Origin of the sequence: Amycolatopsis sp. lyj-90 (genome assembly GCF_046549035.1) — a bacterium.
Classification (GTDB): domain Bacteria; phylum Actinomycetota; class Actinomycetes; order Mycobacteriales; family Pseudonocardiaceae; genus Amycolatopsis.
Map to the genome: position 1 here is coordinate 56,746 of NZ_JAJPWP010000016.1, position 115,343 is coordinate 172,088.

Consider the following 115,343-nt stretch of genomic DNA (forward strand, 5'->3'; position numbering starts at 1 on the left):
CCAGGCTCGGGTCACTCGCCTGCCTCCTGTACCGCGCGGACCAGTTCGGCCAGGCCGGCGGCCCGGTCGGTGAGGTGCAGGCGCAGCACCGGGCGACCGTGCTCCGCGAGCACCTGGCCGTCGCCGAGCGCCTGCGCGTGCTGCAGGACGCCGAGCGTGTACGGCCGGTCCGGCACGTCGAGATCCTGCTCGACGGCGCCGGTGATCTGCAGGAAGACCCCGTTCTGGTGTCCGCCCTTGTGGTACTGCCCGGTGGAGTGCAGGAACCGCGGCCCCCACCCGAAGGTGGTCTGGCGACCGGTCCGCTTGGCGATCTCGCCGCGCAGGAGCGATGTCGACGCGTCGTCGAGACGGTCGAGGTACGCCTGCACCGCGATGTAGCCGGTTTCCGGTGCGGAATCGAAGAAAGCCCGCAGAATGTCCGCGAGCTTCCCTTCCGTGGCAACGCCTGCCGAGCCGAACACCTCGACCGCGCCGTCCACAGTGGACGGCTCTTCGCCGCCCTTGAGCTTGTCCGGGTTGTCGAGCAGCGACCGCGCGGCCTTCTTGGCGGCCTCGACGTCGGGCTGGTCGAACGGGTTGATCCCGAGCAGCCGTCCGGCGAGCGCGGTGGCGAACTCCCACAACAGGAACTGCGCGCCGAGTGAGCCGGTCACGGAGATCTTCGCGGTGCCTTCGGCCCGACCGACGGCCACCGGGGTGGCGTCGTCCTTGGCGTCGGCGAACCCGGGGGAGTCCGGACCTTCGACGGCGACCGGAAGGAGACCGGTGCCCTGCTTGCCGGTGGACTCGGCGATCAGCTGCTCCGCCCAGTCGGCGAAGCCCTTGAGTACGGAGCCACCCTCTTTTGAAGGCACTGTGGCGATGACGAGCTTCTCGGCACCCTTCTTTTCGTGCGCCGCGACCCAGGCCGCCGCCAGCTTGACCGCGGGATTGTCCGCGGAGTCGGCTGCCAGCGTGTCCGCCACCGAAGCGGCCTGGTCGAGCAGGCGGGCGACGTCCGCGCCGGCGAGCCCGGCCGGGACGAGCCCGAACGCGGTCAGCGCCGAGTAGCGGCCGCCGACGTTCGGGTCGGCGAGGAAGACCTTGCGGTACCCCTCCTTTTCGGACAGTTCCGCGAACGGCGAACCCGGGTCGGTGACGACCACGATCCGCCGGGCCGCGTCGATGCCCGCGTCGACGAAGGCCTTCGCGAAGATCCGCCGGTGGCTGTCGGTCTCGACGGTGCCGCCGGACTTCGACGACACGACGATGACCGTCCGCTCCAGGTCACCGGCGAGCGCGTCGGCGACCTGACCCGGGTCGGTGGTGTCGAGGACGGTCAGCGCGACGCCGTCCGTCGCGGTGATCACTTCAGGTGCCAGCGACGAACCGCCCATGCCGGCGAGGACGACGCGGTCGACGCCCTCCGAGCGCAGGTCGGTCCGCAGTGCCTCGATCTCGCCGATCAACGGCCGCGAGGACTTGTGCAGCGTCGTCCACGAGAGACGGATCGACGCTTCGGACTCGGCTTCGGGACCCCACAGTGTGGCGTCCTGGGACGCCAATTTCGATGCGACCTGGTCGGCGACGAGCCGCTCCGCGAACGGAGCGGCCTCGCCGGCCAGGGCGGCGTCGACGATTTCGACGCCGGTCGTTTCCCCTGCCATGGTCGGGATCAGTCCTTTGCCTTTTCCAGCTGCCCGGTGACGGTCTCGAGAAGTTCGGTCCAGGACTTCTCGAACTTCTCGACGCCCTCGTTCTCGAGGGTCAGGAACACGTCGGTGATGTCGATGCCGATCGCGCTCAGCTTGTCGAAGACGGCCTGCGCGTCGGCGCCCTTGCCGGTCACCGTGTCGCCGGTGACGTCGGCGTGGTCCGCCGCGGCGTCGAGGGTCTTCTCCGGCATCGTGTTGACCGTGTCCTTGACGACGAGCTGGTCCACGTAGCGGGTGTCGGAGTACTCGGGGTCCTTCACGCCGGTGGAGGCCCACAGCGGACGCTGCGCGTTCGCGCCCGCCTCGGCGAGCTTCTTCCAGCGGTCCGTGGCGGAGAGCTCTTCGAACGCCGCGTAGGCGAGTCGCGCGTTGGCGATGGCGGCTTCACCGCGCAGCGCCTTGGCCTCGTCGGTGCCGATGGCGTCGAGCCGCTTGTCGATCTCGGTGTCCACACGGGACACGAAGAACGACGCGACCGAGTGAATGCCCTTGAGGTCGTGGCCGTTGGCCTTCGCCTGCTCAAGACCGGCGAAGTAGGCCTCGATGACCGCCCGGTACCGCTCGACCGAGAAGATCAGCGTGACGTTGACGCTGATGCCCTCGGCCAGGGTCTTGGTGATGGCCGGAAGACCCTCTTCGGTGGCCGGGATCTTGATCAGCACGTTCGGCCGGTCCACGGTCTTCCACAGGTCCTGCGCCTCGGCCACCGTCTTGTCGGAGTCCTTGGCCAGCCGCGGGTCCACCTCGATGGACACCCGGCCGTCGACCCCGTTCGTGGCGGTGTAGACGTCGCGGAACAGGTCCGCGGCGTTGCGCACGTCGGTGGTGGTCAGCTCGCGGATGGTGGCTTCGACGTCGGCGCCGCGGGCTGCCAGCTCGCGGGTCTGCTCGTCGTACGCCTCGCCCTTGGACATCGCGTTGGCGAAGATCGTCGGGTTGGTCGTCACGCCCACGACGTGCTTGTCGCGGATCAGGCCGGCGAGGTTGCCGGTGTTCAGGCGCTCACGGGACAGGTCGTCGAGCCAGATCGACACCCCTGCCTCGGACAGCTGAGCGAGTTTGTCGTTGCTCATGCTTTCCCCTTCAGTTCTTGGTGTTGGCGATCGAGCGACGGGCGGCGTCGACGACGGCTTCCGCGGTGAAACCGAACTCGCGGAACAGAGTGCCGGCGTCGGCCGAGGCACCGAAGTGCTCGATCGAGACGTTTTCCCCGGCGTCACCGGTGAAGCGGTGCCACGAAAGGGCGATACCGGCTTCGACGGAGACGCGTGCCTTGACCGACGGCGGCAGCACCGAGTCCTTGTAGGACTGGTCCTGCGCGTCGAACCACTCGACACACGGCATCGAGACGACGCTCGCCGTGATGCCGTCGGCTTCGAGGGTCTTGCGAGCCTCGACGGCCAGCTGGACCTCGGAGCCGGTCGCGATCAGCACGACCTGGGGCTTGCCGTCGGACGCTTCGGCGAGGACGTAGCCGCCCCGCTTGACGCCTTCGGCGCTGGTGCCCTCCAGGACCGGCACGTTCTGCCGGGTGAGCGCGAGGCCCGACGGGTGGTGGACGTCCTCCAGGACGGCCTTCCACGCGTAGGCGGTCTCGTTGGCGTCCGCCGGGCGGACGACGTTGAGGCCGGGGATCGCGCGCAGCGAGGAGAGCTGCTCGATCGGCTGGTGGGTCGGTCCGTCCTCGCCGAGGCCGATCGAGTCGTGCGTCCACACGTAGGTGACCGGCGCCTTCATCAGCGCGGCCAGCCGCACGGGCGGGCGCATGTAGTCGGAGAAGATCAGGAACGTCGCGCCGTAGGGGCGGGTGCCGCCGTGCAGCGCGATGCCGTTGAGGATCGAGCCCATCGCGTGCTCACGGATGCCGAAGTGCAGCGTCCGGCCGTACGGGCTGGTCTTCCACATGTCGGTGGAAGCCTTCTCCGGGCCGAACGAGTCGGCCCCCTTCATGGTGGTGTTGTTGCTCTCCGCGAGGTCCGCGGAACCGCCCCACAGCTCGGGGAGCGGGTCGGCGAGCGCGTTGAGCACCTCACCGGAGGCCTTGCGGGTCGCGATGCCCTTGGCGTCCGGCTCCCACTTCGGCAGGTTGTCGGCGAAGCCGTCGGGCAGCGTGCGGGTGGCCATCCGGTCCGCGATCTTCTTGCGCTCCGGGTTGGCGGCGCCCCACGCCTCGAACTTCTCCTGCCACTCGGCGCGCGCGGTCTTGCCGCGGTCGACGGCCTGGCGGGTGTGCGCGATGACCTCGTCGTCGACCTGGAAGTTCCGCTCCGGGTCGAAGCCGAGGATCTTCTTCACCGCGGCGACCTCTTCGGCACCGAGCGCGGCGCCGTGGGCCTTGCCGGTGCCCATCTTCTTCGGCGCCGGGTACCCGATGACGGTCTTCAGCGCGATGAACGACGGGCGCTCGGTCTCCGCCTTCGCGGCCTTGATGGCCTCTTCGATCGCGACGACGTCCTCGCCACCCTCGACGACCTGGGTGTGCCACCCGTAGGCCTCGTAGCGCTTCACGACGTCCTCGGACAGCGCGATCTTGGTGTCGTCCTCGATCGAGATCTCGTTGTCGTCCCAGAAGACGATCAGGTTGCCGAGTTCCTGGCGGCCGGCGATCGACGAGGCCTCGGCGGTGACGCCCTCTTCGATGTCACCGTCGGAGGCGACCACGTAGACGTAGTGGTCGAAGATGCTCTCGCCGACGGCGGGCTCCGGGTCCAGCAGGCCGCGCTCGCGGCGGGCGGCCATCGCCATGCCGACGCCGTTGGCGAGACCCTGGCCGAGCGGGCCGGTGGTGGTCTCGATGCCCTTGGTGTGGCGGTACTCCGGGTGACCGGGGGTCTTCGAGTTCCACTTGCGGAGCTGCTTCAGGTCTTCCAGCTCCAGGCCGAACCCGGCGAGGTACAGCTGGATGTAGAGGGTGAGGCTCGAGTGCCCCGCGGAGAGGATGAAGCGGTCGCGGGCGGGCCACTCGGGGTCCGCCGGGTCATGACGCAGCGTCCGCTGGAACAGCGTGTAGGCGAGCGGCGCGAGGCTCATCGCGGTGCCGGGGTGACCGCTGCCGCAGTTCTCGACCGCGTCCGCGGCGAGCACCCGAACGGTGTCGACGGCCCGCGTGTCGAGGTCGGTCCAGTCGGCGGGCACGTTGCGCCGGAGGAGTGGGTTCTTCTCGCTGGTAGAGGCGGTTTCGGACACTGAACTCGAACTCCCCGTCATCAGGTTGTGGCTTCTCTTCCCTCGTGGGTAACCCACGTGTACCGCTACTAATCTCAATCGATCCGGAAGGGACGATATTCCTGCTCCGGGCCGTTCGCAGAGGCACGCCGCGACCTACCGCGGCCAGCCTAATGGTTCGGCCGGTCGAGGACCCGCGATCACCCTCTGGAAACAGCACGTCTAACATCGAGGAAGGGTTCAGAACGCAGGGATCCGGGGCCCGCCACATCACCCGGAAGCCTGGTGGGCCCCGGCCCGAAAACTGACGCAGGGAGTGAAATGTCGTTGGTGAACGCTGCGCACGGACGCAGTGACAGCACCAGCGCCGTACATCCGACCGGTGAACGACCGCACGGTGGCCGGCGAACAATCCGCCAGGTCGTCGGCGCGTACGCCGCCCTCGCGAAGCCCAGGGTGATCGAGCTCCTCCTCGTCACCACGATTCCCGCGATGTTCCTGGCAGGCCGGGAAATCCCGTCGCCTTGGCTGGTACTCGCGACGCTCGTGGGCGGCACCATGGCCGCCGGTAGCGCGAACGCCTTGAACTGCGTCATCGACGCGGACATCGACAAGGTGATGAACCGCACCAAGCGCCGTCCGCTGGTGAAGGAATCGGTACCCCGCCGCGGCGCGCTGATCTTCGGTCTCGTACTCGGCGTGCTGTCCGCCGTGGTGCTCTATTTCACGGTGAACCTGCTCTCGGCGATCCTCGCGATCGCGACGATCCTGTTCTACATCTTCGTCTACACGCTGGTGCTGAAGCGGCGTACGTCACAGAACGTGGTCTGGGGCGGTGCCGCGGGCTGCATGCCGGTCGTCATCGGCTGGGCCGCCGTCACCGGCACCGTCGAGTGGCCCGCGTTCGTGATGTTCGGCGTCATCTTCTTCTGGACCCCGCCGCACACCTGGGCGCTGGGCATGAAGTACCGCGACGACTACGAGCGCGCCGGCGTGCCGATGCTGCCGGTGGTCGCCACCCCGCAGCACGTGGCGCGGCAGATCGTCATCTACTCGTGGGTGATGGTCGCCTGGACGCTGCTGCTGGTCCCGGTGACGAGCTGGATCTACACGACGTTCGCGATCCTGGCGGGCGGCTGGTTCCTCTTCTACGCGCACAGCCTGAACGCGGCGGTGCGGCGCGGCGAGGAGACCAAGCCGATGTCGCTGTTCCACCGGTCGAACACGTACCTGATGATCGTGTTCGTCGCGCTGGCCGTCGACTCGGCCATCGGCCTCCCGACCATCGGCCTGCCCTTCTGACGTCTCTCTCGTCCCGCAAGTCGTCCTCTGGTTGCGGTAGTTGCACGCTCAACTACCGCAACCAGAGGACGACTTGCATTTGGGGGCGTGTCCCAAGGGGTGGCACGCCGCGACGCGCTGGGTTACCCGTCGGTACGTTCCGGTGAAGTGACAACCACAACCGAGGTCACGGTCCAGGGCGTGCGCCGGACCATGGCTGTCGCCTGCCTGGTCGTCTTCACGGCCCAGATGGCGACGACGATCTACCTGCCCTCCCTCCCGGCGATCGAGCACGACTTCGCGGTGTCGCGCAGCTTCGCGGCGCTCTCGGTGTCGCTGTTCGTCATCGGAGCCGCGGCGCCGGTGGTGCTGTGGGGCTGGGTGGCCGACCGCCTGGGACGGCGTCCGGCGATGCTCGCGGCGCTGGGCCTGTTCGTCGTCTCCAGCGCGGCGCTGATCGTCAACACCGCGCCCGCCTGGCTGCTGATTCTGCGGGCTCTGCAAGGGATCGGCGCCGGCGGCGCGGCCATCATCGCCCGCATCGCGGTCCGGGACCTCGGCGGCGGCGACGCGCTCGCCAAACGGCTTTCGGTGCTGTCCATCGCGTTCGTCACCGCGCTCGGCGGCGGGCAGTTCCTCGGCGGGCTGATCGGCGGGTGGCAGGCCGGGTTCGCCGTGCTGACGGCGGCCGGGGTGATCTGCGTCATCGGCACCCTGATGATTCCGCTCGCCCGGGGCGGTGAGGAAAAGTCCGGCGTGATCCGGATCTACCTCAGGATCCTCACCGTTCCGGCGTTCCTGCTGCCGACGATCGCGGCCGGACTCGGCTTCGCGACGATCGTGCTCCTCCAGGAGGTCGCCCCGTTCGTCTTCCAGCAGCACTTCGGCCTGAGTGCGGACCAGTACGGTGGCCTGGGCCTCCTGTTCGGGCTGGCCTACTTCGGCGGCGCGTTGCTGGTGAACCGGCTGGCGGGCGGCAAGGGCTCGTCCTGGCTGATGCGGGCGGGCGCGCTGGTCATGACCGGTGCGGGCGCGCTGACGATCGCCTTGTGGCTGATCCCCGGTATCCCGCTCACGGCCGCGCTCGTGACGTTCGTCGCGTTGTACTGCGGGACCACCTTCGGCCAGGCCGCGCTCTTCCCGAGCAGCATGGCCGTCGCGGTGAGCGAGGTGCCAGGACACGGCGCCTACGCCGTCGCGCTGTGCGGTTTCGTCGCGCAGTCCATCGCGGGTGTCGCGGCCACCTTCGCCGTCCTGCTGCACGAGAACCTCGTGTGGGCGAGCGTCGCCACCGGTCTTTCCCTGGCCGCCTTCCTCCTGGTCCGCGTGCGCACGCGGGAATGAGATGATGGCGGGCGCCGTTGTAACCCTTTCGGCCCCTGTCCCACCTCTCGAAAGCAGGCTGCTTTTGTCCGTGTCCCCGGACCGGGAACTCGACGCGCTCGAGCAGGACGTCGCGCTCGAGCAGGAGTACGTCACCACCCTTTACCGCAAGCTCGACGCCGAACGCGCCGACGCGCAGCGCAGGCTCGACCAGACGCTGCGCCAGACCGGCGGCACCCCGCAGGCGCGCACCGAACGCGACGTCGCCACGACGCTGTACACCGACAGGCTCTCCCAGCTGGGTTCCGTCGAGCAGGGACTGTGCTTCGGCCGTCTCGACTTCCTGCCCGGGCACGCGGAGGAGACCACCTACATCGGGCGGCTCGGGCTGTTCGACGAGGACGACGACTACCGCCCGCTGCTCGTCGACTGGCGCGCACCGGTCGCGCGGCCCTTCTACCTCGCCACCGCCGCCTCGCCCGAAGGCGTCCGCCGCCGTCGTCACATCCGGTCGCTGAGCCGGAAGGTCGTCGGCGTCGACGACGAGATCCTCGATCTCTCCGCCGCGGACCAGGGGCAGGACCTCGGGCTCGCGGGGGAGGCCGCGCTGCTGGCCGCGCTCGAACGGCGTCGCACCGGAGAGATGAGCGACATCGTCGCCACCATCCAGGCCGAGCAGGACCGCATCATCCGCGCGTCGCCGAACGGCGTCCTGGTCGTCCAGGGCGGTCCGGGCACCGGCAAGACCGCGGTCGCGCTGCACCGCGCGGCGTACCTGCTGTACACGCACCGGCAGCAGCTCACCACGCGCGGCGTGCTGGTGGTCGGGCCGAACAGCACGTTCCTCCGCTACATCGGGCAGGTGCTGCCGTCGCTGGGGGAGACCGGAGTGCTCCTGGCCACGATCGGGCAGCTGTACCCGGGCCTGGACGCCACCGGACCGGTCACCCGCGAGGCCGCCGAGATCAAGGGCCGCCCGGTGATGGCCGATGTGCTCGCCACTGCGGTCCGCGATCGCCAGCGCGTGCCCGAACCGGTGCTGGAGATCGAATTCGAGCGCGAGATCCTCATGCTCGACCGCAAGACCTGCACCGAGGCGCGGACGCGGGCCCGCCGGTCGCGCCGCCCGCACAACCTCGCCCGGCGGATCTTCGTTTCGGACCTCCTCGACGCGCTGACCCGCCAGGCCGCCCGCAAACTGGGGGAGGACCTGCTCGACGCGCGGGACGTCCAGGACATCCGCGCCGAGGTCTCCGCGGACAAGAACGTGGCCGCCGCGATCAACGGACTGTGGCCCAAGCTGACCCCCGAGATCGTGCTCGACGAGCTGTTCGCCGACCGCGAACGGTTGCGGAGCGCGGCCGGGAAAGCCTTGTCGGACACCGATCGTGAGCATCTCTACAGCCCGACGGACGCGAAGTGGAGCCCGGCCGACGTCCCGCTGCTCGACGAACTCGCCGAGTTGCTCGGCGAGGACGACACGGACCTCCGTGCCGAGCGGGCTCGCCGCGAGCGGGAAGACCGCGCCTACGCGGAAGGCGTGCTCGACATCCTCGAACAGGACGAGGAGATCATCGACGAGGAACTGCTGCGGGTGGGCGACGTCCTCGACGCCGAGCTGTTCGCCGAACGCCAGCATCGCCGCAGCGAGATGACCGCGGCGCAACGGGCGGCCCAGGACCGGACCTGGACCTTCGGGCACGTGATCGTCGACGAGGCGCAGGAACTGACCGCGATGGACTGGCGGCTGCTGATGCGCCGGTCGCCGAACCGGTCGATGACGCTCGTCGGCGACGTCGCCCAGACCGGGGCGGCCGGGGGAGCACGGACGTGGGGCGAGGTGCTGTCCCCGTACGTCGCCGATCGCTGGCGGCTCGAAGAGCTGACCGTGAACTACCGGACCCCGGCGGAAATCATGGCCGTCGCGTCGCGGGTGCTCGCCGACGTCAACCCGGAGCTGGAAGCGCCGGTTTCGGTGCGGGAGACGGGTTTCGAGCCTTGGCTGCGTTCGGTGAAGCCGGCGGATCTCGCCGCGGAGCTGCCGCGGATCGTCGACGCCGAACTGTCCGCTGTGGACGGTGGGACGGTCGCCGTACTGTGCCCGGCGTCACTGATCGCTTCGCTCTCCGAGGCGCTGGACGAGACGGGTGACCGGGTGTCGGTGATGCCGGTCGAGCGGGCGAAGGGCCTCGAGTTCGATTCGGTGGTGCTGGTCGCCCCGGACGAGGTCGTCGCCGGGTCCCCGCGCGGGCTCAACGATCTTTATGTGGCCCTGACCAGGGCGACCCGTCGGATGGGCGTAGTGCAGACCGGTGACCTTGTTCCGGCGCTGGAGGGTCTTGGCTAAGGTCGGCCGCATGCGCACATTCGGCAAGATCGTGGTCATCGGCGCGGGCGTGCTCGCCCTGGCGGCCTGTGGCGAGAAACAGAACACCGCAGGTTCGGCCCAGTCCTCCGGTGCGGCCCCCGCGTCGGCTTCGACGTCGGCCCCGGCCGCTCCGAAGGGCAAGGAATGCACGGCGGAGGACGTCAAGACCACCGGAAAGTTCGGGGAGGCGCCGACCATCACCATCCCGGACGACTGCGACCCGCCGAAGAAGCTCATCACCAAGGACCTCGAGCCCGGCACCGGTGAGGGCGCCAAGTCGGGTCAGCAGCTGAAGATGAACTATTCGCTGGTCACCTGGTCCAACAAGCAGAAGCTGGACAGCTCCTTCGACCGCGGCGAGCCGTTCGACCTGACGCTCGGCGCCGGCATGGTCATCAAGGGCTGGGACCAGGGTCTCGAGGGGATCAAGCAGGGCGCGCGGCGGCTGCTGATCATCCCGCCGGACCTCGGTTACGGCGAGGGCGGCCGCGGCATCGCGCCGAACGAGACCCTGGTGTTCGTCACCGACGCGGTGAGCGTCCCGGCCGACAAGGGCTGATGCCGGCAGGAGCTGAAGGGGCCCTTCACCGCATCTCACGTGGTGAAGGGCCCCTTCGCTGCATCCGATGCGGGGAAAGTCCCCTTCAGCCGCGGTACTCCCAGGTGAGCAGGGTGATCTCCAGCCCCTTCTCGACCTTGGTCTCGGGCGGGATGTCGGTCAGGGCGTAGCCGACGCGGCGCGCGACGGCCTCGCTCGCCGCGTTCTGGGCGTCGATCTGCAGTCGGAGCGGTCCGAGACCGTGCTCCAGCGCGTACGCGGTGAGGACCCGGAGAGACCGCGCCGCGAGATCCTGGCCGCGGTGCGCCGGACCGACCGCGTAGCCGAGCTCGACGTCGCCTTCTTCCCGCAGGAACAGCACGACCTCGCCGAGGGGCTCGCCGCCGTCGGCCGTGATGGCCAGCCGCAGTCCCCTGCCGTCCGCCCGGCGGACGACGCTCTTCTCGTAGTGGGCCTTCGCTGCCGCCTCGTCGAACGGGGACGGTAGCGGCGTGAACCGCGCGACGGCGGGGTTGTCGAACAGCCCCGGCATGAACGCGACGTCGTCTTCGATCCAGTCCCGCAGGACGAGACCGTCTCCGGTGAGCCGGACCTCCTCCGGCCAGTCCGCGGTCACGGGATCAGCAGGAGCTTGCCGGTGGTGCGCCGCCCCTGGAGGTCTTCGTGCGCCTGACGGGCGTCGGCCAGGGGGTAGCGGCCGCCGATCCGGATGTTCAGCGAGCCGTCTCCGACGGCGGCGAACAGTTCGTTCACCCGCCACTCCAGTTCCTCGCGGGTGAGCACGTAGTGCGCCGAGGTCGGCCGGGTGAGGTACACCGAGCCGCTGCGGTTGAGCAGCTGCGGGTCGATCGGCGGCACCGGGCCGCTGGCCGCGCCGTAGAGAGCGAGCAGGCCGCGGATCTTCAGGCTCGCCAGGCTGCCGTCCACAGTGGACTTCCCGACGCCGTCGTAGACCACCGCGACACCCTTGCCGCCGGTGAGCTCGCGGGCCGCGGCGGCGAAGTCGACCTGGTCGTAGCGGATGACGTCGTCCGCGCCTGCCTGCTTGGCGAGTTCGGCCTTCTCGTCGGTGGAGACGGTGCCGATCACCCGGGCGCCGCGCGCCTTGGCCAGCTGGACCAGCAGCAGGCCCATCCCGCCCGCGGCGGCGTGGATCAGCACGTCGTCGCCCGCCTTGACCTCGTAGGTCGAGGCGATCAGCGCGTGCGCGGTGACGCCCTGGAGCATCGTCGCGGCGGCGGTCTCCGTGGTCACGCCGTCCGGGATCTTCACCGCGACCGCGGCGGGGAGCAGCCGGCGCTGGGCGTAGCTGCCCAGCGAGCCCTGCCAGGCGACCCGGTCGCCGACGGCGAAACCGGAGACGTCCGCGCCGACCGCGGCCACCGTCCCGGCGCCCTCCATGCCCAGGATGAACGGCTTGTCGACCGGGTAGATGCCCTCGCGGTGATAGGTGTCGATGTAGTTGACGCCCGCCGCGGCGACGTCCACGAGCAGTTCCCCCGCACCGGGATCGCCGACCTCGACTTGCGCCAGCTCAAGGACTTCGGGACCGCCGGTTCGCCGGATCTGCACTGCCGTGGGCATACATCCTCCTCGTTCAAGGTCGTTCCGACCGGGACAACTATGGCCGACGCCACGGTTATTCCGCGTCCCGGGCCTTTCGCGGTTAAGCTCGGCCCGTGGCTGAGACCGAAGAGAAGACCGAGACCGCCGCCCCCACGTCACGCCAGGTCGCGGCCGCCCGCGACTTCGTGAAGCGGCACGGGAAGCCGTCGCGCGCGGTGGTGGAGAACATCGGGCGGATCGGTGCCCGTGTCGTGCTCGTGGGCGCCGACGGCGCGCTCGGTGACGTCGTCGTCTCCTCCACGGAGGCCGGCGACGCGCTGGTCGAGGCCGTCGAGGACCTCGAACCCGCCGAGTGGGACAGCGAGACCGTGAAGGCCACCAAGATCGGCGCCGAGCACCGTCGCCGGATGGCCGGGAAGTGACCGGCTCCGCGATCTTCGCCTCCTGCTCCGGGGTGCCGGAGGGCGACGGCGACGAACACGCCGTTCCGGAGGCGCTGGCCGACCTCGGTTTCAAGACCCGCTGGGCCGCCTGGGACGACACGACCGTCGACTTCGGCGCCGCGGACATCGTCGTCCTGCGCGCCACCTGGGACTACGCCGAGCGCCGCGACGAGTTCCTGTCCTGGGCCGAATCCGTGCCCGCGCTGTCCAATTCGGCCGAAGTCGCGCGGTGGAACACCGACAAGTCCTATCTGGCCGAACTCGGTGACGCCGGGGTCGCGGTCGTGCCGACGACCCTGATCGCGCCGGGCGACGAGACCCCGCGCTGGCCCAAGGGCGACTTCGTGCTGAAGCCCGCGATCGGTGCCGGATCCCGTGGTGTCGGGAAGTTCTCGCCCGAAGGCGCCGAGTACGCCGCGTCCCATCTGAAGAGCCTTCACGCCGCGGACCACACCGTGGTGATGCAGCCGTATCAGTCCAGTGTGGACACCGAGGGCGAGCTCGCGCTGGTGTTCTTCGGTGGCGTGTACTCGCACGCCTTCTCGAAGGCCGCCATGCTGGGCCGGGAACTCGACGAATCCGGTTTGTGGGTTTCGGAAAAGCTCGGTTCCGCGCAGCCGCCCGCCGCGTTCCGCGCACTCGCCGAGGACACCCTCGACGCGACGGCGGCGCTGCTGGGAATCCTGCGCGCGGAACTGCTGTACGCCCGCGTCGACCTCGTCGCCGGTCGGGACGGCAGGCCACTGCTGCTGGAACTGGAGCTCGTCGAGCCTTCGCTCGGTTTCCGTCAGACCGATGCCGCCGCCGCTTGGCGCTTCGCTTCCGCCGTGCGGCAGCAACTCTCCTGACGCAAGTCGTCCTCTAGTTGCGGTAGATGCAAGCGCAAGTACCGCAACTAGAGGACGAATCGCGGGGAGTCAGGCGGGTTTCACGAGCTTCGCGGCCAAACGTTCGGGCTTCGGCCACCGCACGTCCCGTGCCCAGCCGAACTTCTCGAACAGCCAGATCACCCGCGCCGACACGTCGACCTGTCCGCGCAGGACACCGTGCCGCGCGCAGGTCGGGTCGGCGTGGTGGGAGTTGTGCCACGACTCGCCCATGGACAGGATCGCCAGCGGCCAGAAGTTCGCGGCCTTGTCACGGCTCGCGAACGGGCGCTCGCCGACCATGTGGCAGATCGAGTTCACCGACCAGGTGACGTGGTGCAGGAACGCGATCCGGACCAGCCCGGCCCAGAAGAACCCGGTCACCACACCCCACCAGGACCAGCTGAGCAGTCCGCCGAGAACGGCGGGCAGCGCGAGGCTGAGCGTGATCCACAACCAGAAGTAACGGTTCACCACGCGAAGATCCTTGTCGGCCACCAGATCCGGCGCGAAACGCTCGTAGTTGGTCACCTCGCGGCTGAACATCCAGCCCATGTGCGCGTGCCAGAACCCGCGCAGCAGCGCCGTGGGCGAAGTCCCGAACAGCCAAGGGGAGTGCGGGTCGCCTTCGCGGTCGGCGAAGGCGTGGTGGCGACGGTGGCTGGCCACCCAGAAGATGACCGACCCCTGCACCGCGAAACTCCCGGCGATGGCGAGCGCGATCCGCAGCGGCCGTCCGGCCTTGAAGGCGCCGTGGGTGAAGTAGCGGTGGTAGCCGACGGTCACCCCGAGCGTCCCGACGGTGTAGAACACTGCCGCCAGCACGAGATCGACCCAGGTCATGCCCCAGCCCCAGACGATCGGCACGGCGGCGAGCAGCGCGACGAACGGGACCAGCAGGAAGGTCTTGAGTATCAGCATCTCCCCGGAACCTCGGCGATGGGAGATCAGGGGCTTGGACTGACTGACCGGTGCGTCCGGCTCCGTGCTGGCGGTCATGCGACACCTCGTGCCTCGACTCGGTGGTGACCCCCGTGTGGGGCACCGAACGCAGCGTAAGGGCATCGTCTGGCGAGCACCCCGCCCGGGGGTTACGTCCGGTTTGCCGGAGGGTCAGTTCGAGGTGGCCAGTTCGTGCTCAGGCGCCGTGGCCGAGGTGACCGGACCACGCTCACGTGATCCGCACCACAGCGCCGCCGTCGAGATGATCACCAGCGCCGAGCCGAGGACGTGGAACGAGACCAGCGCTTCCGGCACACCGAGGGCGTACTGCACCGAGCCCAGGACGCCCTGGGCGAGCGCGATCACCCACACGATGGTGTACCGCTGCCACAGCTGCTTCGGCGTCTCGCCTCGCATCAGCTGGAGCCCGAAGACGGCCAGCACGATCAGGTAGATCACCAGCAGTCCGCCGTGGACCTGGGTGAGCGTCTCGATCGGGGCCTGCAGCCGGTGGGTGCCGGGGTCGCCGCCGTGCGGGCCGGCGCCGGTCACGGTGGTACCCGCCACGAGGACGGCCCACATCGACACGGCCAGCGCGATCAGCGTCTTGCGGCCCGCGTCCGGGATCAGCCAGCGGGCGGGCTCGTCACCCTCCTTGAACGCGCGCAGCAGCAGGACCGCGAGCCAGACCAGGGGAGTGGAGGCGAGGAAGTGGAGCGCGACGGTCCACCATTCGAGTTTGGCGAGCACGGTGATCCCGCCGACGACGGCCTGCAGCATCACGCCCGCGGGCATCGTCCAGGCCAGCTTCACCAGACGGCGGCGGCTCGGGTGCTCGATCTGCACTCGCCACGCGGTGATCACGCACAGCGCGGCGACGGCGATGACGACGCCGGTCAGCATCCGGTTGCTGAACTCGATCCATTGGGTGAGCGCGTCGAATTCGGGGTGCGCCACCGGCACGATGCTGCCTTCGACGCACTGAGGCCAGGTCGGGCAGCCGAGGCCCGAACCCGTGACGCGGACGACCGAACCGGTGACGCCGATTCCGGCCTGGGCGATCACCGCCGCGATTGCGACCGCTCGCTGGACCGCGAACGAGGGATACGGCAGACGCGCTACAAGGCTCTGGAACGGCACCGCCCGATGCTAGAACGACGTTCCTGAGAGCGTTCCACCGGCCGTACCCGCTGTGTCGGCGGCCTCAGAAGAGCCTCAGGTGAGCTTGGTGGTCTTGCTCGCCAGCGCGCCCGCGACGACGCCCCAGCCGACGAGGACCGCGAACGGGCCCCAGCCGAACGAACCGTCGAGCAGTACCGAGCGCAGGCCTTCCGCGAGCGCGCCCGAGGGCAGCAGCTCGACGATCGTCGCGACGCCCGAAGGCATCGTCGACGGCGCCAGCAGGATGCCGCCGGCGAGCAGCAGCACGAACCAGACGATGTTCGCCAGCGCCAGCACGGCTTCCGCGCGCAGCGCCCCGCCGAGCAACAGGCCCAGCGCCCCGAACGCGAAGGTGCCGATGACCAGGAACGGGATCGCGCCGAGGATTCCGCCCAGCGACGGCGACCAGCCCAGCAGCGCGGCGACGGCGCCGAGGATCACCGCCTGCAGCGCGACGACGACCAGCGCGGCGGCCACCCGGCCCGCGACGAGCAGCCAGCGGGGCAGCGCGGTGGCGGAAAGTCGTTTGAGGACGCCGTATCGACGGTCGAAGCCCAGTGCGATGGCCTGTCCGGTGAACGCGGACGACATCACCGCCAGCGCCAGGATCCTCGGCGTGATCCAGTCCACTTTGGACGACGAGCCGAGTTGCGACGACGGCAGGATGTCCAGCAGTGACAAGCCGATCAGCAGCGCGAGCGGGATGAGCAAGGTCAGCAGGATCTGCTCGCCGTGGCGCAGGGTCAGGCTCGCTTCGACCTTCGCGTGCGTGCGCAGCATCTTGCCGAGCGAACCGCGGCCGGGGGCCGGGGTGAACGTGCCCGGGGCGAACCGCGGTGCCGGTGTCGTGGTCATGCGCGCAGTTCCCGTCCGGTCAGTTCCAGGAAGACCTCTTCCAGCGTGCGCTTGCCGACCTGCAGTTCCTCGGGCATGACACCCTGCTGCGCGCACCACGCCGTCACGGTCGACACCACCTGCGGGTCGATCGCGCCCTCGACGAGGTACGTCCCCGGCGCGGATTCGCGCACGAGGTGGCCTTCGGGCAGGGCCGCGGTCAGCAGGCCGGTGTCGAGCCGCGTCCGGGCCTTGAAACGCAACTGCGCGGCTTCGCCCGCGTCGACGGTCAGCGACTGCGGGGAGCCTTCGACGACGACCTTGCCGTGGTCCACGATGACGACGGTGTCGGCCAGTGTTTCGGCCTCCTCCATCAGATGCGTGGTGAGCAGCACGCTGACCCCGTCGGCGCGCAGCGCTCCGAGCAGGTCCCAGACCAGGCGGCGGGCCTGCGGGTCCATCCCCGCCGTCGGCTCGTCGAGGAAGAGCAGTTCCGGGCGTCCGACGAGCGCGCAGGCGAGGGAGAGCCGCTGCTGCTGCCCGCCGGAGAGCCGTTTGAACGGCGTCTTGCGTGCTCCCGAAAGACCGAGGACGTCCAGCAGCCAGGCCGGATCGAGCGGGTTCGCGGCACAGGCGGCGACCAGTCCGAGCATCTCGTCGGCACGGACACCGGGATACGCGCCGCCGCCCTGGGGCATGACGCCGATCCGGGGTCGCAACGCTGAGCCGTCCCTCGACGGATTCAGGCCCAGCACGCGGACTTCGCCGTCGTCAGCCCGCAGGAAGCCTTCGCAGATCTCGACGGTGGTGGTCTTGCCGGCCCCGTTCGGGCCGAGCAGAGCGAGCAGTGTGCCACGTTCCATCCGCAGGTCGAGTCCATCGACCGCGGTGGTGGATCCGTAGCGTTTCACCAGCCCGGTGATCTCGACGGCGGGGGTGTTCACGACAGGTCACGATACGGCGTCACGCCGGGACCGAATGCTCCGGGGACGGTCTGGACAGCAGCAGTGGCGAGATGCGGTGGACGATGAACAGCCCCAGCAGCGTGAGGACACCCGCGGCCGCCCACGCGAACGGCAGGACGTACCCGCGGCCGTCGAAGGTGCTGCCCGTCGTGGGCAGCAGGAACGGCAGGACGGCGGTGACGATCGTCGCGGCGATGCGGAACCGCGAGGTGCCCGCCGCCGCGGCGAGCGGGATGATCGCCCACAGCAGGTACCAGGGCTGCAGCGCCACGTGCAGCACCATCACCGCGCCCAGCGAGACACCGAGGCCGATGATCGGCCGGTAGCGCCAGTTGAAGCTGTCCCACAGGAACTTGACCGTCACGGCGCCCGCCACGAGATAGCCGAGCGTGCCGAGGATCGGCACCATCGCGTTGGTGTGGTTGCCGAGGCCGAGCGCGATGCCGAGGACACCGCCGAGCGCGGCGAGTTCCGACGTCGGCGAGATCCACGAGCGGACCAGTCCCGGTGTCCCGAGCGCGCCGACCCAGCCGAAGCCGAGGCCGGTGCCGTAACAGACCGCCACCAGCACCACGCCGAACAGCAACGCCATCGGCACCGCGGCGGTGAGCAGGTCTTTGAGCCTGCCGTGCCAGCGTCTCGCCACCATCACCGTGAAGAACGGCAGCGCCAGGATCGCGTTCAGTTTCACCGCGACGCCGAGGGTGATGATCGCCACCCCGAGCCCGATGAACAGCAGTTCGCCCTTGGCCAGTGGCGGGGGAGCGTCCCCCTTGAACCGCACCGGCATCCGGCTGAGGCCGATCTCCAGCCCGGCCACCATGAGGCCGATCGCCAGCGCGTCGTTGTGGGCGCCCGCGACGAAGTGGAAGATCAGCAGCGGGTTCGCCGCGCCGAGCCACAGCGCGGTGGCGGGCTGCACGCCGAACCGCCGGGCGAGCCGGGGCAGCGCCCAGATGATCAGGATGACGCCGATCAGCGCGAGCCCGCGCTGCAACAGCACCCCGGTGACGATGTTCCCGCTGCTCAGCGGCGCGAGCCAGCCGCCGAGGCGGAGCAGCAGCGGGCCGTAGGGCGCCGGGGTCTCGCGCCACATGTTGGAGACGCCCGAGGTCAGCGGATCGGACACGCCGAGCGCTTCGGCGGGCCCGAGGGAGTACGGATCCATCCCGCGGGCCACGATCTCGCTCTGCGCGAGGTAGCTGTAGACGTCGCGGGAGAACAGCGGCGGGATGAACAGCAGCGGCGCGCACCAGAGCGCGATCGTGCGGGCGAGCTGGCCCTGGGTGGCGAGGCGGCGGCGCGCGGGCTGGGCGAACCGGCCGAGCAGCAGCCAGCTCAGCACGATGATCGCCATCCCGGCCAGGCCCATCGCGAGCGAAACGGTGGGGATCCGGGTGAACAGCCGCAGGACCGGGATCTCCTGCACCGGGTTGATCACCGGCGCGGCGCCCGCGCCGAGCGAGCCGAGGGCGAGGAACAGGGAACCGACCGCGCCGAACCGGCGGACCACGTTCAGCCCGCGCAGTTCCTTGTCGTCGAGCGGCTCCGGTTCGCGCGGGTGCCCGGGGGTGAGCGTCGACACCGAACCCGCCGCCGAAGCGTCCTCCGGTGCTGCCCCGTCCGTGTCCCGCCGTACCGGGTGATCGCCCACTGCCACGCACGAAGGGTAGCGATCGCGGGAACAGACTGAACGGGTACGTGGTTACCCCTGTGCTTTCGATGGTCAACGTGACCCACGCCACTCCGTGAGGCACCCCTCTTTGCCGTCTCCCCGGAAATACGTCACACTTGTGTTGTGAAAAAGACGGGGACGCAGGACGAGGCCGGTGGCGACATGTCGCGCACCGAGGCCCAGCCTGTCCCCGCGCAGGTCGGCCCCGAGGGGCGGACCAGGCACGAAGTGGCCCGCTTGCTGCTGGAACAGGGTCCGATGACCGCCGTCGTGGTGGCCGAGCAGCTGGGGATCAGCGCCGCCGCCGTCCGCCGTCATCTCGATGCCCTGCTCGCCGACGGCGAGGCCGAAACCCGGGACGCGCCCCGTCGCGGCCCCCGCGGACGAGGCCGTCCCGCCAAGAACTTCCTCCTGACCGAGGCCGGTCGTGCCCGGTTCGGGCACGCCTACGACGACCTCGCGTCCTCGGCCATCCGGTTCCTCTCCGAACACGCCGGTGAGGACGCTGTGAAGGCCTTCGCCGAGGCTCGTGTCGCTTCGCTGGTCGGCCCGCATCAGGAAGCGATCACGCAGCACACGGACCCCGCCGCCCGCGCCGAGGCCCTCGCTGCGGCGCTGACCAGGGAGGGTTACGCTGCGTCGACCCGTCAGGTCGGTGTCGGCGAACAGCTCTGCCAGCACCATTGCCCGGTCGCCCATGTCGCCGCCGAGTTCCCTCAGTTGTGTGAAGCCGAAACCGAGGCTTTCGCGGAACTTCTGGGTACCCACGTGCAGCGACTGGCGACCATCGCACGCGGTGACAACGCGTGCACCACACACGTACCCGTCGTTTCGGCGGGTCACCCGGCCACACCCCGGCCGGGAAGCACGGCGCCCTCTCCTGGGCGCACAGCACGGATCCCGAATGGAGGGAAACCCGCATGACTGCCGCTGCCGAGCAGCGCACTCCCACCACCGCGCCCCTGAGCCAGGAAGAGACCATCGAGTCCCTTGGCAAGTACGCGTTCGGCTGGGCGGACTCCGACGAGGCGGGCGCAAGCGCCCGTCGAGGACTGAACGAGGACGTCGTCACCGACATCTCCTCGAAGAAGTCCGAGCCGGAGTGGATGCGCGAAGCACGACTGAAGGCTCTCAAGCTCTTCGACTTGAAGCCGATGCCCAACTGGGGTGCGGACCTCTCCGGGATCGACTTCGACAACATCAAGTACTTCGTGCGGTCCAGTGAGAAGCAGGCCACCTCCTGGGAAGACCTGCCCGAGGACATCAAGAACACGTACGACCGGCTCGGCATCCCCGAGGCGGAGAAGCAGCGCCTCGTCGCCGGTGTCGCCGCGCAGTACGAGTCCGAGGTCGTCTACCACTCGATCCGCGAGGATCTGGAGGCGCAGGGCGTCCTGTTCCTGGACACCGACACCGCGCTCAAGGAGCACCCGGAGATCTTCAAGGAGTACTTCGGCTCCGTGATCCCGGCCGGGGACAACAAGTTCTCCGCGCTGAACACCGCGGTGTGGTCCGGCGGCTCGTTCATCTACGTGCCCAAGGGCGTCAAGGTGGACATCCCGCTGCAGGCCTACTTCCGGATCAACACCGAGAACATGGGTCAGTTCGAGCGGACCCTGATCATCGTCGACGAAGACGCCTACGTGCACTACGTCGAGGGTTGCACCGCGCCGATCTACCAGTCCGACTCGCTGCACTCGGCGGTCGTGGAGATCATCGTGAAGAAGGGCGCCCGCTGCCGTTACACGACCATCCAGAACTGGTCGAACAACGTCTACAACCTGGTCACCAAGCGCGCCAAGTGCGAAGAGGGCGCGACCATGGAGTGGATCGACGGCAACATCGGTTCCAAGGTCACGATGAAGTACCCGTCCGTCTTCCTGATGGGCGAGCACGCCAAGGGCGAGGTCCTCTCGGTCGCGTTCGCGGGCGAAGGCCAGCACCAGGACGCCGGCGCGAAGATGGAGCACCTGGCGCCGCACACCTCCTCGACCATCGTGTCGAAGTCGGTGGCGCGCGGCGGTGGCCGCACCTCCTACCGCGGTCTGATCAAGATCGCGAAGCGGGCGCACCACTCGCGGTCCAGCGTGGTCTGTGACGCGCTGCTGGTCGACACGATCTCGCGTTCGGACACGTACCCGTACGTGGACATCCGCAACGACGAGGTCTCCATGGGCCACGAGGCGACCGTCTCGAAGGTCAGCGAAGACCAGATGTTCTACCTCATGTCGCGCGGTCTCGACGAGGCCGAGGCCATGGCGATGATCGTGCGCGGGTTCGTCGAGCCCATCGCGCGTGAGCTGCCGATGGAGTACGCGCTCGAGCTGAACCGCCTGATCGAGCTTCAGATGGAAGGGTCCGTCGGCTAGTCATGTCGGTTACCGAGAACAACGTTTCCGAAGCGATGCGCGAGGGAGTGGTCATTCCGGCCACCTCCCGCGCGGAGCGCTTCACCTCTCACGACGTCGAGGCCTTCGAGGTTCCCGGCGGCCGTGAGGAGAACTGGCGCTTCACTCCGATGAAGCGGCTGCGCGGCCTGCACGACGGGTCCGCCACCGCTTCGGGTTCGGCCACCCTGGACTTCGACGCCGCGCCCGAACTGAAGATCGAGCAGGCGGGCCGGGACGACGAGCGCCTCGGCGTCGCCGGCGTCCCGAGCGACCGGATCGCCGCGCAGGCGTACTCCTCGTTCACCGAGGCCACCGTCATCACGGTGCCCAAGGAGACCAAGGCGTCGAAGCCGTCGACGGTGAAGATCACCGGCCCCGGCGAGGGCCAGGTCGCCTACGGGCACCTGCAGGTCCGCGCCGAGCAGTTCTCCGAGGCCGTCATCGTCCTCGACCACGTCGGCTCCGGCACCTACGCCGACAACGTCGAGTTCGTCATCGGCGACTCGGCGAACGTGACCGTGGTCAGCGTCCAGGACTGGGCCGACGACGCGGTGCACGTGTCCGAGCAGCACCTCAAGCTCGGCCGCGATGCCACGCTCAAGCACATCGTCATCACCCTGGGCGGTGACCTCGTGCGCGTCTCGCCGACGGCGACGTTCGCCGACAAGGGCGGCGACGTCGAGATGCTCGGCCTGTACTTCGCGGACGAAGGACAGCACCAGGAGCACCGCCTCTTCGTCGACCACGCCGTGCCGAACTGTAAGTCGCGGGTGATGTACAAGGGCGCTCTGCAGGGCGACGGCGCGCACACCGTGTGGGTCGGCGACGTGCTGATCCGGGCGGCCGCCGAGGCCACCGACACCTACGAGCTCAACCGCAACCTGGTGCTGACGCCGGGCGCGCGGGCGGACTCGATCCCGAACCTGGAGATCGAGACCGGCGAGATCGAAGGCGCCGGCCACGCGAGCGCGACGGGAAGGTTCGACGACGAGCAGTTGTTCTACCTTCAGTCGCGTGGAATCGGCGAGGACGCCGCGCGGCGCCTGGTCGTACGCGGGTTCTTCCACGAGATCCTGGTCAAGATCGGCGTCCCCGAGGTGCGCGAGCGTCTCGAGGCCGCGATCGAAGCCGAGCTCGAAGCCGTGGGCGTCTAAGCCCTCGTCCGTCCACATCAGACTTTTAGGAAAGAAATGCCTACGCTGGAAATCAAGGATCTGCACGCCTCGGTCACGACCGAGGAAGGCCCCAAGGAGATCCTCAAGGGCGTCAACCTGACCATCAAGTCGGGCGAGACCCACGCGATCATGGGCCCCAACGGTTCGGGCAAGTCCACGCTGTCCTACGCCATCGCCGGTCACCCCAAGTACGAAGTCACCTCCGGGCAGGTCCTGCTCGACGGTGAGGACGTGCTGGAGATGAGCGTCGACGAGCGCGCCCGCGCTGGCCTGTTCCTCGCCATGCAGTACCCGGTCGAGGTCCCGGGCGTGTCCATGTCCAACTTCCTCCGCACCGCGGCCACCGCGGTCCGTGGCGAGGCCCCCAAGCTGCGCCACTGGGTCAAGGAGGTCAAGGAGGAGATGGGCAAGCTGGAGATCTCGTCCGAGTTCGCCGAGCGTTCGGTGAACGAGGGCTTCTCCGGCGGCGAGAAGAAGCGCCACGAGATCCTGCAGCTGGCGCTGCTCAAGCCGAAGATCGCCATCCTCGACGAGACCGACTCCGGCCTCGACGTCGACGCCCTGCGCGTCGTGTCCGAGGGGGTCAACGAGTTCAAGGCGAACAACGACGCCGGCGTCATGCTGATCACGCACTACACGCGGATCCTGCGGCACATCACGCCCGACTTCGTGCACGTCTTCGCCGGCGGCAAGATCGTCGAGTCCGGCGGCCGTGAACTCGCGGACGAGCTGGAGGAGAACGGGTACGTCAAGTACGCCGGCTCCGCCGAGACCGCCGCCGTCTGATCACTGTTTTCACGACTACACCGAGAGGAGTTGGCCCGATGACCACCACCACGGCTAACTCTGTGCCCTTAGATGTGGCGGCCATCAGGGCCGACTTCCCCATCCTGACCCGCACGGTGCGGGACGGGAAACCCTTGGTGTATCTGGATTCCGGTGCGACGTCCCAGAAACCGGCGCAGGTGCTCGAAGCCGAGCGCCGGTTCCTGGAGACCTCGAACGCCGCGGTGCACCGCGGCGCGCACCAGCTCGCCGAGGAGGCGACCGACGCCTACGAATCCGCCCGCGTGCGGATCGCGGAGTTCGTCGGTGCCTCCCCGCACGAGCTGGTGTTCACCAAGAACGCCACCGAGGGCATCAACCTCGTCGCCTACGCGATGAGCAACGCCGCCACGGCCGGTCCCGAGGCCGAGCGGTTCAAGCTCGGCCCCGGCGACGAGATCGTCATCACCGAGATGGAGCACCACGCGAACCTGGTGCCGTGGCAGCAACTCTGCCAGCGCACCGGCGCGACGCTGAAGTGGTTCTCCGTCACCGCGGACGGCCGTCTCGACCTGTCCAATGTGGACGAGCTGATCACCGAGCGGACCAAGGTGCTCGCGTTCACGCACCAGTCCAACGTGCTCGGCACGATCAACCCGGTCAAGTTCCTGGTGGAGAAGGCCCGCAAGGTCGGCGCGCTGGTCGTGCTGGACGCCTGCCAGTCGGTGCCGCACTTCCCCGTGGACCTCCACGACCTGGATGTCGACTTCGCCGCTTTCGCCGGGCACAAGATGGTCGGCCCGTACGGCATCGGCGTCCTTTACGGCCGCCGCGAGCTGCTCGAAGCGATGCCGCCGTTCCTGACCGGTGGCTCGATGATCGAGATGGTCCGCATGGACCAGACCACGTTCGCCGCGCCGCCGCAGCGGTTCGAGGCGGGCACCCCGATGACGTCGCAGGCCGTCGGTCTGGGCGCCGCCACCGACTACCTGTCGGCGATCGGCATGGACCGGGTCGCCGCGCACGAGCACCTCCTCACCGAGGCGGCGCTGGCCGGGCTCGGCGAGATCCCCGGCGTGCGGATCATCGGCCCCACCGACATGGCCGACCGCGGCGGACTGGTCTCGTTCGTCATCGACGGCGTCCACCCGCACGACTCGGGCCAGGTGCTGGACAGCCTCGGCATCGCCGTCCGCGTCGGGCACCACTGCGCGTGGCCGCTGCACCGGGCCTGCTCGGTCCCGGCGACCGTGCGCGCGTCGTTCTACGTCTACAACACCCTGTCCGAAGTGGACGCGCTGGTGAACGGTGTGCGTGAGGCGCAGAAGTTCTTCGGGGTGGCCTGATGAACCTGGAGAGCATGTACCAGGAGATCATCCTGGACCACTACAAGAACCCGCACGGCCGCGGTCTGCGCGAGCCGTTCGACGCCGAATCGTTCCAGGTCAACCCGACCTGTGGCGACGAGGTGACCCTGCGGGTGAAGGTCGACGACGGGAAGGTCGCCGACATCTCCTACGACGGACAAGGCTGCTCGATCAGCCAGGCGTCCACGTCGGTCTTGACGGATCTCGTCGTCGGGCACACCGTGGAGGAGGCGTTCACCACCATGGACGCCTTCGTCGAGCTGATGCAGGGCAAGGGTCAGATCGAGCCGGACGAGGAAGTGCTGGAGGACGGCATCGCCTTCGCGGGCGTCGCCAAGTACCCGGCACGCGTGAAGTGCGCCCTGCTCGGATGGATGGCGTTCAAGGACGCCGTCGCCCGCACGACCAACGGAGTTGAGACGGCATGACCGAACAGCAGACCGAAACCCGCGAGGGGCGCACGGCCGCCGACCTCGATGCCGAGACCACCGCTGCCGCGGACACCGCCGACCTGGCGAAGGTCGAGGACCTCGAAGAGGCGATGCGCGACGTCGTCGACCCCGAGCTGGGCATCAACGTCGTCGACCTCGGGCTGGTCTACGACATCCGCGTCGAGGCGGACAACACCGCCACCATCGACATGACCCTGACGTCCGCGGCCTGCCCGCTGACCGACGTCATCGAAGACCAGACCGGTGCCGCGCTCGTCGGCGGGGGAACGGGACTGGTCAAGGACTTCCGGATCAACTGGGTCTGGATGCCGCCGTGGGGCCCGGAGAAGATCACCGAGGACGGCCGCGAGCAGCTGCGCGCCCTGGGCTTCACCGTCTGACCCTCACTTTTCGCGCTCGCGCGCGCTATGAAAGGCCCGTTACTTGCAAATTTTGCAAGTAACGGGCCTTTCATAGCGTTGGGGGGCAGGCGGCGGCAAGCGTTATGCGTATAACGACCTATACCGCGCCCCGGAGGCCGCCCGGCGTCTGGTTGGGTAACCGCATGATCCGGTCCATCGCGCTCTTCGCACTCGCCGCCCTCCTGGAGATCGGCGGCGCCTGGCTGATCTGGCAAGGCGTCAGGGAACACCGCGGCTACCTCTGGATCGGCGCGGGCGTCGTCGCACTGGGCCTCTACGGCTTCGTCGCGACACTCCAGCCCGACGCGAACTTCGGCCGCATCCTCGCCGCGTACGGCGGAGTGTTCGTCGCGGGATCGCTGGCGTGGGGGATGGTCGCCGACGGCTACCGGCCGGACCGCTACGACGTCATCGGCGCCTTGATCTGTCTCGCCGGGGTCGGGGTCGTCATGTACGCGCCCCGAGCTTGAGCGTTCGCCGGAAACTGTCGGCCGGCGGCGCTATCGTGCGCTGTGACCGAAACGGACTTTCCCGCTCCGCCCGCCGCGAGACCGGGGCCGAAGCGAAGATTCTCCCCGCTCCTGTTCGTGATGATCCTGCTGGCGGTCGTCGGCGTGGGCGCCGGGGGATACGGGTTCTGGAGCCTGATGGGCTATCGGATGGTGAGTGTCCCCGGCGAAGCGATGACGCCCACGATCCAGCCGGGCGAGGTCGTGCTGTATCGCTGGGCGGAACTCCCCGAGATTCCGCGCGGCGCGGTCGTCCTCATGGATCTGTCCGCGTTCCCGGACGCGAGACCCGGCGAGGGCCGGGCCGTCAAACGGGTGATCGGCATCGGTGGTGATCAGGTCGTCTGCTGTACGAAGGACAACCTGATCACCGTCAACGGGAAGCCGGTCAAGGAGCCGTACACCGAGGACGACAACGGGTACGGCCGCAAGGAATACCGGCCGTTCAGCGTCCAGGTGCCGCCGGGCACGGTGTTCGTCGCCGGTGACCTGCGGAACAATTCCCGGGACTCGCGCATCTACACCGAGGAGCCCGGCAACGGCGCCGTTCCCCTGTCGAAGCTGAGCGGAATCGTCGTCGGACTGGGGAGTCCTCTCTCCGCCGAGCCCTTTCCGCAGACCACCGCTTTCGTCGAAGCCGGACTTCCCGGCGACCCCGTGTCCGACACCGGGTTCCGTACCTCGCGTCTGCTGGTGTTCGCCGGAGCCGGGCTCGTCGTCCTGGGGGTCATCGGGGCGATCGTGAGCGTTGTCCGGTCCGCCGGAAAACGACGAAGAGCAGCCGCAGTCCCACCAGCGCACTGACCACGAGCAGGTTGTAGCCGAACATCTGGTGCAGCGTGACGCCGGGCAGCATCTCCGGGCCGCCCGCGCCGCCCAGCAGCAGCACGGCCATCAGCCCGGTGGCCGCGCCGACGAACGCCAGCAGGAGTTCGTGCACCAGCCCGGTGACCACGTCGCGGTCGCGTTCGTCGGAGAACAGCCGGACGTTGACCGAAAGCCTGCCCTGCTCCAGCGCGTTGCCGATCCGGTCGACGCGGCGGGGCAGGCGGCGCAGCACCGGCAGGAGCGCCATCAGTTCGTTGGTGGCGGTGGAGCGCAACGACTCCGGCCGCAGTCCGGCACCCACCTGCTCGGCGGCGTAGGCGCGGGATTCGACGACGATGTTGAATCCCGGCGCCAGCGCGGCCAGTGTTCCCTCCAAAGTGGCCAGTGCGCGGAACACCGCGGCGATCGGCGGGGGCACGCTGAGCCGGAAGTCGGCGATCACCCGGAACAGGTCGGTGAACATGTCCAGATCCGGGGCCTGCCCGTGGTTGAAATGCTTGGCCACCAAGGAACCCAGTGCTCGCTCGAGCCGCTGCTCCTCGATCTCGTCCGGCCGGTCGACGATCTCCAGCAGGCCGTCGCGCAACGCGGCCGGGTCGCCGCGATCGAGCGCGAGGATGAGGTTCTGCAGTCCGCCGCGCAGGCCCGAGTCGAGCCGTCCGACGGAGCCGAAGTCGAGCAGGCCCAGTCTGCCGTCGGTGAGCAGCAGGACGTTGCCGGGATGCGGGTCGGCGTGGAAGACACCGCTGCCCATCACCTGGCCGAGTACGCAGCGCAGCATCGACCGGGCGAGGTTGGCCCGTTCCGCGACCGGGACCTGCTCCTTGGCGGCGGCGAGCGGTTTGCCGTCGAGCCGCCGCATCACCAGGACGCGCTCGGTGGACAGTGCTTTGTGGACGGTCGGGAGGGCGACCTCGGTGCCGGGGTAGGCCGCGGCGACCGCTTCGATGTTCCTGGCCTCGGTCCGGAAGTCCAGTTCCTCGACCAGGGCGTCGGCGAAGCCTTCGGCGAGGTCGATGACGCCGAGTGAACGGGCCCAGTCCGCACGCAGGTCCAGAGCGGCGGCGACGCGGCGGACGATGTCGAGGTCCCGGTCGACCAGCGACTGCACACCGGGCCGCTGCACCTTGACGACGACTTCCTGCCCGTCGCGCAGCTTCGCCCGGTAGACCTGCGCGATCGACGCGGCCGCGATCGGTTCCGGATCGAACTCGGCGAAGATCTCGTCCGGGTCGCCGCCCAGTTCCTCGCGCAGCACGGTCGCGACCTCGTCCGCGTCGGCGAACGCGACCTGGTCTTGGAGCTTGCTGAGTTCGTCGATGAACACCGGGGGGAGCAGATCTGACCGGGTCGAGAGCAGTTGGCCGAGCTTCACGAACGTCACGCCGCCCTCTTCCAGTGCGCGGCGCAGCGAACGCGCCAGTTTGGCGTGCCGGACCTGGGCGAGGCCGGCTTCCCGGCGGCCGGTGAGGTAGCGGCCGAGGCCGTGCTTGATCGCGATCCGGGTGATCTGCGAGTACCGCCGCGTCCGCGCGGCGCGGCGGCGCAGGGAACGGATCCTGCCGATCAGCCCGAGCCCGGAGCCCGCCGGGAGGACGAACTCCGCGACGAACAGGAACATCAGCGTCGCCAGGAACGCGCCGCCCGCCACCGGGATGATCAGCCCGGCGAAGGCACCGCCGCTCGCGTACATCGGAGTGGGGAACGCGCTGAGGATGCCGCCCGCGACGAGCCAGCCGAAACCCGCGGCGCAGAACGCGCGCACCACGCCGATCCGCACGCCCAGCACGCGGCGGGCGGCGACCACGAGTGGCCACAGCATGAGCGCGTAGACGGGCAGGGTGAGCAGGCCGAGCAGCAGGTTCATGCCGATGAGGACATCACGCGCAGCCCGCGCGGGATTCCCGCTCCGGTGGGACGGGACTCACCCTTGAGAGGGAACGAACCCCGAAGTTGTAGGTCGTGGTCGCCTCCTTGGGAGCGAACAGGACGCCGAGGACGGCGATCACCGCGGCCGCGAGGAAACCGGCGCGAAGGTCGATGAGGTCGCCGAGGAAGCCGATCAGTGGCGCTCCGGCGGCCTGGCCGAGCGCCAGCATCAGGAAGGCCACGCCGACACCGAACGCGGGAGACGCCGGATAGGCCCTGGTGCCCCAGAGGATCAGCACGCCGGTCAGTCCGATGTAGACGGCTCCGAACAGCGCCGCCGCGATGATGAGCGCGGGCAGCGACCGGGTGGCGAGGGCGAAGAGCGCCGTGGCGACGGCGAACAAGATCATGCCAGCCGACCAGGCCCGGCGCAGCCCCGCCCGCGAGGTCAGTTCGGCGGTGAACGCACCGGCAAGGCCGACCGCGCCGAGGACGATCCACACCACCGTCGAGGCGGTCTCGCCGAGCCCGCCGACGCTCACGGCGATGTCCCGGCCGAACGTCCAGATCGCCGCGCTGGCCAGGCCGAGCGTCGCGGCGGCGGGCAGCAGCCGTCCGGTCGCGGGCGGGAACAGCGGTACCGGCAGGCCGCTCTTCCGGTCTTCCTTGACCGGCGGCACGACGCGGGCGATCCATAGGGTCACCACCGCCGATGCCGCGGCGAAGGCCCACCAGGCCAGCCTCCAGTCGCCGATCGCGAGCAGGGAGACCGGACCGGAGATCAGCACGCCGAGCCCGGTGCCGGCGTTCACCACCGACTGGGCTCGGTCTCGCCGGGTCACGCGGACGACGCGGGAGACCGCGTCCGCGAGCGAAGGGGAGGCCAGCCCGGTGCTGGCTCCGGCGAGGACGACACCGAGCGCGAGGACGGCGGCGTTCGGAGCGGCCGCGATCAAGGCGGTCCCCGCGGTGGCGGTCGCTCCGGCGGCGAGCGCGCCCGCCCGCGCGCCGCTGCGGGCCGTGATGGCGGTCGAGGCGACGACGGCGAGGCAGTACGCGACGTAGCTGCCCGCCGCGATGGCGCCGAGGGTGCCGCCGTCGAGGCCGAACTCCGTCCGGAGTGTCGGTGCGAAGAGGCCGTACGCGTACCTCGCGAGTCCGTAGGAGACCGCGATCAGCGACAACCCGGCCGCGGTGAGCGTCAGCTCGCGTTTGTACGAAGAAACCATCAGCTCTCCTCCAGAGGTATACCGATCGGTATACTCGGGGAGTGTTCCTGCATTTCGCGCTCAGGTCAACCGATCGGTATAGTCGAGGCATGCTGACACCGGCGGGCGAGCGTGTCCTGAGCGCGGCGAGCACGTTGTTCTACCGAGACGGGCTGAACGCCGTGGGCGTCGCGGCGATCGCCGAGGCCGCGGGCGTCACGAAGAAGACGCTGTACGCGTGCTTCGGGTCGAAGACCGACCTCACGGTCGCGTACCTGCGAAGCCGTCACGACGTCTGGTGGGCGTACCTGGAACAGCGGCTGGCCGAGGCCGGCACGCCTCGGGCGCTGACGGTTTTCGACGCTTACGTCGATCACCCGAAGCTCGGGAGCGACCGGGGGTGCGCGTTCCTCAACGCGGCCGCCGAGCTGCCCGCCGGCCATCCCGGACTCGACGTGATCCGGCGCCACAAGGCGGCGGTCCGGGCGAAGTTCGCCGAACTCCTCCGGGAGGACGTCCCGGGCGCGGCCGATCCGCAACGGCTCGCGGAGCAGCTCTTCCTCCTGCTGGAAGGCGCTGTCGCGCACACCGGCATCGACGGGGACGCGCACCGGGTCACCCTGGCGAGGGAGATCGCGGAGATACTGCTGAGGGATCCGCGCGAGGCGGGCACAGGCTAGAAAGAGCGCATGCGACTTTTCGGCCCGCTCGTGGACCGGGCGACCTATCGCCGGTGGGTGTACTTCATCCTCGGTGGCGCCCTGAGTGTGCCGTATGTGCTCTTCGCCGCCATCGTGGTGCCTTCGCTGCTGCCGCTGGTCGTGACGGTGGAGCGCGGGGTCGTCATCGCGATGATCACCGTCGTCCTGGTGATCATCGCGTCGTCGTTCATCCCCGCCGTCCGGGTGCTGGAGGGCGCGGCCGTCCGGGAACTGCTGGACGATCCCGTGCCGGGAGTGACGTTCGGGCCCGCGGGGAGCTGGCCCGTCCGGCTGCGGTCGACGGCGATGTACCTGCTGCACGTGGGCACGGGTTGCGTCCTCAGCCTGGCGAGCCTGTTCGTCCCGGTCGGCTTCGGTTTCACCATCGCGGCCCCGTTCACCGGCCGGATAGCACTGTCCACAGAGGATCCGATCGTGGTACCGGCGGGCTGGGCGAGCGCGTGGATCCCGCTGGCCTTCCTGCTCGGCGTCGTCGCGCTGGCGTACGTGGTGTGGGGAGCGGGCGCGGTGCTGACCCGCGTCGCCCGCAGCCTGCTGGGCGTCTCGGCCGCCGAGCGGATCGCCCAGCTGGAGAAACGCACCGAACAGCTCGCCGAACGCAACCGGCTGGCGCGGGAACTGCACGACTCGGTCGGGCACGCGCTGAGCGTCGTGACCATCCAGGCCGGGGCCGCGCGCCGGACCTTGCGCACCGATCCGGACTTCACCGAACAGGCGCTCACCGCGATCGAGGACTCCGCCCGTGCCGCGCTGGACGACCTCGACCACGTGCTCGGACTGCTGCGCGAGGAGGCGTCGTCGCGGGCGCCGCAATCCGGGCTGGCTGAGCTGTCCGCACTGGTCGAAGCCACGCGGCTGGCGGGTGCCGAGGTGACGGCGGAGGTGCGGGGCGAACCGTCGTCGGTGCCGCCGGTCGTCTCCCGTGAGGCCTACCGGATCCTGCAGGAATGCCTGACGAACGCGTTGCGGCACGCCGGTAAGGTGCCGGTGACGGTGCTCGTCGACGCCGGCTCGGAACTGCTGTCGCTGCGGGTGTCCAATCCGCTCGGCGCCGCGGCTCCGTCACGCGACGGGGGCGGCCGGGGGCTGCGGGGAATGGCGGAACGGGTGGACGTGCTCGGCGGCACGATCACCGCGGGGCGCGCGGACGGATTCTGGAAGGTCGAGGTGGCGGTGCCATGGGGGAAACGGCGATGAGCATCGGGGTACTGCTGGTCGACGACGAACAGCTGATCCGGGCGGGACTGCGGGCGATCGTCGCCTCCGAGCCGGATCTGGAGGTCGTGGGCGAGGCGTCCGACGGCGCCGAGGTGCCGGGCCTGGTCTCGCGGTTCCGGCCCGACGTCGTGCTGATGGACGTCCGGATGCCTTCGGTCGACGGGATCCGCGCGACCACGCATCTGATGTCCACTATGGACAATCCGCCCAAGGTGATCGTGGTGACAACCTTCGAGAACGACGATTACGTCTACGACGCCCTGCTCGCCGGCGCGAGCGGCTTCCTGCTGAAGCGGACCCGGCCCGAGGAGATCGTCTCGGCGATCCGGACGGTGGCGGCGGGGGAGTCGCTGCTGTTCCCGGCCGCGATCCGGCGGCTGGCCGCGCAGCAGGCGAACCGGGGCCCGCAGGACGGTCTCGCCGACGCGGGGCTCACCGAACGCGAACGCGAGGTGCTGCGGCTGATGGCGGGTGGACTGTCCAATGTGGAGATCGCGGGAGAGCTGTATCTCGGCGTGCAGACGGTGAAGACGCACGTCGGGAACGTCCTGGCGAAACTCGGAGCGAGGGACCGGACACAAGCGGTGATCAAGGCCTACGACACCGGATTCGTCACACCGGCGGGCTGAACGCGGTAGGGTTCCCCGGTGGATACGAACGTCAACCGCCGTCGCGTGCTGGGGCTGGGAACGGTCGCCGCCGCGGGCGCGGTCCTGGGGACAGCGCAGCTCGCCCAAGCCGCCGAAGAGTCCGAATCGGACACCGCGGCCAAAGACGCGTCGGCCGCCGCTCGCCGGATTTTCCAGGTCTACGCCCGGGAAACCGCGAAGGCGGGCGGCACCTGGTCGTCTCACGTCAGCGTCGCGGACTCCGACGGGAACCTGGTCACCGCCGTCTCCGAGCGGGCCGACGAGGTCGTCGAGGCCTACAGCGTCAACAAGATCGCGGTCGCCACCGCGGTACTCGACAAGATCGACCGCGGACTGCTCACCTTGGACCAGCGCGTCGACGTCACGGCCGACATCGTCATCAAGGACACCGACGGCATCTTCGCCCTGGACGGCGCGTATCCGAGTTCGGTGACGCTCGGGCACGCGATGGCCGCGCTGCTGACGCTGTCCGACAACACCGCCGTCCGCCTGTGCGGGCTGGTCTGCCCCGCCGCGGAGGTCAACGAGATCCTGCGCGGCAAGGGATTCGTGCACACCCAGGTCGTCCCGGTGGCCAACCCGAACCGCTTCTTCCTCGGCAAGACGACCCCGGCCGAGACGCATACACTGCTGCGGAAACTGGTCGGCGGGACGCTGCTTTCGGCGAAGTCCACCGAGTACCTGCTGAACATCCTGCGCTCGCTGAGCGCGTTCACCGACGGCGTGCGGCTCGGCCTGACTTCGGCCGAGCGGCTGCGGGTCGCCACGAAGGCCGGCTGGTTCAACGACGGCCGCAACGAGGCGGGCGTGATGTTCAGTGCCGACGGCAAGCCGATCCTGACGTACTCGCTGTTCGCGTCGGGCGCGTTCACGGGCGATCCTGCGGTCACCAAGGACGACTACGCCGCGACGCATCCGGCGCTGAAGGCGCGGGCGAAGCTCGGGAAGACGATGTTCCGTTCGGTCGAGAAGCTGACCGCCGCCACGGCCCGCACCTACGCGGCCGCTCCGTACCGGGCCTCCAACGGCGGCTGATCGTCATTCGAGGGCGGCGAGGATCAGCGCGGCCATCGAAGCGGGATCGCCGTTTTCGGGCCGTAGCACCAGATCCGGGTTCTCCGGTTGCTCGTAGGGAGCGTCCACCCCGGTGAACCCGCTGATCTCGCCCGCCCTCGCCTTCGCGTACATCCCCTTGGGGTCGCGGTCTTCGCAGACCTCGAGCGGGGTGTCGACGAAGACCTCCAGGAACGGCAGCCCGGCGGCTTCGTGCGCGGCGCGGGCGAGTTCGCGGTCGGCCTGGTACGGGCTGATCAGCGAGACCACCGACACCACACCGGCGTCGGCGAACAGCTTCGCGACCTCCGCGACGCGCCGGACGTTCTCGGCGCGATCGGCCGGGCTGAAGCCGAGGTTCCCGTTCAGCCCGTGCCGGAGGTTGTCGCCGTCCAGCAGATACGCGGGCCTGCCGGACGCGACCAGGCGCCGCTCCAGTTCGACGGCCACACTCGATTTCCCGGACGCGGAAAGCCCGGTGAGCCAGACGGTGAGCCCGCGAGTCGCGCGTTCCGTCCTGGTGACCGCGGCCGTGTGCCAGACGACGTTCGACGCCGTCACGCTCGGGCCGGTGATCATCCCGGCCGCGACCGTCGCGCCGGAATGCTCGTCGACGAGGAGGAAACCACCGGTGGACCGGTTGCGGCGGTAGGAATCGAACAGCAGCGGTTGCCGGGTGCGCAGCCGGATCCGGCCGATCTCGTTGAGGGACAACGCTTGCGCGGTCTCGTCGCGATGCAGGGTGGTGACGTCGAGCCGGTAGTCGAGGTCGCGGATCTCGGCCTTGGTCTCGCGGGTGGTGTGCCGGACGAGGTAGTTCGCCCCGGGGGACAGGGATCCCCGCTCGGAGAACCAGCACACCATCGCGTCGACGTCCCGGCTGGTGTGCGGGCGGTTGCCGGGACGGCAGATCAGGTCGCCGCGGCCGAGGTCGAGGTCGTCGGCGAGTTCGATCGTGACGGCCTGCGAGGCGAAGGCTTCGGCGATCGTGGTGCCGCCCGGCCCCCAGATCGCGCGTACCGTCGTGGTGAAACCGGACGGCAGCACGGTGACCTCGTCGCCGGGTTTGAACACCCCGCCCGCGACGGTGCCCGCGTACCCCCGGAAATCGCGGCTGTGTTCCCGGATCACGTACTGCACCGGGAATCGCGCGTCGATGAGGTTGCGATCCGAGGCCACGTGCACCTGTTCGAGGTGGTGCAGCAGGGAAGTGCCCTCGTACCAAGGCATACTGGCACCCCGGTGCACGACGTTGTCGCCCTGCAGCGCCGACATCGGGATGAAGGTCAGGTCGTGGACCTGGAGTTTCATGGCGAAGCGGCGGAAGTCCTCACGGATCTCGTCGAAGCGTTCCTGTGACCAGCCGACGAGGTCCATTTTGTTGACGCACAGCACCAGATGCGGGATGCCCAGGAGGCTCGCCAGGAAAGCGTGCCGCCGCGACTGCTCGAGCACGCCTTTGCGGGCGTCGATCAGGATCAGCGCGAGGTCCGCCGTGGACGCCCCGGTGACCATGTTCCGGGTGTACTGCACGTGTCCCGGGGTGTCGGCGATGATGAACTTCCGTTGAGGCGTCGCGAAATACCGATGGGCGACGTCGATCGTGATGCCCTGTTCGCGTTCGGCGCGCAGGCCGTCGGTGAGCAGCGCGAGGTTCGGGTACGCCTCGCCGCGGGCGCGGCTGGTGCGTTCGATGGCTTCGAGCTGGTCGGTGAACACCGTCTTCGAGTCGAACAGCAGGCGGCCGATCAGGGTCGACTTCCCGTCGTCGACGCTGCCCGCGGTCGCGAGGCGGACCAGCTGTGAAGCGCCCATCAGAAGTAGCCTTCCTTCTTCCGGTCTTCCATTCCGGCCTCGGAGATCCGGTCGTCGGCGCGGGTGGCGCCGCGTTCGGTGAGCCTGCTGGCGGCCACCTCGGCGACCACTTCACCCGGCGACGTCGCCGTCGACTCGACGCAGCCGGTGCACGTCGCGTCGCCGACGGTGCGGAAGCGAACCGTTGCCTCGTAAGGACTTTCGCCTTCGGTCAAGGCGAGGAAGCGGGTGTGCGCGAGCAGCATGCCGTCCCGTTGGACGACCGGGCGCCGGTGCGAATAGTAGATCGACGGCAGATCGACGTCCTCGGCTTCGATGTACTGCCAGATGTCGAGCTCGGTCCAGTTCGACAGCGGGAAGACGCGGATGTGCTCACCTTTGCGATGCCTGCCGTTGTAGAGATCCCAAAGTTCCGGGCGCTGATTGCGGGGATCCCATTGGCCGAACTCGTCGCGGAAACTGAACACCCGTTCCTTGGCGCGGGCCTTCTCCTCGTCGCGCCGGGCGCCGCCGAAGACCGCGTCGAAGGAATGCTCGCGGATGCCGCGCAACAGGGCGGCGGTCTGGAGGCGGTTCCGGCCGGCCTTGGGGTCTTCGACGACCCGGCCCGCGTCGATGTCGTCCTGCACGCTGGTGACGACGAGCCGGAGGCCGTAGGTGGCGGCCGTGCGGTCCCGGAACTCGATGACCTCGTCGAAGTTGTGCCCGGTGTCGACGTGCATCACCGGGAAGGGCGGCGGCGACGGCCAGAACGCCTTGGCCGCCACGTGGAGCATCACCATCGAGTCCTTGCCGCCGGAGAACAGCAGCACCGGCCGTTCGAAGGTCGCCGCGACCTCCCGGAAGATGTGCACGGCTTCGGCTTCGAGTGCTTCGAGATGGGTGAGCTCGTAGGCCGGGGACGCCATCGTGACCTCCGTGGTTCGAGATCAGAAAAGTAGAACAAGTTCTTGTGCTTGGTCAAGGGGAGGAGGACGCTGTCGGCATGGACCTGGTCGCGCTCGAAGAGATCCGACGCCTCAAAGCCCGTTACCTCCGGTGCCTCGACCTCAAGCTGTGGGACGAGATGGCCGGGACCCTGACCGCCGACGCGCACGCGCGCTACGGCACGCCGTCGTACGGGAAGCCCCTGACCTTCGATGGCCGCGACGAGATCATCGGGTTCTTCCGGAACGCCGTCGGGCCCGGCGTCATCACGGTGCATTTCGCCGGGCAGCCGGAGATCGACGTCGACGGCGACACCGCGACGGGCACGTGGCTGATGCGGGACAAGGTGATCGTGCCCGAGCATCACGTGGTGATCGAGGGCGCGGCGTACTACGAGGACACTTATCGGCGGGTGGACGGCGAGTGGCTGACCGCCTCGACCCAGTACGACCGGCTGTACGAAACGATGACGTCGACCACCGACTTGCCGAGCTTCAAGCTCACCGCGAACCTGTGGTCCCCACCCCGCAAGTAGTCCTCTAGTTGCGGTAGTTGCACGCGCAAGGACCGCAACTAGAGGACTACTTGCGGGAGAGGCCGCCGGGGCGCTTTGCGCAAGTACGTGAAGGCCCCCTTCACTGCGCTAGACGCAATGAAGGGGGCCTTCACGTACTGCTGGTTCCCTTGGGTTGCGATCCCTCGGTGCCTTTGGCGGGGCGACGTAGTGAAGGCCTCCTTCCCAACTCTCAAGGTAGGGAAGGAGGCCTTCACGTACTTCCAAGCCCTGGCTCCACGCAAGTAGTCCTCTAGTTGCGGTAGTTGCACGCGCAAGGACCGCAACCAGAGGACTACTTGCGGGAGAGGCCGCCGGATTCGGCGGTGACGGCGTCGGCGGTCGCGACCAGCGCCGCGCCCCGGCGGGCGATCTCCGCGCCGGTGATCGGCTCGCCGACCGAGAGCGTGAGCACCAGCTCTTGCCGTCCGGAGGCGTCGAACGTCGGCGCCGCGAGCAGGCTCACCGCGTGTTTGTGGCGCGGTTCGAGATCGGCGCCGAGGTAGACGCGCTCGCCGAGGCTCGAGACGAGCTCCCCGACCAGGCCGCGCACCTCCGGCGGCAGTTCCTCCGCGCCCACTCCGGCCATCAGGGCGTAAAGCCGCCGTCCCGCCGAAGTCAGGCTTTCCACCAGATAGCCGTGTTCGCGGCATTCCGCGACGACGCGGCGCAGGTGCGCTTCGTCCAGTCGCACCGGCACCGCCGGGGGCTTCGCGAGCCACGCGTCGAACGCCGCGTCGGAATCCCACAGCACGTACATCAGCCCGACCGGCGGCGCGAACGGATAGGTCTCGCCGAGTTTGACCCGGCCGGGACCGGCGCTCTGCAGCATCAGGATCCGGTCGCCGACCACGGCCGACGCCGTGCACGTGGCGCCGTATCGCCTGCTCAGGTCCTCCAGATGCCGCCGCGCGACCTCGCTCGCGCCGAATCCCTCGCCCGCGACGCGGCCCGCGGCGATCATCGCCGGCCCGAGCCGGTACGTGACCGGGTGCGGGTCCCGGACCAGGTAACCGCCCGCGGCCAGTTCGGTCACGATGCCGAGGCAGGTCGGTTTGGCCAGGTCCAGTTCGCGCGCGAGTTCCGAGAGGCCGAAGCGCCGTCCGGGGCGCGCGGCGAAGAAGTCGAGCAGCCGCACGACCCGCTCGGTGGGCGGAGAGCGCCGAGTCATTGACCCATCCTTAGAACGCGTTCTAGTCTGTTGTCGCGAAGAACGTACCAAGTCGGTACGTATTTGTACCAGCATGAGGAGTCGCCGGTGCTCACTCAACCGTTCGCGGACGCGATCGTCGAAGCCGAGAAGGTCATCGCGGAGGCGCCGCACATCCGGACCGAACAGGACCTGGTCGAGGGCTACGACTACCTCGCCGGAAGCATCCGCGCGTCCCTGCAGATGGCGTGGGCCTACGAGCGGGACTATCCGTACTTCACCCAGTCCACCGGGCCGTACACGAAGATGGGCCTGGACAACCCGGACACGCTGTACTTCAACGCGAACATCCGCGAGGACCGCGAGTACGTCGTCACCGGGACGCGGGGGAGCACGGCGGACCTCAGTTTCCAGGTCCTCAACGGCGACTACTCGCCCGTCGAGGTGCCGGACAGTCTCGCCGCGTTCGACGACCGCGAGATCGAGATCGCCGAGGACGGCTCGTTCGAACTCCGCTTCGGACCGGCGAAACCCGACCCCGGCCCCAACTACTTCATCCTCGGCCCGGGTTCCTCGATGCTCGTCGTCCGCGAGGTCCACAGCGATTGGGCCACCGAACGCCGCGGCACGATCCAGATCCAGTGCGCGGACACCGCGGGTGGCGCACCCGCGCCGCTCACCCGCGACGTGCTGGCCAAACGCTACGGCGTCACCGGCAAGATCCTGCTGAGCAGGCTGCGGACCTTCCTCGCCTTCCCGAAGTGGTTCTACCTGAACCTGCCGGTCAACACGATGACCGAACCGCGTCCGACGCCGGGCGGCCTGACCACGCAGTATTCGTCGGCCGGGCACTACGAACTCGGCGACGAAGAGGTCATGATCGTCACGGTGCCGCGCTCGGACGCGCCCTATCAGGGCATCCAGCTCGGCAGCATCTGGTACCTCTCGCTGGACTACATCAACCACCAGACGAGCCTCACCGCCGACCAGGCGCGCGTCGACCCGGACGGCAAGATCCGGTTCGTGATCAGCGAACGCGACCCGGGTCTGGCCAACTGGCTCGAACGGACCGGTCACGATCGCGGGTACGTCCAGATCCGGTGGCAGCGGCTCTCCCGCGCGCTGGAGGCGGCGGACGGTCCCGAGGTCGAGGTGGTGAAGTTCGGCGAACTCGCCGACAGGTTGCCGTTCCACGACGAGGCACGCGTGACCCCGGAGGAATGGTCGGACCGGATCTCGGCTCGCCAGACGGCCGTCGCGTCGAGGATGCTGGGCTGACATGGACCTCTTGAAGGACAAGGTGATCGTGGTTTCCGGCGTCGGGCCGGGGCTCGGCAGGTCCATCGCCGTGCGCGGTGCCGCCGCGGGTGCCGACGTGGTTCTGGCCGCCCGCACCGAATCCCGGCTCGCGGAGGTCGCCAAGGAGGTTGACGCGCTCGGCCGCCGCGCGGTCACCGTGCCCACCGACATCACCGACGATGCTTCGGCCGCGAACCTCGCCGAAGCCGCTTTGAAGGCGTTCGGCCGGGTGGATGCGTTGGTGAACAACGCTTTCGCCATCCCGCCGATCATGGATCTCGCCGACGTCGACCTGGCCGACGTCCGGGCGGGCTTCGAGACCAACGTCCTCGCCGCGCTCCGGCTCACGCGGCTGTTCACGCCCTCGCTCCAGGAGAGCGGCGGTTCGGTGGTGATGATCAATTCGGCCGTGCTCCGGCATTCCCGGCGCACGTTCGGCGCGTACAAGATGGCGAAGGCGAGCCTCCTTGCGCTCGCGCAGAGTCTCGCCTCGGAGCTCGGACCGCGCGGGATCCGGGTCAACTCCGTGGCGCCCGGCTACATCTGGGCGGACTCGCTGAAGTGGTATTTCGCCTATCTGGCCAAGGAACGTGGGGTGACGCCGGAGCAGGTGTACGCCGAGACCGCGGAGACGATCGACCTGCGCCGTCTGCCGGAGCCGGACGAGATCGCCGACACCGTCGTGTTCCTGGCCTCGTCGCTCGCCCGGTGCGTCACCGGCCAGTGCCTCGACGTCAACGCCGGCGAATACCACCACTGAAGGGGAAAGCATGCTGCCAGGTCGGGAAAACGTCGGCACGGTGGAGGATCTCCACGCGTCGGCGGCGAAACTCACCGGACTGGACGATTTCGGTGGCGAAGACCATCTCGAAGGCCTCCGCGTGCTGCTGGATTCGTATGCCGGTGAGGCGGGTTTGACCCCGTACGGCAACAAGATCCATCGCGCGTTCCTGCGCGGCGCTTTGGTGGCGAGGTCGTTGAGCGAGGCGTCCTGGAAACAGCATCCGGAGTACGCCGGGGTTCCCGTCGAGCGGCCCATTTTCGTCACCGGCCTGCCGCGCACCGGGACCACGGCTCTGCACCGGCTGCTCACCGAGGATCCGGCGCACCAAGGCCTGGAGGTCTGGCTGACCGAGGTACCGCAACCGCGGCCGCCACGCGAGACCTGGGCGGAAAACCCGGTCTTCCAAGGGATCCAGGCGGGCTACGAGAAGCATCACGTCGAGCATCCCGAGTTCATGGGCCTGCACCATATGTCCGCGGGCCAGGTCGAGGAATGCTGGCAACTGCTGCGGCAGTCGCTGAAATCGGTGTCCTACGAATGCCTCGCGCACGTGCCGTCGTACTCGCGCTGGCTGGACGGCCAGGGCTGGACCGACGCGTATCGCAGGCACCGGCGCAATCTGCAGCTGATCGGCCTGCCCGACGCCGGGCGCCGCTGGGTGCTCAAGAACCCGAGTCACCTCTTCGCGCTCGACGCGCTGCTGGAGGTCTACCCGGACGCGCTGATCGTCCAGACCCACCGCGCGCCGAGCACGATCATCGCGTCGGTGTGCAGTTTGAACGAACAGGCTTCGGAAGGCTGGTCCGACGTCTTCCGCGGCGACGCGATCGGCCGTGATCAGCTGGAGCTGTGGGCACGCGGCGCGGAAAGGTCACTCGAAGCGCGGGCGCGCCACGATCCGGCGCAGTTCTGCGATGTCCGGTACGAGGATTTCGTCGCCGACCCGATCGGCACCGTCGAGGGCGTCTACCGCCACTTCGGGTTGCCGCTGAGCGGCGAAGCCCGGGACGCGATGACCGTCGTGCACGCCGAAAGCCGTTCCGGGGAAAGGAAACCCGTGCACCGGTACGATCTCGCGGACTTCGGGCTCACCGCGGGCGAGGTCGACGAACGCTTCTCGGCCTACCGCGCCGCCCACGACCTCTGAGGGTCAGAAGCCGGCGGCGGCGCGTTGCGCGGGGAGACCTCGGGTGGTGATCCCGCGCAGCACCTCGACGCGTTCCGAGCCCGGCCGCCCGAGAACCCAGCTCGACCCGGGGACCTCCTTGGCGCGCTTCTTCAACGGCGCCAGGAGCCGGGATGCGTCCTTGTAGGACCGGATCGCACCGTTCCCGCAGACCAGGGTCGCGAGGGAAACCGTCACCGGCAGCTCGTCGGCCGACCACGCCGTGTCCAGCAGCGCGGCGGCGATCGTGCCGATCTCGTCGACGTCGCAGGCGATCAGGAAATCGTCCCCGCCGACATGGCTGACGCGCATCCTGCGCAGCCGTGACTCCAGGTCGGTGAGCGTCCGGCCGAGCGTGCGGATCAGGTCGTCGCCCGCGGCGAACCCGGCGGTGTCGTTGACCGTCTTGAACGAGTCGACGTCCAGCCAGGCCGCGACGAACGGCTCCCGCGCGTTGATCCGGCGGTCGACGTCCCTGGCGACGGCGTCACTGCCGGGCAGGCGCGTCAGCGGGCTCAGCGAGACGGCCTCCTCGACCTTCGCTTCGGCCACCCCGCGGAGGACCTCGTTCACCAGCACCACGCCGACGCACCGGCCGCGGTCGTCGACCACCACGACGTCGTCGCCGGTCCGGCTCCAGTCCGCGTCGGTGACCAGTTCGAGGAACTCCAGCGCGCTCGCGTCCGCGTGGATCGTGTGCGGCCGGTCGGCGAGCCGCGACGCGGGCCGTTTGGCGTGCAGGGCATGGCCGTACAACCCGGTGACCGCGACCAGGAACCGCGTCCGGTCGATCGACCACTGTGGACGGTGCCGGTCGTCGATGCCGACGATGCCGCTCGGCCCGTCGGCGGCGGCCAGGACCTCGCGGACGGCGTCACAGGTCGCGGCCTCCGGCAGGGTGCTCGCGGGCCGGAGGAAATCGCCGACGCGGCGGGCGCGCGCGGTGCCGGGGACGAACGGGCCGGGCGCGTCCGGCGCGGGCAGCGGCGCGTGGTTGCCGTCGGGCGGGGCGAGCAGGTTGCCCTGCGCGATCCGCACCCCGAGCCTGCGCGCGGATTCCAGCTGCTCGGTGGTCTCGAGCCCGGTCGCGACCAGCCGGTTGTCGGTGCGCGAGGCGAAATGCAGCACCGCCTCGACCACCGCGACGGCGGCCGGGTCGTGTGGCAGGCCACGCAGCACGCTGCGGTCCAGCTTCACCAGGTCGATCGGCGCGGAGGCGAGCAGCGTGAGCGGGAGGTCGCCGCGGCCGAGGCCGTCGAGCGCGAGCCGGAACCCGAGGTCGGTCAGCCGCCGCATCCCGCTGAGCAACTGGTCGGCGGGGACCTGGGAGAACGGCGGCCCGATCTCCAGCACGACGTCCCTGGTCCGGCGGCCGGACAGGCTGAGCGCCTCGGTCAGCGGGTCGAACCGGGACACGGGTGCGGCCAGAGTCCGTGCGGACAGGTTCAGGTGCAGGGGGAGGGTGGTCTGCGGCTCGTTCTGCTGCCGGACGGCTTCGGCGGCCAGGCCGATGTCGACCTCGGCCAGCTTGCCGCTGCGCCGGGCGTCGGCGAGCAGTTCGTGGGCGGTGCCGCGGCCCGGCCGCGCCAGGGCTTCGAACGCGACGACGCCACCCGTGTGCAGGCTGTACAACGGCTGGTAAGCGAAGCGGACCGCGATCTGCAACGTCACGTTCGTATGGTCGCCGGATGCGGCGGGAAGCGAAACACGTGTCAACTGATGTTCATCATGGCTGCACCGGGTTACCTAGAACGGCGTAACGCACGCCACCCGATCAGGTGTTTTCTCACCGGCCATGGCGCCGTTCGGAAAAGTGTCGACATCGCTTCGGCGGTACCCGGAAGGTCTTCGCGACCGGTGGTGAAGGCCCGCTGGAGCCCGATGGGCAGCGTGAAGAAGTGATCGAAGAACACCGGGACCAGTTCGGGTGGCATCCCGCACAGCGCCCGCAGCCCGTGCCGCCGCAATCCGTGCACGGCGCGGGCCGAAGCGGGCCACAGCGCCCGGTGAGCGGCCGACGCGGCCTCGGCGGGTCCCCGGTCCCAGGCCTCGGCGATGGCGTCGGCGACCGGTTCCGCGAGCCGCACCGAGGTCGCCACGCTGTACCCGGTCGCCGGATGCACCAGACCGGCGGCGGCCCCGAACGGCACCGTCCGCCCGCGCCGGGGCACCGGCACGTCGAGCACGATGCGCACGCGTTCCTCGCGCCCCCGTGACGTCAGCCCGGCAGCCGTCAGGCGGGCACGCAGCCGCGCCGCGAGGAGCTCCAGCGGCAGGCCGGGCCTGCGTGCCAGCGAGGTCTCCTCGACCAGGACGGTGCCGTCGCCGAGCGGCAGCACGTACAGGAAGCCTTGTTCGCTGCCGCGCCAGTCCATGAACACGGCGGTGTCCGGGCTGTCGACCAGCCGCAGCGCGTCCTCGGCGGGGAGGACGGCGCCGAAAGCCGTCTGTTCGTACCGGTTTCCCCGTGGCCGGGCGCCGGAGGCGTCGACGTACAGGCCTGCCGCGAGAACCCGTCCGTCCTCGAGCCGCACCGACGAGCCCAGCCGTCCGTGGTCGACGCCGGCCACCGTCCCGGTGAAGACGTCGTAGCCGCCGTCCAGCCACGCTCGCAGACCGGCGTTGTCCACGACGAGGTACTGCCTGTCGAGGACGTGCGGTCCGGTTCCGAAAGCGAGTGTCCTCGACGGAGCGCAGGCGACGGCGCTCTCGGGCAGCGACGGCAGTTCGTCGGCCCACAGCCCGTAGGTCGCCCGCCAGCGCCTGCCCGGCGCCGGGTCGATCAGGATCGTCGACAGGCCTCGCCGCGCGCAGGCACGCGCCAGCGCCCGCCCGGCCGGGCCGCCGCCCGCGATCACCACGTCCGCCACCTGGGCATCTCATCATGCCGTCGCGACGGATACGGTGTGACGCATGGAACAGACGGACCCGAGGGCGTGGCGGCGTGATCCGGAGAGCGAAAACGCCGGGTTCACCGACCTCGCCACGAGCCCGTTCCGGATCGACCGGGACCGGATCGCCGCGTCGCCGTTCTTCGCCCGCCTCGGCGGGGTGACCCAGGTGGTCAGCGCCGGCGGCTCCGGGCTGCTGCACAACCGGCTCACGCACAGCCTCAAGGTCGCGCAGGTCGCGCGCGCGATCGCCGAGCGGATCAACGCGAGCAGCGATTCCGCCGAACTCGCCGCGAAACTGGGCGGCTGCGATCCGGACGTCGCCGAGGCGGCCGCGCTCGCGCACGATCTGGGGCATCCGCCGTTCGGGCATCTGGGGGAGCAGACCCTCGACCGGATCGCCCGGCACCGCTTCGGCCTCGCCGACGGATTCGAAGGCAACGCGCAGTCGTTCCGGATCATCACCACGACCGACGTCCGCGGCCCGTCCGCCTCCGGGCTCGACCTCACCACGGCGGTGCGCGCCGCGGTGCTGAAGTACCCGTGGGCGCGGCTGCACGTGCCCGATCCGCATCCGACGTCGATGGACGTCCAGCCGCGCGGCGCGGCCGAACCCGCCGACGCCCCCGGCACCGGCGCGAGCAAGTTCTCCGCCTACAGCACCGAACTCGACGACTTCGCCCAGGCGCGGGCGCCGTTCGACGGCCGGATCGAACCCTGGCAGCAGACCGTCGAGGCGTCCGTGATGGACACCGCCGACGACATCGCCTACGCCATCCACGATCTTCAGGACTTCCACCGGATCGGCGTTCTGCAGCACGCGCCGGTCGCGGCCGAGTTCACCGGCTGGGTGGACCACGCGCTGGACCTGGCCGGGCTCGACGACGCGACCTTGATCGCCGAACGGCGGCTTCCCGGCCGTTCGCTGGAACGGCTGCGCCGCCGGATGCACGCCAAGGACGGCTGGATCGTCGACGACGACGCCTTCACCAGTGCCGTCGCCCGTGTCCGCGCCGAACTCGTCGACGGCCTGCTCGCGACCGGATTCGACGGTTCCATCGAGGCCGAACAGGTCACCGCGGCCTTCTCCTCGAAGTGGACCGCGCGGCTCGTCGACGGCGTGCAGGTCGTGCCGTCGCCCTCGACCCGGACAGGGCACCTCACGCTGCGGCCCGCGCAGTGGCACGAGGTGCAGGTCCTGAAATTCGTGCACCGGCGGTTCGTGCTGCTGCGCCCGGAACTGGCCCTGCACCAGCGCGGACAGGCGAGCCTGGTGACCACGCTGGTCGACGCGCTCGACGCCTGGCTGCTCGACCGCGACGAGTTCTACCGGCTCCCGCGACGACTGCACGATCTGGTGGAACTGGCGCGTTCGGAGTTCAACGACCTCGCGCGGAGGTCGCCGGAGCTGCTCATCGGAGCGACCGGGGAACCGGTCACCGGCGCCGACGCCGTGCGCGGGCTCGCGCGCGGCCGGGCGGTGGTCGACTTCGTGGCGTCGCTGACGGACAAGCAGGCGGTGACCCTTTTGGACGGCTTGTCCGGTCGCGCTTCGCAGCCGTGGTCGGACTCGTTCGTCCTTTGAGGCCGGTGCCCCAGCACACCGTGACCATACGATTACGCTGATCGGCCTACCTTCTGCGGCCAAAAACGGAAAATCCCCATCTGACGTCACTCGAACGGCCTCTGCCGACGGTGCACGCGCGGTACTTAGCTTGATCCAGCCGGTGATCGCCGGCATTGGTCAGCGTGAGTCGGGGCACGCGCCTAGGAATCGGAGGCGCACGTGCGTCCAACCCGTTCTAGCAGGAGAAGAAGAACGATCCTGACCGCAGGCACCGCGGCGCTCGTCACCGCGCTCGGCCTGGTCGGCCCGCCCGTCTCGGCGGCGGAAACCGCCCAATCCCCGGACGCGTTCTCGGAGAACACCGTCCGGCAGATCGAGGCCCTGCAGTCGATCAAGAAGGGACAGCAGACCGGCGAGTCCAAAGTGGACAGCCGACTGCTCGTCGAACAGAAACTCCGCGCTCAGCGCATGTCGGCCTCCGCGGTTCCCGCACTGGGGTCTGGGGCGAATGTCTCCGCGGCCGGCACCGTGCTCGTGGACATCCGGGGCCAGGTCTCCGAAGGACTCCTGAAGAGCTTGCGTGAATCCGGTGCGGGGATTCGCGCGGTTTCCGAGCATTACGGCAGCATCCGCGCCGAAGTGCCGCTGAACGCGGTCGCGGCGATCGCGGGCCGCGAGGACGTCAAGAAGGTCGAAACCGCCAACGAGGCGTTCACCGCCCGCCAGCTCGCCGAGCCCTCCGCCGCGGGCAACCAGGCGAAGCGGGAAAGCAAGGAAGAGAAGGCCGCCCGGATCGCGGACGAGCTGAAGAAGGCCGTCGAGGCCAAGGGCCAGGTCGGCATCGCCGCCGGGCCGATCAACAGCGAAGGCGACCGCGCGCACAACGCCGACACCGCGCGCCAGCAGTTCGGCGTCACCGGCGTGGGCACCAAGATCTGCGCGCTGTCCGACGGCATCGACTCGCTCGCGACCTCGCAGGCGCGCGGCGAACTCCCGGCGGGCGTCGATGTGATCCCCGGCCAGGAGGGTGACGGCGACGAGGGCACCGCGATGCTCGAGATCATCCACGATCTCGCGCCGAACGCGTCGCTCGGTTTCGCCAGCGCGTTCAACTCCGACGCCAGTTTCGCCGACAACATCCGCAAACTGCGCTTCGACGCGCACTGCGACGTGATCGTCGACGACGTCCTGTACTTCAAGGAATCGCCGTTCCAGGACTGGATCATCGCCCAGGCCGTGAACGACGTGACCGCCAACGGCGCGCTGTACTTCTCCTCGGCCGGTAACGAGGGCAACGTCGCCGACGGCACCTCGGGCCACTGGGAAGGCGACTTCGTCGACTCCGGCAAGGGCGTCGGCAAGTTCGCCGGTACCGCGCACAACTTCGCCGGTGCCGCGGGCAACCAGATCTTCCAGCCGATTTCGAGCGCGTCGCCCGCGGTGCCGGTCACGCTGTTCTGGTCGGACCCGCTGGGCCGCTCGAACAACGACTACGACCTGTACCTGCTGAACGCGGCGGGCAACGTCGTCGACTTCAGCCAGGACGTCCAGACCGGGACCCAGGACGCCTACGAGCGGGTGGACACCCCCGCGGGCGGCGGTGCCGGGCTGCGGCTGGCCATCGTCAAGTTCTCCGGTGAGGGCCGCTACCTGTCGCTGTCCGCGCTGCGCGGTCGCTTCTCCGACTCGGCCGACGGCCTGAAGGCCTACACCAAGCCCGGCGTGACCGTGGGCCACTCGGCGGCGCGGGACGCGTTCAGCGTCGCGGCGGCCCCGGCGGCCAAGGCGTTCCCGCGTGCCCTCGAACCGGGCGACCCGGCCAACCCGGCCGGCCCGTTCCCCGGTGCCTTCGGCGCGACCACCAAGGTCGAACGGTTCACTTCGGACGGTCCGCGGCGGATATTCTACCAGGCCGACGGCACGCCGATCACCCCCGGCAACGTGTCCGGGACCGGTGGTGAGGTCCGCGCCAAGCCGGACATCACCGCGGCCGACGGCGTCTCCACCAGCGTCACCGGCTTCACCACGTTCTACGGCACGTCGGCCGCCGCGCCGCACGCCGCCGCGATCGCGGGCCTGGTGCTCTCGGGCAACCCCGGGCTGCCCCCGGCCGACGTGCGCGAGGCGCTGATCAACACCGCCGTCGACATCCTGGCCCCGGGCCGAGACCCCTCCAGCGGCGCGGGCGTCATCCTCGCCGACAAGGTGCTCGCGTACACCGGTGCCAGCCCGCAGCCGCTCGCGACCGCGGGCCAGCCGACGGTCACCCCGGCCGACGGCGGTTCCGCGCTCGACCCGGGCGACACCGCCAAGGTGACCCTGCCGGTGACCAACCGCGGTGACGGTGTCGCGTCGTCGACCAGCGTCGTGCTCAGCAGCCCGACCCCCGGTGTCACGGTGGCGCCGCGGTCGAAGTCGTACGGCACGATCAGCCCCGGCCAGACCGGCGTGAACGACTTCACCATCACCGTTCCCGCCACGCAGGAACTGGGTGTGCCGGTGGTGCTGAACGCGCGCGTGACGTTCGCGGGTTCGTTCTCGCCGACCACGTCGACGTTCTCGCTGCCGGTCGGCACGCCGTCGCCGGTGACGCGGGACTTCGCCTACGCCGGTGACGCGGTGGCGATCCCGGACAGCGATCCGACCGGCGCGACCGTGCCGATCACGGTGAGCGGTGTCGGGCGCGCGTCGAAGCTGACGTTCTCGATCGACGGAGCCACGTGCAACACCGACCAGACCTCGGCCACAGTGGGCATCAACCACTCGTACGTCGGTGACCTGGTCGGCACGCTGACCGCGCCCTCGGGCGCCAAGGCGACCGTGTTCCAGCGAGGCGGCGCCGGGGGCAACAACCTCTGCCAGGTCGTCTTCGCCGACACCGCGGCCGCTCTGTTCAGCTCGGTGTCCGCGGCGAACGCCCCGTTCACCGGCACCTACAAGCCGGTTCAGCCGCTCGGCGGCCTGACCACCGGTACGGCGGCCGACGGTGTCTGGAAGTTCACCGCGGTGGACGTCGCCGGTGGCGACACCGGGTCGATCCGCTCGATTTCCTTGCACCTCAACGGTTACGTTCAGCCCGGGGTGGCTGAGCGGCCCGCGGGCGTCGGGAAGTCGGTCGGCAAGGGGCCGGTGAAGCCGGTCTAGCCTTCACGGACCCGTCACCCGGCCCAGTAAGTACGTGAAGGACCCCTTCCTTGCGCCTAAGTACAGGAAGGGGTCCTTCACGTAAAGCGTCGGCGTGACGGCCAGGTGGCCACTTACGACAGCCGCGCATGACTGCCGATCCGACCCCGAGCCACGTAGTTTGGACCCATGGCGAAGGAGCGGCAGGTGGCGGGCGGGGGCCGGGCGGTCGAAGTCGCCCCAGATCGCCTCGAGGGCTGGTACGCCCGCTTCGCCGTCCGCAACGAAGGCGTCCGCGAGACTGAACTGAGCCCCGACACCGTCACAGTCACCGCGCACAACGGCGTCGTCGCCGTCGCGACCGTCCCTTTCGGACCGTTGGAGGCCGCGGGGACCGTGACCGGACTGGCCGTCGGACCGTTCGTCGACCACGCCTTGATCTCGCGGAGGATCGCGCTCCTGCTGGTGCGGCGCGGCGGTCACAGTGTCGGGATCACGCGCGGGGGAGTGGTCGTCCAGTCCAGGACGGATCGCCATCTCGTCCAGGGCCGGTCCGCGGCGGGCGGCTGGTCGCAACAGCGATTCGCGCGACGCCGGGAAGGGCAGGCGCGCGTCGCACTCCGGTCCGCCGCCGAGGACGCCTGCGAAGTGCTCGTGCCTCAACTGTCCGAAGTGGACGCCGTCGTTCTCGGCGGTGACCGGCGGGCGCTGGAAACACTGCGTGAGGACCGGCGGCTGGCGCCGTTGTTCCAGCGTGCGGAACCCCGCGTTCTCGACATCGCCGAACCGCGCCGGACGGTGCTCGACGACGCGGCCGAGCGGGCCGTCGCGGTGGAGATCACGCTGCACGGGCCGTGACGTCGGGCACGGTCGGATAAATCCGCTCGACACCGGCCCGTACACTGATCGCGTGGACATCCTCTTGGAGTGAGCTCCTCGCCTGCCCATCGGCAGGCGAGTCGAAGCTGTCCACTCATCCACCCCCTTTTACCGGGAGTTCCCGTGATCACGGCCTCTGGCCTGCAGCTGCGCGCCGGCTCGCGCATTCTGCTCGACGAAACCAACGTCCGCATCCAGCAGGGCGACCGGATCGGCCTGGTCGGCCGCAACGGCGCCGGCAAGACCACCTCGCTCAAGGTGCTGGCGGGGGAGGGCGAGCCGCACGCCGGCGAGGTCCGCCGCAGCAGTGAGCTCGGCTACCTGCCGCAGGATCCGCGTGAAGGCGACCTGTCCGTCACCGCGAAGGACCGCGTGCTCTCCGCCCGCGGCCTCGACTCGTTGATGCGCAACATGGAAAAGGCGCAGACCGCGATGTCGGAGCTGGTGGACGACAAGGAGCGCGACAAGGCGATCAACCGCTACAGCCGTCTCGAAGAGCGGTTCGCCTCACTCGGTGGGTACGCCGCCGAGAGCGAGGCAGCGCGGATCTGCTCCAACCTCGGCCTCGCCGACCGCGTGCTCGCGCAGACGCTGCAGACCCTCTCGGGTGGACAGCGTCGCCGCGTGGAGCTGGCCCGGATCCTGTTCGCCGCGGCCGAGGCGGGCGCCGGCGGCAAGTCCGAGACGATCCTGCTGCTCGACGAGCCCACCAACCACCTCGACGCCGACTCCATCAACTGGCTGCGCGGGTTCCTGAAGCAGCACGACGGCGGTCTCGTGGTGATCAGCCACGACGTCGAACTGCTCGGCGACGTGGTCAACAAGGTGTGGTTCCTCGACGCGACCCGCGGCGAGCTGGACCTGTACAACATGGGCTGGCAGCGCTACCTCGACGCGCGGGCCACCGACGAGAAGCGCCGCCGCCGCGAGCGTGCGAACGCCGAGAAGAAGGCGGCCACGCTGCAGCAGCAGGCCGCGAAACTCGGTGCGAAGGCGACGAAAGCGGTGGCCGCCAAGAACATGGCCCGCCGCGCCGAGCAGATGCTGTCCGCGCTCGACGAGACCCGCCAGGCCGACAAGGTCGCCCGGATCAAGTTCCCCGAGCCCGCGCCGTGCGGCCGGACCCCGCTCACCGCGGAGGGGCTTTCGAAGTCCTACGGTTCGCTCGAGATCTTCACCGGAGTCGACCTCGCCATCGACCGCGGTTCGAAGGTCGTCGTACTCGGATTGAACGGTGCCGGAAAGACGACTTTGCTCCGGCTGCTCGGCGGAATGGAAACTCCGGATACCGGCGAGACCATTCCGGGTCACGGATTGCGTTTGGGCTATTACGCACAGGAACATGAAACGCTCGACCACGACGCTTCCGTGTGGGAAAATATCCGTCACCTCGCGCCGGACACCGGAGCGCAAGAGCTGCGGAACCTTCTCGGATCGTTCCTCTTCACCGGCGAGCAGCTCGATCAGACCGCCGGCACGCTCTCCGGCGGTGAGAAGACGCGGCTCGCGCTCGCCGGTCTGGTGTCCAGCGCTGCCAACGTTTTGCTGCTCGACGAGCCGACGAACAACCTCGATCCGGCCAGCCGTGCCCAGGTCCTGGACGCTTTGCGCAGCTTCGCCGGGGCCGTCGTCCTGGTGACGCACGACCCGGGCGCGGTCGAGGCGCTGGAGCCGGAACGCGTGATCCTGCTGCCGGACGGAACCGAGGACCATTGGTCCGCCGATTATCTGGAACTTGTCCAGCTTGCGTGAGCTCTGCGTCCGTTCGGGTGCTTGATCGATGCCATCCGGCCACTGAAATGGCCCAATGTGATCGCGGTTTCAGCAGTTTTGCGCTCGTCGTCTGGCATTCCGGCGCTCAGTGTTCGATCATTGCGGCGACAGGGGCCGCTATGTGGCCCAGAACACTCTCGGCGGGAAGGCGATCGACGTGGCTGATCTCAAGAAAGGCGCGCGGATCACCGGCAACACGCGTGACAAGCTGGCCGCTGACCTGAAGAAGAAATACGAGAAGGGCTCGAGCATCCGCGCCCTCGCGGAGTCCACGGGTCGCTCGTACGGGTTCGTGCACCGGGTTCTCTCGGAATCCGGCGTCCAGCTGCGTGGTCGTGGTGGTGCCACCAGGGTCAAGAAGAAGTAGTCACGAAGAAGTAGCGGACTGCTGCGCGGGGGGCGCAGTTCCCTTACCCGGGACCGCTGTTTCGGAGGATTCACTGGCGGCGAAGGCCAGCCTGGCACCGAGCAGGACCAGCGGATACACCAGGTAGCCGTACCTCGTCGCCGGGGTGAGCAGGATCAGCGCGCCGAGTCCGACGGCCATGCGCAACAGCGCGTCCGAGCCGGTCGTGGGAGGTCGGCGGATCAGCCAGATCAGGATCGCGACGGCCGCGATCCCGAGCAGGGCGAAGGAAATCGCCGTGCCGACAAGGCCGAGTGAGGCGATGAGGCGCCCGGGCAACGGGCTCGCCGCGGGTGACTCGACCACGCCCATTCCCAGTGGGAACCGGAAGACGTGCTCGACGAACGCCTTCGGGTCCACGAGGTAGACCGGCAAGTGCAGGACCAGGGTCGTCACCACGAGTGCCGCGGCGAATCCGCCCAGTGCGCGAGGACCACGCCGCGTGAGCAGCAGGACACCCAGCACGACCACCGCGGGCGCGACGATGAGTTTCGCGCTGATCACCAGCGCCAGCACGAGACCCGACAGGACCGCGCGTCCGCTCGTGGCCAGCGCGAAGGACAGCACCAGCAGGCCTACGATGGCCAGGTCCGGGCCCGCCACGGCCCAGGTCAGCGCGGTCAGCGGGCAGGCCAGGGCGAGTTGTGCGGCGCTCACCGGGATTGCCGGCCACTTCAGCAGTCGCAGCGTCAGCAGTACACATGCGACGGCCACCAGCGCGAACATCCAGCGTGCGTCGGTCAGGGCGTCGGCCACCGGCCCTCCACCGAACAACGCGCGTGGCAGGCCGAAGACGGTCATCACCGGACCGTATGGTGTGTAATCGTTTACTTCCGCCGCGCGACCGAGAGCGGTCACGTCGACGTACGGGGTTCCGTTCTCCAGAAGGAGTTTCGCCGACCGCTCGATCACCCAGACCTCGGGCTGGGCGGCCCACGAGACCGGCGTGATGAGCCAGTCCACTCCGGTCAGACGGCGAATGACGAGCATTCCCAAGGGAAGGATCATCGCGAACAGCCCGATGGCCCCGATACCTACCCACCGAGAGCCGAGTGCGCCGGGCGGCCGCTTGCCGCGGCGGGCGGCGATCATCAGCCAGCTGGTGTGGACCACCGCGAGGCCGTAACCTGCGACAGCGAAATTGGCCCACACGCGGTACCCGTAGAACTCCGCGAGGGCCGTGTTCAGCCCGGCGAAGATCAGGCAGCCGGCGTAGAAGACCAAGTCGATGGTCAGCTGTCGCGAGTCCTTGGTCACCGGCTCAGGCTACCGACGAGGCCATGCCCGCCGAAAAGAGGACGCGGAAACCGGGAAGCATCCGGTGTTCTTCGGTGTTGGTGCTGGTTATATCCGGGAAAAATCTCGACCAATGTCGAGGTTTGGTGGGGGCGAGGAGAGAGAATCATGGACAACACCTGGACGCTGATGAACTCGGCGATGAAGTCGGCCGACGTTCCGAAGGGGCTGCACAAGGGGACGCTCCGCCGCGTCGCGAGGTTCGCCAGGCCGCACTGGCGGAGGTTGCTGATATTCCTGGCACTCACCATCGTCTCGGCGGTGCTGGCGGTGAGCACGCCGGTGCTGGCCGGGAAGGTGGTCGACGCGATCGTCGGCGGCCACGACGTCTCGCTGGTGGTGTGGCTGGCCGTGGTGATCGCCGCGCTGGCGTTGATCGACGCAGGGCTCGGGCTGGTGGAACGGGCGCAGTCGTCGAGGATCGGCGAAGGGATCATCCTCGACCTGCGGGTCGCGGTGTACCGGCACGTGCAGCGGATGCCTGTCGCGTTCTTCACGCGCACTCGCACCGGAGCGCTGGTGAGCAGGCTCAACAACGACGTCATCGGCGCGCAGCGCACGTTCACCGCGACACTGTCCGGTTTGGTCACCAACGTGATCCAGCTGGTGCTGTCGCTGGTGGTCATGATGACGCTGTCCTGGCAGGTCACCCTGCTGGCGCTGGTGCTGCTGCCGGTGTTCATCCTGCCCACGCGGCGGCTCGGCCGGAAGATGGCCGGACTGCAGCGGGAGGCCGGGCAGCTCAACGCGTCGATGACCACGCAGATGACCGAACGGTTCTCCGCGCCGGGCGCCACACTGGTGAAGCTCTTCGGCGACCCGGGACGGGAAGTCGGCGACTTCGGCGCGCGGGCCGGGCGGGTGCGCGATATCGGAGTGCGGACTGCGATGCTGACGCGCTGGTTCCTGACCAGCCTGACCACGGTCTCCGCGCTGGCGCAGGCCCTGGTCTACGGGCTGGGCGGCTACCTCGCGCTGACCGGGGCGCTCGCGCCCGGCACCGTCGTGGCGCTGGCGTTGCTGCTGACCAGGCTGTACTCGCCACTGACCGCACTGGCGAACGTCCGGGTGGACGTGATGACCGCGCTGGTGTCGTTCGAGCGGGTCTTCGAGGTGCTCGACCTCAAGCCGATGATCGAAGAGAAGCCCGAGCCGCGTCGCGTGCCCGACGGCCCGGTGTCGGTGGAGTTCTCCGACGTCCGGTTCGGCTACCCCGCGGCGGACCGGTACTCGCTGGCGTCGCTGGAGGACGTGTCCACTTTGGATCACCGGGGCGGTGACGAGGTGCTGCACGGCATCACCTTCCGCGCCGAACCCGGGCAGATGGTGGCGCTGGTCGGTTCTTCCGGCGCGGGCAAGTCGACGATCGCCTCGTTGCTGCCGCGGCTCTACGACGTCGACGCCGGGTCGGTCCGGCTGTCCGATGTGGATGTCCGAGAGCTGAGTTTCGCCTCGCTGCGGGAAACCGTCGGTGTGGTGACCCAGGACGGGCACCTCTTCCACGAGACGATCCGGGCGAACCTCGAGTACGCGCGGCCCGGTGTCACCGACGAGGAGATCTGGTCGGCGCTGGACCGTGCCCGGCTGGCCGAGCTGATCCGGGAGCTGCCGGACGGGCTGGAGACCGTCGTGGGGGAGCGGGGCTACCGCCTCTCCGGCGGGGAACGGCAACGGCTGACCATCGCGCGGCTCCTGCTGGCGCAGCCGAGGGTCGTGGTCCTCGACGAGGCGACGGCGCATCTGGACTCGCAGTCCGAGGCGGCCGTCGGCGAGGCGCTGACCGACGCGCTGGACGGGCGGACCGCGCTGGTCATCGCGCACCGGCTGTCGACGGTGCGGGCGGCGGACCAGATCCTGGTGATCGAGCACGGGGAGATCGTCGAGCGGGGGACGCACGAGGAGCTTCTCGCGCGTGAAGGGCGCTACGCGGCGCTGTACCTGACGCAGTTCTCGGAGGAGCCTGCGGCGGCGTGACCGGGTGCTAGGAAAGGCCCGTTCCTTGCAAATTTTGCAAGGAACGGGCCTTTCCTAGCACGGCTCGGCCGCTCTGGCGTGTCAGGAAAGGGGCTTTCAGGACACTTGGGGAAGGTCAGGCGAGTGCGGGTGAAGCGAAGGTCGCGTTCACCAGCGCCATCTTGCGCGGATCGTCGCGCAGGAGCGGGCCCATCCGGTTCATCGTGTAGCCGAACGCGATCCCGCTCTCGGGATCCGCGCCACCGGACGAGCCGCCGAGCCCGTCGTGCCCGAACGCCTTCGGGTTCGGTCCGAAGCCGCGTTCCTCGCTGCCGAGATAGAACCCCAGCGCCCATTCGGCGCCGAGCCCGCCGACGAGGTCGGCCTCGCGGCCCTGCCCCTCGCGGGCCGTCGCGAGGGCCTGGCCCGAGAGCAGCCGTCCCGAGGCGAGAGCGCCGTAGATCGTCGCGATGGCCCGGGCGGTGCCGTGCCCGTTCAGCGCGGGCATGATCGCGCGCCGCCACTCGGGGTCGTTGGCGTCGCGGCCCTGGACGCGCGGGTTCGCCAGCGCGGCGAGGGCGGCCGGGCCGGCGTTGGTGAACGCCTGCGTCAGCGCCGTCTTCATCTCGGCGCTGAGCACGGGTTCGACGAGGGTGGAGCAGCGGGCGAGGTCGTCGTCGGAGGCCAGGCCGATCTGGAAGTCCGCGTCCAGCGGACCGGCGACGTGCTCGGCGAAGTACGCGCGGACGTCGTGCCCGCTGACCCGGCGGATCACCTCGCCGACGAGGAAGCCGAACGAAAGCGCGTGGTAGCCGCTGGCCGTGCCGGGTTCGAAGAGCGGCGCCTGCGCGGCGAGCAGGCCGGTGATGTGGTCCCAGTCGTACAGTTCCTTGACAGTCACCTGCCGCTCGAGGCCGACCCCGGTCACGCCGGAGCGGTGCGAGAGCAGCCAGCGCACCGGGATGTCCCGCTTTCCCGCCGCCGCGAACTCCGGCCAGTACCCGGCCACTGGCGCGTCGAGGTCGAGAAGGCCTGCGTCGGCGAGGTGATGCGCGCAGAGCGCGGTCATGCCCTTGGTGGTGGACCAGACGTTGGTGAGCGTGTCCGCCCGCCACGGGGTCGTCCGGTCCGGATCCGCCCAGCCCGCCCAGAGATCGACGACGGTCTCGCCGTGACGGGTCACCGAGAACGCCGCACCGAGCTCGTCGCGCAGGGCGAAGTTCTCTTCGAAGGCGGCTCGGACGGGTTCGAAGCCCGCCGCGCATTCACCGTGGATCTCGGTCATGGGCACGGACCTCCTGCGGACACCGACCGGTCGGTATGTGACCGTAGAAGGGCCGCGCGGACGAGTCAAGGGGCTCGTCCGCGCGGGCCTCGGCTACCGGAGGGCGGGAACCCGCGCGCCGTACTTGGCGAGCAGCGCGGCGTTGGCCTCGTCGCCACCGTCCACGTTGGAACTGCGCCACAGCGGGACGTCGACACCCTGCGCCGCGCCGAGGTCCACGACCTCGGCGAGCACCAGGTTCCACAGGAAGGCGTTGATCACCGTGGACAGTGGCGCGGTCCGGGGTGCCTCCGGCGGGTAGCTCGAGTCGCCGGGACGCACGTGGGAGTCGAGCACGATGCTGGCTTCTTCGATCAGCGTCGTCGCCGCGCGCTTCGGCGCCGCGGCCACGGACGCGGCCGAGCTCACCGCGATGACCGAGGCGCCGCGGGCGCGGGCACCGGCGGCCAGTTCGACCGGGTACGGGTTCACGCCCGAGGTCGAGAACACCACCAGCAGGTCGTCCGGCCCCGGCGCACGTTCGGCCAGCACCTCCTCGGCGAGCCCGGAGCGGCGTTCGGTCTTGGTGCTGTGCTGCGCGCCGTGCAGCGGCAGCAGCTCGGGGTGGTAGACCGGGTACACGCAGGCGAGGCCGCCCGCGCGGTAGAAGGTCTCGGCGACCGCGGCCAGCGAATGACCCGCTCCGGCGGTGAACACCAGGGCGTCGGCCCGGATGACCCCCAGGATCAGTTCGGCCGACTTCCGGATCTGCTCCGCGTTACCCCGTTCGGCCTCCGCGAGCCGTTCGGCGACGTCTGCATAACGTTCGGTGGTGCTCACCACATCCGCCCTTCCGTCTGGAGATCAGCGACGAATGTATCGCGTGGACCAATGGCCGAAGTGGAATACATCGGGTCATGATCGAGGTTGACCCGATCGCTGCGGCCGGGTTTCGGAGACTGGAGGGTCCAGGGTGAGCGAGGCTGATCCCGCGGTGCGGACTTGGCGAGCACGCGGCCAGGCGAAAGCCGTGGTGCTGGTCCTGCACGGCGGCGCGGAGCACAGTCATGCCCGCGTGGCGCCGTGGCGGCTGGCGTACCAGCGGATGGTTCCGCTGGCGAAAGACGTCCACCGGGCGGGCAAGGAGCACGGGGTCGAGGTCCGGCTCCTGCGCAACCGCGTCTACGGGTGGAACGACCACGGTACCGACGCGCTCGCCGACGCGCGCTGGGCCTTGGAGCGGATCCGCGAAGACCATCCGGGCGCGCCCGTGGTCCTCGTCGGCCATTCGATGGGCGGGCGGGTCGCCTTGCGCGTCGCCGACGATCCGGCCGTCGCCGGGGTCTGCGCGCTGGCACCGTGGACACCACCGGGTGAATCCATCGGCGCCGTCCGCGGTCGTGCCGTGCTCATCGCGCACGGGACCAAGGACCGGATGACCGATCCGGTGGCCTCACACGCTTTCGCGGAACGCGCCGAAAAGGTGACATCGCGGTCCGCGCGATTCGAGATCGGCGGGGAAGGGCACGCGATGCTACGAAGGTTTCGCGTCTGGAACCGTCTCGTACGGGCTTTCACCCTCGAGCTCATCGAAGCCGGGGGAAATGACGAAACGCTGAGCGCGGCCTGGGACCGGCCGAGCTCCGAGCGGCTGCGGATCCCGGTCTAGACCGGGCGGGAGGGAGCACCTTTTATGTCCACGTCAAGCATCGATCGGACCGCAGGCCCGTCCGGTCTGCCCACCCCCGACGAGTCACGGTGGCCGGGATTGGCCACCCCGCCGCATTCGCCGTTCCGCGCGCGGATCGCCGAACAACTGTTCCGCCGCGCGGTGCATCCGCTGAACGTCCGGGTGCGGATGCCCGACGGCTCCCAGCTGGGCTCCGGCGGTCCGGACGCGCCCGAGATGCGCATCAACCGTCCTGCCGCCCTTTTCCATCGCCTCGGTGTCGACGCGAAGATCGGCTTCGGCGAGGCCTACATGGTCGGCGACTGGACGAGCGACGCGCTCGCCGAGGTGCTGACCCCGTTCGCGGAGCGGATGGCGACGCTCATCCCGCCGCTGCTGCAACGGTTCCGCCGGTTCGTCGACCGCGGCCACCCCGCGGACGAGGAGAACACCATCGAGGGGTCGCGGGCGAACATCCATCGCCACTACGACCTCTCCAACGACCTCTTCGGCGCGTTCCTCGACCCGTCGATGATGTATTCGTCGGCGCTGTTCGGCCCCGATGACGATCTCACCACCGCCCAGCACCGCAAGATCGACAGCGTCCTCGACTACGCCGGGGTCCGCGAAGGCAGCACGGTGCTCGAGATCGGCACCGGCTGGGGCGAACTCTCGATCCGGGCGGCCGCGCGCGGGGCCAGGGTGACGTCACTGACCATTTCCGAGGAACAGGCGGCGCTGGCGACCGAACGCATCGCGGCGGCGGGTTACGCCGACCGGGTCGACGTCCGGCTGTGCGACTACCGCGACTCCAGCGGCGAATACGACGCGGTGGTGAGCGTCGAGATGATCGAGGCCGTCGGCGAGTCGTACTGGCCGACGTTCTTCGAGACCATCGGGAAGCGGCTCAAGCCGGGCGGCCGGTTCGGGCTCCAGGCCATCACCATGGACCACGAACGCATGCTCGCCGCGGCCCGTTCGTACACGTGGGTGCACAAGTACATCTTCCCCGGCGGGCTCATCCCGTCGACCACCTCGGTCGAACAGGGCATGCTGGACCACACCCGGCTGAAACTGCAGGGAGTGCGCGAGTTCGGCCAGGACTACGCGCACACGTTGCGGCTGTGGCGGGAGAGGTTCACTCATCGGTGGGACGAAATCACCGAACTGGGCTTCGACGACGTCTTCAAGCGGATGTGGGAGTTCTACCTGGCGTATTCCGAAGCGGGGTTCCGTTCGGGGTATCTCAAGGTCCACCAGTTCGGCTTCGCCGACGACGGGCGGTGAACGCCACCCAACCGATGCGGGGTGCCGCACGTCCTTCACCTAGGGTCTGCGGTTGACTGGGCCCCACACGCGAAATCGGGACGGGTGATTCGGCATGACGTATGGAGGCGACGACCGAGGGCGACGGATGCCGCCACAGCGGCCGCCGTCCGGCCGCCCCCGGCGGCACCAGCCCGCGCAGATGATGCCCCTGCCGGGCCGGGGGAGCAGCCCGTACGACGAGCGGACGGCGCCCATGGGACACGGAGGCGCCGAGCGCCCCGCCGGTCCGCCACCGCGCCGTCCGGGGCCCCCTCCGGGCCGCCCGATGGACGGCGCGCGCCCGCCGCGGCGGCGCAAGCGCTTCGGCTTCGGCAAGGTGCTGGTCACGTTGCTGACCGTGTTCGTGGTGTTCCTCGCCGGTGTGTGGGTGTACCTGGAGTTCTCCATCAACCGCGTCGACGCGCTGGCCGACTACTCCGGCCGCCCCGTCGCGGCCGAAGGCACCAACTGGCTGATCGTGGGCTCCGACAGCCGGGACGGGCTGACCCCGGAGGAGCAGGAGAAGCTCGTCACCGGTGACTCCAAGGCCGCCGGCGGCGGCAAGCGGACCGACACCATCATGATCGCGCACGTCCCGGACAACAGCACCAAGCCGACGCTGCTGAGCCTCCCGCGCGACTCGCAGGTGGCCATCCCCGGGCACGGCAAGAACAAGATCAACGCCGCGTTCTCGATCGGCGGTCCCGCGCTGCTCGCGCAGACCGTCGAAGGCGCCACCGGCCTGCGGATCGACCACTACGCCGAGATCGGGTTCGGCGGATTCGCCAAGATCGTCGACGCGATCGGCGGGGTCAACATGTGCGTCGAGAAGCCGATGGAGGACACCCTCACCGGAATCAAGATCCCGGCGGGCTGCCAGGACCTCCAGGGCCCGCAGGCGCTCGGGTTCGTCCGCATGCGGCACAGCGAGGCCACCCCGCGGTCGGACCTCGACCGCGTCGCCAACCAGCGGAAGTTCATCGGCGCGCTGGTCAGCGAGATCGGCAGCCCCGGCACGCTGCTGAACCCGTTCTCGCTGTTCCCGCTGCTGTCGACGGCGCCCGACGCGCTGACGATGGATTCGGGCGACCACGTGCACAACCTGGTCGGGCTGGCGTTGGCGATGCGCGGGATCTCGTCGGGCGGCGTCGTCACCACGACGGTCCCGGTGACCAACGGCTCGGCGGAGAACTGGGACAAGACCAAGTCGAAGCTGCTTTTCGACGCTTTGAAGAACGACACGGAGATCCCGGACAGCGCGATCCTCACCTGATCCGTGGTGTCCCGAACGCTATGAAAGGCCCGTTACTTGCAAATTTTGCAAGTAACGGGCCTTTCATAGCATTGGACCGGCCCGAAAACCGGAGGCGTCCGGAGCGACGGCGAGGCACCATGGGGTGATGGAAGCGCCCGCCGAAACCCTCACCGACGACGTCGTCGTCCTGCGCCGCTGGAAGCCCGGGCAACTCGGCACCCTGGCCGCCGTCGCGGGGGACTCCGCCGGGCACCTCGGTGCGTGGATGCTCTGGGCCACCGACGGCTACGGCGAGTCCGAGGCCAAGGAGTTCCTCGAGAACGCGGCGCGCAACTGGGCCGAAGGCAAGACCTACGACTTCGCGATCTTCGCCGACGGTGCGGTCGTCGGCGGCGCGGGCATGATGACGCGGCCGGGCTGGATCGAGATCGGCTACTGGCTCAGCCGCCACCACACCGGCCGCGGTCTGGTGACGAGGGCCGCGCGGCTGCTGACCGCCGAGGCCTTCCGGCTCGGCGCGCCGGAGGTCGAGATCCGGCACGACGAGAAGAACGTCGCGAGTGGCGCCGTGCCCGCGAGGCTGGGGTTCACGATGACCGGCGAGGAAACCGTCGAGCCGCCGTTCGCCCCCGCCTGCGCGGGCGTCAACCGGATCTGGCGGCTCAAGCGTCCTTAGACTTGCGTTCGCGCAGGGCCGCGAGCGCCTTGTCGGCGTGCACGGTGAACTTCAGTTCGCTCTTGATCACTTCAAGCACCTTGCGGTCGGTGTCGATGACGAACGTGTGCCGTTTGGCGTGCAGCGGGCTGAACTTGCGCCACACACCGAACTGTTTCGCCACCACACCGTCCACATCGGACAGCAGGGGGTAGTCGAAGCCGTGCTTGGCCGAGAACTCCTGCTGTTTGGCGACGGCGTCCGGGCTGATGCCGACGCGGTGCGCGCCCACTTCGGCGAACTCCGCGGCGAGGTCGCGGAAGTGGCAGCTCTCGGCGGTCAGTGACAAGCCATCATCGCGGCGGGGTAGAAGAACAGCACGACCGGGCCGGACGAGAGGAAGTCCGACAGCGTGCGCTCCTCGCCCTTGTCGTCGGGCAGGGTGAAGTCCGGGGCGATGTCACCTTGGTCCATGCCGGGATCCTGTCACGTCAGTGGGCGTGCCGTTCGATCAGCTCGTCGACCTCGTCCCCGGTCGCGGAATCGGCGACGAACGAGCCGCGTGCCGCGAGGACGCCGTGCCGCCGCAGCCGCTCGGCCTGTTCGTGGCTGCGGACGCCTTCCGCGCCGATCCGCAGTTTCAGTTCCTTGGCCCTGGTGACCAGCTGGCACAGGTGACGGACGTCGGCCTCGTCCTCGCCGTCGGCCAGCGCGTCGACCACCGCGCCGGACAGGATCACGTGACGGACCGGCAGCCGATGCTGCGGGATCAGTTCCAGATCGGCCGAACCGGAGATGGTCAGCACCAGCTGGGCGCCCAGATCGGCCAGCACGGCGAAGGAGTCCAGCACCTCGCCGCGCGGGTCGAGCACGGACTCGCGGTCGGTGCACAGCCGCAACGCCTGCGCGGGCAGGCTGTGCCGATCGAGCTGCTCCTTGACCAGCAGCACCAGATCGGGGTCGATGGCCAGCCGGTTCGGCAGCCGCACGCAGACGTCCGGTGCCGCGTCGCCGAACCGCTGCCGCCAGCGCGCGGTGGCGGCGAGCGATTCCGCCAGCAGCCACCGGCCGAGCGGGATGGTCATCCCGGTGATCTGGGCCAGCGGATAGAACTCGTCGGAGTCCAGTTCGCCCTTCTCCGGATGGGTCCAGCGCAGCCCCGCGTTCACCGCGGCCAGCTGGTCCGGGTTCGCGAGCTTCACCGTCGGCTGGTAGATCAGTGAGAACTCACCGTTCTCCAGCGCGCCCGCGATGACCGCGCCGAGCTGGTAGCGCCCGCGGTCACGCGCGTCGAGCTCCGGGTCGAACAGCATCCACTGCGCCTTGCCCGCTTCCTTGGCGCGGTGCAGCGCGATCTCCGCGGCCCTGAGCAGGTCCTCCGGTCCGCCGTCGGCGACCGGGCGGACGACGATGCCGGCGCTCGCGCTGACCCCGATGCCGTGCCCGCCGAGGTAGATCGGCTCGACCAGTTCCTCCAGGGCCTGCTCGACCAGATCGATCACCTGAGGCGAGGTGAACTCCCCGCGCAGCAGGACGGCGAACCCGTCACCGGACAGCCGGGCGACGGAAGCGTTGTGCCTGCCGGAGAACACGGCCTTGAGTTTGGTCGCGACCCCGCGCAGCACCTGGTCGCCGACTCCGGCGCCGAGACCGTCGTTGATCACCTTGAAGCCGTCGACGTCGAGATAGACGAGCGCGATCTGCTCGCCGCCGGATCCGGCCAGCGCGGTTTCGAGGGCGTTGCCGAACGCGGTGGCGTTCGGCAGGCCGGTCAGCGCGTCGTGCACGTTCTGGTGCAGCAGTCGTTCCTGCAGCAGGTGGATCTCGTTGGCGTCGGAGACCATCAGCACCGGGTACGCCGAGCCGGGCCGGTCACCGGGGAGGTCGGTCAGGGTCACGTCGACCCAGAGCGCTCCTTCCTCGGTGTGGTCCAGCAGCAGACGTTCCTGCTGGGTCGGCTGACTGAGCTTCATGAGCTGGGAGAGCGCGTTCCGCAGCCGGGAGACGTCGTGGTCGGCCGAGCCGAGGTCGGCGATGTTCCGCCCGCGCAGCGCCGACGGACGGCAGCCGAGGAGTTTGCCGAGTGCGACGTTCGCCTCGACGATCCTGCCGTCGGAGTCGGCGAGCGCGATCCCGATGGGAGAGGCGGAATAGAGCTTGGAGAACCGCAGCAGAGCGGGCTTGTGGTCGGGCTCGGTCCGGACGGCGTCCTGGGCGACGCCGAGCAAGAGTCGTTCGAGTTGCTCCTGGGGAAGCGATACTCCTTTAGTGTCAGCGAGCGTCGCGGCCCATCTTCGAGCGACGTCCACCAACCCTGGCGCGGAACCAGGCTCAGGCACACTTCACCTCTTCATGCGCGGTTTATGGCCAGCTCAGACCGGGTGTCCGAGCCCACGGACCCACACTAGGTATGAGCCGACCGGGAGTAGTGCCACGGCATCATGCTCGATACGGGGTGTCTACCGGCTGAAAGGGTGATCACTGCTACACGAGTGGTGACCAGAGGTTACCAAGAGTACTCGATCGTGGATGTCCCTTTGGTCGGGATTCAGCGTGTCTCCAAATGGATCGGCAAGCCGTCCGCGGGAACGGGCAGCGAGACGTAATCCCAGCGTGCGGTGTAGTCCTCCGGGACCGACCACCGGTACGCCCGCAGCATCTCGTGCAGCAGCGCCTTCACTTCGAACGTCCCGAAATGCAGGCCGATGCACTTGTGCGCGCCGCCGCCGAACGGCATCCACGCGTAGCGATGTGCCTTGTCCTCACGGCGTTCCTCGCCGAAGCGGTCCGGGTCGAACCGCATCGGGTCGGTCCAGTACTCCGGCGCGAAATGGTTGACGGTGGGGGAAACCCCGACCAGTGTCCCTTCGGGAATGAAGTGCCCGAGAACTTCGGTGTCCTTCACGGTCTTCCTTGCCAGCGAAGGAACCGGGGCCACCAGCCGCAGGGATTCCTTGATCACCAGGTCCAGCGTGGTCAGGGTCTCCAGCGCCTCTATGTCCGGTACGTCGTCACCGAGCGCGAGGGACTCCTGGCGCGCGCGTTCCTGCCACTCGGGGTTCTTGGCGAGGTGGTAGACGGCGGCGGCGCTGGTGATGGTCGACGTGTCGTGCGCGGCCATCATCAGGAAGATCATGTGGTTGACGACGTCGGAGTCGGTGAAGCGGTCACCGTCTTCGGTGGTGGCGTGGCACAAGGCGGTGAAGAGGTCTTCGCCGTCGCTTCGCCTCTTCGCGGGCAGATTCGCCGCGAAGTAGCGTTCGAGGACCTTGCGGCCGTGCAAGCCCGCCGCCCAGCGGCCGCCGGGAACGGGGAAGCGCACGATGGCCGTGCCCGCGCGCACGGAATTCACGAACGCGCGGTTGATCGCGGCCGCGTCTTCGCCGGACCGCATGCCCATGAACACGCGTGTCGCGACGTCGAGCGTGAGTTGCTTGAGGGACCAGTAGATCCGCGGGTTCGGCCGGTCCGCCCAGGCGGCGATGCCCTCACGGAGCGCCGGTCCCATCTGGTCGACGTATCCGGTGAGCCGCTGCCGCGTGAACGCCGCCTGCATGATCCGGCGGTGCAGATGGTGCTCGCCGAAATCGAGCAGCATCAGGCCGCGGTCGAAGAACTGCTCGATGAAGAACTTCCAGCCCTCCTGGGAAAAGGCCTTGTCCTTGTTCACCAGCGCGATCTGGGTGGCCTCGGGGCCGGAGAGGGCGACGATGCGGCGGCCGAACGCGCCCATCCACGACACCGGGCCGTAGGTCTCGTAGCGCTTGAGGCCGAACTCGATGCCGAAGCGCATGAAGTCCAGCGCGTGCCCGATGACGGGCGGGCCTTCGTCGCCGAGGACGGGTTTGAGACCCGGCGGGGCGGGCGCGAGCTCGCGGACCGGCCAGGTCGCGCCGAGCCAGCGCTGGTCGACCGAACGCGGCAGGGGGATCGAGGTGAGCGGCGGGACCCGCTCACGCAGTGCCCCGGTGACCTTTTCGACGGCGTTCGCCATGGTGACCATCTCCCCGTTGAGACCGGCTACCGCCCCACCATCGCACTCTTGTTGGCAGGTTGACAATACCCCGGCGGATGTACATAAGGCCCCCTTCCTTGCGCCTGGAGCAAGGAAGGGGGCCTTCATGTCCTGATCAGCCCAGCTCGGACCGGACCGCGTTCGCGGCCGCGACCAGGTTCCGCAGGGCAGGCTCCACCTCGGCGTAACCGCGGGTCTTCAGCCCGCAGTCCGGGTTGACCCAGATCCGCTCGGCGGGCACGGCGCCGACGGCGGTCCGCAGCAGCCCGCTGACCTCGTCGACGCCGGGGACGCGCGGCGAGTGGATGTCGTACACGCCCGGCCCGACGCCGCGGCCGAAGCCCGCCGCGCCGAGGTCGGTGACGACCTCCATCTTCGACCGCGCCGCCTCGATGCTGGTGACGTCGGCGTCGAGCGCGTCGATCGCCTTCACCACCTCACCGAACTCCGAATAGCACATGTGCGTGTGGATCTGTGTCGCGTCGTCGATCCCGGACGTCGCCAGCCGGAACGACGAAACCGCCCAAGAGAAGTACGCCTCGTGCGCCGCAGCGCGCAGCGGGAGCAGTTCCCGCAGCGCCGGCTCATCCACCTGGATGACGCGGATGCCGGCCGCCTGCAGGTCGTGCACCTCGTCGCGGATGGCCAGCGCGACCTGGCGGGCGGTCTCGCCCAGCGGCTGGTCGTCGCGGACGAACGACCACGCCAGAATCGTCACCGGCCCGGTCAGCATGCCCTTGACGGGCTTGCCGGTCAGGCTTTGCGCGTAGCGCGCCCACTCGACGGTCATCGGCTCGGGACGGGAGACGTCGCCGTACAGGATCGGCGGCCGGACACACCGCGAGCCGTAGGACTGCACCCAGCCGAAGTCGGTGGCCGCGAACCCGGCCAGCCGCTCGGCGAAGTACTGCACCATGTCGTTGCGCTCGGGCTCGCCGTGCACCAGCACGTCCAGGCCCAGATCCTCCTGCAGCCGGATGACGCGCTCGATCTCCGCCTTCATCGCGGCCTCGTACCCGGCGTCGTCCAGCGAGCCCGCCTTGTGCGCGGCACGGGCCTTGCGGACGTCGGTGGTCTGGGGGAACGAGCCGATCGTCGTGCTCGGCAACGGCGGCAGGGCCAGCGCGGCCTGCTGGGCCGCCGCGCGCCGCGCGTAGGGGGAACGGACGGTGTCCTCCGGCCGCAGCGCCTCCAGCCGGGCACGGACCCCGGCGTCGGCCAGATCGGCCGCCGTGGCGCGGTCCGTGGCCGCCGCACGGGCGGCGGAGAGGTCGACGCCCTCCTCCTTCAGCGCGCGGCCGAGCAGGACGACCTCGTCGACCTTCTGCTTGGCGAACGCGAGCCAGCCCTTGAGCCGCGGGTGGAGCTCGGCCTCCCGCTCGACGTCGTAAGGCACGTGCAGCAGCGAGCACGACGTCGAGACGCTGACCGACTTCGCGGTGCCGAGCAGCGTCGCCGCCCGGCTGAGCGCGCGGGTCGGGTCGGTGCGCCAGACATTGCGCCCGTCCACGACACCGGCCAGGACCTCCTTGTCGCGCAAGGCGGGTTCGGCCGCGACGGCGTCCACAAAGGACTCATCAGTGACGAGGTCGACGGCGAGGGCGTCGATCGGGGAACGGGCGAGCACACCCAGTCCCCGGCCGAGACCGCCGAAGTATCCGGCGACCAGGATCTTCGGGCGCGCGGTCTCCTTCGCGAGCCGGTGGTAGGCGCGGATGAGCGCGTTGAGCTCCGGCTCGGTGCGGTCGCCTGCGAAGGCGGGCTCGTCGAGCTGGACCCACTCGACGCCTTCGTCATGCAGGCGCCGCAGCAGTTCGACGTAGCCGTCGAGAAGGTTGTCGAGAAGGTCCAGCGGGCGGAAGCCCTCCGGAGCACCCTCGGCGGCCTTCGCGAGCAGCAAGAACGTCACCGGGCCCACCAGCACCGGCCGTGTCTCGACGCCGATCGCGCGGGCCTCGCGGTACTCGTCGAGCGGCTTGGAGCCGGCGACCGAGAACCGGGTGTCCGGCCCGAGTTCGGGGACGATGTAGTGGTAGTTCGTGTCGAACCACTTCGTCATCTCCATCGCGGGCGCGTCCTGCACCCCGCGAGCTGCGGCGAAGTAGGTGTCGAGCGGCGAGAGACCGAGCTTCGTGACGCGCTCCGGCAGCGCTCCGAACAGCTCGGCGGTGTCGAGCACCTGGTCGTAGTGGGAGAACGTGTTGGAGGGGACGGAATCCAGTCCGGCGTCCTTGAGTTCCCGCCAGGTCTGCGTGCGCAGCGCGCGGCCGGTCTCCAGCAACGCGGCCTCGTCGATCTTGCCCGCCCAGTAGCGTTCGAGTGAACGCTTGAGTTCCCGGTCCGGTCCGATCCGGGGGTAGCCCAGCACAGTGGTGCCGATTTCGGTCACAGCTCTCTCCTCGCGAGCTTGTCGTCAGAGCCCGGACGCGCGCAGGAGTGACCGCGATTCGGTCGCGCCCATCCCACGAGGCCCGGACTCACGCACGCCGTCGGCGCGCGCACCACGGGCAGGTCTTCGGACTCGTGGGCGACTCGCTCGCTCCTACCGGCCGTCGCTTCCCGGGGCGCCATGCCCCAGTGCTTTACCGTGTCTCGCACGGTGACGGCTTTCGTTCCCACATACCGCTGCGGGGCAGTCCCGGATTCACACCGGGTTCCCTGTTACCTCGACCGGCCTGGGAGGCCGGGCGAACCAGTAGCACCCTGGAGCGTACCGAATTCGGGTCTCGTGTGACTGGAGGCGTAACTCACGTGATCAGACGGTGAACTCGCGTGTCTGGAGACGGAACACGCCGGGCGGAAGTCCGCCCGGCGTGTTCCGTCTCTGATCACGTGAGATGCGGGATCAGTCCCAGTCGAGGGCACCACCGGACTGGTACTCGATGACGCGGGTCTCGAAGAAGTTCTTCTCCTTCTTGAGGTCCATCGCCTCCGACATCCACGGGAACGGGTTCTCCGTCTCGCCGAAGATCGGCTGGAGGCCGATCTGCTGCGCACGACGGTCGGTGATGAAGTGCATGTACTGCTCGATCAGCTCGGCCGACAGCCCGAGCATGCCGCGCGGCATGGTGTCGCGGGCGTAGGAGACCTCGAGCTCGCAGGCCTCGGTCAGCATGCCGCGGATCTCCGCCTGGAACTCCTCGGTCCACAGGTGCGGGTTCTCGATCTTGATCTGGTTGATGCAGTCGATGCCGAAGTTCAGGTGGATCGACTCGTCGCGCAGGATGTACTGGTACTGCTCGGCAATGCCGATCATCTTGTTCCGGCGGCCGAGCGAGAGGATCTGCGCGAAGCCGGTGTAGAACCACATGCCCTCGAAGATCACGTAGAACGCGACCAGGTCACGCAGGAAGTTCTGGTCGGCCTCGGGGGTACCGGTCTCGAAGTCCGGGTTCTCCAGGTTCTGCGTGTACTTCAGCGCCCACGCGTCCTTCTCCGAGATGGAGGGGACCTCGCGGTACATGTTGAACAGCTCGCCCTCGACCAGGCCGAGGCTCTCGCAGATGTACTGGAAGGTGTGCGTGTGCACGGCCTCCTCGAACGCCTGGCGCAGCAGGTACTGGCGGCATTCGGGGTTGGTGATCTGGCGGTACACCGCGAGCACGATGTTGTTGGCCACCAGCGATTCCGCGGTGGCGAAGAAGCCGAGGTTGCGCTTGAGCATGGTGCGCTCGTCCTCGGTCAGGCCGTCGGCCGACTTCCACAGCGCGATGTCGGCCTGCATGGCGACCTCGGTCGGCATCCAGTGGTTGTTGCAACCGGCGAGGTACTTCTCCCACGCCCAGGTGTACTTCATCGGCAGCAGCTGGTTGACGTCGGCGCGGGCGTTGATCATCCGCTTGTCGTCGACGTTGATCCGGGCGGCGCCGACTTCGATCTCACCGAGGCCGGTGGCGTCGGTGGAAGCGTCAAAGGTGGTCATAGAGGGGCACACTCCAAGAGGCGTCGTGAGTGGTAAGGACGGTTAGAACCGCCCTTACCACTCACGAGGATGTTTACTGGCAGGCTTCGCAGTCGGGGTCGTCGATACGGCAGGCTGCGCCGTCGGTGGCGACGAAGTCGACGTCGGAGACCTGCGGGATCTCCTTCGGCTCCGGGGCGGTCACCGGCACCGCGGGCACGGCGGCGGCGGGCGACGGCGAAACCGCGGCGGAAGCCGACGGGGCGGGCGAAGCGGCGGGAGCGGCGGGCTTGGGTGCCGAAGGTGTGGCCGGGGCCGGGGTGGCCGAGACCGCGTTCAGCTTGCCGTCGGTGCCGCGCAGGGTGCTCTTCTCCACGTGCGTCGCGGACCGCGCCCGCAGGTAGTACGTGGTCTTGAGGCCCTTGTGCCAGGCGTAGCGGTACAGCTCGTCGAGCTTGCGGCCGCTGGGCGCCGCGATGTACAGGTTCAGCGACTGCGCCTGGTCGATCCACTTCTGACGACGCGAACCGGCGTCCACCAGCCACCGCGACTCGATCTCGAACGCGGTCGCGTACAGCGCCTTGAGGTCGTCCGGCACGCGGTCGATCTGGCCGAGGCTGCCGTCGAAGTACTTCAGGTCCGACACCATGACCTCGTCCCACAGCCCGCGCTCCTTGAGCGAGCGGACCAGGTGCGGGTTCACCACGGTGAAGTCGCCGGACATGTTCGACTTGACGAACAGGTTCTGGAACAGCGGCTCGATCGACTGCCCGACGCCCACGATGTTGGAGATCGTCGCGGTCGGCGCGATCGCCATCACGTTGGAGTTGCGCATACCGACGGTCTTGACCCGCTCGCGCAGCGGCGCCCAGTCCAAAGTGGACGAGGTGTCGACGTCGAGCGCGTCGCCCTGGCGGGCGTCGATCAGCAGCTGCAGCGAGTCGATCGGCAGGATTCCCTTGCTCCACAAGGAACCCTCGAACGTCTGGTACTGGCCGCGCTCCTCGGCGAGGTCGGTCGACGCCGAGATCGCGTAGTAGCTGATGTGCTCCATGCTGGTGTCCGCGAACTGGACAGCCTCTTCCGAGGACAGCGGGACACCGATCTCGAACAGCGCGTCCTGGAAGCCCATCAGGCCCAGCCCGATCGGGCGGTGCCGCAGGTTGGACCGGCGTGCTTCCGGGATGGTGTAGAAGTTGATGTCGATCACGTTGTCGAGCATGCGGACCGCGGTGCGCACGGTCTTCTCGAGACGCTTCGCGTCGATGCCCTCGGGGGTGACGTGCTTGAGCAGGTTCACCGAGCCGAGGTTGCAGACCGCGACCTCGTCGGTGGTGGTGTTCAGGGTGATCTCGGTGCACAGGTTGGACGAGTGCACGACACCCACGTGCTGCTGCGGCGAGCGCAGGTTGCACGGGTCCTTGAAGGTGATCCACGGGTGGCCGGTCTCGAACAGCATGGTCAGCATGCGGCGCCACAGGTCGACCGCGCGGATCTTGCGGAACACCTTCAGCTCACCGCGTTCGGCGGCGGCCTCGTACTCGCGGTAGCGCTCGGCGAACGCGGTGCCGTAGAGGTCGTGCAGGTCCGGGGTCTCGTTCGGCGAGAACAGCGTCCACTGCGCGTCGGCCTCGACCCGGCGGAGGAACTCGTCCGGCACCCAGTTCGCGGTGTTCATGTCGTGCGTACGACGACGGTCGTCACCGGTGTTCTTGCGCAGGTCGAGGAATTCCTCGATGTCGACGTGCCAGGTCTCGAGGTACGCGCAGGCCGCGCCCTTGCGCTTGCCGCCCTGGTTCACCGCGACCGCGGTGTCGTTGGCGATCTTGAGGAACGGCACGACACCCTGCGACTGGCCGTTGGTGCCCTTGATGTGCGCGCCGAGGCCGCGGACCGGGGTCCAGTCGTTGCCGAGACCGCCCGAGTACTTCGCCAGCAGCGCGTTGTTCTTGTACGCCTGGAAGATCGAGTCCAGGTCGTCGTCCACCGTGGTCAGGAAGCAGGACGACAGCTGCGGGCGCGTGGTGCCCGAGTTGAACAGCGTCGGGGTGGACGCCATGAAGTGGAACGACGAGAGCAACTCGTAGAACTCGATAGCGCGGGCTTCGCGGTTGTCCTCGCGGATCGCGAGACCCATGGCGACGCGCATGAAGAACGCCTGCGGCAGCTCGAACCGGACGCCGTTGTGGTGCTGGAAGTACCGGTCGTACAGGGTCTGCAGGCCGAGGAAGCCGAAGTCGAGGTCACGCTCGGCGTGGATGGCCGCGGTGATCTTGTCCAGATCGAACGTCTGCAGCTCGGGGTTGACCAGCTCCAGCTCGATGGCGCGCTTGAGGTAGTCCCGGAAGTACTGCGGGTACCGGGCGGTCATCTCGTCCTGGCTGGCCAGCTGGGGCGAGCCCGCGAGGTAGCTGAGCGCCTCGCCGCGGAGCTTGTCCGCCAGCAGCCGGGCGCTGACGTAGGAGTAGTTCGGCTCCTGCTCGACGAGCACGCGCGCGGCCATGATCTGGGCGAGGGCGAGTTCGTCGGCGCTGATGCCGTCGTAGAGGTTGCGCTTGGCCTCGGCCAGCACCGGCTCGGCCGAGACGTCGTCGAGCCCGGCGACGGCCTCGCCGACCACGTGCGAGACACGGGCCCAGTCGAGCGGGCGGATCGTGCCGTCGGCGGCCTTGACGCTGATGGCGACGTCGGACGACGCCGGCTTCTCGGACTCGCGGGCCTTCGCGCGCTCGTCGCGGTAGAGGACGTACGCGCGGGCGACCTTGTGGTGCTCGCCGCGCATCAGCGCGAGCTCGACGATGTCCTGGATCTGCTCGATGTGCAGCGCGGTCTCGGGACCGGCGTGGCGGAGCAGGGTGGCTTCGATCTGCTCGGTCAATTCGTTGACCAGGTGGTGGATCCGCGACGAGGCGGCCGCGTCACCGCCCTCGACGGCGAGGAAGGCCTTGGTCACGGCGACCGAGATCTTGTTCGCGTCGAAGGGGGACACGCTGCCGTCCCGCCGGATGACTCGCACGGTCGCGGGCGTGGTGTCCGAAGACGAAGGTGGCCGCTGACCGGTTTCCACTGACATGCGTGTCTCCAATGGGCGCGTTGAAGCACCACAAGGCCTCACAAGGCCGTGCGCTGCAGGTTCACAAGCTGTCCGACTACCGCTCCCGAGCGGTCTCCCCGTCGCTGGGCGATGTCGGTTCCCAGAGACTACATGTAGGGGTCGGAGCCTGCACGTGCCCCAATGGGTGGCGTGTCGTGGTCTCACCCTGGCGGGTTAGCCGATCACGCTGAGCGGCTGGTCAGCCGCCGAAAACGATCTTGAAGTCGCGCAGGTGGGCGCTCAGAACGGGCCGCTGACCGGCCAGGAAGCCGAGTGGCCCGGACTCGTTGATCCGCCAATCGGCCGCCGCCGGATGGGGGCGGGCCTTCGCCCGGACGGGGCTCCTTTTGAGACGGTCGTCCAACATTTGGACGACGTCGAAGGCGGCGGGCAGCTTCACCGGGAGGCTCGGGCGGGGGGTGAAAGCGGCCGTCGCGATCCAGCCGTCCTGGGTGGCCGCCGAGGCGGTGAAGGTCCGGCCGTGGGTGAAGTCGAGCGCGGCGAGGTCCTTGGGGATGCCCCACAGCGCCCGCCCTCCGGCCAGCGAGACCTCGCTGTCGACCCAGATGTCGGTGATGGAGCTGGAGAGGCGCTTGCCGCGGACGGCGACCGTCGCCAGCAACTCGTGGTACCGCAGCTGCCCGGGGTCCTGGTAGTCGATCCAGGCGGTGAACACCTGCGCGCGCCCGCCCGCCACGACCGGCTCGACACCTTCGGGGAGTCCGGGCAGTTCGCTCACCGGGACACGCCACACCGACAGGTACGCCTGGCCCGCCAGGTTCCACGGCTCCGGGGGATAGGCGGTCACGCGTTCCGCCAGGGCAGGTAGGCGGGCAGGTCGGTGTCGACGCGCATGGAGAACTCCGGTGGTCGTTTCTGCAGGAAGGACATGACCCCTTCGATCGCGTCCGGACTGGAGCCCAGGCCGCCGATCAGCCGGGAGTCCAGTTCGTGCACGGGGAACGGCGAGGCGGCGCTCGCCATCCGGTACAGCAGCTGCCGGGTGACCGCGACCGAGACCGGTGACGTGGTCGTGGCGATCTCGAGTGCCAGTTCGCGGGCCTTGCCGAGCACTTCCTCGGGCTCGTGAACACTGTGGACCAGCCCGGCGGTCTTCGCCTCCTCGACGCCGAAGACGCGGCCGCTGATCATCCAGTCGAGTGCCGTGCCCATGCCGACCAGCCGGGGGAGGAACCACGCGGACGCGCCTTCGGGGTAGATCCCGCGGCGGACGAACACGAAACCGAAGCGCGAATCCGTGGACGCCAGCCGGTAATCACACGACAGCGTGATCGTGACGCCGCCGCCGACGGCCGCGCCCCGCAAGGCCGCGATCACCGGTTTGTTCATCGTGAAGATCCGTTTCGAGCAGCGTCCCGCCGGCTCCTGCCAGGCCGCGTCCGGACCGGTCTCCGGATCGAACTCGAATCCGCCCTGCGAGAGGTCGGCGCCCACCGAGAAGTCCTTGCCGTTGCCGGTCAGGATCACCACGCGGACGTCTTCGTCGCTGTCGGCCCGGTCCATCGCGTCGCCGAGTTCGTCGGCCATGCGGATGGTGTAGCCGTTGCGGGCCTCGGGCCGGTTGAGCGTGACCGTCGCGATGCGGTCGGCGACCTCGTAGGTGATTTCGGCGTACGCGCTCATGACGTGAAAGTAGGGCTATGTTGACAAGGTGTCAATAAGCGGGTCATTCGACGTCGTCCAGGTGATCCGCGTAGTACTCGACCGCCCGCCGGTATCGCTGGACTCCGGTGTCGGTGCTGGTCGCGGCGAGCACTTTCAGTAGCGTTCCCGCCGCTTCGCGTGCTTCGCCGACGTTGTAGAGAGCCATCGCGAGGAACGTCCTGAGCGCCGCGTCGTCCGGGAACTCGTCGAGGCCGCGGCGCAAGGTCTTGAGCGATTCTTCGTACCGGCCGAGGACGCGATATGTGCTGCCGAGGCCGACGAACACACCGTGTCTGTCCTGTGTGGACAGACCTTCGGTCGCGAGCGCCCGCTCGTAGTAGGGAGCGGCTTCGGCCTCGAAGCCGAGGGAATCGTGGGCCCACGCCGTCTGGTAGGCGATGACGGCGTTCCCCGGGTGCCGTTCGGCCAGCTCGATCAGCCGCAGGCGGGCCTCGTCGGTGCCCTGCTCGCGCAACCGGACGGCTTCCTGTGTCTCGCTCACGCGGCACCTTCGAACGGGGGATAGGTCTTCGCGCCTGTCCGCTCCGCCGCGTCGATGTACCCGGCCAGCGCGTCGCGGGACCGCGCGATCTTGGCCAGCTGCTCGTCGAGCCGCCCGAGCCGTTCGCGCATCGCGGCCAGCAGTTCGGGGCAGCCGATCAGTTCCGGCTCCTCGCCGATCGCGCAGGGCAGCAGGTACGCGATGTCCTCGGACGACAGGCCCGCGCCGAGGAGGTGGCGGATCTGCTTCACGCGCAGGACGGCCGTCTCGTCGAACTCGCGATAGCCGTTCGTGCCGCGGTCGGCTTCCAGCAGGCCTTGGGCCTCGTAGTAGCGCAGTTGGTGGGCGTTGACGCCCGTCCGGTGACTCAGTTCCCCGATCCGCATCGAATCCTCACTTGACCTTCATACCGGTATCAACGTTGACGATGTTGCCATGACTGACAACGCGAACACCCCGATCACGGTCATCGGCCTCGGGCTGATGGGCCAGGCGCTCGCCGGAGCGTTCCTGAAGGCCGGGCATCCCACGACCGTGTGGAACCGGACGGCCGCCAAGGCCGGCTCCTTGGTCGCCTCGGGCGCTCACCTGGCGCCGACGGTCGGCGACGCCCTTGCCGCCGGCGGCTTGACCGTCGTCTGCCTCACCGACTACTCGGCCGTGCGCGACCTGCTCGGCGATGCCGGACTGGAGGGCACGACCCTGGTCAACCTGACCTCGGGCGACTCGGCGCAGGCGCGGGAAACCGCCGCCTGGGCGGAAAAACAGGGTGCCCGGTACCTGGACGGCGCGATCATGGCCATCCCGTCGTCGATCGGGACGGAGGAGGCGGTGATCCTGCTCAGCGGGCCGGAGCCGGACTTCGACCTCGGCGCGCTCGGCACGATCTCCCATCTCGGTGAGGATCACGGACTGGCGGCCCTGTACGACGTCGCCGGCCTGACCATGATGTGGAGCGTCCTGAACGCGTGGCTCCAGGGCACCGCGATGCTCCGGACCGCCGGTGTCGACGCCGCGACGTACGCGACCTTCGCGCAGCAGATCGCCGTCGGCGTCGCGGGCTGGTTGCCCGGCTATGCCGAGCAGGTCGACCAGGGCTCGTTCCCGGCGGAGGTGTCGGCCCTGGAGACCGACGTGCGGGCGATGGCGCACATGGTCGAGGAGAGCGAGGCGCTGGGCGTGAACGCCGAACTGCCGAAGCTCATCAAGGCGATGGCCGACCGCGCGATCGCCGCCGGGCACGGCGGGGAGCAGTACCCCGTGCTGATCCGGGAGTTCGAGCGAACGGGGGAGTAGGTCACACATATTTACGATTCGAGATATTGCGATATAAGGTTGACGCATGTCGACTTCGATGCGCGCGGTGGAACTCGTCCGCTTCGGTGACGCGGACACCGCGTTCGCCGTCCGAGAGCTGCCGAGGCCCGCTCCCGGACCCGGTCAGGTACTGGTGCGCGTGCTGGCCACGTCCGTGAACCCGCTCGACCTGCAGACCCGGCGCGGTGACTACCGCGACGAGCTGGAGCTGCCCGCGGTGATCGGCAACGACGTGTCCGGCGTGGTGGTCGAGACCGGCCCCGGGGCGGGCGACTTCCAGCCGGGCGACGAGGTCTGGTACCTGGCGCCGATCTTCGCCGGGCAGGGGACCTACGCCGAATTCCACGTGGTCGACCAGGACTTGGTCGCCCGCAAGCCCGCACGGTTGTCGCACGTCGAGGCCGCCGGTCTGGTGCTCGTGGGCATGACGGTGTGGGAGGCGCTGGTCGAACGTGCCGCCGTGCGGCCCGGGGAACGGGTCCTGGTGCACGGCGGGGCGGGCGGAGTCGGCTCGATCGCCGTCCAGGTCGCCGCCGCGCTCGGAGCCGAGGTGGTGACCACCGCGCGGGCGAGGGATCACGAGTTCGTCACCGGACTGGGGGCCGGCACCGCGATCGACTTCTCGGCCGGTGACTACGTGCCGCGGGTCCGCGAGCTGGGCGGAGTGGACGTCGTGCTGGACACGGTGGGCGGGGACACCCTCGCCCGCAGCCCGGAGGTCCTCGCCGACCGTGGCCGCGTGGTGTCCATCGTGGACATTCCCGAACCGCAGAACCTGCTCGCCGCGTGGGCCGTGAACGCGACCTACCACTTCGTCTTCGTCAGCCCCGGCAGGGCGAAGCTCGAAGCCATCGGCCGCCTGGTCGACAAGGGAGAACTCAGGCCGGTGATCGGCGCCGTGGTCCCGCTGGACGACATCGCGCAGGCGCACACACTGTTGGAAGGCGGCTCGGCCGGGGAGGGCCGCGGCCGCCCGCGCGGCAAGATCGCCATCGCCGTGCACCCGCGGGAGGCTGCCGATCAGTGACGCGGCAGGTAGTTCGTCGCGGCCAGGACGCCGAAGACCAGGAGTGCCGTCACCAGCACGATCATCGCGATCAGGACGAGCAGCACCGCGAGGCCGCCCAGGCCGTCCCGTTTGCGCATCTCGCCTACGGTACCTGGGCTCGGGGGCGTCTGGGTGACGTCGCGCGGCAGCTTGTTCGGTTGGCGACCCGCGGTGATGAGGGAATTGGGAAGGCGCGGTGAACTCCGTTAGTCCATAGTGGACTACGGTGGCGTGAATCTCGGCACCCTTGTTGTCGTCGGCCTATACCCGCAGATGCATCGTGTTGCGCCTTGGTTCCCCTGTCGGATCAAGATAAGCGGGTGCGGTGAATTCAGGTAGTCCGTCTTGGGCGATCTGGACTTTCCACTCGCTTTTGTGGATCAGCCGATGGTGTCTCGCGCAGAGCGGCACCAGATTGTCGATCTTCGTTTCGCCTCGGTGTCGCCAGAAAACTATGTGATGGGCGGTGCAACGCTGCACCGGCATATCGCAGCCAGGGAACGCACAGCCACCGTCGCGGATCTTCAGGGCGTGTTTCTGCGGGGTGGTGGCGGACCGGCTGGACCGCCCCACATCCAGCGGCTGCCCTGCGCCGGACAGAACGACGGGCCGGATCCGGGCATCGCAGGCGAGGATCCGGACGTCGGTGGCACTGATCGGACCGACGAGGTCGAGGAGGCCGTCGCCGACCTCGTTCATCAGATCCTCGTAGGCCATGGTCACCAGGATCTGGGTCGACTCCCCGGCCTGGCCGGGAAGGTCGGGGCTGGCGGTCTTGAGTCGTACGTAGTCGGCGAACGCGTCCCCATAACGCTCGCCTTGGCCGCGGGAGTCTCTGACACCATCGACGGCCTTGTGCGGCTTGGCCAGCGGATCGAGATCGGACTTCAACCGCGCATAGGTTTCCAGATCCAGCGTTCCCGCGAACCCGAGCGTGCCGTCACGATGCTTGATGAACCGCAACTCCGGACGGGCGTCTTTCGGGCCCTTGTCGCGGGGCTCTTTGCCGTCGGGATCCATCGTGTTCAGCATCCGACGCCCGGCCGTCACGATCTCCTTCGGCCCAGCCCGGCGAGCCAAATCAACCAAGATCTTCTCCCCGGCCCGCACCTCCTCCGCAGGAACAAAGGAGGGGACCAGGGCGAGAGCGCCGATGATCGCATCGATCTGACCTCCCCCGATCGCACCTTCGGCAGCGGCTTCGGCGGTCAACGGAGCCAGCGGTGGCACGACGCCCCCGCCGATGGCCGCCCCGGGATGCAACGCCAGGGCACGATCCGCACGGGCTGAGGCTTCCTTCTCCGACACGTGGAAGTCCTCAAGGATCAACCCCATCAACGTCGAATGTCCCGTGCACCCACGAATCCCACGAGAATTCAACTCCGCCAAGATCGCGTACTGCTCCGCGTCCAATTGACGCTTCAGGACCTCGATTTCCTGCTTACGGGCATGCAGTGTCGCAGCATCAGCACGCCACCACTCGGTGCACGCCGCCTGAGGACTGTTTTCGCTGGCCACGGGATCAATGCTACGTCGTTTCGAACACCTGTACTAGCCCGATTTGCGTAGCGGGCAGGTGGGGGTCATTTCACTCGATGGGGAACAAAAGATGGTGAATGCACTACGCAGAGTCTTGTGATTGGCCTGTGGGCGTGTACGGAACTTATGCGCGATCCCGGCAGGCTCGGGACCATGACGACACCCTTGTCCTCGCGGCAGGCCGGGAGATGGTCCGTGGTCGCGCTGCTGCTGGCGCTCCTGGGTTCGCTGCTCGCGTTGCCCGCCGAAGCGGCGCCCGCGCCGGGGATCCGTGCCAGTTACGCCAATCCCGTACGCAAGGCGGACGGGCACGTCGACGCGCGGGCGACCGTGGACCGGCTCCGGGCGATGAACGCGGACACGTACGCGTTCCTGGTCAACAAGTCCACCGACTGGGGTGATCTGGAGCAGGAGTTCCTGCCCGCCGCGCAGGCGAGCGGCCTCGCGGTCTGGGTCTACCTGGTCCCGCCGACCGAGTGCCCCGGCGGCACGAGCTGCGCGGAGTACCTGCCCTACAAGAAGGACTACGTCGCGTGGGGGCAGGCGATCGCCCGGCTCTCGGTACGCTTCCCGGTGCTGAAGGCCTGGGCGATGGACGATTTCAACGCCAACACGGCCACCTTCACCAAGGACTACACCGCCAGGATGAGGACCGCCGCCCGGGCGATCCAGCCGGGGCTGGACTTCTATCCGGTGGTGTACGCCAACGCGGTCACGCAGTCCTTTGTGGACACTTACGCGGCGAGCATCGACAGTCTCATCCTGCCCTTCCGCGACGACCCGTACCGCAACACGCTGTGGACCGGGAGCCTCCGCCCGCAGCTGGACCAGATCGTCGCGCGGCTCGCGGGCAAGAGCCGCAAGGCCATCCTGATGGTGTACGCCTCCACGTTGTCGCGCACCACGATCACCCCTGACGTCGAGTACGTCCGCGCGGTGACCGCGGTCGGCCTGGAGTACGCGGCGGCGGGGAAGCTCGACGGCGTCATCCAGTACGCCCTGCCGCTGACGCCCGGGCGACCGCAGTCCAGTGACGAACGCGTCGCGCACGCCGGGAACAGCGCGCTGGTATTCACCGTGCACCCCGACAACGCCACGACCGCGGGGGACTACGCGGCCGCGAGTGCGACCGTCCGCCTCGACGCCGGGTCGACGTCGTGCCGGATGGTCGTGTGGCACACCGACGACCGGCCTGCCACGAGCCCGCCCGGGTATCACGCGAAACAGGCGATCGTCGGCGGGACGCAGGTGTGGGAGCGCGACGTCGCCAGCGAGGGGAGCGACTGGTACACCTCGTCGCCGGTCGACCTCACGCCGCGCTTGAGCGGTGGGTCGGCGACGCTCACTTTGCGGCTGTACGAGAAGAAGGCCGTCACCAACTACTCGGTCACCGCGCGGATGGACGACATCAGCCTGACCGGCTGCCACGTCGCGAACCCCGGCTTCGAGGCCGACGGCGGCTGGACCTACAGCCGTAAGGGCGGCGACGTCCTGGCCGGACGCCATACGTACGACCCGGTGTACTCGACTTCGGTCCATGCCGCGGTCGGCGCCCTCTACGGGGGCTGAAGGGGCCTTTCCCCGCGTGACATGCAGGTAAGGGGCCCTTCACCGCGTCGGATGCGGTGAAGGGCCCCTTCAGCTCCCGTCAAAACAATCAGGCGTGCTTGATTTTTCTGTCGGAGGGTGCCAGCCTGAGGAGGACGCGAGGAGGCGGGCATGGCTGACCTTGGCGTGATCCTTGGGGATCTCGCGGCGGAAACGCAGGCCATCGACGACGTGGTGGCGGACCTGCCCGCGTCGGATTGGGCGCGGAAGACCCCGGCCGAAGGCTGGACGATCGCCCATCAGATAGCCCATCTGGCCTGGACGGACCGGAAGGCGCTGATCGCGGCGCGCGGGTCCGAGGCCGAGTGGCAGGCCGAGATCGAAGGGCTCCTCGCGACAGGGGAGACCTACGTCGACGACGGTGCCGCCGAGGGCGCGAAGACGCCGCCCCGTGAACTGCTGGCCGAATGGCGAGCCGTCCGCGAGGAGCTGGCCGAAGCCCTCGCCGCGGTGCCAGACGGGCAGAAGATCCCCTGGTACGGCCCGCCGATGAGCGCGGCTTCCATGGTGACCGCGCGACTGATGGAGACCTGGGCGCACGGTCAGGACATCTTCGACGCGCTCGGCGTCGCACGCGAGAACACCGGCCGGATCTGGCATATCGCCCGCTTCGGCACGCGCACCCGCGACTTCGCCTACAAGCTCAACGCGCTCGCCCCGCCCGCCGAGGAGTTCCGGGTCGAGCTCACCGCGCCTGACGGCACGAACTGGGCGTTCGGGCCCGAGGGCGCCGAGCAACGGCTCACCGGCAGCGCCGTCGACTTCTGCCTCGTCATCACCCAGCGCCGTCATCCTGACGACACCGACCTGGTCGCCACCGGCGCCGACGTCGAGGAGTGGCTCGGGATCGCGCAGGCCTTCGCCGGACCTCCCGGAGCCGGACGGCAGCCGGGGCAGTTCGCATGACGGCGCCGATCAGGATCGGCAACGCCTCCGGGTTCTACGGCGACCGGTTCTCCGCCGTCCGCGAGATGCTCACCGGTGGACCGCTCGACGTGCTGACCGGTGACTACCTGGCCGAGCTGACCATGCTCATCCTCGGCCGGGACCGGATGAAGGACCCGAACCGCGGTTACGCCAAGACCTTCCTCCGCCAGATGGAGGAAAATCTCGCGCTGGCCAAGGAAAAGGGCGTCAAGATCGTCGCGAACGCCGGTGGGCTCAACCCCGCCGGGCTCGCGGAGGCACTCCGTGAGCTGGCCGCGAAACTCGGTGTCGACGTCGCCATCGCGCACGTCGAGGGTGACGACCTCGTCCAGCGTGCCGAAGAGCTCGGGTTCGGCAAGACCTTGACCGCCAACGCCTATCTCGGCGCGTGGGGGATCACGGAATGCCTGAACGCGGGCGCCGACATCGTGGTGACGGGCCGGGTCACCGACGCTTCGGTGATCGTCGGTCCCGCCGCCGCGCACTTCGGCTGGGCGCGCGACGACTACGACGCGCTGGCGGGCGCGGTCGTGGCCGGGCACGTGATCGAATGCGGCACCCAGGCCACCGGCGGCAACTACGCGTTCTTCACCGAGCACGAGATCGGTGTCCCGGGCTTCCCGATCGCCGAGATCTCCGCCGACGGTTCCAGCGTGATCACCAAACATCCCGGAACCGGTGGCGTGGTGAACACCGGAACCGTCACCGCTCAACTGCTCTACGAGATCACCGGCGCCCGCTACGCCGGGCCGGACGTCACGACGCGGATCGACACGCTGACGCTGACCGACGACGGCCCGGACCGTGTCCGGATCAGCGGCGTCACCGGCGAACCCCCGCCGCCGACGCTCAAGGTCTGCCTGAACGGCCTCGGTGGCTTCCGCAACGAGACGACGTTCGTCCTCACCGGACTGGACATCGAAGCGAAAGCCGCGCTGGTCAAGGAACAACTCGAAGGCGCGCTCAAAGCGCGGCCGCCCGCCGAGGTCCGCTGGACGCTGGCCCGCACGGACCGGCCCGACGCCGAAACCGAGCAGCAGGCGAGCGCGTTGCTGCATGTCGCGGTGAAGGACGCCGATCCGGAGATCGCCGGGCGCGCGTTCAGCGGTGCGGCGATCGAGCTCGCGCTGGCGAGCTACCCCGGCTTCCACGTGACCGCGCCACCCTCGGCCGCCTCGCCCTATGGCGTGTACCGGGCCGCTTTCGTCGACGCCCAAGAGGTTCCGCACGTCGCGGTCTTGCCGGACGGGACGCGGCGCGACATCGCGCAAGCCACCGACACCCTCGAATTGTCCGATGTGGACGAATACGGGTTGCCCGCCCCGTTCACCCAGGCGCAGGTCGGCCGGGCGCCGCTGGGCAAGGTGATCGGCGCCCGCAGCGGCGACAAGGGCGGCAACGCGAACGTCGGCGTCTGGGCGCGGTCCGACGAGGCCTGGCGCTGGCTCGCCCACCGGCTCACCGTCACCGAGTTCAAACTGCTGCTCCCGGAGACCGCGGACCTCGAGGTCCGGCGGCATCTCCTGCCGAACCTGCGGGCGATCAACTTCGTCGTCGAGGGCATTCTCGGCGAAGGCGTCGCGTCGCAGGCGCGGTTCGACCCGCAGGCGAAGGCGCTCGGGGAATGGCTGCGCTCCCGCGAGATCGACATCCCGGAGGCTTTCCTGTGACCGACCCCTTCTCGACGCCGGAACGCGCCGAGCTGCGCAAGACCGTCCGGCGGTTCGCCGAAACCGAGATCCTGCCGCACCTCGAAGGCTGGGAGCGCGAGGGCGAACTGCCCCGCGAACTGCACCGCAAGGCCGGGGAACTCGGGCTGCTCGGCGTCGGCTTCCCCGAGGAGGTCGGCGGCGGGGGCGGCGACTATCTCGACGCCGTGGTCATCGCCGAGGAACTGCACTACGCGGGCGGTTCCGGCGGGCTCTTCGCCTCGCTGTTCACCTGCGGAATCGCCGTCCCGCACATCGCGGCGGCCGGCGATCCCGTGCAGATCGAACGCTGGGTCCGGCCGGCGCTGGAAGGCGCCAAGATCGGCTCGCTGGCGGTCACCGAACCCGACGGCGGCTCCGACGTCGCGGGGATCCGCACGACCGCGGTGCGCGAGGGCGACGAGTACGTCGTCAACGGTGCCAAGACGTTCATCACCTCGGGCTGCCGCGCGGACTTCGTGACCACGGTGGTCCGCACCGGGGAATCCGGCGCGCACGGGATCTCGCTCATCGTCGTCGAGCGCGGCACGCCTGGCTTCACCGTGTCCCGCAAGCTGGAGAAGATGGGCTGGCTCTGCTCGGACACCGCCGAGTTGTCCTATGTGGACGTCCGGGTGCCCGCGGAGAACCTGGTCGGCGCCGAGAACAGCGGGTTCGCACAGGTCGCCACGCAGTTCGTCACCGAGCGGGTCTCGCTGGCGGTGCAGGGCTACGCGCACGCTCAACGAGCACTCGACCTGACGCTGGACTGGTGCCGCCTGCGCGAGACCTTCGGCCGTCCGCTGATCTCCCGGCAGCTGGTGCAGCACAAGCTCACCGAGATGGCCCGCAAGATCGACGTCGCCCGGACGTACACCCGGCAGGTCGCCCAACGCCACGTCGCGGGCGAAGAGGTCATCGCCGAAGCCTGTTTCGCGAAGAACACCGCCGTCGAGACCGCCGAATGGGTGGTCAACGAGGCCGTGCAGCTGCACGGCGGACTCGGCTACATGCGGGAGTCCGAAGTGGAGCGTCACTACCGTGACGTGCGCATCCTCGGCATCGGTGGCGGGACCAACGAGATCCTCACCGGCCTGGCCGCGAAGCGATTGGGATACACCGCATGAGCACCATCAGGTCCACAGTGGACGAACGCAGCGAGGAGTTCGCCGCCAATCGTGAGTCCATGCTCGGCAAACTGGCCGAGATCGACGGCGAGCACGCCAAGGCGATCGCGGGCGGCGGCGAGAAGTACGTCACCCGGCACCGCAAACGCGGCAAGCTGCTCGCCCGCGAGCGGATCGAGCTCCTCCTCGACGAGGACTCGCCGTTCCTGGAGCTTTCGCCGCTGGCGGCCTGGGGTTCGGACTACCAGGTCGGCGCCAGCGTGATCACCGGGATCGGCGTGGTCGAAGGCGTCGAGTGCATGATCTCGGCGAGCGACCCCACGGTCAAAGGCGGGGCGAGCAACCCGTGGACGGCCAAGAAGAGCTACCGCGCCGCGGACATCGCCGCGCAGAACCGCCTGCCGGTGATCAACCTCGTCGAGTCCGGCGGCGCGGATCTGCCGACGCAGAAGGAGATCTTCATCCCCGGCGGCCGGATCTTCCGCGACATCACGCGGTCTTCGGCGGCCAAGGTGCCCACGATCGCGCTGGTGTTCGGCAACTCGACCGCCGGCGGTGCGTACCTGCCCGGCATGTCGGACTACGTCGTGATGGTCAAGGAACGCGCGAAGGTGTTCCTCGGCGGGCCGCCGCTGGTCAAGATGGCCACCGGTGAGGAGTCCGACGACGAATCGCTCGGCGGTGCCGAAATGCACGCCCGCACGTCGGGCCTCGCCGACTACCTCGCGGCCGACGAAGAGGACGCGATCCGGCTCGGCCGGAGCATCGTCAAACGGCTCAACTGGAGCAAGCAGGGCCCGACGCCGAAACCGGACTACGCCGAGCCGCTGTACTCCGCCGAAGACCTGCTCGGCATCGTGCCCACCGATCTCAAGGTGCCGTTCGACCCGCGCGAGGTGATCGCCAGGGTCGCCGACGGCTCGGACTTCGACGAGTTCAAACCCTTGTACGGCAGCAGTCTCGCCACCGGCTGGGCGAGCATCCATGGCTACCCGGTCGGCATCCTCGCCAACGCCCAAGGCGTGCTCTTCGGCGAGGAGTCGCAGAAGGCGGCCCAGTTCATCCAGCTGGCCAACCAGATCGACACCCCGCTGGTCTTCCTGCACAACACCACCGGCTACATGGTCGGCAAGGAGTACGAGCAGAGCGGCATCATCAAGCACGGCGCGATGATGATCAACGCCGTGTCGAACTCGAAGGTGCCGCATCTGTCGGTGCTCATGGGCGCTTCGTACGGCGCCGGGCATTACGGCATGTGCGGCCGGGCCTACGACCCCCGCTTCCTGTTCGCCTGGCCCAGCGCGAAATCCGCGGTCATGGGGCCGCAGCAGCTGGCGGGCGTGCTGTCCATCGTGGCCCGCGCCGCCGCCGCGTCGCGCGGCCAGGACTACAACGAGGAGCACGACGCCGCCATGCGCGCCATGGTGGAGGGGCAGATCGAGCTGGAGTCGATGCCGATGTTCCTCTCCGGAATGCTCTACGACGACGGGATCATCGATCCCCGCGACACCCGCACGGTGCTCGGGCTCAGCCTGTCCGTGATCCACAATGGACCAGTGAAGGGCGCCGAAGGCTTCGGCGTCTTCAGGATGTGAGCGGCATGATCGAGAAACTTCTGGTCGCCAATCGCGGGGAGATCGCCCGCCGCGTGTTCCGCACCTGCCGCGACGCCGGGATCGGCACGGTCGCGGTGTTCTCCGACGCGGACGCCGACGCGCCGCACACCGCCGAGGCCGACATCGCGGTCCGGCTGCCCGGCAACGCGCCGTCCGACACCTACCTGCGGGCCGAACTGCTGATCAAGGCGGCCGTCGAAACCGGCGCCGACGCGATCCACCCCGGCTACGGCTTCCTGTCGGAGAACGCCGGGTTCGCCCGCGCCGTGATCGACGCCGGGCTCACCTGGGTCGGCCCGCCGCCGGAAGCCATCGAGAGCATGGGCTCCAAGGTCGAGTCCAAGCGGATGATGGCCGACGCCGGTGTCCCGATCCTGTCCGAATTGGACCCGGCCGAGGTCACCGAAGCCGACCTTCCTCTGCTGGTCAAGGCGTCCGCCGGTGGTGGCGGACGCGGGATGCGCGTCGTGCGCTCGCTCGGCGAACTCGCCGAGGCCGTCGAAGGGGCGAGCGCGGAGGCCGCTTCGGCCTTCGGCGACGCGACCGTGTTCTGCGAGCGGTACCTGGAGACCGGACGCCACATCGAGGTCCAGGTGCTCGCCGACACCCACGGCACGGTGTGGGCGGTGGGGGAGCGGGAATGCTCGATCCAGCGCCGCCACCAGAAGGTCGTCGAGGAGGCGCCGTCGCCGTTCGTCGACGAAGCGATGCGGGAGGCCCTGTTCGACGCGGCGCGCAAGGCCGCGCAGGCGATCGACTACGTCGGCGCCGGCACGGTCGAGTTCCTCGCCGGACCGGACGGGCGGTTCTACTTCCTGGAGATGAACACCCGGCTCCAGGTCGAGCACCCGGTCACCGAGGCCACGACCGGCCTCGACCTCGTCGCGCTGCAGCTGCGGATCGCCGAAGGTGAGCACCTGCCGATCGACGAGCCGGAGACGCGGGGCCACGCGATCGAGGTCCGGCTCTACGCCGAAGACCCGGCCGCGGGCTGGCAGCCGCAGAGCGGCACGCTGCACCGGTTCGAGATTCCCGCCACCCAGCGGGAATTCGAGGTGGGCCCGGGTGTCCGGCTCGACTCCGGCTTCGTCAGCGGCCAGACCGTCGGTGTGCACTACGACCCGATGCTCGCCAAGGTGATCGCCTTCGCCCCGGACCGCCGGAGCGCGGCGCGGGCGTTGGCCGGTGCGCTGGCGGGCGCCGAGATCCACGGCGTGGTGACCAACCGCGACCTGCTGGTGAACGTCCTGCGGCACGAGGCGTTCCTGGCCGGTGAAACCGACACGGCGTTCTTCGACCGGCACGGGCTCGACACGCTGGCGAAGCCACTGGCCACTGTGGACACCGTACGGATTTCCGCGCTGGCGGCCGCTTTGGCGGGTGCCGCGGTGAACCGCTCAGGAGCCCAGGTCCAGGGAAGGCTGCCGAGCGGCTGGCGCAACGTCCGCTCCCAGGGACAGCGCAAACGTTTTCGTCAAGGCGAAGACGAGATCGAGGTCGTCTACACGCTCACCCGTGACGGCCTGCGTGCCGAGGGCTTCGAAGGCGTCGAACTCGTTTCGGCCGAAGGCGACGGTGTCGTCCTGGAGGTCGCCGGGGTGCGGCGGAAGTTCGCCGTCGCGAGGTACGACGGCGCCGTGTACGTCGATTCGCCGGAAGGCACCGTGGAACTGACCGTGGTGCCGAGGTACGCGGATCCGGACGCGGCACTCGCCGCCGGTTCGCTGGTGGCGCCGATGCCGGGCACCGTCGTCCGGCTCGCGGTCGAGGCCGGTGACACGGTCAAGACCGGTGATCCGTTGCTGTGGCTGGAAGCGATGAAGATGGAACACCGGATCGCGGCGCCCGCAGACGGCGTCGTGACGGAACTGCCGGTTGTCGTCGGGCAGCAGGTCGAAGTGGGCACGATCCTCGCGGTGGTAGGAGAGAACGAATGAACGCGATGAACTTCACCGAGCCCGAGGAGCGCGTCGCGCTGCGGGCCGCGGTCGCCGAACTCGGCAAGAAGTACGGGTACGAGTACTACGCCAAGCAGGCCCGCGCCGGGCTCAAGACCGAGGAACTGTGGGCCGAGGCCGGACGGCTCGGCTACCTCGGCGTGAACTTGCCCGAGGAGTATGGCGGCGGAGGAGCGGGCATCGCCGATCTCGCCGCGGTACTGGAGGAACTCGCCGCGGCGGGCAGTCCGCTGCTGCTCATGGTCGTCTCGCCGGCGATCTGCGGCACGGTCATCTCGCGCTTCGGCACCGACGAGCAGAAGAAGCGCTGGCTGCCCGGGATCGCCGACGGCAGCAGGCGGATGGTCTTCGCGATCACCGAACCCGACGCCGGGTCGAACTCGCACAAGATCACCACCACCGCGAAACGCGACGGCGGCGACTGGGTCCTCAGTGGACGGAAGGTCTACATCTCCGGTGTCGACGAGGCGGACGCCGTCCTGGTCGTCGGCCGCACCGAGGACTCGAAGACCGGCAAGCTCAAGCCCGCGCTGTTCATCGTCCCGACCGACGCGCCCGGTTTCGAGTACAAGCAGATCGAGATGGACATCGTCTCGCCGGAGAAGCAGTTCGGCCTGTTCCTCGACGACGTCCACCTGCCCGCCGACGCGCTGGTCGGCGAGGAGGACGCGGCGATCGCGCAGCTGTTCGCCGGGCTCAACCCCGAACGCATCATGGGCGCGTCGTTCTCGCTCGGCATCGCGCGGTACGCGCTGTCCAAGGCCGTCGCCTACGCCAACGAGCGCAAGGTGTGGGGCGGCGCGCCGATCGGCAGTCACCAGGGGCTCGCGCATCCGCTGGCCGAGATCAAGATCGAGCTGGAACTGGCCAAGCTGATGACGCAGAAGGCGGCTTCGCTCTACGACTCCGGCGACGACTTCGGCGCGGGCGAGTCGGCGAACATGGCGAAGTACGCGGCCGCCGAGGTCGCCATCCGCGCGGTCGACCAGGCCGTGCAGACCCACGGCGGCAACGGGCTCGCCAGCGAATACGGGCTGGGCACGCTGGTCACGGCCGTCCGGCTGGGCCGCATCGCGCCGGTGAGCCGCGAGATGGTGCTCAACTTCGTCGGCCAGCACAGCCTCGGCCTGCCCCGGTCCTACTGAGAGGCGTTCCCATGAGCACGCTGCACGGCAAGACGATCGTCATCTCCGGCGGCAGCCGCGGGATCGGCGAGGCCATCGCGATCCGCGCGGCCCGCGACGGGGCGAACATCGCGCTGCTGGCCAAGACCGCCGAGCCGCATCCGAAACTGCCCGGCACGGTCTACACCGCGGCCAAGGCGATCGAGGACGCGGGCGGGCAGGCGCTGCCGATCGTCGGCGACGTCCGCGACGACACCTCGGTCGAGGCCGCGATCGCGCGGACCGCGGAGCAGTTCGGCGGCATCGACATCGTGCTCAACAACGCGAGCGCGATCGATCTGACGCCGACCGAGTCGGTCAGCATGAAGCGCTACGACCTGATGCAGGACATCAACGCGCGTGGCTCGTTCCTGCTGTCGAAGCTCGCCATCCCGTATCTGAAGCTGGCGGAGAACGCCCACATCCTGACGCTCTCGCCGCCGATCAGCCTCGACGAGAAGTGGTTCCAGGCCGGGCATCTCGCGTACAGCATCGCGAAGTACTCGATGAGCCTGGTGACCGTCGGGCTCGCGGCGGAACTGCGGCAGTTCGGGATCGCGGCGAACTCGCTGTGGCCTCGGACGACGATCGACACCGCGGCGATCCGCAACGTCGTCGGCGCCGAACTGGCGGCGAAGTCGCGGACGCCGGAGATCATGGCGGATGCAGCGCACGCGATCCTCACCAAACCGAGCGCCGAGGCGACGGGGAATTTCTACCTCGACGACGAGGTGCTCGCCGCCGAGGGGGTCACGGACTTCGCGAAGTACCGCGTCGGCGGGTCCGAGGAAGACCTGCAGCTCGACTTCTGGGTCGAAAGTCGTACTCCAGAATCAGGGCCATGATCCGCGAACCGCAGCAGGAGCGCAGCCGCACGACCCGGCGGCGGCTGGTCGAGGCCGCCGTCGAGACGATCGGGGAGCTGGGCTGGAACGGGACCACGGTGGCGGTCATCGCCGAACGCGCCGGGGTCTCGCGTGGTGCCGCGCAGCACCACTTCCCGACCAGGGAAGACCTGGTCGCGGCCGCGGTCGAGCACGTCGGCGAGATCCAGATCGTGGAACTGCGCGCCCGCGCCGCGGAACTGCCGTCGGGGCGGTCGCGGATCGAACGGGCCGTCGACATGGTGCTCAACCTCTACAGCGGGCCGATGTTCCGGGCCGCGCTCCACCTGTGGGTCGCGGCGTCGACCGACGAAGGGCTGCGCGCGACCCTGGTGCCGCTGGAGGCGCGGGTCGGCCGGGAAGCACATCGGGTGACGGTCGAACTCTTCGGCGTCGACGAGTCCCACCAGGGCGTTCGTGAGCTGGTCCAGGCCACTCTCGATCTTGCCCGCGGCCTGGGGCTGGCCAATCTGCTGACCGACGACACGAGGCGCCGCAAGCAGATCGTCGCGCAGTGGGCCAGTGTCCTGGAGCCCACTTTGGCACTGGCGAAAAGCAAGAAGATCGAACGGAACGTAGAGATTCCCGGGAACGTCTGAGATCTTGTTAACACTGATGGAGCAGCGACCGATAACACGGTGTAAGTGCTGCTGATCAGGCAGCCGATCGAAAGAGGTGTGTTCCGGTGTCCGGTTCAGAGGTCGAGTTGTCCCATCGAGCCATGGCGATGCTGCGAGCGGTCGCGGCCCGCCGCGCCCAGATGTCGTGCAGCTGCGAGCCGGACCTCTTCATCGACGGGTTCGCCTGTTGTGACCAGATGACCGCGCACGCCCTCGCCCACGGTGGTTACATCCGCCCCGCCGAGTCCACCGGCCTCTCCGCCGTCACCGGTCGTGTGCCCGCAGAGCTGACCGAAGCGGGCGAGGCCGCGATCGCGGTCACCGCAGCTGCCTGACCTTTCGCCGCACGTCTGTCCGCTGTGGACGGGCAACCGTTTACAACCGGCTCCCGCGTTCCTAGGATCCACCCCGGGTTGAGGTCGTCGCGCTGAGCGACGGACCGGGGTTTGGAGGTGCCGATGGCACGCACGGCTCGCCGCGACAACGGTGGGGACGCCCTGAGCGAGTTGATGCGGGAAGCCGGTGCGGCACCCCGTCGCCGGGGACCGCGCGGGCCGAAGCACCGGGCGCCGGAGACCGCCGGTCCCGGAAGCGGGAAGCTCCGGCGCATCTCCGCGCTTTCGGCGGGTGGTGTCGTCCTCGGCGGCCTGCTGGCCGTGCTGCTCACCCCGGCCGATTCGGCCGAGGTCATCCCGGGGATGCCATTCCCGCCGCCGTCGCTGACCATCGCGCCGCAGGCGGTCGAGGTCCCGGATGACGCGGTGCCCTCGCCCGCCCCGTCCGGGCCGTCCGGCGGCAGCGTCGCGCCCCCGCCGCCACTGACCGCGTCGATGAACGGCTCGGAGACCCCGTCTCCCACGCCGACACCGGACCCGGTTCCCGAGGAACGGCGGGATCCGCGCGCCGGTCACCCCGACAACGACTGGTACTACGACTGGTATTACGACGGTTATCGAGGCGGCGGCCGCCTGCCGCAATGGGGCGGATAGCGCCGTTCGGGTGAGCGGCGGTATCGCTCACCGTCGACCGAAAATTACGATTTTCCCCGGATTTCGTCCGTTCGTGTCTGGTGCGGAACTTCCTGTGCCCCGGCTCCGATCAAGTACCTACGATGGTCCGCATTCTCCATTCCCTTCCGGATCACAGCTAGGGGCTGAACAGGAAAAATGAGTGCGGACCGACATTCTCCCGCGGTGCAGCTCGCCCGGAGAATGCTGATCAACCGCGAGACGGGGAACCCGTCCCGTCAGCAGCCGGTGACGCTGCTGCTCGGACCGGTCGGTTCGGGAAAGACCACGGCACTGGAAGCGATCCGGCGTGACCTGGGCTGGGGCGTCGTGCACGCCGGATTCGAGTTCGGGCAAGGCGGCAAGGCCGGCACGATCGACGTGCTCACGAAACTGGCCTACTCGTTTTCGAACAAATGGCGGAATCGGCCGAAACCGCAGTTCGTTCGTTTCACTCTTGCGTTGATCGCAGTCCAGGCGGAGCTTCCCGGGCGGAATCGTGACGAAGACCTGGCGCAACTGAAGGTGCTGATCAACAGTTTTTACGGAATCTTTTGGACCCCCGCGATGGACAGGGCGCTCAAAACGCTGACCGAGACGGCGACGGCGATCGGTCTCGTCGAACCCCCGTACGCGGAATTGTTCCGCCAGACGTTCCCGCATCTGGTCCGGAACATCCGGCGGAGACTCGACAAGGCGGCGGTGCGATCGCTGGCCGACTTCCCGAACGCCGAGGGCAGGTCCCCGTACGACGCGCTGCTCGAACTCAACCGGCTCGCGCACGGCAACGCCCGTGACGGGAAGGCGGTCACCGAATGGGTGATGGCGGCGTTCCTCGGCGACGTCCGGGCGAACCATCCTCGGCTGGCCAAACCGGAGGAGAAGAGCCCCTGCACCTGTGACCTCTCGCAGCAGCGCAGGCACTGGCACAACTGGGTGGTGGCCCTCGACGACGTCGACCACGCCGGCGGGACCGAGTTCCTGGCCGACCTGATCACCGCACGGGAACGGTACGCCGTCCAGCATCCGAACGACCGCGAGGCCCACGACGCGCTGCTGGTCGTCGCCACCAGCGGGCGGTGGCACGAAGACTGGGGCACCGCGTGGCTGGCGCCGTGGAAACCCGCCTCCGGCGCTCCGCCCGCCGTCCGGCCGATGGTGGACTGCGAAGAGGCTTCGTACGACGACTGGGCGAACGTGGCCAACGGCGCGCTCGAATCGCCCTACTACCCGGTCCGGCTCTCGTCCCAGTCGATCGGGCGGATCGCGCGCGTCCTCGATTCCGGGGCGCTGACCCCGAAGGTCGCGCTCGCGCACCGGGCGACCGGAGGACTGCCGTCGGCGGTCGAGCAGCTCTCCAAGCGGTTGCGGGCGAGCGAGGTGCGGGAAGGCGACCGAGACCTGCTCACCACCGATCCCCATGCCGGGCCGGATCCCTGCTACCGCAGGCTGGCCGAACTCGGCTTGACCGAGCACCTCGACGACGTGAGTCTCGACGACTTCGTGACCGCGGCCCCGTTCGCGACCGCGCCCTGGCTGATCCCGGACGCCGCGCAGAGCCGCATCGACCAGCCGCACGTCGGGCGGATCCTGACCGAGCTGCGCACCGCGCTGTGGGTGACGGCGAAGAACTCGGCGGGCACGACCGAGGACCAGGCGGCCCTGCATCCGTGGATCGCCGCGAACCTGGTGTCCGCGCTGGCCCGGCGCGGGGACGGGCCGACCTACACCGACCAGTTCACGGCCCTGCGCGACGACCCGGACACCGCACAGGATCCGGTGCGCCTCGCCTACTGCAACCTCGCGCTGGGCGACATCGACGCGGTGGTCACCTTCTTCGAGCGGGAATTCAACCGGATCCCGCACGCGGACTGGGTCGCGAAGCTCGAGCTGGTCCTGAACGCGCCGGACGATCTCCCGCCCGGACGGGATCACGCGGAGCTGTACGACGAACTCGTCAACCTGGACAACGCACGCAGCCCCGCCGATCGGTCCGAGATCCGGAACAACGTCGCCCGGCTCATCGCGGCGGGCTGGCTGACCGCCAACCCCTTCGCGGTCCGCGGGCAGGACCAGCACCAGGTGATCGCGAACGCGTTCGCCGCGCTGGCCACCACTTCGCATCGCCCCGACGTCGGCGCGCTCGTGTCGGCCAAAGAACTCGCCCGTCGCGGCGAATTTCCCTGAACCCCGAACGGAACCCCGTCATGTCCTGGCTCGATTCGTTGAGAACCCGTATGCCCGGCGCCCGTGAACGCGTGGCGACGGGTCCGCCGGTGCGGCCCCACGGCTGGGCACGCCGTCATCGATTTCTGCTGATCGTGGTCGTGATCGTGCTGGTGGGCGTCACGGTGGCGGTGACGAGACCGTGGGAGTCCTGCGGTGCCGGATTGCACAGGGTGAGCGCGGACGAGAAGTCGACCGGCTCGTCGTACGTCTGCGTCGGGCTGAATCTCGACTCCGGTCCGCTGCGGGACGACGATCCGCTCGACCCGCTGGAGAAGCTCATCAAGGGCCGCAACGAGGCGGCGGGCGAGAACTTCAAGACCGTCGTGGTACTGGAGAACCTCACCCCGGACCCGAAGGTCGACAGTCAGCCGTTCCCGTTCATCCGCCGTGAGGTCCAGGGCGCGATCACCGCCGCCTGGCCGAAGAACGGGCCGCCGGGGATCAAGCTTCTGCTGGCCAACTACGGGAGCAACGCCGACCACTGGCGCGTCGCCGCCGAAGAGATCGTCGCCGCGGCCGCGGCCCAGCGCATCGTGGCGGTCACCGCCGTCGGCAACAGTTCGGAGAACAGCCGGGCGCTGGTGGCGGAGCTGTCCCGGCACGGCATCGCCACGATCGGCGCGACCCCCACCGCGGACAACATGAACACGGATCCGAAGGGCGCACGGATCGAGAACTTCTTCCGGGCGGGCCCGACCAACACCGACGAGGCCCGCGCGGCGGCCGGGTACATCTCCGCGCACGGCTTCCGCCGCGTGATGATGATCCAGGGGATCAGCAAGGAAGACACCTACGCGACCACGCTCGCCGAGGCCTTCCAGAACACGTCGAAGGTCCCGGTCGTCTCCACGAAGACCTACGACGTCAAGCCGTACAACGACACCTCGCGCGAGGTGTATCTGCGGGGCCTGTTCAGCAAGTGGCACAACGACATCTGCGGTGCGAAACCCGACCTGATCTACTTCGCCGGCCGTGGGCTCGATCTCGGTGCCCTCGTGGCGGCCTTGGCCGGGGACGGCGCCTGTGAAGGGCTCGATTCGGTGACCGTGATGACCGGGGACGACGCGAGCACCCTCGCCGGGAAACCTTTGGCGCTGGACAAGGACATCAGCGTCCGGCTCCGCTACACGGCGCTCGCCTATCCCGACCAGTGGGATATGTTCACGTCGGATCCGGCGCATCCGACGTACAAGAAGAACTACGACAACTTCGTCGCCGAGTTCACCGGTACCCACGGTTTTCCCAAGGCGGAACTGTGGGACGGTGCCGCGATGATCGAGCACGACGCCGTCGCCGCGGCGGTCGAAGCGGCGGTGCAGAACGTGTCGGCGGATCCGGTGTCGGTGCCCGACGTGTTGCGCAGTATCGACTGCAACTCGCCGGTGCCCGGCGCCACCGGGTTCGTCGCGTTCGACCAGGCGACGGGGAACCAGCTCGACAAGGCGCTGCCGATCCTGTCCATCGACCCGGACGGTTCGGTGCATCCGGTCGACCTCGTGTGGTCGAGAGGGCGCCCGCTGAACACCAAGCCGGACTGCGGAAACTGAGGCCGGGCCTCGTGAGTGGTAAGGCCGGTTAGAACCGTCCTTACCACTCACGAGGCCGATGGTCAGCCGGTGTAACCCGCCACGATCTTCGTGTAGTCGTACTTGCCCTGCGTGATTCCCGCGCAGTTGTTGCAATCGCGGTTCACCGCCCAGAACGACAGCCGGGCGAGATGTTTGCTCGCCGCGTAGTCGCGGATCGCCCGGAAGTCGGCGACGCTGACGGTTTCGCCCGCCACGTCGGTCTTCCCGTTCATCGACGAGAGCCCGCTGCGCCGGTAGGCCGCGTCGTCGCTCAGGGCGAAGGTGGATTTCACGACGTTCTTGAGCCCGTCCACGGCACTGCGGGTCTTGCCTGCCATGTCACCGCCGCTGGAGAAGTCGAACGGCATGACCGACCACGCGTCGACGCCCGCGCCGAGCACCTTCGACTGGTTGATCAGCCGTTTGCCGGTCGCGTTGGGGCCGCCGACCTCGGTCGGGATGGTGATGACCACGCGCAGGCCGGGGTTCTTCTGCTTCGTGATCTTGATGGCGTTCAGGATCCGGTCCTGGACGGTGTAGTTCTCGAACTCGTCGGTGTTCTCGATGTCGAGGTCGATCGCCTTGAGCTTGTAGGCGTCGATGACCTTCTGGTACGCGCCGGCGAGTGCCGCGGGTGTGGTGCACTTCGTGCCGAGCTTCGTGCCGGACCAGCCGCCGAACGACGGGATGACGTCGCCGCCCTTGGCCCGGATGTTGTTGATCATCGTGGCGTCGGAGCCGGTGAGCGAACGGCTGCCGTCCCACTTCGGGTTGCAGCCGCCGTCGGAGAGGATGAACGCGAGGGTGAAGGCCTTGACCCCGGTGGCGTTCATCGCGGCGATCGGGTCCGTCTGTCCCGACCACTGGTACAGATAAGGCGAGGCCAGCACCGCGTCCGGGGCCGCCGAGGCGACGGGGGCGAGGCCGACGGCCGTGGCGAGAGCGGCGCCGACGGTGGTGGCCAGTGTTGCCCAGCGTCGTAAGGATTTCATAGGTCCTCCAACTGGTAAGCGCGCAGCGATGCGCGCAGATGTGGAGCACCTCCGTCTTGACGCGGCGTATCAACCGGGAGGATGCGCTCTCTCACAGTGGACTAGACCATTGAGGACTGTCAATAATTCACCGGAATTCCCGCCGGGAACGACCGACCTTAGTAGGGGGTCATGACCCGGAAAGCGGATCGACAGTTCCGCGATTACCGGCTAGTTTGCCGAAATGGTGGGGGACTCCCTGATGGCGACCGGAAGCCGCGGCCGAAGAGACCGGCTCGCCGCGCCGCGGCGAATACTGGGGACCTGGAGCCTGTGGGACCTGCCGAGGCGGGGCCTGATCGGGTACCTGCTCCTCGTCGACGCGGCCGCTTTGGCCGCCACCACGTACCTCTTCGTGCTGCGGCCGCCCGCGCCGTCGTCACTGCTCCCGTTTTCCGGTCTGCTGGCCGGAATGATCCTCAGCTCGGAGCTTTCGCGTCCCGTCGAGCGGTCCCGCGCGGATACCCGGCTCGGCGCCGGACTGGACGCGGCCTGGATCTTCGCGGGCGCGTTGCTGCTGCCGCCCGCGCTGGCCGCCGTGCTCGTCGTCGCCTCGGCGGGGTATCGCTGGTGCCGGATCCGGCGCGGAATCCCGCACCGTCAGGTGTTCGCGGCCTCCGCCACCATGCTTTCGGCGCTCGGTGCCTCGATCATCCCGGTGCTGCTGGGTGCGCCGCCGTTCACCGGCGGGGCAAGGGATTTCGAAAGTTTCGCGCTGGTTTTCGCGACCGGCCTGGTGTTCCTGTCCGTCGATGCGGCTTTGGCCGCGCCCGCCGCCGAATTCGGGGCGGAACCCTCGGGATTCGCCTTCGACGCGGCGATGGTCGCGTTCGGATTGCTGCTCGCCTGGTCGGCGGTGGACTGGCCGTTCGTCACCGTGGTGCTCGCCGGTGCGCTCGTGGTACTGCACCGGGCGGGAACGATGCGCGCCCTGCGCGGCCACGCGGGCACGGACGCCGGCACCGGACTGCTCACCGCGTCGTCCTGGTTGGACGGTGCCCGCACCCAATTCGACCTGCTTCGCGGCCGCGGCGCCGATCTGTCGCTGCTGATGCTCGACCTCGACCACTTCGCCCGGCTCAACGACCGGCACGGCAGGCACGTCGGGGACGACGTCCTCCGCGCCGTAGCGGACACTTTGCGCGCGGAGGTCCGCGCGGCGGATCTGGTCGGCCGGTTCGGCGGCGAGGAATTCGTCGTCCTGCTGCCCGGGACGACCCGGTTCGACGCGCACGCGATCGCCGAACGGATCCGGCTGCGGATCGCGTCGACGTTCGTCTCACTGGGTGGGACGTTCGCGGGGGCGACCGTTTCGATCGGGGTCTCGTCGCATCCAGCCGACGGCGAGACGCTCGACAGGCTCATCGGCGCGGCGGATCAGGCGCTGCGCGCGGCGAAAACGGCCGGGCGGAACCGGACCGTCGTCTTCGAGACCGAGGATTCGCTCGACTAGTTTTCGGTCGGGACCCCGATGTCCTCGAACCACAGTTCCGGATGATCCTGGATGAATTCGGTCATCAGCGCGGTGCACGCCGGGTCGTCGAGCAGGGTGATCTCGACGCCGTTCTCCTCGAGCCAGCCGTGCCCGCCTTCGAAGGTGGCGGCCTCGCCGATGATCACCCGGCCGATGCCGAACTGGCGCACCAGCCCGCTGCAGTACCAGCAGGGGGAGAGGGTGGTGACCATGATCGCGTCGCGGTAGTGCGGCCGCCTGCCCGCGTTCCGGAACGCGGAGGTCTCGGCGTGCATCGACGGGTCGCCGTCCTGGACCCGGCGGTTGTGCCCGCGGCCGAGCAGGACGCCGGCGGTGTCGAACAGCGCGGCGCCGATCGGGACCCCGCCCTCGGCCTTGCCGAGTTCGGCTTCCTCGCGGGCGACGGACAGGAGTTGTGCGGGATCGATCACGGGACTCACCTTACGGACTCACAAGACTCGGCCCGCCACGTCACTGCCGTTCTGGCTCGCCCCCGCAGTACATGAAGGCCCCCTTCCTTGCGCCTAGGTACAGGAAGGGGGCCTTCATGTACCTAGGCAAGGAGGCCTTCACGGACCTGCGACCAACTCCAGCCGCAAACAGCAGGTATCTAGGACCCTTCGGCTCTAACCCGAAACGCCACTCGCGACCCCAATGCGGACCGGAACTGTCCTCGATGTCTGCCACACTCCTCCTCATGAAGCGAGCGAACCGATGACCACGGGCACGTCGGCCCGGCTGCTGAGGCTGTTGTCGCTGCTGCAGGCGCGGCGGGACTGGCCGGGCGCCGATCTGGCCGACAGGCTGCGGGTGGACGTCCGCACGGTCCGGCGCGACGTCGAGCGGCTGCGGGAGCTGGGCTACCCGGTGCACGCCACGCCGGGTGTCGCGGGCGGTTACCGGCTCGGCGCGGGGGCCGCGCTGCCGCCGCTGCTGCTGGACGACGACGAGGCCGTCGCGGTCGCCGTCGGGCTCCGTACGGCCGCGAACGGGACGGTGTCGGGGATCGAGGAGACCTCGGTGCGCGCGCTCGCGAAGCTGGAGCAGGTGCTGCCCGCCCGGCTGCGGCACCGGGTGACCGCGTTCAACACCGCGATGATCCCGCTCGGCGGCGCCGTGCCGGTCATCGACGCGGAGGCGCTGACGGTCATCGCGTCCGCGTGCCGTGACCATCAGCGGCTCCGGTTCGGTTACCGCGATCATCACGGCGACGTCAGCGAGCGCTACATCGAGCCGCTGCGCCTGGTGCACACCGGCCGCCGATGGTACCTGGTCGCGTTCGACCTCGACCGCGAGGACTGGCGGACCTTCCGCGTCGACCGTATCGACGGCGTCCCGGACACCAGTTTCCGTTTCACGCCGAGGGAACCGCCCGCCGAGGACCTCGCCGCGTATGTCTCCCGGGGGATCACGTCGTCGCCGTATCCACACCAGATGGTGTTGCGGGTGAAGGCCTCGGCGGACGCGCTCGCCGAGTACGTGTCTCCGACCGCCGGGACGATCGAGGCCATCGACGAGCACACCTGCCGGGTCAGGGTCGGCTCCAACGACCTTTCCGTGATGCCTTATTACCTCGCCCACTGGGACGTCGACTTCGTGGTGGAGGAGGCACCGGACGAGGTCAAGGAGCGGCTACGGCTGGTCGCCGACCGCTTCGCGCGGGCGGTCGACTGAGTCCGAAGTGGACTGTGCGGCTCGCTTGGCGCGTTTGGCCAGCAGGCCGATCGAACCGAGCGAAATCAGGGCCAGCACGATGATGTAGAGCGAAACCGACATCGACGTCCCGGTGGATTCCAGCAGTAGCACCATGATGAACGGCGCGAGCCCACCGCCGACGACCGCGCTGATCTGGTAGCCGAGCGAGGCGCCGGTGTAGCGCATCTCGGCGGTGAACAGCTCCGCGAACAGCGCCGCCTGCGGGCCGTACATGATGCCCAGGAACAGCGACCCGACGAACGAGGCGACCACGAACAGCGGCAGGGACGCCGTGTCGATCAGCGGGAACATCGGTATCGCCCAGAGCGCGACCCCCGCCGCGCCGAAGGTGTAGATCTTGAGCCTGCCGATGCGGTCGGACAGTTTCGCCGACAACGGGATGATCGCCAGCTGCAGCGTGCTGATCAACAGGGTCGCGACGAGCACGGTGGTCCGCGACATCCCCAGATGGCGGGTGGCGTAGTCGAGGACGCCGTTGAGCAGGATATAGAAGGTGGCGGTGTTGACCATGAACGAGCCGCCCGCCAGCAGGACGGTGCCCTTGTGGTTGCGCATGACGTCGCGCAGCGGCGACTTGGCGCGGCCGCGTTCCTCGGCGGTGAGTTTCGCTTCGGCACGGCGGTATTCCGGGGTCTCGTCGATCTTGACGTGCATGTACCAGGCGAGCCCGAGCACGAGGATGCCGACCAGGAACGGGATCCGCCACGCCCAGGTGAGGAAGTCCGACGGTGGCGCGACCTGCGCGGCGATCAGGAACACCGTGTTCGCCAGCACCACGCCGATCGGGACGCCGAGCTGGACCAGGCTGCCGTAGAGACCGCGTTTGCCCGGCGGCGCGTACTCGGTGGCGAGCAGCATCGCGCCACCCCACTGCGCGCCGACCGCGACACCTTGCACGAGCCTGAGCAGCACCAGGAGGATCGGCGCGGCGATGCCGATCGTGTCGTAGGTGGGGAGCAGGCCGATCAGCGTCGTCGCCGCTCCCATCAGCGCGATCGCCATTACCAGCACGGGTTTCCGGCCGCGTTTGTCGCCGATGCTGCCCGCGATGATCCCGCCGAGCGGCCGGGCGAGGAAGCCGACCGCGAAGGTCGCGAACGAGGCGAGGACACCGGCCGCGGCGTTGGTGGTGGGGAAGAAGGTCTTCCCGAAGACCAGGGCGGCGGCGATCCCGAAGACGAAGTAGTCGTACATTTTTGACGCAAGGCTGTGACCAGGGGTTTTAGGGCTGCGGGTCGCCTCAGGCCGTCTCCAGGCCGTCCAGGCCGTGATCGGCGCTTCTGGAGAGAAATTTACTGTTTGCGCCGCGCGCTCGTCGGGTGGTGGACAGTAGCGGCTTATCGAGGCGTCCTGAATTCGCCCTCGGAACGCTGCCTCCGGACAGGTCCAATGTCACAGATTGTGACGATCTTCCAGTGGTGTGGGCGCGCTGTGCCCAGGTGCGAATGACCGGCAGAGCGCCGGATAGCTTCTTCATCCCGGTCAAATCTTGGTCGATCGGCGCAGCGATCGACACCGAACTGGTCGCCTCGGATGGGCCGGGCCTGGCCCACGGCGCCTGGGCTTGAGCGCGGACGCGCCGACGGTCTGAGTCACCCGTTTGAACTGCACGGTGGCGCGGTTCAAACGTCGTCCAGTTCACCGAGGCCGCGAACGGTTGCGCCGATCGACTTGTCCGCGACGACCTTGATCACGACCGAATGCTCGCTCAGTTCCCGCGTGAGGTGCTGAGAACGGCGTCAAGCAGCCAGAAGCCGGATCTCGGAGTCGTCGCCCTCGCGCGCCGCGGAGACTACCTTGGTCGGGCTTCTCGACCAGGCTGCACACTCGATCATGGCCGTCGCGAGGTCAACGACCGCGTAAGCGTTCCTGGCGTTCGGTTTCAGCAGCTCGTTGTTGGTGTTCGGCTTGCTGTGCGGCACCCGCTTGCGCGATGGGTAGAAGCGCAGGTACTCGTTGCGCGAGTGATTCGAAGTACTCGATTGTTTGTCCGTGCGCTGTCGATGCAGGCCCGACGCGTGACAAAGTCACGCCGGCATGCGCGGCGATGACCTCCGGCGCGACTCCATGGTGGAGCAACAGTGGGCCAAGTTGTTCCAATATTGCGTTGCGCTGTCCCAAGATGACGTCAAGGACGTCGTCAATACCGACCGCTCGCTCCTCGATGAGGCGCTCCGCGAGCTCGCGGTCGGTACCTATTAGGTACGTGAGCAGGGACTGACCGATGGTCGGACCCGGCAAACTGGCGTACCGGCGGGCTAGCCGTGCCCGGTGGGCTTGCGGCAGTTGGGTCAGGTGACGTTCGCAGCCACGAGGCCCCGGTGCGCGCAGATAGGTTGTGCTTGACATGTCATCGAGGCGGCGCATGAACCATTCTTCGAACAGGTCTGGATCTTCTGTCGCGAGATGACCAAGAAGGACGTTCGCTCGCCAGGTGCCGCTGGCGCTCAGGTCTTCGCCGCGCATCTTGCTGATGGCGTTTCGCCAGTCGGGCTTCCAGTCGTCAGGCAGTGGTGGGCCGTGCTTTTGGCCGATCGAGAAGCTGAGCGCGGTAGCGGTGGCGATCGCGGGCACGGGATGCCCGAGCAGGTGGCGTAGCAAGGCATCGGGGGTGTCGCGCACCATGAGCCGATCCAACAGCCAGACGTCCCCCGAGTTGAGGTCGGCGAGGACGGCAATGCTGATGTCGTCGACATCGGACCTGGCAAGCACGACGGAGAGGACTGAAGCCCGTAGGGTCGGGTCACTGAGATGCCTGGTCCAGGCATCGGGCGCGATAGAAGTTGGGTCCCGTTCAAGACACTGCGCGAGCGCGGCCTGCAAGAGCGCTGTACTGCCTTGCAGGAGAGCGGCCTGGTACCACGCGAAGGGATCGATCATGTGCTCCCGCATGTTGACCGCGACCCGCTCGGCGTGACCCTCGTTCGCATGTCCCGCCAGTTGCGCCTGACGTCCGAGCTCAGCAAGTCTCGCAGCACCATCCTCGCCCCCGAGCTCGACCAGCCGCCGCGCGAGGTCGCTGATCCTGGCTGCTCTGCGCTCCAGTTCGGCACCTACATCGCTGCCAAAGTGCCTACTTCCGCCGACGAAGGCGTCCAGGTCGGGATCGATATCGAAGGCGAGCGGCGGATCGTCTGGTACGTCGGAGTTCCAGCTCGGCTCGTCGAGCAAGCGTTGCGCGCGAAGTGCGAGTCCTGGAACCGACCGGACCATAGGTCGTAACGACTCGAGAATCCTGCGACCTCCGAACTGCCCGGCCAGCTTTTGCTCGTCCTGCACGCCAGTGGTGCCGGTTCCGAACCCGGCGCCGAGCCGGAGCCAGCCGGCTGCCAGGTCGACAAGAAGGGCCAGGGCCTCCGGCGGGCAGACGGGTGCTTCGGCTTCGTGGTCGGCGTTAAGCATCCGCTCGACGCGCGCCCACAATTCGATCAGGCGGCTGAGATTCGCCGCTGTGTCGATCCCCTCGGAGAAGCTGACGGTGTCCGGAGCTCCCGGCACCGGCCAGTGGCCGGACACCTCCGGGGAGAAGATCGCGGCGAACAGTTCGGCCGTGGTGGTCCATTTGGTCGGGTCGGGGCTCTCGGCCAGCCAGCCGAGCGCGCAGGCGAGTAGACGTTCGCTGATTTCGACCGTGGTGCCGAAGTCAGGGTCGATCATGCGGGTCAGGTCGGTGAGAACGCGCATGGGGTGATCAGGATTTTGTGGGCGGGGGCGGGGGTCCTCGGCGACGAGGCCGAGCATTGCGGTCACCGCTCGGGGAAGGAGCCATTGCCGGGCCACATTCGAGATCAGTTTGGAGGCTGCTCGCCCCGCCGGGTCGTAGGGCATGCCGAGAATCTGCATCGGCTCCCGCGGTGTGGCGAGCACCGCGCAGGCGTGCTCGACCGCGAGCTGAGCAGCCTCCACGCTGAGCATTGAGTAGTCGCCGAGCAAGGTCAAAGTGTTCTCATCGAGCCTGTCCGCATCTTGGAGAGCTTGGGCCCATCCGTCGGCGGTGTCACGGGCGCGGGCGGATCCCGCCGCTGCCGCCGCGATCATGGAGTCGGTCAGCGGCAGTGAATGATCCGGAAAGGCTTTGAGGAGCGTCGACCACGGGCGCCCGGCGGGATCGGTGAAAAACCAGCGCGCGACCAGCGGTGCGCACAGGGCAGGCTGAAGAGACCAGCCGCGGGTCGACCGGTCGAGAAGCCCGTTGCGAGCGAGTCTGTTGAACATTCCGATCAGTGCGGCGGGTGCCGTGCCCACGAGAGGTGCGAGTTCGTGCACCAACTCGGTGGACGCGTGCTTGAGGGCGGCCACGCAGGCCAAAGCGTCCAGCGCTGTCTCGGATTCGGTCGTGCGACGCAGAAACCGCTCGATATTGGCAAGGTGGGCGGCTCCGGTGACGACGTTGTGGCCGTCCCCCTGAACGATCAGTTCACACAAGGCCAACGCCCATCCAGGGCGGCCCTCGGCTTGCTGATGAATGAGTTGGCGTGCTCGGTGGCCGGTGACCCCAACCGCCTGTACAAGGGTGTCGATCTCTGCCGGTTCGAGCAGATCGATGGTTACCGTCGTAGCTCCTGGAAGCACATCGGCCACGGCCTCGGTTTGATCAGGCCAGGTGGTGGCGATGATGGAAAAGGACAGTCCTTCTTGGATACGGGCGCGTCGCAGCACTTGCAGATCGTGGTGACGGTCGTGGGCGTCGTCGACGACGACCGCCTGCGGATCCGTGTGCCGGAGGTCAGCTACGACTTGACCCGGTTCCGCGCTCTGCAGAAAGGCCACTCGATGCTCGAGTTCGGTTGTGAGTCGAGTCTTTCCGACACCGGGAACGCCGACCAGTACCACGTCGGTGGCGGTGTCGACCAGTTGGTCCAAGGTGGCGCGCTCGGTGACGCGGCCTACCAAGGTGGACGAACGCGGTGCGGCACTCTCGAGTGTTTCCAGTGGGTGGTCGAGAAGGGCGCCGAGCTCGCCCGTGATGCCGAGGAGTCGTTTCCGCCACGTGGGTTCGCGGACCAGTTCCCCGGCAAACCAGTTCCTCGCGTAGACGTGTGGCGGTGATAGCCCGCGATCGGCGCAGAGCTTGTCGAGTTTCGCGCGGGTGGTGGCGTTTACCGGAGCCAGGCACGCCATGACGACCAAGTCGACCGCGACGCCCTCTTCGTGCATTCGCCGCAAGCCGGTGCGCAGATTCGCCACCGGGTCGCCGGTTGTCGCGAGAAACCGTCCGAAACTGCCCAGATCGGATTCACCGAACGGGAAGTAGACGTCGCCGTCACGCCCGAAATCGTGACCGCCCTCGACCGGGGACAAACCTGGGTAGCGCGCCTGCAACAGAGCGCACGCACAGAGCTCGAACTCGGCAGGATTGACCGGTCGCTCGTCGAGCGCTCGGAACACCTGCGCCACCAGATCCATAGTCACTCGACATTACACCGGTGACGTGCGGGCAAAGCCGCTCGTCACCGTCCCCGCTGGGAAGAGCCCGCGGGGTGGGGTCGTGCAGCAGACTGAGCCATGACAGGGTGTGGGTATGACCAGCAGCGCGACCCGGCTTCGTGGCGGCGCCATCGGCGTCGGATACGAGGGGCAGGAGATCTCCGAGTTCGTTGACGGGCTCGTGCGGCGTGGCGTGACGCGTCTGGTCGATGTCAGGTTGACGCCGATTTCGCGCAAGCGGGGGTTCAGCAAGACGGCGTTACGTGCCGCGCTGGCAGAGGCCGGAATCGAGTACGACCATCGGCGCGAGCTCGGGAACGTCAAGACGAACCGTGCCGGCTTCGCTGGTAACGAGGCCGAGCTCAAGCAGGCGAAGGATCGGTACGCCGAGCTGCTGGAGAATTCCGAGGCCCAAACCAGTCTGGATGAACTCGCTCGCTTGTCAGCTGGTGAGCGCGTCGCCGTACTGTGCTTCGAAGCCGATCAGCGGCGGTGTCATCGTGATGTCGTGCTGGCGGAGATTGTCGGCCGTCTACCTCGGAACTGATCGCGGCGGCCAGTAAACGCCGAGGACGCTGAACGTCCGGGGATGTGCCGCGACGTTGCCGACGTAGAAGGCGACCTCGCGATCAGGGCCGCAGACCTCGTGCAGAAACCGTTGCTCGAGCCGCTGTGCGGCCTCGGTGTCGTTCACGCCGCCGAGGCGCAGGAGCTGGAACGCGACGAACTCCCAATCGATGAATCCCTGCTTGTGGCCGTTGCAATCGGGCTCTTCGCACACGTAGTGGTAGGTGCCGGCGAACCGCGGTGCCCGTAGCGGCGCCCGGTCCTCGTCGCCGAAAAGATCGAGCTGGCCGACATAGGTGTCGATCTTGGCTTGCTGAGCCTTCGACCAGCCCTGATGCCGGGCTATTCGCAGAGCTGTGATCCTTCTCGGGCGAACGAGGGCCAGTGACTGCGTGCTCATGGTGGCGCCGCGAATGAGGCGGCACATCGTGGTCTGGTCGCTGATCGCCGGATCGATCCACGGGCGACGGTGCGACCACTTGGTCAGGCGTTTTCCGACCCTCAAGGTGGGCATCCGGGGCCGCCAGCTCTCCTGCCTGCTGTCCTGCCTGGCCGGTACCGCCTCGACCGACACGACGTCGTACTTCGCGAAGCTCGCGTCGGGGCCGAGCTCGCGGAAGTTGATCGGGTAGAGGCGGATCCAGCCCGGGCGATCCGGGTCAAGGCTGAGCCCGGCCACGCAGACCGTTTCGCCGTACTTCTCGGACGGGTTGGGTGCTGCCTTCACAGTGACCAGGACCTGCAAGGTGACAGCCTGGTCTCCCGCCGGTTTGGCGGTGGGCGTGTCCGGTGGCTGGCCGAACATCGGAAGCTGCGTCATCGGACCTCTCCGATCCGTCCACGTGAACTACCCAACGTAACTCCGGAGTTGTCACTGTGTGAGCGGCCAAAGGAGTGATCTATGCGTTGCGGCGGTGAACCTGTCAGCGGCCCCGCCGGCAGCAGAGCCTTCCCACATCGACACGGCGGACTGTAAACGAGCGGTGTAACTCCCGATTATGGAAGTGCACCTGATGTCCGGCGTGGAGAAAGCTGAGGACTCGAAGCCCGAGATGGGGTTGGATGGCCCAGACGAGCAGCTGGTGAGCCGTGCCAACGTCGGCTGGCTGAAGCTGACCGGTAAGTGCGGGGTGCTGCAGCAGCTGATCAAGCGGTTGATGGAGTCCGCGCTGGACGGGGAGATCACCTTGGCTATGACAAGCACGACCCGGCCAGCCGCGGGACCGGCAACTCGCGTGACAGCACCCGCTCGAAGATCGTACTGACTGATGTAGGCCTGGTCGAGATCGACGTGCCGCGGGATCGGGACACCAGCTTTGAGCACAAGATCGTCGCGAAGCCAAGTTGCGCACGTCGGAGACCTGTTCGCGGGCTCGCTTCGCCGAGACCGTCGAAAACGGACATGTCGATCTGAGTACCTCGCCCTTACGAAGATCGTCGATGGAACTGACGTCGTCTTCGAAGACTTCGTCAATTGACTTGAGGTAGTACGTACCGGTCACAGGCTCATCGAGTTCTTTGCGCAACTCGATATATCGGCCGAGGAGTGCGCTGGCTCTTTTGGTCAGCTGCTGAATCTGAGTGATGACGGACAGATTGCCCGGTTCCGGTAATGGAAGTGCTCTGATCAGCCACAGCAGCGTCGACCGGGACACCTCGGTCGCCAGCTGCCGGGTCAGCCGATGGCCGGGTCTGCCGCCAAGCGCCAGTGCGATCTTCTCCAGCATCCGGTGCAGCAACGGGCTCAGGCGGGCGTGCGGGACGGTGAGGCCCGGGACTTGCTCGGCGAAGGTCTGCTTCGCGCAGCGAGGGTTGTCGCAGAAGAACCGCCGCACCAGCAGCCGGATCACGGTCTCCTGCCCGCCGACCGCGGGTATCTGAGATGACCAGCTGGACCTCGCTGAGGCCGCAGGCCACAAGGCCGGGGAGGGACGACCGTCGAGACTCGACGCCTTCGCTTCGCAGGGCGCGGTTTGGTCGAGGTGACAACTTGCCGCGCGCTACCGCGACGCCTCGACCACAAGCGCTGTGTCCCAGGTATGGCCTCTGGCGGGCTTAACCACGTTCCCTCAGCTGGGACCTCTCAGAGCTGCGGCAATACCGCCGAGACGAGGCCTCGGCGATCTCGTAACCCCAACTTTCGGTACGCGTTCGACAAGTGGAACTCGATAGTACTGGCGGTCAGCCCAAGTCGCGTCGCGATCTGCCTGTTCGTATATCCGGACCTGGCCATGATCGCCACCTCGAGTTCCCGGTGGCTGAGCTGACGAATGTTGCCAGTTGTCGATCTTTCCATCAGATGAGCGTTCAGCCGGTGCGACCATGCCTCGTTGCCCAGCTGACAAGCCGTCCCCCGAGCCGACTCGAGCGCTTTCCGCGCCTCACGGTGGGAGCCTCTGATTTCCAGCCTGGCGCCAAGCTCGAGCTGCACGCGCAGGAGTTCGGCACTAGGGCCTTGCTGAGCAAGCATGCCTGCGGCCTGCTCCAGCAATACGACATCCTCGGGAGGTTCGGAAACACTGGCAACAGCGCCGAGAGCGGTCCCTTTCGTGAGGGGAGTGCCCCAGCGATTCGCCTCGACCAACTCTTCCCCTGCCAGGATGGATCCCAGCGTCCGGCGGCCTATCCGCGAGGCGGCGAAGGTGGCGCGGGATCGCCACGGGATGATGGCGGGGTTGATCACACCCAACCGGCTAAGCTGCCGGCCTGTCGTCATGAAGTCCTCGTAGGCCAGTTGCGGGCGTCCGTCGGCTAGATGGAGCGCGCCGCGCGCAGCGCGCATTTCAGGCGTGTCGTCTACTTCTGCGCGTTCTCTGTCGAAACCTCGCTCATGCAACAGATTGCGCGCCTCATCGAGTTTGCCCAACTCGAGCAAAGCCTCGATCATCCATGCCACGGCAAGTTCGGAGAGGTGTTCGACAGCACGATTGACCAAAGGTTCCTCTAGTAGCTGAAGCGCCTCCGTCGGCCTACCTGCGAGAGTGGCCAACCGCGCACGGAGGATAGCGAAAGTCTCGACATGGCCGGGCAACGTCACCCAGCCCGCTCGGATCACGACGTTACGAACGTACGATTCAGCCGCCCGAATCTCTCCGGCGTATGCCAACGCCAGGGCGGCAAACCACAGCGTACCCGCCTCCCGCCACCGCGGTGAGGACAAAGCCTTATGGGCCAGTTCGACGACCGCGCGCCGATCAGTCGTCTTATTGGCCAACTGGATGGCATGCATCGCGATCCGGCGTTCGGGCGGGAGCAGGGACCGGCACTCGGAGAGCTCGCCACTCACTCGCGGGCCCCCCGCCACATAGACAAGCCCATTGATATCCCGGCGCAAAGTCTTCGCTGTTTCTGACAGCGTCTCGTGGAGAGCTGCCATCACAACCTCGTCCGCCTCTGCCCATCGACCTCGTTCGACGAGCTCTGCACGGTCGTCAGGTACGGGGCCGACCGATCTGGGTGCGTTGAAAGTGGTGTCGATCGGACGTTCCACGCTGGCCATCGTAATCTCCTGACTCGCTGATCAGACCGCCGCTGGACTTTGCTTCGCAGGGCATGGTTTGGTCGAGGTGACAACCTGCCGCGCGCTACCGCAACGCCTCGACCACAAGCGCCGTGTCCCAGTAGAAGGGGCGCAGCTCCTTGATCTTGCCGTTCCGAATCCGGAAGTGCTGAAGCAACGGCCAGTCAACGGCAACGTTCGTCCGCCGCGCCACCGCGTGGACGTGCGACCGGCTCACCACGACCTCCTCCTGCACGACGAACTCCGGATTGCGGACCTCCAGTGAGGACCAGGCGTCCCCGAAGGCGACCATCCATGCCTCGAAGCCGGCGTGCCCGCGCCACTCCCCGCCATATGGCAGGGACGCCGGCTGGTAGATGACGCAACCGGGGTCGAGAGTCTCGGCGATCTCGGAGAAGTCACCGGCGCCTTCCTCCAGGTAGCGCGACTCGGCGGCGTAGAAACGCATGAGCGCGGCGAGCGCGGCGTCCGTCGTGCGAGTCATGAGTGTCCTCCTCTGCTAAATGGCACTGTCAGACCGTGGATCGGCGCATGCGTGAGTAGGAGTCCATCGCTACTGCGGCGATCACGATCGTCCCCTTGATGACGAGCTGCACATTCGAGTCAACGGCGAGAGAGTCCAGCAAGTTGGTCAGGATCGCCAGGATCAGCAGACCCACGACGGATCGCCAGACCGCACCCTCGCCACCGAGCAGCGAGGTGCCGCCGATGACCACCACCGCGATGGCATCCAGCGACATGCTGGCACCGATGTCCGCCTGGCCGACGCCGACACGCGAGGCGATCAGCATCCCCGCCATCGTCGAGCATGCCCCGAGCAGCACATAGGAACTGCAGGTCATCAACCGGACCCGCATGCCGACCAACCGGGCCGCCTCGGCGTTGCCGCCGATCGCGTACAGCGAGCGGCCGTAGACCGTCGCGACGAGAACCGCCGAGGCGACGACGACGACGGCGACGAGCAGCCAGATCGAGTACGGGAGGCCGAGGGCCTGGCCGCGGCCGAGGGTGGTGAACGCAGGATCCGAGACGGCGAACGGCTTGGAGTGGGAGTACAGCGACGTCGCACCGGCGAAGACAGAGGCCGTGCCCAGGGTCGCCACGAACGGGTTCACCCGCAGCCCAGCCACGACGATCCCGTTGATCGCGCCCGCTACGAGGCCCACAGCCAGCGTCACCAGCGCGGCTGGCAGAAGGGGCCAGCCCAGGACTGCGAGGCTGGCGTAGACAGTAGCCCCCGCACCGTAGAGCGCGCCGACCGAGAGGTCGATGCCGCCGGTGATCAAGACATAGGTCATCCCGACCGCGATGATGCCCAGGGGTGCGTTCTGCAGCAGGATGTTCTCGATGTTCTGCAGCTGCAGGAAGCCGGGGTAGAGGACCTGGGCACACACCACCAAGGCGACCAGCACGATCAGCATCCCGTACCGCAGCGCTACCTCCACCAGCCGCACCGACGGGGCATGTCGGGCGGGCGAGGCCGGCGGGCTCTCCGCGGTCGGCTTCTTCGTCGACACCTCAACAGGGTTCATCGTGGTTCTCCTCCAGGCCGAACGCCGCGTTGAGCACGGCTCCGAGGGTCAGTTGTCCGTTGTTGACGCCGATCTCGCGCGCCCGACCGCGTGCCAGCACGACGACGCGGTCCGCGATCGCGAGAATCTCCTCGAACTCGGAGGAGACGAGGATGACGCTGACACCCCGCTCGGTGAACGCGCGCAAGGACGCGTACACGTCTTCCTTGGCGCCGATGTCGATTCCGCGGGTGGGCTCGTCGGTGAGCAGTACGACGGGCTCGCGATGTGCCCACCGTGCCAGCAGCGCCTTCTGCTGGTTGCCGCCGGACAGGCTCGCGACCGGGTGGGACAGCTTCCCGGGATCGAGCCCGAAGTCGGTGGCGACGCGAGCCGAGTCCACGCGCATCCGTGAGCGGGACACGAGCCCCGCCCGGCCACCGCGACCTAGGTGGCTCAGCGCGATGTTCTCCATGGCGCTCATGCCCAGGATCAGTCCCTGGGTCTTGCGGTCCTCGGGGACCAGCGCCAGGCCGGCGCGGAGCGCCTCCCGCGAGGTTCTCGGCATCCGGACGCGCCGACCGCCGACCATCAGGTCGCCGCGGGCCTGGGGCTCCAATCCGGCAAGTGCCCGCAGCAGCGTGCTCCGGCCAGAGCCGACCAGACCCGCCACCCCCAGGATCTCGCCGGGGGCGACCTCGAGGTCCACGCCGTGCAACCGGCCAGGGACCGACAAGTTGCGCACGCTGAGCTGGGGCGCCTCGGGGGCCTCGGAGGTCGATCTGACAGGTCTGTCGTTCAGGGCGGCGGCGAGCCTGGAGCGGGCCGCGTCGCCCAGCATCGCCGCGACGAGCGTCGGCTTGGTCCACTCCGAGGCCGGCGCGGTCGTCTGGAGCCGTCCGTTCCGGAAGACGGTCACGGTGTCGGCGATGTCCAGGACGTCGTCGAGATTGTGTGAGACGAAGACGATCGTGATGCCCTGCGACCTCAGTTGTCGGATCAGCCGGAACAGCGCGGTCCGTTCCTCGGCGCCCAGGGCCGTGGTCGGTTCATCGAAGAGCAGGACCCGGGCCTCGGACTGCACCGCCCGCATGATCTCGAGCAGCTGCTGGTCGGCGACCGAGAGGCGGCCGGCCCGCGCGTCGGGATCGATGTCGTGACCGAGTCGGGCGGACAGCTGCGAGAAGGACGACCTCATCGCACGCCGGGAGACCAGCCCGCCGCGAGTCTCCAAATGACCCAAGAACACGTTCTCCAGCGCGGTCAGTTGCGGGACCATCGTCAGTTCTTGATAGATCGCGGCGATGCCGTGCTGGCGCGCCACCCTCGGCTGCCCCAGAGCGCCGGGGACCCCCGCGATCTCCACCCTCCCTGTGTCGGGGGAGACGCGGCCGGCCAAGACGCCGAGCAGCGTCGACTTGCCGGCCCCGTTCTCGCCCACGAGGGCGTGCACGGTGCCCGTCGCGACCTCCCAGTCCACGCCGTCGAGGGCCACGGTGCCGCCGAACCGCTTGGAGATCCCGGCGCACCGCAGGGCCGGTGCAGCGTCGACCGGCGTTGCACCGGCCGCGTTCAGGATCTCGGTCACGGGGACTCGGCCTTGTATTCGGCGAGGTTGTCGGCGGTCAGGAGGCCGACCTGCCCCTCGCTCTGCCCCTTGAGCAGGTTGTGGCCGTCATTGAGGACCACGTGCGGGACGTCCTGGCCGTCAGGGTGGTCGGCGATGAGTTTGAGGGCCGTGGCGCCCGCGGTCGCCCGGTAGAAGCCGGTGCTCGACTGCAGCCACCCGCTCTTGATCTGGTCCACCGACCAGCCGGCGCCGCCGTTCTCGTAGATCTTCACCTCGCCGGGTTTGCGGCCCGAGGACTGCAGCGCCGCCACGACGCCCTTCGACATCGTGGAGTAGACCGTGATGATGATGTCGATGGCGGGCTGAGCCTGCAGCATCGACTCGGCCTTGGCTTGGGAGTCCGGAGGAGAGTAGTCAGTTCTGAGCTTGGAGACGACCTCGAAATCCGGGTGTTCCTGCTTGATCTCGGCCAGCGCCTTCTCGTAACTCAGCGTGATCGGGTGGAGGTCAGGCCCGGTCAGGACGCCGACCTTGTGGGCGCCGGGGTTCTCCTCGATAGCGTGTTCCATGACCGCCTTGAAGGACGCCGGCGTCTCGTTGCCTCCCACATAGGTCAGCGTCCCAGGGGCCCACAGTTCCTCTCCCTCGTTGACCGATCGGCCGCAGATCGGGAGAGTGACGACGGCGACCGGGATCTTTTGCTCGGCGGCCTGCTTGGTCAGGACGTCGCACACCACATCGCCGTTGACGGGCGCCACGATCCACGCGTCGTAGTCACGCAGCAAGGCGTTCTGCAGCTGGCTCACTTGCGTGGCCGCGTCGAACTTCGCATCGAACACGTCGACGGTGGCACCGACCTTCTTGGCTTCGTCTTGGACACCGGTGATCGTCGACTGCACGGCGCTGTTGTTCGCGACCTCGATGAACAGAGCCACCTTGAGGTCGCCGTCGCTTCCCTTGGCGCCCGCGCTGCAGGAGCCGAGGAGGAGGGCGCCGGACATCAGCAGCGCCCACCCGGCGTGCCGCACCGTCGTTGGTTTCGGGGTCATCTTTCCTCCATCTGCCCGGGGCGCTGCCCGGGTGCTGCCCGGGCTCGTTGCTGGTGACTGGCGCGTGGCCTCGATCTCGGTCCCGCCGCTGCCGCGGTGGTCACGGTGGGGACGCTCACTGGGCGCTGCGTACGTGACGGGCGTCACATTTGTAGGTTATGGCGTTGTTCTCGAAATATCAATGGATATTCGAATATTTTTGGTGGGATCGCTCCAGCGGTTAGCGCTTCGCGATGGGAGTGGCCGACGCGAGCTGCGCGTAGTCCGGGACGTGCCAGTAGAAGGGCCGGAACTCGGTGATCCGACCGTCCTGAACGGTGACTACCTGGACCATGGGCGCCGTCAGCGACTCACCCGTCGTGCGGGACCGGGTGCGGAGGTCGCAGAGGATGACGACCTGGTCGCCTGACTCGAGGAACGTCGCGTTCTGCACGTCCACGATGTCGAAGTGGCGGCTCATCTCGATCGACCAACCTCGGAAGCCCTCGTATCCCTCCCACTCCCCGCCCCAGGGCAGGTCGGGAGACTGGTGCAGTCGGACGTCCGGGGACAGGGTCGCGCCCATCTCGTCGAAGCTCGCTCCGGCGCTCGCGCCACCCGCGGCCATGTAGACGCGCTCGGCGGCATAGAAGGCCTCGAGGACCTCGATGGGAGTGCGTGCTTGCTCGGTCATGCTCTCTCCGTCCTGAGGGTGGTGGTCTGGTGGTGTGGTGCGCCGTCAGCGCGCGATCATCCCGGCTGAGAGGTCGATGTCGGCTCCGGACAGCCCGGACATGCCCAGCATCGCGGTCACGGCGTGCGCGACCTCTTCCTCGGTGACCATGCGCTGCATGGCCGCGCGAGAGGTGAAGGCCCGCTCCGCCTCCTCGTAGGAGACGCCGAGGCGCTCACTCTCCAGGCGGAAGTTGCGCTCCATGCGTGGGCCGCTGACTGGTCCGGGTGACAGCGAGTTCACGGACACGCCGAGGGGACCGACCTCGTGGGCGAGGGTGGCGGTCAGGCCGAGCACCGCCATCTTGGACGCCGCGTAGGGGGTCCGGCCGGCTAGCGGCCGCTTGCCGGTCACCGACGCGACATTGACGACGTCACCGTGCCCGGCGGCGACCATGCCGGGCAAGAAGGCCCGACACAGGAGGAACACCCCACGCACGTTGACGGCGAAGACCTGGTCCCACTCCGCGACCTCGACGTCGACCAGAGGGGCAACCGGACCCGCGACACCGGCGTTGTTGACCAGGATCGAGACCTCCTGGTCCGCAATGAGGTCGGCCAGGTCCCGCACCGAGTCGGCCGAGGACACGTCGCTGACGGCGACCTGGCAGCCCCCGCCGACCTCGCCCTGCACCCGGCGCAGCTTTGCCTCGTCTCGGCCGACCAGGACCACGCGTGCTCCCTGGCGGGCGAGCTCCACGGCGATCGCTCGCCCCAGCCCGTTGCCGGCCCCGGTGACCACCGCCGTGCGACCTCTGATGAGGTCGTGGCGCCCGGTCATCGGATACTGGTCGGCGCCCAGGGGAGCGGGCCGCCGCCGTACTTGTGGGCACGCACGTCGCCGGAGCGAGCGTGGCCCTCGAAGAACTCGACGCGGGCTGCCCGGCCGCACAGCTCGCCGAGCATCGCGCTCGAGGCAGTGTCGACGACCTCCTGGTAGGTGACCGTCTTGAGGTACTTGCCGACCCACAGTCCACCGGTGTAGTTGGCCGCGCCGCGAGTGGGCAGGGTGTGATTGGTGCCGATCACCTTGTCGCCGTAGGACACGCAGGTACCCTCGCCCAGAAAGAGCGCCCCGTAGTTGCGCATCTTGTCCAGGGCCTCCCGCGGGTACTGGGTCAGCACCTGGACGTGCTCGGAGGCGTAGCGGTCGGCCAGCGCGTACGCCTCGTCCAGGTCGGCGACGACGACGACCTCGCCGTGGTCGCGCCATGCCGGGAGCGCGAAGTCGTTGGTCGGCATATCGGGGAGGATCTCCCCGATGTAATCCATGACGCGCCGTGCCACGTCCTCGGAAGTGGTGATGAGGACGGCCGGCGAATCGGGACCGTGCTCGGCCTGGCTGAGCAGGTCGACGGCGACGACGAAGGGGTCGGCGTGCTCGTCGGCGATGACCAGGACCTCGGTGGGGCCGGCGAACAGGTCGATGCCCACCTCGCCGAACAGCTGACGCTTGGCCTCGGCGACGAAGGCGTTACCCGGGCCGACCAGCATATCGACCTTGCCGATGGTCTCGGTGCCGAGTGCCATCGCGGCGACTGCCTGCGTGCCCCCGAGCAGGAGGATCTCGTCGGCACCCGCCAGGTGGAGCGCGGCGACCGTGGCGGCGGGGATCTCGCCCTTGAGGGGCGGCGTGCACGCGGTCACGCGTGGGACACCAGCGACCTTGGCCGTCACCACGGTCATGTGCGCCGAGGCGACGAGCGGATAACGACCGCCGGGGACATAGGCGCCGGCCGCCGACACCGGCAAGTTCTTCTGGCCGAGCAGCACGCCGGGCTCGGTCTCGACCTCGAAATCGGCCAGTGAGTCCCGCTGGTGCTGCGCGAACACGCGCACGCGGTCCTGCACCGCTCTGATGTCGTCGATCGCCTGCTGCGGGACCGTGGCCACGATCTTCTCGATCTCCTCGGCGTCCAGGCGAAAGTTCGCGGGTGACCAGCCATCGAACTTCTCCGAGTAGTCACGAACCGCGGCGTCACCACGCTCGCGTACGTCGGCGATCACGTCGGTGACCACCTGGCGCACCGAGGCGACTCGGTCGGCGTCGGCCGCTGCGTCCGAGCCACGCTTGAGGTAGTTGGTCATGGAGTGCTCCTTCGTGCTG

The 115,343-nt window shown here is 68.7% G+C and carries 99 protein-coding genes, 1 pseudogene and 1 riboswitch (1 of these 101 running past the window's edge); of the genes and pseudogenes, 54 read left to right on the top strand and 46 right to left on the bottom strand.

Translation table 11 applies throughout. From position 1 onward, the window contains the following. The 4 genes in view from zwf to tkt are tightly spaced (at most 10 nt apart) and all read right to left on the bottom strand, a layout consistent with a single transcriptional unit that may run on beyond the window. Positions 1-15, bottom strand: partial view of a glucose-6-phosphate dehydrogenase gene (gene zwf, locus ACLJPX_RS41935; protein WP_410605731.1) — the beginning only. It extends 1,515 nt beyond the left edge of the window; 15 of the gene's 1,530 nt are visible here — the first part of the coding sequence; its start codon is at positions 13-15; the stop codon falls past the left edge of the window. Further along, positions 12-1,649, bottom strand: coding sequence for a glucose-6-phosphate isomerase (locus ACLJPX_RS41940; protein WP_410605732.1), 1,638 nt, complete (start codon positions 1,647-1,649; stop codon positions 12-14). Before ACLJPX_RS41940 ends, zwf begins: the two co-directional genes overlap by 4 nt. Positions 1,650-1,657: 8 nt before the next feature. Beyond that, entirely contained in the window at positions 1,658-2,770 is a 1,113-nt protein-coding gene (gene tal, locus ACLJPX_RS41945) for a transaldolase (RefSeq protein ID WP_101606783.1), read from the bottom strand. Positions 2,771-2,780: 10 nt separating this feature from the next. Further along, positions 2,781-4,883 (bottom strand): transketolase, encoded by a 2,103-nt coding sequence (gene tkt, locus ACLJPX_RS41950; protein ID WP_410605733.1) that lies wholly within the window; start codon positions 4,881-4,883, stop codon positions 2,781-2,783. A gap of 300 nt (positions 4,884-5,183) precedes the next feature. On the opposite strand from tkt, the gene ACLJPX_RS41955 reads away from it, so the two are divergent. The 4 genes from ACLJPX_RS41955 (at position 5,184) to ACLJPX_RS41970 (ending at position 10,393) form a co-directional block, all read left to right on the top strand. Beyond that, the gene (locus tag ACLJPX_RS41955) at positions 5,184-6,164 is read left to right on the top strand and encodes a heme o synthase (RefSeq protein ID WP_410605734.1); all 981 of its coding nucleotides are present in this window, start codon (positions 5,184-5,186) and stop codon (positions 6,162-6,164) included. 147 nt (positions 6,165-6,311) lie between these two features. Continuing rightward, on the top strand, positions 6,312-7,487 hold the full coding sequence (locus ACLJPX_RS41960; protein ID WP_410605735.1) for an MFS transporter: 1,176 nt from the start codon (positions 6,312-6,314) through the stop codon (positions 7,485-7,487). A gap of 70 nt (positions 7,488-7,557) precedes the next feature. Next, complete coding sequence (locus ACLJPX_RS41965; protein WP_410605736.1) at positions 7,558-9,813, top strand: HelD family protein; 2,256 nt, start codon at positions 7,558-7,560, stop codon at positions 9,811-9,813. Between the two features lie 10 nt (positions 9,814-9,823). After that, positions 9,824-10,393: an FKBP-type peptidyl-prolyl cis-trans isomerase gene (locus ACLJPX_RS41970; RefSeq protein ID WP_410605737.1), complete on the top strand. Its 570-nt coding sequence runs from the start codon at positions 9,824-9,826 to the stop codon at positions 10,391-10,393. 85 nt (positions 10,394-10,478) lie between these two features. Here the strand turns inward: ACLJPX_RS41970 and ACLJPX_RS41975 are convergent, their stop codons facing one another. Continuing rightward, on the bottom strand, positions 10,479-11,009 hold the full coding sequence (locus ACLJPX_RS41975; RefSeq protein WP_410605738.1) for a GNAT family N-acetyltransferase: 531 nt from the start codon (positions 11,007-11,009) through the stop codon (positions 10,479-10,481). Continuing rightward, complete coding sequence (locus ACLJPX_RS41980) at positions 11,006-11,977, bottom strand: quinone oxidoreductase family protein (RefSeq protein WP_410605739.1); 972 nt, start codon at positions 11,975-11,977, stop codon at positions 11,006-11,008. Before ACLJPX_RS41980 ends, ACLJPX_RS41975 begins: the two co-directional genes overlap by 4 nt. Before the next feature lie 95 nt (positions 11,978-12,072). Here ACLJPX_RS41980 and ACLJPX_RS41985 point away from each other — a divergent pair, with 95 nt between their 5' ends. Both ACLJPX_RS41985 and ACLJPX_RS41990 read left to right on the top strand, forming a co-directional pair. Continuing rightward, positions 12,073-12,381: a hypothetical protein gene (locus tag ACLJPX_RS41985; protein WP_101606788.1), complete on the top strand. Its 309-nt coding sequence runs from the start codon at positions 12,073-12,075 to the stop codon at positions 12,379-12,381. Next, positions 12,378-13,250 carry a RimK family alpha-L-glutamate ligase gene (locus ACLJPX_RS41990; RefSeq protein ID WP_410605740.1) on the top strand — a complete coding sequence of 291 codons (873 nt, stop codon included), beginning with the start codon at positions 12,378-12,380 and terminating at the stop codon, positions 13,248-13,250. Before ACLJPX_RS41985 ends, ACLJPX_RS41990 begins: the two co-directional genes overlap by 4 nt. Positions 13,251-13,319: 69 nt before the next feature. Here ACLJPX_RS41990 and ACLJPX_RS41995 read toward each other — a convergent pair whose 3' ends face one another. The 5 genes from ACLJPX_RS41995 to mptB form a co-directional block, all read right to left on the bottom strand. Next, the gene (locus ACLJPX_RS41995; protein ID WP_410605741.1) at positions 13,320-14,267 is read right to left on the bottom strand and encodes an acyl-CoA desaturase; all 948 of its coding nucleotides are present in this window, start codon (positions 14,265-14,267) and stop codon (positions 13,320-13,322) included. Positions 14,268-14,381: 114 nt separating this feature from the next. Continuing rightward, positions 14,382-15,350: a COX15/CtaA family protein gene (locus ACLJPX_RS42000; RefSeq protein WP_410605742.1), complete on the bottom strand. Its 969-nt coding sequence runs from the start codon at positions 15,348-15,350 to the stop codon at positions 14,382-14,384. A gap of 75 nt (positions 15,351-15,425) precedes the next feature. Continuing rightward, complete coding sequence (locus tag ACLJPX_RS42005; protein WP_101606792.1) at positions 15,426-16,226, bottom strand: ABC transporter permease; 801 nt, start codon at positions 16,224-16,226, stop codon at positions 15,426-15,428. Continuing rightward, entirely contained in the window at positions 16,223-17,149 is a 927-nt protein-coding gene (locus ACLJPX_RS42010; protein ID WP_101606793.1) for an ABC transporter ATP-binding protein, read from the bottom strand. The genes ACLJPX_RS42005 and ACLJPX_RS42010 overlap by 4 nt, the downstream gene beginning before the upstream one ends. 19 nt (positions 17,150-17,168) lie before the next feature. After that, on the bottom strand, positions 17,169-18,755 hold the full coding sequence (gene mptB / locus ACLJPX_RS42015; protein WP_410605840.1) for a polyprenol phosphomannose-dependent alpha 1,6 mannosyltransferase MptB: 1,587 nt from the start codon (positions 18,753-18,755) through the stop codon (positions 17,169-17,171). A gap of 213 nt (positions 18,756-18,968) precedes the next feature. On the opposite strand from mptB, the gene ACLJPX_RS42020 reads away from it, so the two are divergent. The 9 genes from ACLJPX_RS42020 to lepB all read left to right on the top strand — a co-directional run bounded on the left by ACLJPX_RS42020 (position 18,969) and on the right by lepB (position 26,708). Further along, positions 18,969-19,769, top strand: a complete 801-nt coding sequence (locus tag ACLJPX_RS42020; protein ID WP_410605743.1) for a helix-turn-helix transcriptional regulator — start codon at positions 18,969-18,971, stop codon at positions 19,767-19,769. Continuing rightward, the gene (gene sufB / locus ACLJPX_RS42025; protein ID WP_410605744.1) at positions 19,766-21,214 is read left to right on the top strand and encodes a Fe-S cluster assembly protein SufB; all 1,449 of its coding nucleotides are present in this window, start codon (positions 19,766-19,768) and stop codon (positions 21,212-21,214) included. The genes ACLJPX_RS42020 and sufB overlap by 4 nt, the downstream gene beginning before the upstream one ends. A gap of 2 nt (positions 21,215-21,216) precedes the next feature. Then, positions 21,217-22,389, top strand: a complete 1,173-nt coding sequence (gene sufD, locus ACLJPX_RS42030) for a Fe-S cluster assembly protein SufD (protein ID WP_410605745.1) — start codon at positions 21,217-21,219, stop codon at positions 22,387-22,389. A gap of 36 nt (positions 22,390-22,425) precedes the next feature. Then, the gene (gene sufC, locus ACLJPX_RS42035) at positions 22,426-23,196 is read left to right on the top strand and encodes a Fe-S cluster assembly ATPase SufC (protein ID WP_410605746.1); all 771 of its coding nucleotides are present in this window, start codon (positions 22,426-22,428) and stop codon (positions 23,194-23,196) included. Positions 23,197-23,234: 38 nt separating this feature from the next. Next, positions 23,235-24,521 carry a cysteine desulfurase gene (locus tag ACLJPX_RS42040; protein WP_410605747.1) on the top strand — a complete coding sequence of 429 codons (1,287 nt, stop codon included), beginning with the start codon at positions 23,235-23,237 and terminating at the stop codon, positions 24,519-24,521. Beyond that, positions 24,521-24,970 carry a Fe-S cluster assembly sulfur transfer protein SufU gene (gene sufU, locus ACLJPX_RS42045; protein ID WP_101606798.1) on the top strand — a complete coding sequence of 150 codons (450 nt, stop codon included), beginning with the start codon at positions 24,521-24,523 and terminating at the stop codon, positions 24,968-24,970. The genes ACLJPX_RS42040 and sufU overlap by 1 nt, the downstream gene beginning before the upstream one ends. Beyond that, positions 24,967-25,374 (top strand): metal-sulfur cluster assembly factor, encoded by a 408-nt coding sequence (locus ACLJPX_RS42050; protein WP_101606799.1) that lies wholly within the window; start codon positions 24,967-24,969, stop codon positions 25,372-25,374. Before sufU ends, ACLJPX_RS42050 begins: the two co-directional genes overlap by 4 nt. A 164-nt stretch (positions 25,375-25,538) precedes the next feature. Further along, positions 25,539-25,865 (top strand): YnfA family protein, encoded by a 327-nt coding sequence (locus ACLJPX_RS42055; RefSeq protein ID WP_410605748.1) that lies wholly within the window; start codon positions 25,539-25,541, stop codon positions 25,863-25,865. Between the two features lie 42 nt (positions 25,866-25,907). Further along, a complete protein-coding gene (gene lepB / locus ACLJPX_RS42060) occupies positions 25,908-26,708 on the top strand; it encodes a signal peptidase I (RefSeq protein WP_410605749.1) in 801 nt (266 codons plus the stop codon). Here lepB and ACLJPX_RS42065 read toward each other — a convergent pair. Further along, the gene (locus ACLJPX_RS42065; RefSeq protein WP_410605750.1) at positions 26,632-28,599 is read right to left on the bottom strand and encodes an AarF/UbiB family protein; all 1,968 of its coding nucleotides are present in this window, start codon (positions 28,597-28,599) and stop codon (positions 26,632-26,634) included. The two genes, lepB and ACLJPX_RS42065, sit on opposite strands and share 77 nt — an antisense overlap. Positions 28,600-28,612: 13 nt before the next feature. Next, complete coding sequence (locus ACLJPX_RS42070) at positions 28,613-29,830, bottom strand: MFS transporter (protein WP_410605751.1); 1,218 nt, start codon at positions 29,828-29,830, stop codon at positions 28,613-28,615. Positions 29,831-29,919: 89 nt separating this feature from the next. Between ACLJPX_RS42070 and ACLJPX_RS42075 the strand changes: the two genes are divergently transcribed. Genes ACLJPX_RS42075 through ACLJPX_RS42090 form a run of 4 tightly spaced genes read left to right on the top strand, consistent with a single transcriptional unit; the run spans position 29,920 to position 33,434 of the window. Then, positions 29,920-30,489 carry a TetR/AcrR family transcriptional regulator gene (locus ACLJPX_RS42075; protein ID WP_410605752.1) on the top strand — a complete coding sequence of 190 codons (570 nt, stop codon included), beginning with the start codon at positions 29,920-29,922 and terminating at the stop codon, positions 30,487-30,489. 9 nt (positions 30,490-30,498) lie between these two features. Next, complete coding sequence (locus ACLJPX_RS42080) at positions 30,499-31,728, top strand: sensor histidine kinase (RefSeq protein ID WP_410605753.1); 1,230 nt, start codon at positions 30,499-30,501, stop codon at positions 31,726-31,728. Continuing rightward, a complete protein-coding gene (locus ACLJPX_RS42085) occupies positions 31,725-32,378 on the top strand; it encodes a response regulator (protein ID WP_410605754.1) in 654 nt (217 codons plus the stop codon). The genes ACLJPX_RS42080 and ACLJPX_RS42085 overlap by 4 nt, the downstream gene beginning before the upstream one ends. Before the next feature lie 18 nt (positions 32,379-32,396). Then, the gene (locus tag ACLJPX_RS42090; RefSeq protein ID WP_410605755.1) at positions 32,397-33,434 is read left to right on the top strand and encodes a serine hydrolase; all 1,038 of its coding nucleotides are present in this window, start codon (positions 32,397-32,399) and stop codon (positions 33,432-33,434) included. Positions 33,435-33,437: 3 nt separating this feature from the next. Here the strand turns inward: ACLJPX_RS42090 and cysC are convergent, their stop codons facing one another. Together cysC and cysD are read right to left on the bottom strand one after the other, a co-directional pair. Next, positions 33,438-35,267, bottom strand: coding sequence for an adenylyl-sulfate kinase (cysC, locus tag ACLJPX_RS42095; RefSeq protein ID WP_410605756.1), 1,830 nt, complete (start codon positions 35,265-35,267; stop codon positions 33,438-33,440). After that, on the bottom strand, positions 35,267-36,175 hold the full coding sequence (cysD, locus tag ACLJPX_RS42100) for a sulfate adenylyltransferase subunit CysD (protein ID WP_410605757.1): 909 nt from the start codon (positions 36,173-36,175) through the stop codon (positions 35,267-35,269). The genes cysC and cysD overlap by 1 nt, the downstream gene beginning before the upstream one ends. Before the next feature lie 77 nt (positions 36,176-36,252). Here cysD and ACLJPX_RS42105 point away from each other — a divergent pair, with 77 nt between their 5' ends. Next, positions 36,253-36,729, top strand: coding sequence for a nuclear transport factor 2 family protein (locus ACLJPX_RS42105; protein WP_410605758.1), 477 nt, complete (start codon positions 36,253-36,255; stop codon positions 36,727-36,729). A 313-nt stretch (positions 36,730-37,042) separates the two neighbouring features. On the opposite strand, the gene ACLJPX_RS42110 is transcribed toward ACLJPX_RS42105, so the two are convergent. Further along, complete coding sequence (locus tag ACLJPX_RS42110) at positions 37,043-37,918, bottom strand: helix-turn-helix domain-containing protein (protein ID WP_410605759.1); 876 nt, start codon at positions 37,916-37,918, stop codon at positions 37,043-37,045. Between the two features lie 87 nt (positions 37,919-38,005). Between ACLJPX_RS42110 and ACLJPX_RS42115 the strand changes: the two genes are divergently transcribed. The 3 genes from ACLJPX_RS42115 to ACLJPX_RS42125 are packed head-to-tail and all read left to right on the top strand — an operon-like array spanning position 38,006 to position 41,127. Beyond that, positions 38,006-39,175, top strand: coding sequence for a hypothetical protein (locus ACLJPX_RS42115; protein WP_410605760.1), 1,170 nt, complete (start codon positions 38,006-38,008; stop codon positions 39,173-39,175). A 1-nt stretch (position 39,176) separates the two neighbouring features. Continuing rightward, on the top strand, positions 39,177-39,956 hold the full coding sequence (locus ACLJPX_RS42120) for an SDR family oxidoreductase (protein WP_410605761.1): 780 nt from the start codon (positions 39,177-39,179) through the stop codon (positions 39,954-39,956). Between the two features lie 10 nt (positions 39,957-39,966). Then, positions 39,967-41,127 carry a sulfotransferase family protein gene (locus ACLJPX_RS42125; RefSeq protein WP_410605762.1) on the top strand — a complete coding sequence of 387 codons (1,161 nt, stop codon included), beginning with the start codon at positions 39,967-39,969 and terminating at the stop codon, positions 41,125-41,127. 3 nt (positions 41,128-41,130) lie between these two features. Here ACLJPX_RS42125 and ACLJPX_RS42130 read toward each other — a convergent pair whose 3' ends face one another. After that, entirely contained in the window at positions 41,131-42,816 is a 1,686-nt protein-coding gene (locus ACLJPX_RS42130) for a GGDEF domain-containing protein (RefSeq protein WP_101613088.1), read from the bottom strand. Positions 42,817-42,887: 71 nt separating this feature from the next. After that, on the bottom strand, positions 42,888-44,015 hold the full coding sequence (locus ACLJPX_RS42135; RefSeq protein ID WP_410605763.1) for a lycopene cyclase family protein: 1,128 nt from the start codon (positions 44,013-44,015) through the stop codon (positions 42,888-42,890). Positions 44,016-44,058: 43 nt separating this feature from the next. On the opposite strand from ACLJPX_RS42135, the gene ACLJPX_RS42140 reads away from it, so the two are divergent. The 5 genes from ACLJPX_RS42140 (at position 44,059) to ACLJPX_RS42160 (ending at position 51,745) form a co-directional block, all read left to right on the top strand. Continuing rightward, positions 44,059-45,621 (top strand): deoxyguanosinetriphosphate triphosphohydrolase family protein, encoded by a 1,563-nt coding sequence (locus ACLJPX_RS42140; protein ID WP_410605764.1) that lies wholly within the window; start codon positions 44,059-44,061, stop codon positions 45,619-45,621. Between the two features lie 237 nt (positions 45,622-45,858). After that, the gene (locus ACLJPX_RS42145) at positions 45,859-48,747 is read left to right on the top strand and encodes a S8 family serine peptidase (protein WP_410605841.1); all 2,889 of its coding nucleotides are present in this window, start codon (positions 45,859-45,861) and stop codon (positions 48,745-48,747) included. Positions 48,748-48,915: 168 nt separating this feature from the next. Beyond that, positions 48,916-49,584 carry an acVLRF1 family peptidyl-tRNA hydrolase gene (locus ACLJPX_RS42150; RefSeq protein ID WP_410605765.1) on the top strand — a complete coding sequence of 223 codons (669 nt, stop codon included), beginning with the start codon at positions 48,916-48,918 and terminating at the stop codon, positions 49,582-49,584. 144 nt (positions 49,585-49,728) lie between these two features. Beyond that, positions 49,729-51,357, top strand: a complete 1,629-nt coding sequence (locus tag ACLJPX_RS42155) for an ABC-F family ATP-binding cassette domain-containing protein (RefSeq protein ID WP_410605766.1) — start codon at positions 49,729-49,731, stop codon at positions 51,355-51,357. Between the two features lie 178 nt (positions 51,358-51,535). Continuing rightward, complete coding sequence (locus ACLJPX_RS42160; RefSeq protein ID WP_003071237.1) at positions 51,536-51,745, top strand: helix-turn-helix domain-containing protein; 210 nt, start codon at positions 51,536-51,538, stop codon at positions 51,743-51,745. On the opposite strand, the gene ACLJPX_RS42165 is transcribed toward ACLJPX_RS42160, so the two are convergent. After that, positions 51,746-53,041 carry a glycosyltransferase 87 family protein gene (locus ACLJPX_RS42165; RefSeq protein ID WP_410605767.1) on the bottom strand — a complete coding sequence of 432 codons (1,296 nt, stop codon included), beginning with the start codon at positions 53,039-53,041 and terminating at the stop codon, positions 51,746-51,748. It lies immediately after the preceding gene. A 147-nt stretch (positions 53,042-53,188) separates the two neighbouring features. Here ACLJPX_RS42165 and ACLJPX_RS42170 point away from each other — a divergent pair, with 147 nt between their 5' ends. Then, complete coding sequence (locus tag ACLJPX_RS42170; protein ID WP_410605768.1) at positions 53,189-55,054, top strand: ABC transporter ATP-binding protein; 1,866 nt, start codon at positions 53,189-53,191, stop codon at positions 55,052-55,054. A gap of 115 nt (positions 55,055-55,169) precedes the next feature. Here ACLJPX_RS42170 and ACLJPX_RS42175 read toward each other — a convergent pair whose 3' ends face one another. Both ACLJPX_RS42175 and ACLJPX_RS42180 read right to left on the bottom strand, forming a co-directional pair. Next, positions 55,170-56,318, bottom strand: coding sequence for a serine hydrolase domain-containing protein (locus ACLJPX_RS42175; RefSeq protein ID WP_410605769.1), 1,149 nt, complete (start codon positions 56,316-56,318; stop codon positions 55,170-55,172). 93 nt (positions 56,319-56,411) lie between these two features. Beyond that, a complete protein-coding gene (locus ACLJPX_RS42180; RefSeq protein ID WP_410605770.1) occupies positions 56,412-57,140 on the bottom strand; it encodes a sugar isomerase domain-containing protein in 729 nt (242 codons plus the stop codon). Between the two features lie 130 nt (positions 57,141-57,270). Here ACLJPX_RS42180 and ACLJPX_RS42185 point away from each other — a divergent pair, with 130 nt between their 5' ends. The 4 genes from ACLJPX_RS42185 to ACLJPX_RS42200 all read left to right on the top strand — a co-directional run bounded on the left by ACLJPX_RS42185 (position 57,271) and on the right by ACLJPX_RS42200 (position 61,205). Then, positions 57,271-57,966, top strand: a complete 696-nt coding sequence (locus ACLJPX_RS42185; protein WP_410605771.1) for an alpha/beta hydrolase — start codon at positions 57,271-57,273, stop codon at positions 57,964-57,966. A gap of 24 nt (positions 57,967-57,990) precedes the next feature. Continuing rightward, complete coding sequence (locus ACLJPX_RS42190) at positions 57,991-59,253, top strand: class I SAM-dependent methyltransferase (RefSeq protein WP_410605772.1); 1,263 nt, start codon at positions 57,991-57,993, stop codon at positions 59,251-59,253. 94 nt (positions 59,254-59,347) lie between these two features. Beyond that, positions 59,348-60,547, top strand: coding sequence for an LCP family protein (locus ACLJPX_RS42195; protein WP_410605773.1), 1,200 nt, complete (start codon positions 59,348-59,350; stop codon positions 60,545-60,547). 127 nt (positions 60,548-60,674) lie between these two features. Continuing rightward, the gene (locus ACLJPX_RS42200; protein WP_410605774.1) at positions 60,675-61,205 is read left to right on the top strand and encodes a GNAT family N-acetyltransferase; all 531 of its coding nucleotides are present in this window, start codon (positions 60,675-60,677) and stop codon (positions 61,203-61,205) included. Here ACLJPX_RS42200 and ACLJPX_RS42205 read toward each other — a convergent pair. From ACLJPX_RS42205 to ACLJPX_RS42250, 10 genes and pseudogenes are all read right to left on the bottom strand, one after another. Beyond that, positions 61,192-61,658, bottom strand: a pseudogene (locus tag ACLJPX_RS42205) (peroxiredoxin). The gene ACLJPX_RS42200 and the pseudogene ACLJPX_RS42205 sit on opposite strands and share 14 nt — an antisense overlap. A 17-nt stretch (positions 61,659-61,675) precedes the next feature. Further along, on the bottom strand, positions 61,676-63,523 hold the full coding sequence (locus ACLJPX_RS42210; protein WP_410605775.1) for a putative bifunctional diguanylate cyclase/phosphodiesterase: 1,848 nt from the start codon (positions 63,521-63,523) through the stop codon (positions 61,676-61,678). A 209-nt stretch (positions 63,524-63,732) separates the two neighbouring features. Then, positions 63,733-65,178: a cytochrome P450 gene (locus ACLJPX_RS42215; RefSeq protein ID WP_410605776.1), complete on the bottom strand. Its 1,446-nt coding sequence runs from the start codon at positions 65,176-65,178 to the stop codon at positions 63,733-63,735. Positions 65,179-65,314: 136 nt separating this feature from the next. Then, positions 65,315-67,588: a 5-methyltetrahydropteroyltriglutamate--homocysteine S-methyltransferase gene (gene metE / locus ACLJPX_RS42220; protein WP_410605777.1), complete on the bottom strand. Its 2,274-nt coding sequence runs from the start codon at positions 67,586-67,588 to the stop codon at positions 65,315-65,317. A 99-nt stretch (positions 67,589-67,687) separates the two neighbouring features. After that, positions 67,688-67,911: riboswitch (cobalamin riboswitch) on the bottom strand. A gap of 133 nt (positions 67,912-68,044) precedes the next feature. Beyond that, positions 68,045-69,121 (bottom strand): ribonucleotide-diphosphate reductase subunit beta, encoded by a 1,077-nt coding sequence (locus ACLJPX_RS42225; protein WP_101606829.1) that lies wholly within the window; start codon positions 69,119-69,121, stop codon positions 68,045-68,047. 73 nt (positions 69,122-69,194) lie between these two features. Next, complete coding sequence (locus ACLJPX_RS42230) at positions 69,195-72,173, bottom strand: ribonucleoside-diphosphate reductase subunit alpha (RefSeq protein WP_410605778.1); 2,979 nt, start codon at positions 72,171-72,173, stop codon at positions 69,195-69,197. A 220-nt stretch (positions 72,174-72,393) separates the two neighbouring features. Further along, on the bottom strand, positions 72,394-73,002 hold the full coding sequence (locus ACLJPX_RS42235) for an acetoacetate decarboxylase family protein (RefSeq protein ID WP_410605779.1): 609 nt from the start codon (positions 73,000-73,002) through the stop codon (positions 72,394-72,396). Continuing rightward, complete coding sequence (locus ACLJPX_RS42240; protein ID WP_410605780.1) at positions 72,999-73,838, bottom strand: enoyl-CoA hydratase-related protein; 840 nt, start codon at positions 73,836-73,838, stop codon at positions 72,999-73,001. Before ACLJPX_RS42240 ends, ACLJPX_RS42235 begins: the two co-directional genes overlap by 4 nt. Before the next feature lie 43 nt (positions 73,839-73,881). Next, the gene (locus ACLJPX_RS42245) at positions 73,882-74,361 is read right to left on the bottom strand and encodes a tetratricopeptide repeat protein (RefSeq protein ID WP_410605781.1); all 480 of its coding nucleotides are present in this window, start codon (positions 74,359-74,361) and stop codon (positions 73,882-73,884) included. Beyond that, positions 74,358-74,747: a MerR family transcriptional regulator gene (locus tag ACLJPX_RS42250; RefSeq protein WP_101606833.1), complete on the bottom strand. Its 390-nt coding sequence runs from the start codon at positions 74,745-74,747 to the stop codon at positions 74,358-74,360. Before ACLJPX_RS42250 ends, ACLJPX_RS42245 begins: the two co-directional genes overlap by 4 nt. Positions 74,748-74,796: 49 nt before the next feature. On the opposite strand from ACLJPX_RS42250, the gene ACLJPX_RS42255 reads away from it, so the two are divergent. Both ACLJPX_RS42255 and ACLJPX_RS42260 read left to right on the top strand, forming a co-directional pair. Further along, complete coding sequence (locus ACLJPX_RS42255) at positions 74,797-75,657, top strand: NAD(P)-dependent oxidoreductase (protein WP_410605782.1); 861 nt, start codon at positions 74,797-74,799, stop codon at positions 75,655-75,657. Between the two features lie 46 nt (positions 75,658-75,703). Next, a complete protein-coding gene (locus ACLJPX_RS42260; RefSeq protein WP_410605783.1) occupies positions 75,704-76,705 on the top strand; it encodes a zinc-binding dehydrogenase in 1,002 nt (333 codons plus the stop codon). On the opposite strand, the gene ACLJPX_RS42265 is transcribed toward ACLJPX_RS42260, so the two are convergent. Then, positions 76,699-76,824 (bottom strand): hypothetical protein, encoded by a 126-nt coding sequence (locus tag ACLJPX_RS42265; protein WP_410605784.1) that lies wholly within the window; start codon positions 76,822-76,824, stop codon positions 76,699-76,701. The genes ACLJPX_RS42260 and ACLJPX_RS42265 overlap by 7 nt on opposite strands. 163 nt (positions 76,825-76,987) lie before the next feature. Further along, positions 76,988-78,244: a DUF222 domain-containing protein gene (locus tag ACLJPX_RS42270; RefSeq protein WP_410605785.1), complete on the bottom strand. Its 1,257-nt coding sequence runs from the start codon at positions 78,242-78,244 to the stop codon at positions 76,988-76,990. Positions 78,245-78,418: 174 nt separating this feature from the next. Between ACLJPX_RS42270 and ACLJPX_RS42275 the strand changes: the two genes are divergently transcribed. From ACLJPX_RS42275 to ACLJPX_RS42335, 13 genes are all read left to right on the top strand, one after another. Further along, a complete protein-coding gene (locus ACLJPX_RS42275; RefSeq protein WP_146044395.1) occupies positions 78,419-79,834 on the top strand; it encodes a hypothetical protein in 1,416 nt (471 codons plus the stop codon). Between the two features lie 150 nt (positions 79,835-79,984). Beyond that, on the top strand, positions 79,985-80,779 hold the full coding sequence (locus tag ACLJPX_RS42280; RefSeq protein WP_410605786.1) for a TIGR03084 family metal-binding protein: 795 nt from the start codon (positions 79,985-79,987) through the stop codon (positions 80,777-80,779). After that, positions 80,776-82,470, top strand: a complete 1,695-nt coding sequence (locus tag ACLJPX_RS42285; protein ID WP_410605787.1) for an acyclic terpene utilization AtuA family protein — start codon at positions 80,776-80,778, stop codon at positions 82,468-82,470. Before ACLJPX_RS42280 ends, ACLJPX_RS42285 begins: the two co-directional genes overlap by 4 nt. Beyond that, positions 82,467-83,615 (top strand): acyl-CoA dehydrogenase family protein, encoded by a 1,149-nt coding sequence (locus ACLJPX_RS42290; protein WP_101606840.1) that lies wholly within the window; start codon positions 82,467-82,469, stop codon positions 83,613-83,615. Before ACLJPX_RS42285 ends, ACLJPX_RS42290 begins: the two co-directional genes overlap by 4 nt. Then, positions 83,612-85,210, top strand: coding sequence for an acyl-CoA carboxylase subunit beta (locus ACLJPX_RS42295; RefSeq protein ID WP_410605788.1), 1,599 nt, complete (start codon positions 83,612-83,614; stop codon positions 85,208-85,210). Before ACLJPX_RS42290 ends, ACLJPX_RS42295 begins: the two co-directional genes overlap by 4 nt. Positions 85,211-85,215: 5 nt before the next feature. Beyond that, positions 85,216-87,168: a biotin carboxylase N-terminal domain-containing protein gene (locus ACLJPX_RS42300; RefSeq protein ID WP_410605789.1), complete on the top strand. Its 1,953-nt coding sequence runs from the start codon at positions 85,216-85,218 to the stop codon at positions 87,166-87,168. Beyond that, a complete protein-coding gene (locus ACLJPX_RS42305; RefSeq protein WP_101606843.1) occupies positions 87,165-88,334 on the top strand; it encodes an acyl-CoA dehydrogenase family protein in 1,170 nt (389 codons plus the stop codon). Before ACLJPX_RS42300 ends, ACLJPX_RS42305 begins: the two co-directional genes overlap by 4 nt. Before the next feature lie 11 nt (positions 88,335-88,345). Then, positions 88,346-89,197 (top strand): SDR family oxidoreductase, encoded by an 852-nt coding sequence (locus ACLJPX_RS42310; protein WP_410605790.1) that lies wholly within the window; start codon positions 88,346-88,348, stop codon positions 89,195-89,197. Further along, positions 89,194-89,835, top strand: coding sequence for a TetR/AcrR family transcriptional regulator (locus tag ACLJPX_RS42315; RefSeq protein ID WP_101606845.1), 642 nt, complete (start codon positions 89,194-89,196; stop codon positions 89,833-89,835). Before ACLJPX_RS42310 ends, ACLJPX_RS42315 begins: the two co-directional genes overlap by 4 nt. An 86-nt stretch (positions 89,836-89,921) precedes the next feature. Beyond that, entirely contained in the window at positions 89,922-90,191 is a 270-nt protein-coding gene (locus ACLJPX_RS42320; protein WP_101606846.1) for a hypothetical protein, read from the top strand. 123 nt (positions 90,192-90,314) lie between these two features. Then, entirely contained in the window at positions 90,315-90,845 is a 531-nt protein-coding gene (locus ACLJPX_RS42325; RefSeq protein WP_410605791.1) for a hypothetical protein, read from the top strand. Between the two features lie 177 nt (positions 90,846-91,022). Beyond that, complete coding sequence (locus tag ACLJPX_RS42330; protein ID WP_410605792.1) at positions 91,023-93,050, top strand: hypothetical protein; 2,028 nt, start codon at positions 91,023-91,025, stop codon at positions 93,048-93,050. A gap of 20 nt (positions 93,051-93,070) precedes the next feature. Continuing rightward, positions 93,071-94,639 (top strand): amino acid ABC transporter substrate-binding protein, encoded by a 1,569-nt coding sequence (locus ACLJPX_RS42335; RefSeq protein WP_410605793.1) that lies wholly within the window; start codon positions 93,071-93,073, stop codon positions 94,637-94,639. 62 nt (positions 94,640-94,701) lie between these two features. Here the strand turns inward: ACLJPX_RS42335 and ACLJPX_RS42340 are convergent, their stop codons facing one another. After that, on the bottom strand, positions 94,702-95,652 hold the full coding sequence (locus tag ACLJPX_RS42340) for a chitinase (RefSeq protein WP_410605794.1): 951 nt from the start codon (positions 95,650-95,652) through the stop codon (positions 94,702-94,704). Positions 95,653-95,875: 223 nt separating this feature from the next. Between ACLJPX_RS42340 and ACLJPX_RS42345 the strand changes: the two genes are divergently transcribed. After that, positions 95,876-97,144 (top strand): GGDEF domain-containing protein, encoded by a 1,269-nt coding sequence (locus ACLJPX_RS42345; protein WP_410605795.1) that lies wholly within the window; start codon positions 95,876-95,878, stop codon positions 97,142-97,144. Here the strand turns inward: ACLJPX_RS42345 and ACLJPX_RS42350 are convergent. Beyond that, complete coding sequence (locus ACLJPX_RS42350; RefSeq protein ID WP_410605796.1) at positions 97,141-97,605, bottom strand: nucleoside deaminase; 465 nt, start codon at positions 97,603-97,605, stop codon at positions 97,141-97,143. The two genes, ACLJPX_RS42345 and ACLJPX_RS42350, sit on opposite strands and share 4 nt — an antisense overlap. Positions 97,606-97,879: 274 nt before the next feature. Between ACLJPX_RS42350 and ACLJPX_RS42355 the strand changes: the two genes are divergently transcribed. Beyond that, positions 97,880-98,839, top strand: coding sequence for a helix-turn-helix transcriptional regulator (locus ACLJPX_RS42355; protein ID WP_410605797.1), 960 nt, complete (start codon positions 97,880-97,882; stop codon positions 98,837-98,839). Here ACLJPX_RS42355 and ACLJPX_RS42360 read toward each other — a convergent pair. Beyond that, positions 98,798-100,075 carry an MFS transporter gene (locus ACLJPX_RS42360; RefSeq protein ID WP_410605798.1) on the bottom strand — a complete coding sequence of 426 codons (1,278 nt, stop codon included), beginning with the start codon at positions 100,073-100,075 and terminating at the stop codon, positions 98,798-98,800. The genes ACLJPX_RS42355 and ACLJPX_RS42360 overlap by 42 nt on opposite strands. Before the next feature lie 251 nt (positions 100,076-100,326). Between ACLJPX_RS42360 and ACLJPX_RS42365 the strand changes: the two genes are divergently transcribed. Beyond that, the gene (locus tag ACLJPX_RS42365; protein ID WP_410605799.1) at positions 100,327-100,449 is read left to right on the top strand and encodes a hypothetical protein; all 123 of its coding nucleotides are present in this window, start codon (positions 100,327-100,329) and stop codon (positions 100,447-100,449) included. A 280-nt stretch (positions 100,450-100,729) separates the two neighbouring features. Here ACLJPX_RS42365 and ACLJPX_RS42370 read toward each other — a convergent pair whose 3' ends face one another. Continuing rightward, on the bottom strand, positions 100,730-104,287 hold the full coding sequence (locus tag ACLJPX_RS42370; RefSeq protein WP_410605800.1) for a hypothetical protein: 3,558 nt from the start codon (positions 104,285-104,287) through the stop codon (positions 100,730-100,732). Between the two features lie 115 nt (positions 104,288-104,402). Between ACLJPX_RS42370 and ACLJPX_RS42375 the strand changes: the two genes are divergently transcribed. Next, positions 104,403-104,855 carry a DUF488 family protein gene (locus ACLJPX_RS42375; RefSeq protein ID WP_410605801.1) on the top strand — a complete coding sequence of 151 codons (453 nt, stop codon included), beginning with the start codon at positions 104,403-104,405 and terminating at the stop codon, positions 104,853-104,855. On the opposite strand, the gene ACLJPX_RS42380 is transcribed toward ACLJPX_RS42375, so the two are convergent. Beyond that, positions 104,841-105,695: a hypothetical protein gene (locus ACLJPX_RS42380; RefSeq protein WP_410605802.1), complete on the bottom strand. Its 855-nt coding sequence runs from the start codon at positions 105,693-105,695 to the stop codon at positions 104,841-104,843. The genes ACLJPX_RS42375 and ACLJPX_RS42380 overlap by 15 nt on opposite strands. Before the next feature lie 303 nt (positions 105,696-105,998). On the opposite strand from ACLJPX_RS42380, the gene ACLJPX_RS42385 reads away from it, so the two are divergent. Next, on the top strand, positions 105,999-106,289 hold the full coding sequence (locus ACLJPX_RS42385; RefSeq protein WP_410605803.1) for a transposase: 291 nt from the start codon (positions 105,999-106,001) through the stop codon (positions 106,287-106,289). Between the two features lie 170 nt (positions 106,290-106,459). Next, on the top strand, positions 106,460-106,756 hold the full coding sequence (locus ACLJPX_RS42390) for a hypothetical protein (protein ID WP_410605804.1): 297 nt from the start codon (positions 106,460-106,462) through the stop codon (positions 106,754-106,756). Positions 106,757-106,958: 202 nt separating this feature from the next. Here the strand turns inward: ACLJPX_RS42390 and ACLJPX_RS42395 are convergent, their stop codons facing one another. From ACLJPX_RS42395 to hisD, 8 genes are all read right to left on the bottom strand, one after another. Continuing rightward, complete coding sequence (locus tag ACLJPX_RS42395) at positions 106,959-108,374, bottom strand: helix-turn-helix transcriptional regulator (RefSeq protein ID WP_410605805.1); 1,416 nt, start codon at positions 108,372-108,374, stop codon at positions 106,959-106,961. 85 nt (positions 108,375-108,459) lie between these two features. After that, complete coding sequence (locus ACLJPX_RS42400) at positions 108,460-108,879, bottom strand: nuclear transport factor 2 family protein (RefSeq protein WP_410605806.1); 420 nt, start codon at positions 108,877-108,879, stop codon at positions 108,460-108,462. Positions 108,880-108,907: 28 nt separating this feature from the next. Further along, positions 108,908-109,927: an ABC transporter permease gene (locus ACLJPX_RS42405; RefSeq protein WP_410605807.1), complete on the bottom strand. Its 1,020-nt coding sequence runs from the start codon at positions 109,925-109,927 to the stop codon at positions 108,908-108,910. Next, positions 109,914-111,494 (bottom strand): sugar ABC transporter ATP-binding protein, encoded by a 1,581-nt coding sequence (locus ACLJPX_RS42410; RefSeq protein WP_410605808.1) that lies wholly within the window; start codon positions 111,492-111,494, stop codon positions 109,914-109,916. Before ACLJPX_RS42410 ends, ACLJPX_RS42405 begins: the two co-directional genes overlap by 14 nt. Then, positions 111,491-112,525 carry a sugar ABC transporter substrate-binding protein gene (locus tag ACLJPX_RS42415; RefSeq protein ID WP_410605809.1) on the bottom strand — a complete coding sequence of 345 codons (1,035 nt, stop codon included), beginning with the start codon at positions 112,523-112,525 and terminating at the stop codon, positions 111,491-111,493. Before ACLJPX_RS42415 ends, ACLJPX_RS42410 begins: the two co-directional genes overlap by 4 nt. A 220-nt stretch (positions 112,526-112,745) precedes the next feature. Next, a complete protein-coding gene (locus tag ACLJPX_RS42420) occupies positions 112,746-113,198 on the bottom strand; it encodes a nuclear transport factor 2 family protein (RefSeq protein WP_410605810.1) in 453 nt (150 codons plus the stop codon). Between the two features lie 45 nt (positions 113,199-113,243). Next, complete coding sequence (locus tag ACLJPX_RS42425) at positions 113,244-113,978, bottom strand: SDR family NAD(P)-dependent oxidoreductase (RefSeq protein WP_410605811.1); 735 nt, start codon at positions 113,976-113,978, stop codon at positions 113,244-113,246. Between the two features lie 35 nt (positions 113,979-114,013). Continuing rightward, the gene (gene hisD, locus ACLJPX_RS42430; protein WP_410605812.1) at positions 114,014-115,324 is read right to left on the bottom strand and encodes a histidinol dehydrogenase; all 1,311 of its coding nucleotides are present in this window, start codon (positions 115,322-115,324) and stop codon (positions 114,014-114,016) included. Between the last annotated feature and the right edge of the window lie 19 nt (positions 115,325-115,343).

What these genes read in the sequence shown, in the direction of transcription:
- ACLJPX_RS42170 (WP_410605768.1), top strand. Translation starts at nt 53,189, where the DNA reads ATGGACAACACCTGGACGCTGATGAACTCGGCGATGAAGTCGGCCGAC.
- ACLJPX_RS42040 (WP_410605747.1), top strand. Translation starts at nt 23,235, where the DNA reads ATGACCACCACCACGGCTAACTCTGTGCCCTTAGATGTGGCGGCCATC.
- ACLJPX_RS42110 (WP_410605759.1), bottom strand. Translation starts at nt 37,918, where the DNA reads ATGACTCGGCGCTCTCCGCCCACCGAGCGGGTCGTGCGGCTGCTCGAC.
- ACLJPX_RS42075 (WP_410605752.1), top strand. Translation starts at nt 29,920, where the DNA reads ATGCTGACACCGGCGGGCGAGCGTGTCCTGAGCGCGGCGAGCACGTTG.
- ACLJPX_RS42335 (WP_410605793.1), top strand. Translation starts at nt 93,071, where the DNA reads ATGTCCTGGCTCGATTCGTTGAGAACCCGTATGCCCGGCGCCCGTGAA.
- ACLJPX_RS42215 (WP_410605776.1), bottom strand. Translation starts at nt 65,178, where the DNA reads ATGGCGAACGCCGTCGAAAAGGTCACCGGGGCACTGCGTGAGCGGGTC.
- ACLJPX_RS42190 (WP_410605772.1), top strand. Translation starts at nt 57,991, where the DNA reads ATGTCCACGTCAAGCATCGATCGGACCGCAGGCCCGTCCGGTCTGCCC.
- ACLJPX_RS42295 (WP_410605788.1), top strand. Translation starts at nt 83,612, where the DNA reads ATGAGCACCATCAGGTCCACAGTGGACGAACGCAGCGAGGAGTTCGCC.
- ACLJPX_RS42325 (WP_410605791.1), top strand. Translation starts at nt 90,315, where the DNA reads ATGGCACGCACGGCTCGCCGCGACAACGGTGGGGACGCCCTGAGCGAG.
- ACLJPX_RS42300 (WP_410605789.1), top strand. Translation starts at nt 85,216, where the DNA reads ATGATCGAGAAACTTCTGGTCGCCAATCGCGGGGAGATCGCCCGCCGC.
- ACLJPX_RS42250 (WP_101606833.1), bottom strand. Translation starts at nt 74,747, where the DNA reads ATGCGGATCGGGGAACTGAGTCACCGGACGGGCGTCAACGCCCACCAA.
- ACLJPX_RS42080 (WP_410605753.1), top strand. Translation starts at nt 30,499, where the DNA reads ATGCGACTTTTCGGCCCGCTCGTGGACCGGGCGACCTATCGCCGGTGG.
- sufU (WP_101606798.1), top strand. Translation starts at nt 24,521, where the DNA reads ATGAACCTGGAGAGCATGTACCAGGAGATCATCCTGGACCACTACAAG.
- ACLJPX_RS42120 (WP_410605761.1), top strand. Translation starts at nt 39,177, where the DNA reads ATGGACCTCTTGAAGGACAAGGTGATCGTGGTTTCCGGCGTCGGGCCG.
- hisD (WP_410605812.1), bottom strand. Translation starts at nt 115,324, where the DNA reads ATGACCAACTACCTCAAGCGTGGCTCGGACGCAGCGGCCGACGCCGAC.
- ACLJPX_RS42400 (WP_410605806.1), bottom strand. Translation starts at nt 108,879, where the DNA reads ATGACTCGCACGACGGACGCCGCGCTCGCCGCGCTCATGCGTTTCTAC.
- ACLJPX_RS42230 (WP_410605778.1), bottom strand. Translation starts at nt 72,173, where the DNA reads ATGTCAGTGGAAACCGGTCAGCGGCCACCTTCGTCTTCGGACACCACG.
- ACLJPX_RS42195 (WP_410605773.1), top strand. Translation starts at nt 59,348, where the DNA reads ATGACGTATGGAGGCGACGACCGAGGGCGACGGATGCCGCCACAGCGG.
- ACLJPX_RS42150 (WP_410605765.1), top strand. Translation starts at nt 48,916, where the DNA reads ATGGCGAAGGAGCGGCAGGTGGCGGGCGGGGGCCGGGCGGTCGAAGTC.
- ACLJPX_RS42005 (WP_101606792.1), bottom strand. Translation starts at nt 16,226, where the DNA reads ATGACCACGACACCGGCACCGCGGTTCGCCCCGGGCACGTTCACCCCG.
- ACLJPX_RS42315 (WP_101606845.1), top strand. Translation starts at nt 89,194, where the DNA reads ATGATCCGCGAACCGCAGCAGGAGCGCAGCCGCACGACCCGGCGGCGG.
- ACLJPX_RS42225 (WP_101606829.1), bottom strand. Translation starts at nt 69,121, where the DNA reads ATGACCACCTTTGACGCTTCCACCGACGCCACCGGCCTCGGTGAGATC.
- ACLJPX_RS42140 (WP_410605764.1), top strand. Translation starts at nt 44,059, where the DNA reads ATGGAACAGACGGACCCGAGGGCGTGGCGGCGTGATCCGGAGAGCGAA.
- ACLJPX_RS42420 (WP_410605810.1), bottom strand. Translation starts at nt 113,198, where the DNA reads ATGACCGAGCAAGCACGCACTCCCATCGAGGTCCTCGAGGCCTTCTAT.
- ACLJPX_RS42340 (WP_410605794.1), bottom strand. Translation starts at nt 95,652, where the DNA reads ATGAAATCCTTACGACGCTGGGCAACACTGGCCACCACCGTCGGCGCC.
- ACLJPX_RS42105 (WP_410605758.1), top strand. Translation starts at nt 36,253, where the DNA reads ATGGACCTGGTCGCGCTCGAAGAGATCCGACGCCTCAAAGCCCGTTAC.
- ACLJPX_RS42395 (WP_410605805.1), bottom strand. Translation starts at nt 108,374, where the DNA reads ATGGCCAGCGTGGAACGTCCGATCGACACCACTTTCAACGCACCCAGA.
- ACLJPX_RS42370 (WP_410605800.1), bottom strand. Translation starts at nt 104,287, where the DNA reads ATGGATCTGGTGGCGCAGGTGTTCCGAGCGCTCGACGAGCGACCGGTC.
- sufD (WP_410605745.1), top strand. Translation starts at nt 21,217, where the DNA reads ATGTCGGTTACCGAGAACAACGTTTCCGAAGCGATGCGCGAGGGAGTG.
- ACLJPX_RS41940 (WP_410605732.1), bottom strand. Translation starts at nt 1,649, where the DNA reads ATGGCAGGGGAAACGACCGGCGTCGAAATCGTCGACGCCGCCCTGGCC.
- ACLJPX_RS42240 (WP_410605780.1), bottom strand. Translation starts at nt 73,838, where the DNA reads ATGAGCGCGTACGCCGAAATCACCTACGAGGTCGCCGACCGCATCGCG.
- ACLJPX_RS42365 (WP_410605799.1), top strand. Translation starts at nt 100,327, where the DNA reads ATGACCGGCAGAGCGCCGGATAGCTTCTTCATCCCGGTCAAATCTTGG.
- ACLJPX_RS42275 (WP_146044395.1), top strand. Translation starts at nt 78,419, where the DNA reads ATGACGACACCCTTGTCCTCGCGGCAGGCCGGGAGATGGTCCGTGGTC.
- ACLJPX_RS42415 (WP_410605809.1), bottom strand. Translation starts at nt 112,525, where the DNA reads ATGACCCCGAAACCAACGACGGTGCGGCACGCCGGGTGGGCGCTGCTG.
- cysD (WP_410605757.1), bottom strand. Translation starts at nt 36,175, where the DNA reads ATGGCGTCCCCGGCCTACGAGCTCACCCATCTCGAAGCACTCGAAGCC.
- ACLJPX_RS42260 (WP_410605783.1), top strand. Translation starts at nt 75,704, where the DNA reads ATGTCGACTTCGATGCGCGCGGTGGAACTCGTCCGCTTCGGTGACGCG.
- ACLJPX_RS42330 (WP_410605792.1), top strand. Translation starts at nt 91,023, where the DNA reads ATGAGTGCGGACCGACATTCTCCCGCGGTGCAGCTCGCCCGGAGAATG.
- ACLJPX_RS42310 (WP_410605790.1), top strand. Translation starts at nt 88,346, where the DNA reads ATGAGCACGCTGCACGGCAAGACGATCGTCATCTCCGGCGGCAGCCGC.
- ACLJPX_RS42065 (WP_410605750.1), bottom strand. Translation starts at nt 28,599, where the DNA reads ATGAACCTGCTGCTCGGCCTGCTCACCCTGCCCGTCTACGCGCTCATG.
- sufB (WP_410605744.1), top strand. Translation starts at nt 19,766, where the DNA reads ATGACTGCCGCTGCCGAGCAGCGCACTCCCACCACCGCGCCCCTGAGC.
- ACLJPX_RS42285 (WP_410605787.1), top strand. Translation starts at nt 80,776, where the DNA reads ATGACGGCGCCGATCAGGATCGGCAACGCCTCCGGGTTCTACGGCGAC.
- ACLJPX_RS42085 (WP_410605754.1), top strand. Translation starts at nt 31,725, where the DNA reads ATGAGCATCGGGGTACTGCTGGTCGACGACGAACAGCTGATCCGGGCG.
- ACLJPX_RS42070 (WP_410605751.1), bottom strand. Translation starts at nt 29,830, where the DNA reads ATGGTTTCTTCGTACAAACGCGAGCTGACGCTCACCGCGGCCGGGTTG.
- ACLJPX_RS42280 (WP_410605786.1), top strand. Translation starts at nt 79,985, where the DNA reads ATGGCTGACCTTGGCGTGATCCTTGGGGATCTCGCGGCGGAAACGCAG.
- ACLJPX_RS42345 (WP_410605795.1), top strand. Translation starts at nt 95,876, where the DNA reads ATGGTGGGGGACTCCCTGATGGCGACCGGAAGCCGCGGCCGAAGAGAC.
- ACLJPX_RS42050 (WP_101606799.1), top strand. Translation starts at nt 24,967, where the DNA reads ATGACCGAACAGCAGACCGAAACCCGCGAGGGGCGCACGGCCGCCGAC.
- ACLJPX_RS42355 (WP_410605797.1), top strand. Translation starts at nt 97,880, where the DNA reads ATGACCACGGGCACGTCGGCCCGGCTGCTGAGGCTGTTGTCGCTGCTG.
- ACLJPX_RS42255 (WP_410605782.1), top strand. Translation starts at nt 74,797, where the DNA reads ATGACTGACAACGCGAACACCCCGATCACGGTCATCGGCCTCGGGCTG.
- ACLJPX_RS41970 (WP_410605737.1), top strand. Translation starts at nt 9,824, where the DNA reads ATGCGCACATTCGGCAAGATCGTGGTCATCGGCGCGGGCGTGCTCGCC.
- ACLJPX_RS42125 (WP_410605762.1), top strand. Translation starts at nt 39,967, where the DNA reads ATGCTGCCAGGTCGGGAAAACGTCGGCACGGTGGAGGATCTCCACGCG.
- ACLJPX_RS42360 (WP_410605798.1), bottom strand. Translation starts at nt 100,075, where the DNA reads ATGTACGACTACTTCGTCTTCGGGATCGCCGCCGCCCTGGTCTTCGGG.
- ACLJPX_RS41955 (WP_410605734.1), top strand. Translation starts at nt 5,184, where the DNA reads ATGTCGTTGGTGAACGCTGCGCACGGACGCAGTGACAGCACCAGCGCC.
- ACLJPX_RS42200 (WP_410605774.1), top strand. Translation starts at nt 60,675, where the DNA reads ATGGAAGCGCCCGCCGAAACCCTCACCGACGACGTCGTCGTCCTGCGC.
- ACLJPX_RS42390 (WP_410605804.1), top strand. Translation starts at nt 106,460, where the DNA reads ATGACGGACAGATTGCCCGGTTCCGGTAATGGAAGTGCTCTGATCAGC.
- ACLJPX_RS42380 (WP_410605802.1), bottom strand. Translation starts at nt 105,695, where the DNA reads ATGACGCAGCTTCCGATGTTCGGCCAGCCACCGGACACGCCCACCGCC.
- ACLJPX_RS42055 (WP_410605748.1), top strand. Translation starts at nt 25,539, where the DNA reads ATGATCCGGTCCATCGCGCTCTTCGCACTCGCCGCCCTCCTGGAGATC.
- ACLJPX_RS42405 (WP_410605807.1), bottom strand. Translation starts at nt 109,927, where the DNA reads ATGAACCCTGTTGAGGTGTCGACGAAGAAGCCGACCGCGGAGAGCCCG.
- ACLJPX_RS41980 (WP_410605739.1), bottom strand. Translation starts at nt 11,977, where the DNA reads ATGCCCACGGCAGTGCAGATCCGGCGAACCGGCGGTCCCGAAGTCCTT.
- ACLJPX_RS42175 (WP_410605769.1), bottom strand. Translation starts at nt 56,318, where the DNA reads ATGACCGAGATCCACGGTGAATGCGCGGCGGGCTTCGAACCCGTCCGA.
- ACLJPX_RS41995 (WP_410605741.1), bottom strand. Translation starts at nt 14,267, where the DNA reads ATGACCGCCAGCACGGAGCCGGACGCACCGGTCAGTCAGTCCAAGCCC.
- cysC (WP_410605756.1), bottom strand. Translation starts at nt 35,267, where the DNA reads ATGGGCGCTTCACAGCTGGTCCGCCTCGCGACCGCGGGCAGCGTCGAC.
- tal (WP_101606783.1), bottom strand. Translation starts at nt 2,770, where the DNA reads ATGAGCAACGACAAACTCGCTCAGCTGTCCGAGGCAGGGGTGTCGATC.
- ACLJPX_RS42375 (WP_410605801.1), top strand. Translation starts at nt 104,403, where the DNA reads ATGACCAGCAGCGCGACCCGGCTTCGTGGCGGCGCCATCGGCGTCGGA.
- ACLJPX_RS42265 (WP_410605784.1), bottom strand. Translation starts at nt 76,824, where the DNA reads ATGCGCAAACGGGACGGCCTGGGCGGCCTCGCGGTGCTGCTCGTCCTG.
- sufC (WP_410605746.1), top strand. Translation starts at nt 22,426, where the DNA reads ATGCCTACGCTGGAAATCAAGGATCTGCACGCCTCGGTCACGACCGAG.
- ACLJPX_RS42305 (WP_101606843.1), top strand. Translation starts at nt 87,165, where the DNA reads ATGAACGCGATGAACTTCACCGAGCCCGAGGAGCGCGTCGCGCTGCGG.